Annotated in this window: 103 protein-coding genes, 2 tRNA genes and 2 riboswitches (2 of these 107 cut by a window edge); of the genes, 21 read left to right on the top strand and 84 right to left on the bottom strand. The window is 31.4% G+C overall.

What is annotated here, in order from left to right; translation table 11 throughout:
• From bsdtw1_RS16220 to bsdtw1_RS16230, 3 genes are all read left to right on the top strand, one after another.
• Window positions 1-96: the 3' end of a pyridoxamine 5'-phosphate oxidase family protein gene (locus tag bsdtw1_RS16220; protein ID WP_183278600.1), read on the top strand. It extends 531 nt beyond the left edge of the window; the window shows 96 of its 627 coding nt (coding positions 532-627); its start codon lies beyond the left edge, outside the window; its stop codon occupies window positions 94-96.
• Between the two features lie 114 nt (window positions 97-210).
• Window positions 211-1,023, top strand: coding sequence for a protein-ADP-ribose hydrolase (locus bsdtw1_RS16225; RefSeq protein WP_183278601.1), 813 nt, complete (start codon window positions 211-213; stop codon window positions 1,021-1,023).
• A complete protein-coding gene (locus bsdtw1_RS16230; RefSeq protein ID WP_183278602.1) occupies window positions 998-1,873 on the top strand; it encodes an SIR2 family NAD-dependent protein deacylase in 876 nt (291 codons plus the stop codon). The genes bsdtw1_RS16225 and bsdtw1_RS16230 overlap by 26 nt, the downstream gene beginning before the upstream one ends.
• An 84-nt stretch (window positions 1,874-1,957) precedes the next feature.
• Here the strand turns inward: bsdtw1_RS16230 and bsdtw1_RS16235 are convergent, their stop codons facing one another.
• Both bsdtw1_RS16235 and bsdtw1_RS16240 read right to left on the bottom strand, forming a co-directional pair.
• Window positions 1,958-2,278, bottom strand: coding sequence for a carboxymuconolactone decarboxylase family protein (locus tag bsdtw1_RS16235; RefSeq protein ID WP_183278603.1), 321 nt, complete (start codon window positions 2,276-2,278; stop codon window positions 1,958-1,960).
• Window positions 2,279-2,321: 43 nt separating this feature from the next.
• Window positions 2,322-2,693, bottom strand: coding sequence for a cupin domain-containing protein (locus bsdtw1_RS16240; protein ID WP_371874758.1), 372 nt, complete (start codon window positions 2,691-2,693; stop codon window positions 2,322-2,324).
• 302 nt (window positions 2,694-2,995) lie between these two features.
• Between bsdtw1_RS16240 and bsdtw1_RS16245 the strand changes: the two genes are divergently transcribed.
• The gene (locus bsdtw1_RS16245) at window positions 2,996-4,738 is read left to right on the top strand and encodes a 1-deoxy-D-xylulose-5-phosphate synthase (protein WP_183278605.1); all 1,743 of its coding nucleotides are present in this window, start codon (window positions 2,996-2,998) and stop codon (window positions 4,736-4,738) included.
• A 114-nt stretch (window positions 4,739-4,852) separates the two neighbouring features.
• Here the strand turns inward: bsdtw1_RS16245 and bsdtw1_RS16250 are convergent, their stop codons facing one another.
• On the bottom strand, window positions 4,853-5,890 hold the full coding sequence (locus bsdtw1_RS16250; RefSeq protein WP_183278606.1) for an SDR family oxidoreductase: 1,038 nt from the start codon (window positions 5,888-5,890) through the stop codon (window positions 4,853-4,855).
• A gap of 251 nt (window positions 5,891-6,141) precedes the next feature.
• Between bsdtw1_RS16250 and bsdtw1_RS16255 the strand changes: the two genes are divergently transcribed.
• Window positions 6,142-6,984 (top strand): helix-turn-helix transcriptional regulator, encoded by an 843-nt coding sequence (locus tag bsdtw1_RS16255; protein WP_183278607.1) that lies wholly within the window; start codon window positions 6,142-6,144, stop codon window positions 6,982-6,984.
• 215 nt (window positions 6,985-7,199) lie between these two features.
• Here bsdtw1_RS16255 and bsdtw1_RS16260 read toward each other — a convergent pair whose 3' ends face one another.
• The 7 genes from bsdtw1_RS16260 to bsdtw1_RS16290 form a co-directional block, all read right to left on the bottom strand.
• Window positions 7,200-7,616 carry a MaoC family dehydratase gene (locus tag bsdtw1_RS16260; RefSeq protein ID WP_183278608.1) on the bottom strand — a complete coding sequence of 139 codons (417 nt, stop codon included), beginning with the start codon at window positions 7,614-7,616 and terminating at the stop codon, window positions 7,200-7,202.
• Between the two features lie 58 nt (window positions 7,617-7,674).
• Complete coding sequence (locus bsdtw1_RS16265; protein ID WP_183278609.1) at window positions 7,675-9,069, bottom strand: GntP family permease; 1,395 nt, start codon at window positions 9,067-9,069, stop codon at window positions 7,675-7,677.
• 80 nt (window positions 9,070-9,149) lie between these two features.
• Complete coding sequence (locus bsdtw1_RS16270) at window positions 9,150-10,694, bottom strand: acyl CoA:acetate/3-ketoacid CoA transferase (RefSeq protein ID WP_183278610.1); 1,545 nt, start codon at window positions 10,692-10,694, stop codon at window positions 9,150-9,152.
• 279 nt (window positions 10,695-10,973) lie between these two features.
• Window positions 10,974-12,698: a sigma 54-interacting transcriptional regulator gene (locus bsdtw1_RS16275; protein ID WP_183278611.1), complete on the bottom strand. Its 1,725-nt coding sequence runs from the start codon at window positions 12,696-12,698 to the stop codon at window positions 10,974-10,976.
• 381 nt (window positions 12,699-13,079) lie between these two features.
• A complete protein-coding gene (locus bsdtw1_RS16280) occupies window positions 13,080-13,277 on the bottom strand; it encodes a CDGSH iron-sulfur domain-containing protein (RefSeq protein ID WP_183278612.1) in 198 nt (65 codons plus the stop codon).
• 4 nt (window positions 13,278-13,281) lie between these two features.
• Window positions 13,282-13,530 (bottom strand): CDGSH iron-sulfur domain-containing protein, encoded by a 249-nt coding sequence (locus bsdtw1_RS16285; protein ID WP_183278613.1) that lies wholly within the window; start codon window positions 13,528-13,530, stop codon window positions 13,282-13,284.
• A gap of 157 nt (window positions 13,531-13,687) precedes the next feature.
• The gene (locus bsdtw1_RS16290) at window positions 13,688-16,291 is read right to left on the bottom strand and encodes a RyR domain-containing protein (RefSeq protein WP_183278614.1); all 2,604 of its coding nucleotides are present in this window, start codon (window positions 16,289-16,291) and stop codon (window positions 13,688-13,690) included.
• A 475-nt stretch (window positions 16,292-16,766) separates the two neighbouring features.
• Between bsdtw1_RS16290 and bsdtw1_RS16295 the strand changes: the two genes are divergently transcribed.
• A complete protein-coding gene (locus bsdtw1_RS16295) occupies window positions 16,767-20,786 on the top strand; it encodes a family 43 glycosylhydrolase (protein ID WP_183278615.1) in 4,020 nt (1,339 codons plus the stop codon).
• 53 nt (window positions 20,787-20,839) lie between these two features.
• On the opposite strand, the gene rlmD is transcribed toward bsdtw1_RS16295, so the two are convergent.
• The 7 genes from rlmD to bsdtw1_RS16330 all read right to left on the bottom strand — a co-directional run bounded on the left by rlmD (window position 20,840) and on the right by bsdtw1_RS16330 (window position 27,739).
• Entirely contained in the window at window positions 20,840-22,195 is a 1,356-nt protein-coding gene (gene rlmD, locus bsdtw1_RS16300; protein WP_183278616.1) for a 23S rRNA (uracil(1939)-C(5))-methyltransferase RlmD, read from the bottom strand.
• 13 nt (window positions 22,196-22,208) lie between these two features.
• Window positions 22,209-22,610 (bottom strand): RDD family protein, encoded by a 402-nt coding sequence (locus tag bsdtw1_RS16305; protein ID WP_183278617.1) that lies wholly within the window; start codon window positions 22,608-22,610, stop codon window positions 22,209-22,211.
• Window positions 22,611-22,779: 169 nt separating this feature from the next.
• Complete coding sequence (locus bsdtw1_RS16310; protein ID WP_183278618.1) at window positions 22,780-23,610, bottom strand: MetQ/NlpA family ABC transporter substrate-binding protein; 831 nt, start codon at window positions 23,608-23,610, stop codon at window positions 22,780-22,782.
• A gap of 35 nt (window positions 23,611-23,645) precedes the next feature.
• Window positions 23,646-24,455 (bottom strand): MetQ/NlpA family ABC transporter substrate-binding protein, encoded by an 810-nt coding sequence (locus tag bsdtw1_RS16315; protein ID WP_183278619.1) that lies wholly within the window; start codon window positions 24,453-24,455, stop codon window positions 23,646-23,648.
• Window positions 24,456-24,478: 23 nt separating this feature from the next.
• The gene (locus bsdtw1_RS16320) at window positions 24,479-25,138 is read right to left on the bottom strand and encodes a methionine ABC transporter permease (RefSeq protein WP_183278620.1); all 660 of its coding nucleotides are present in this window, start codon (window positions 25,136-25,138) and stop codon (window positions 24,479-24,481) included.
• Window positions 25,131-26,096, bottom strand: coding sequence for a methionine ABC transporter ATP-binding protein (locus bsdtw1_RS16325; RefSeq protein WP_183278621.1), 966 nt, complete (start codon window positions 26,094-26,096; stop codon window positions 25,131-25,133). The genes bsdtw1_RS16320 and bsdtw1_RS16325 overlap by 8 nt, the downstream gene beginning before the upstream one ends.
• A gap of 100 nt (window positions 26,097-26,196) precedes the next feature.
• Window positions 26,197-26,312, bottom strand: a riboswitch (SAM riboswitch).
• Window positions 26,313-26,503: 191 nt separating this feature from the next.
• Window positions 26,504-27,739, bottom strand: coding sequence for an MFS transporter (locus bsdtw1_RS16330; RefSeq protein ID WP_183278622.1), 1,236 nt, complete (start codon window positions 27,737-27,739; stop codon window positions 26,504-26,506).
• A 116-nt stretch (window positions 27,740-27,855) separates the two neighbouring features.
• Here bsdtw1_RS16330 and bsdtw1_RS16335 point away from each other — a divergent pair, with 116 nt between their 5' ends.
• Window positions 27,856-28,602 (top strand): sulfite exporter TauE/SafE family protein, encoded by a 747-nt coding sequence (locus bsdtw1_RS16335; RefSeq protein WP_183278623.1) that lies wholly within the window; start codon window positions 27,856-27,858, stop codon window positions 28,600-28,602.
• A gap of 112 nt (window positions 28,603-28,714) precedes the next feature.
• On the opposite strand, the gene bsdtw1_RS16340 is transcribed toward bsdtw1_RS16335, so the two are convergent.
• Entirely contained in the window at window positions 28,715-29,206 is a 492-nt protein-coding gene (locus bsdtw1_RS16340) for a hypothetical protein (protein ID WP_183278624.1), read from the bottom strand.
• 645 nt (window positions 29,207-29,851) lie between these two features.
• On the opposite strand from bsdtw1_RS16340, the gene bsdtw1_RS16345 reads away from it, so the two are divergent.
• Both bsdtw1_RS16345 and glgP read left to right on the top strand, forming a co-directional pair.
• Window positions 29,852-32,146, top strand: coding sequence for a family 65 glycosyl hydrolase domain-containing protein (locus bsdtw1_RS16345; RefSeq protein WP_183278625.1), 2,295 nt, complete (start codon window positions 29,852-29,854; stop codon window positions 32,144-32,146).
• 22 nt (window positions 32,147-32,168) lie between these two features.
• Complete coding sequence (glgP, locus tag bsdtw1_RS16350; RefSeq protein ID WP_183278626.1) at window positions 32,169-33,788, top strand: alpha-glucan family phosphorylase; 1,620 nt, start codon at window positions 32,169-32,171, stop codon at window positions 33,786-33,788.
• A gap of 515 nt (window positions 33,789-34,303) precedes the next feature.
• Here glgP and bsdtw1_RS16355 read toward each other — a convergent pair.
• Window positions 34,304-35,311, bottom strand: a complete 1,008-nt coding sequence (locus bsdtw1_RS16355; protein ID WP_183278627.1) for a LacI family DNA-binding transcriptional regulator — start codon at window positions 35,309-35,311, stop codon at window positions 34,304-34,306.
• A 459-nt stretch (window positions 35,312-35,770) separates the two neighbouring features.
• Here bsdtw1_RS16355 and pgmB point away from each other — a divergent pair, with 459 nt between their 5' ends.
• On the top strand, window positions 35,771-36,415 hold the full coding sequence (gene pgmB / locus bsdtw1_RS16360) for a beta-phosphoglucomutase (protein WP_183278628.1): 645 nt from the start codon (window positions 35,771-35,773) through the stop codon (window positions 36,413-36,415).
• Between the two features lie 107 nt (window positions 36,416-36,522).
• Here the strand turns inward: pgmB and bsdtw1_RS16365 are convergent, their stop codons facing one another.
• Together bsdtw1_RS16365 and bsdtw1_RS16370 are read right to left on the bottom strand one after the other, a co-directional pair.
• Entirely contained in the window at window positions 36,523-36,726 is a 204-nt protein-coding gene (locus tag bsdtw1_RS16365; protein WP_371874704.1) for a DUF350 domain-containing protein, read from the bottom strand.
• A 104-nt stretch (window positions 36,727-36,830) separates the two neighbouring features.
• On the bottom strand, window positions 36,831-37,508 hold the full coding sequence (locus tag bsdtw1_RS16370; RefSeq protein WP_183278629.1) for a ComEA family DNA-binding protein: 678 nt from the start codon (window positions 37,506-37,508) through the stop codon (window positions 36,831-36,833).
• A gap of 148 nt (window positions 37,509-37,656) precedes the next feature.
• Between bsdtw1_RS16370 and bsdtw1_RS16375 the strand changes: the two genes are divergently transcribed.
• Entirely contained in the window at window positions 37,657-38,958 is a 1,302-nt protein-coding gene (locus tag bsdtw1_RS16375) for a D-alanyl-D-alanine carboxypeptidase family protein (RefSeq protein ID WP_183278630.1), read from the top strand.
• A gap of 55 nt (window positions 38,959-39,013) precedes the next feature.
• Here the strand turns inward: bsdtw1_RS16375 and bsdtw1_RS16380 are convergent, their stop codons facing one another.
• From bsdtw1_RS16380 to bsdtw1_RS16525, 30 genes are all read right to left on the bottom strand, one after another.
• Window positions 39,014-39,970: an RluA family pseudouridine synthase gene (locus bsdtw1_RS16380; protein ID WP_183278631.1), complete on the bottom strand. Its 957-nt coding sequence runs from the start codon at window positions 39,968-39,970 to the stop codon at window positions 39,014-39,016.
• Window positions 39,971-39,979: 9 nt separating this feature from the next.
• Window positions 39,980-40,360 (bottom strand): RidA family protein, encoded by a 381-nt coding sequence (locus bsdtw1_RS16385; protein ID WP_183278632.1) that lies wholly within the window; start codon window positions 40,358-40,360, stop codon window positions 39,980-39,982.
• A 13-nt stretch (window positions 40,361-40,373) separates the two neighbouring features.
• Window positions 40,374-41,600, bottom strand: coding sequence for an LCP family protein (locus tag bsdtw1_RS16390; protein WP_183278633.1), 1,227 nt, complete (start codon window positions 41,598-41,600; stop codon window positions 40,374-40,376).
• Between the two features lie 223 nt (window positions 41,601-41,823).
• Window positions 41,824-42,414, bottom strand: a complete 591-nt coding sequence (yqeK, locus tag bsdtw1_RS16395) for a bis(5'-nucleosyl)-tetraphosphatase (symmetrical) YqeK (RefSeq protein ID WP_183278634.1) — start codon at window positions 42,412-42,414, stop codon at window positions 41,824-41,826.
• Window positions 42,415-42,684: 270 nt separating this feature from the next.
• Window positions 42,685-43,290, bottom strand: a complete 606-nt coding sequence (gene nadD / locus bsdtw1_RS16400) for a nicotinate-nucleotide adenylyltransferase (RefSeq protein WP_183278635.1) — start codon at window positions 43,288-43,290, stop codon at window positions 42,685-42,687.
• Between the two features lie 6 nt (window positions 43,291-43,296).
• The gene (gene yhbY, locus bsdtw1_RS16405; protein WP_183278636.1) at window positions 43,297-43,599 is read right to left on the bottom strand and encodes a ribosome assembly RNA-binding protein YhbY; all 303 of its coding nucleotides are present in this window, start codon (window positions 43,597-43,599) and stop codon (window positions 43,297-43,299) included.
• 164 nt (window positions 43,600-43,763) lie between these two features.
• A complete protein-coding gene (gene obgE, locus bsdtw1_RS16410; RefSeq protein ID WP_183278637.1) occupies window positions 43,764-45,050 on the bottom strand; it encodes a GTPase ObgE in 1,287 nt (428 codons plus the stop codon).
• 203 nt (window positions 45,051-45,253) lie between these two features.
• Window positions 45,254-45,553, bottom strand: coding sequence for a 50S ribosomal protein L27 (gene rpmA, locus bsdtw1_RS16415; protein WP_183278638.1), 300 nt, complete (start codon window positions 45,551-45,553; stop codon window positions 45,254-45,256).
• A gap of 4 nt (window positions 45,554-45,557) precedes the next feature.
• Window positions 45,558-45,929 (bottom strand): ribosomal-processing cysteine protease Prp, encoded by a 372-nt coding sequence (locus bsdtw1_RS16420; protein WP_183278639.1) that lies wholly within the window; start codon window positions 45,927-45,929, stop codon window positions 45,558-45,560.
• A 1-nt stretch (window position 45,930) separates the two neighbouring features.
• Complete coding sequence (gene rplU / locus bsdtw1_RS16425) at window positions 45,931-46,242, bottom strand: 50S ribosomal protein L21 (protein ID WP_183278640.1); 312 nt, start codon at window positions 46,240-46,242, stop codon at window positions 45,931-45,933.
• Between the two features lie 138 nt (window positions 46,243-46,380).
• Entirely contained in the window at window positions 46,381-47,814 is a 1,434-nt protein-coding gene (locus bsdtw1_RS16430) for an Rne/Rng family ribonuclease (protein ID WP_183278641.1), read from the bottom strand.
• A gap of 16 nt (window positions 47,815-47,830) precedes the next feature.
• Window positions 47,831-48,532: a TIGR03936 family radical SAM-associated protein gene (locus bsdtw1_RS16435; RefSeq protein ID WP_183279835.1), complete on the bottom strand. Its 702-nt coding sequence runs from the start codon at window positions 48,530-48,532 to the stop codon at window positions 47,831-47,833.
• Window positions 48,516-50,369, bottom strand: a complete 1,854-nt coding sequence (locus tag bsdtw1_RS16440; protein ID WP_183278642.1) for a TIGR03960 family B12-binding radical SAM protein — start codon at window positions 50,367-50,369, stop codon at window positions 48,516-48,518. The genes bsdtw1_RS16435 and bsdtw1_RS16440 overlap by 17 nt, the downstream gene beginning before the upstream one ends.
• Before the next feature lie 338 nt (window positions 50,370-50,707).
• On the bottom strand, window positions 50,708-51,568 hold the full coding sequence (locus bsdtw1_RS16445; protein WP_183278643.1) for a M50 family metallopeptidase: 861 nt from the start codon (window positions 51,566-51,568) through the stop codon (window positions 50,708-50,710).
• Window positions 51,569-51,591: 23 nt separating this feature from the next.
• Complete coding sequence (locus tag bsdtw1_RS16450; RefSeq protein ID WP_183278644.1) at window positions 51,592-52,404, bottom strand: M23 family metallopeptidase; 813 nt, start codon at window positions 52,402-52,404, stop codon at window positions 51,592-51,594.
• A gap of 406 nt (window positions 52,405-52,810) precedes the next feature.
• Window positions 52,811-53,173 (bottom strand): methylglyoxal synthase, encoded by a 363-nt coding sequence (gene mgsA, locus bsdtw1_RS16455; protein ID WP_183278645.1) that lies wholly within the window; start codon window positions 53,171-53,173, stop codon window positions 52,811-52,813.
• A 15-nt stretch (window positions 53,174-53,188) separates the two neighbouring features.
• Entirely contained in the window at window positions 53,189-54,313 is a 1,125-nt protein-coding gene (gene rodA / locus bsdtw1_RS16460; RefSeq protein WP_183278646.1) for a rod shape-determining protein RodA, read from the bottom strand.
• A 192-nt stretch (window positions 54,314-54,505) separates the two neighbouring features.
• Window positions 54,506-54,772, bottom strand: coding sequence for a cell division topological specificity factor MinE (gene minE, locus bsdtw1_RS16465; RefSeq protein ID WP_183278647.1), 267 nt, complete (start codon window positions 54,770-54,772; stop codon window positions 54,506-54,508).
• A 12-nt stretch (window positions 54,773-54,784) separates the two neighbouring features.
• Window positions 54,785-55,582: a septum site-determining protein MinD gene (minD, locus tag bsdtw1_RS16470; protein ID WP_183278648.1), complete on the bottom strand. Its 798-nt coding sequence runs from the start codon at window positions 55,580-55,582 to the stop codon at window positions 54,785-54,787.
• Between the two features lie 4 nt (window positions 55,583-55,586).
• The gene (gene minC / locus bsdtw1_RS16475; protein ID WP_183278649.1) at window positions 55,587-56,231 is read right to left on the bottom strand and encodes a septum site-determining protein MinC; all 645 of its coding nucleotides are present in this window, start codon (window positions 56,229-56,231) and stop codon (window positions 55,587-55,589) included.
• A gap of 271 nt (window positions 56,232-56,502) precedes the next feature.
• Window positions 56,503-59,346: a penicillin-binding transpeptidase domain-containing protein gene (locus bsdtw1_RS16480; RefSeq protein WP_183278650.1), complete on the bottom strand. Its 2,844-nt coding sequence runs from the start codon at window positions 59,344-59,346 to the stop codon at window positions 56,503-56,505.
• Window positions 59,347-59,358: 12 nt separating this feature from the next.
• Window positions 59,359-59,859, bottom strand: coding sequence for a rod shape-determining protein MreD (gene mreD, locus bsdtw1_RS16485; RefSeq protein WP_183278651.1), 501 nt, complete (start codon window positions 59,857-59,859; stop codon window positions 59,359-59,361).
• 13 nt (window positions 59,860-59,872) lie between these two features.
• Window positions 59,873-60,727, bottom strand: a complete 855-nt coding sequence (mreC, locus tag bsdtw1_RS16490) for a rod shape-determining protein MreC (RefSeq protein WP_183278652.1) — start codon at window positions 60,725-60,727, stop codon at window positions 59,873-59,875.
• Window position 60,728: 1 nt separating this feature from the next.
• A complete protein-coding gene (locus tag bsdtw1_RS16495; protein ID WP_183278653.1) occupies window positions 60,729-61,748 on the bottom strand; it encodes a rod shape-determining protein in 1,020 nt (339 codons plus the stop codon).
• A gap of 19 nt (window positions 61,749-61,767) precedes the next feature.
• Complete coding sequence (radC, locus tag bsdtw1_RS16500; RefSeq protein WP_183278654.1) at window positions 61,768-62,454, bottom strand: RadC family protein; 687 nt, start codon at window positions 62,452-62,454, stop codon at window positions 61,768-61,770.
• A 132-nt stretch (window positions 62,455-62,586) separates the two neighbouring features.
• Window positions 62,587-63,156 carry a Maf-like protein gene (locus bsdtw1_RS16505; RefSeq protein WP_183278655.1) on the bottom strand — a complete coding sequence of 190 codons (570 nt, stop codon included), beginning with the start codon at window positions 63,154-63,156 and terminating at the stop codon, window positions 62,587-62,589.
• Between the two features lie 11 nt (window positions 63,157-63,167).
• On the bottom strand, window positions 63,168-63,428 hold the full coding sequence (locus bsdtw1_RS16510) for a DUF4321 domain-containing protein (RefSeq protein WP_183278656.1): 261 nt from the start codon (window positions 63,426-63,428) through the stop codon (window positions 63,168-63,170).
• Window positions 63,429-63,845: 417 nt separating this feature from the next.
• Window positions 63,846-64,541, bottom strand: a complete 696-nt coding sequence (locus tag bsdtw1_RS16515; RefSeq protein ID WP_183278657.1) for an SPOR domain-containing protein — start codon at window positions 64,539-64,541, stop codon at window positions 63,846-63,848.
• 261 nt (window positions 64,542-64,802) lie between these two features.
• On the bottom strand, window positions 64,803-66,584 hold the full coding sequence (locus bsdtw1_RS16520; protein WP_183278658.1) for an ABC transporter ATP-binding protein: 1,782 nt from the start codon (window positions 66,582-66,584) through the stop codon (window positions 64,803-64,805).
• Window positions 66,584-68,326 carry an ABC transporter ATP-binding protein gene (locus bsdtw1_RS16525; RefSeq protein ID WP_183278659.1) on the bottom strand — a complete coding sequence of 581 codons (1,743 nt, stop codon included), beginning with the start codon at window positions 68,324-68,326 and terminating at the stop codon, window positions 66,584-66,586. The genes bsdtw1_RS16520 and bsdtw1_RS16525 overlap by 1 nt, the downstream gene beginning before the upstream one ends.
• 238 nt (window positions 68,327-68,564) lie before the next feature.
• Between bsdtw1_RS16525 and bsdtw1_RS16530 the strand changes: the two genes are divergently transcribed.
• Window positions 68,565-69,398 (top strand): AraC family transcriptional regulator, encoded by an 834-nt coding sequence (locus bsdtw1_RS16530; protein ID WP_183278660.1) that lies wholly within the window; start codon window positions 68,565-68,567, stop codon window positions 69,396-69,398.
• A gap of 136 nt (window positions 69,399-69,534) precedes the next feature.
• Here bsdtw1_RS16530 and bsdtw1_RS16535 read toward each other — a convergent pair whose 3' ends face one another.
• The 3 genes from bsdtw1_RS16535 to bsdtw1_RS16545 all read right to left on the bottom strand — a co-directional run bounded on the left by bsdtw1_RS16535 (window position 69,535) and on the right by bsdtw1_RS16545 (window position 72,687).
• The gene (locus bsdtw1_RS16535; RefSeq protein ID WP_183278661.1) at window positions 69,535-69,858 is read right to left on the bottom strand and encodes a nucleoside triphosphate pyrophosphohydrolase family protein; all 324 of its coding nucleotides are present in this window, start codon (window positions 69,856-69,858) and stop codon (window positions 69,535-69,537) included.
• A gap of 161 nt (window positions 69,859-70,019) precedes the next feature.
• Window positions 70,020-70,652, bottom strand: coding sequence for a C40 family peptidase (locus bsdtw1_RS16540; protein ID WP_183278662.1), 633 nt, complete (start codon window positions 70,650-70,652; stop codon window positions 70,020-70,022).
• Window positions 70,653-71,229: 577 nt separating this feature from the next.
• Window positions 71,230-72,687, bottom strand: a complete 1,458-nt coding sequence (locus tag bsdtw1_RS16545; protein WP_183278663.1) for an aminoacyl-histidine dipeptidase — start codon at window positions 72,685-72,687, stop codon at window positions 71,230-71,232.
• Window positions 72,688-73,187: 500 nt separating this feature from the next.
• Between bsdtw1_RS16545 and pyk the strand changes: the two genes are divergently transcribed.
• The gene (gene pyk / locus bsdtw1_RS16550; protein ID WP_183278664.1) at window positions 73,188-74,606 is read left to right on the top strand and encodes a pyruvate kinase; all 1,419 of its coding nucleotides are present in this window, start codon (window positions 73,188-73,190) and stop codon (window positions 74,604-74,606) included.
• Between the two features lie 39 nt (window positions 74,607-74,645).
• On the opposite strand, the gene bsdtw1_RS16555 is transcribed toward pyk, so the two are convergent.
• Together bsdtw1_RS16555 and rpsA are read right to left on the bottom strand one after the other, a co-directional pair.
• Window positions 74,646-75,158 carry a tetratricopeptide repeat protein gene (locus tag bsdtw1_RS16555; RefSeq protein WP_183278665.1) on the bottom strand — a complete coding sequence of 171 codons (513 nt, stop codon included), beginning with the start codon at window positions 75,156-75,158 and terminating at the stop codon, window positions 74,646-74,648.
• Window positions 75,159-75,176: 18 nt separating this feature from the next.
• Window positions 75,177-76,337: a 30S ribosomal protein S1 gene (gene rpsA, locus bsdtw1_RS16560; protein ID WP_183278666.1), complete on the bottom strand. Its 1,161-nt coding sequence runs from the start codon at window positions 76,335-76,337 to the stop codon at window positions 75,177-75,179.
• 758 nt (window positions 76,338-77,095) lie between these two features.
• On the opposite strand from rpsA, the gene bsdtw1_RS16565 reads away from it, so the two are divergent.
• Genes bsdtw1_RS16565 through bsdtw1_RS16575 form a run of 3 tightly spaced genes read left to right on the top strand, consistent with a single transcriptional unit; the run spans window position 77,096 to window position 79,075 of the window.
• Complete coding sequence (locus bsdtw1_RS16565; RefSeq protein WP_183278667.1) at window positions 77,096-77,725, top strand: hypothetical protein; 630 nt, start codon at window positions 77,096-77,098, stop codon at window positions 77,723-77,725.
• 14 nt (window positions 77,726-77,739) lie between these two features.
• Entirely contained in the window at window positions 77,740-78,390 is a 651-nt protein-coding gene (locus tag bsdtw1_RS16570; RefSeq protein WP_183278668.1) for a PspA/IM30 family protein, read from the top strand.
• Between the two features lie 25 nt (window positions 78,391-78,415).
• Window positions 78,416-79,075, top strand: a complete 660-nt coding sequence (locus bsdtw1_RS16575; protein WP_183278669.1) for a DUF1292 domain-containing protein — start codon at window positions 78,416-78,418, stop codon at window positions 79,073-79,075.
• Between the two features lie 52 nt (window positions 79,076-79,127).
• On the opposite strand, the gene bsdtw1_RS16580 is transcribed toward bsdtw1_RS16575, so the two are convergent.
• From bsdtw1_RS16580 to bsdtw1_RS16600, 5 genes are all read right to left on the bottom strand, one after another.
• Window positions 79,128-79,325 (bottom strand): heavy-metal-associated domain-containing protein, encoded by a 198-nt coding sequence (locus bsdtw1_RS16580; protein ID WP_183278670.1) that lies wholly within the window; start codon window positions 79,323-79,325, stop codon window positions 79,128-79,130.
• A 91-nt stretch (window positions 79,326-79,416) separates the two neighbouring features.
• Entirely contained in the window at window positions 79,417-81,855 is a 2,439-nt protein-coding gene (locus tag bsdtw1_RS16585; RefSeq protein ID WP_183278671.1) for a heavy metal translocating P-type ATPase, read from the bottom strand.
• 10 nt (window positions 81,856-81,865) lie between these two features.
• The gene (locus tag bsdtw1_RS16590; protein ID WP_183278672.1) at window positions 81,866-82,135 is read right to left on the bottom strand and encodes a metal-sensing transcriptional repressor; all 270 of its coding nucleotides are present in this window, start codon (window positions 82,133-82,135) and stop codon (window positions 81,866-81,868) included.
• 279 nt (window positions 82,136-82,414) lie between these two features.
• Window positions 82,415-83,176: a peroxide stress protein YaaA gene (gene yaaA, locus bsdtw1_RS16595; protein ID WP_183278673.1), complete on the bottom strand. Its 762-nt coding sequence runs from the start codon at window positions 83,174-83,176 to the stop codon at window positions 82,415-82,417.
• A gap of 411 nt (window positions 83,177-83,587) precedes the next feature.
• The gene (locus bsdtw1_RS16600) at window positions 83,588-84,001 is read right to left on the bottom strand and encodes a CBS domain-containing protein (protein ID WP_183278674.1); all 414 of its coding nucleotides are present in this window, start codon (window positions 83,999-84,001) and stop codon (window positions 83,588-83,590) included.
• A 216-nt stretch (window positions 84,002-84,217) separates the two neighbouring features.
• Here bsdtw1_RS16600 and bsdtw1_RS16605 point away from each other — a divergent pair, with 216 nt between their 5' ends.
• Window positions 84,218-84,673 carry a CAP domain-containing protein gene (locus bsdtw1_RS16605; protein WP_183278675.1) on the top strand — a complete coding sequence of 152 codons (456 nt, stop codon included), beginning with the start codon at window positions 84,218-84,220 and terminating at the stop codon, window positions 84,671-84,673.
• Between the two features lie 211 nt (window positions 84,674-84,884).
• Here bsdtw1_RS16605 and bsdtw1_RS16610 read toward each other — a convergent pair whose 3' ends face one another.
• From bsdtw1_RS16610 to bsdtw1_RS16700, 19 genes are all read right to left on the bottom strand, one after another.
• Window positions 84,885-85,784: a 3'-5' exonuclease gene (locus bsdtw1_RS16610; RefSeq protein ID WP_183278676.1), complete on the bottom strand. Its 900-nt coding sequence runs from the start codon at window positions 85,782-85,784 to the stop codon at window positions 84,885-84,887.
• A 155-nt stretch (window positions 85,785-85,939) separates the two neighbouring features.
• Window positions 85,940-87,370, bottom strand: coding sequence for a transcriptional repressor LexA (lexA, locus tag bsdtw1_RS16615; RefSeq protein WP_183278677.1), 1,431 nt, complete (start codon window positions 87,368-87,370; stop codon window positions 85,940-85,942).
• A 94-nt stretch (window positions 87,371-87,464) separates the two neighbouring features.
• Window positions 87,465-88,421, bottom strand: coding sequence for a M28 family peptidase (locus tag bsdtw1_RS16620; protein WP_183278678.1), 957 nt, complete (start codon window positions 88,419-88,421; stop codon window positions 87,465-87,467).
• Window positions 88,422-88,748: 327 nt separating this feature from the next.
• Entirely contained in the window at window positions 88,749-90,539 is a 1,791-nt protein-coding gene (locus bsdtw1_RS16625) for a MutS-related protein (RefSeq protein ID WP_183278679.1), read from the bottom strand.
• A gap of 592 nt (window positions 90,540-91,131) precedes the next feature.
• On the bottom strand, window positions 91,132-92,013 hold the full coding sequence (locus tag bsdtw1_RS16630) for a metal ABC transporter solute-binding protein, Zn/Mn family (protein WP_371874759.1): 882 nt from the start codon (window positions 92,011-92,013) through the stop codon (window positions 91,132-91,134).
• A 118-nt stretch (window positions 92,014-92,131) separates the two neighbouring features.
• A complete protein-coding gene (locus bsdtw1_RS16635; RefSeq protein WP_183278681.1) occupies window positions 92,132-94,909 on the bottom strand; it encodes an ATP-binding protein in 2,778 nt (925 codons plus the stop codon).
• Complete coding sequence (locus tag bsdtw1_RS16640; protein ID WP_183278682.1) at window positions 94,899-96,038, bottom strand: metallophosphoesterase family protein; 1,140 nt, start codon at window positions 96,036-96,038, stop codon at window positions 94,899-94,901. Before bsdtw1_RS16640 ends, bsdtw1_RS16635 begins: the two co-directional genes overlap by 11 nt.
• Window positions 96,039-96,141: 103 nt before the next feature.
• Window positions 96,142-96,360 (bottom strand): hypothetical protein, encoded by a 219-nt coding sequence (locus tag bsdtw1_RS16645; RefSeq protein ID WP_183278683.1) that lies wholly within the window; start codon window positions 96,358-96,360, stop codon window positions 96,142-96,144.
• A gap of 278 nt (window positions 96,361-96,638) precedes the next feature.
• A complete protein-coding gene (locus bsdtw1_RS16650; protein ID WP_183278684.1) occupies window positions 96,639-96,836 on the bottom strand; it encodes an alpha/beta-type small acid-soluble spore protein in 198 nt (65 codons plus the stop codon).
• Window positions 96,837-97,021: 185 nt separating this feature from the next.
• Complete coding sequence (locus bsdtw1_RS16655; protein WP_183278685.1) at window positions 97,022-97,417, bottom strand: hypothetical protein; 396 nt, start codon at window positions 97,415-97,417, stop codon at window positions 97,022-97,024.
• Window positions 97,418-97,857: 440 nt separating this feature from the next.
• Window positions 97,858-97,933, bottom strand: a tRNA-Trp gene (locus tag bsdtw1_RS16660).
• 188 nt (window positions 97,934-98,121) lie between these two features.
• Complete coding sequence (locus bsdtw1_RS16665; protein WP_183278686.1) at window positions 98,122-99,780, bottom strand: peptide ABC transporter substrate-binding protein; 1,659 nt, start codon at window positions 99,778-99,780, stop codon at window positions 98,122-98,124.
• 64 nt (window positions 99,781-99,844) lie between these two features.
• Window positions 99,845-100,819, bottom strand: coding sequence for an ABC transporter ATP-binding protein (locus bsdtw1_RS16670; protein WP_183278687.1), 975 nt, complete (start codon window positions 100,817-100,819; stop codon window positions 99,845-99,847).
• A gap of 9 nt (window positions 100,820-100,828) precedes the next feature.
• Window positions 100,829-101,869 carry an ABC transporter ATP-binding protein gene (locus tag bsdtw1_RS16675; RefSeq protein ID WP_183278688.1) on the bottom strand — a complete coding sequence of 347 codons (1,041 nt, stop codon included), beginning with the start codon at window positions 101,867-101,869 and terminating at the stop codon, window positions 100,829-100,831.
• 13 nt (window positions 101,870-101,882) lie between these two features.
• Window positions 101,883-102,800, bottom strand: a complete 918-nt coding sequence (locus bsdtw1_RS16680; RefSeq protein ID WP_183278689.1) for an ABC transporter permease — start codon at window positions 102,798-102,800, stop codon at window positions 101,883-101,885.
• A gap of 15 nt (window positions 102,801-102,815) precedes the next feature.
• The gene (locus bsdtw1_RS16685) at window positions 102,816-103,739 is read right to left on the bottom strand and encodes an ABC transporter permease (protein WP_183278690.1); all 924 of its coding nucleotides are present in this window, start codon (window positions 103,737-103,739) and stop codon (window positions 102,816-102,818) included.
• 841 nt (window positions 103,740-104,580) lie between these two features.
• Window positions 104,581-104,656, bottom strand: a tRNA-Trp gene (locus bsdtw1_RS16690).
• A gap of 260 nt (window positions 104,657-104,916) precedes the next feature.
• On the bottom strand, window positions 104,917-105,537 hold the full coding sequence (locus tag bsdtw1_RS16695) for a CBS domain-containing protein (RefSeq protein ID WP_183278691.1): 621 nt from the start codon (window positions 105,535-105,537) through the stop codon (window positions 104,917-104,919).
• A 302-nt stretch (window positions 105,538-105,839) separates the two neighbouring features.
• Window positions 105,840-106,763 carry a metal ABC transporter substrate-binding protein gene (locus bsdtw1_RS16700; RefSeq protein WP_183278692.1) on the bottom strand — a complete coding sequence of 308 codons (924 nt, stop codon included), beginning with the start codon at window positions 106,761-106,763 and terminating at the stop codon, window positions 105,840-105,842.
• A 140-nt stretch (window positions 106,764-106,903) separates the two neighbouring features.
• Between bsdtw1_RS16700 and bsdtw1_RS16705 the strand changes: the two genes are divergently transcribed.
• From bsdtw1_RS16705 to rimI, 4 genes are all read left to right on the top strand, one after another.
• Window positions 106,904-108,139, top strand: a complete 1,236-nt coding sequence (locus bsdtw1_RS16705) for an HD domain-containing phosphohydrolase (RefSeq protein ID WP_183278693.1) — start codon at window positions 106,904-106,906, stop codon at window positions 108,137-108,139.
• Between the two features lie 81 nt (window positions 108,140-108,220).
• Window positions 108,221-108,682, top strand: coding sequence for a tRNA (adenosine(37)-N6)-threonylcarbamoyltransferase complex ATPase subunit type 1 TsaE (gene tsaE / locus bsdtw1_RS16710; protein WP_183278694.1), 462 nt, complete (start codon window positions 108,221-108,223; stop codon window positions 108,680-108,682).
• Window positions 108,679-109,380, top strand: coding sequence for a tRNA (adenosine(37)-N6)-threonylcarbamoyltransferase complex dimerization subunit type 1 TsaB (tsaB, locus tag bsdtw1_RS16715; protein ID WP_183278695.1), 702 nt, complete (start codon window positions 108,679-108,681; stop codon window positions 109,378-109,380). Before tsaE ends, tsaB begins: the two co-directional genes overlap by 4 nt.
• Window positions 109,380-109,820 (top strand): ribosomal protein S18-alanine N-acetyltransferase, encoded by a 441-nt coding sequence (rimI, locus tag bsdtw1_RS16720; protein WP_183278696.1) that lies wholly within the window; start codon window positions 109,380-109,382, stop codon window positions 109,818-109,820. The genes tsaB and rimI overlap by 1 nt, the downstream gene beginning before the upstream one ends.
• Window positions 109,821-109,917: 97 nt before the next feature.
• Here rimI and bsdtw1_RS16725 read toward each other — a convergent pair whose 3' ends face one another.
• The 4 genes from bsdtw1_RS16725 to bsdtw1_RS16740 all read right to left on the bottom strand — a co-directional run.
• Window positions 109,918-110,781, bottom strand: coding sequence for a thiamine pyrophosphate-dependent enzyme (locus bsdtw1_RS16725; RefSeq protein ID WP_183278697.1), 864 nt, complete (start codon window positions 110,779-110,781; stop codon window positions 109,918-109,920).
• Window positions 110,782-110,784: 3 nt separating this feature from the next.
• Window positions 110,785-112,455, bottom strand: a complete 1,671-nt coding sequence (locus bsdtw1_RS16730) for a 2-oxoacid:acceptor oxidoreductase subunit alpha (protein ID WP_183278698.1) — start codon at window positions 112,453-112,455, stop codon at window positions 110,785-110,787.
• Between the two features lie 374 nt (window positions 112,456-112,829).
• Window positions 112,830-113,426, bottom strand: a complete 597-nt coding sequence (locus bsdtw1_RS16735; protein WP_183278699.1) for an ECF transporter S component — start codon at window positions 113,424-113,426, stop codon at window positions 112,830-112,832.
• A gap of 110 nt (window positions 113,427-113,536) precedes the next feature.
• Window positions 113,537-113,651, bottom strand: a riboswitch (FMN riboswitch).
• Between the two features lie 218 nt (window positions 113,652-113,869).
• Window positions 113,870-115,343: the 3' portion of a Tex family protein gene (locus bsdtw1_RS16740; protein WP_183278700.1), read on the bottom strand. Its footprint extends 686 nt past the window's final position; 1,474 of the gene's 2,160 nt are visible here — the last part of the coding sequence; the start codon falls outside the window, past its right edge; the stop codon is at window positions 113,870-113,872.

Below are 115,343 nucleotides of genomic sequence, written 5' to 3' on the forward strand. Positions count from 1 at the left end.
CTATCACCATATTCTATTAGACAGGAAAACTGCCTGCATTGCGGATTATGTCTTGAAACTTGTCCTTCTAACGCTATTAAGTTACTAACAATTTAAATTAAGTATAGAAAATCTGAAAGATTAAAAATAGTAATAAAAGATATAATGAAAAATAAAATAATAGTACTTTCTATGAAAGCCTATACTTTTGCTATCATTAAGGAGATTACCATGAAAAAAGAACAAGTTTTAAATAAATTGGTAAAATATCTCGTAGCTGAAAATAGAGAAATAGAAGTTAAAGATACTCCCTCTGATTATATGAAAAAAAGAGAGCTTCTCAGAGCTTTAATGAATATAAGAGATGCTGAACCAATAGATTCAGATATCCTTGAATTACAGGATGAATTATTAGCGGAGGAAACTAAGGAGAAAAATCCAGTTGATCCATACAAACTACCTACCACATATGAGGTTTTTGAAGGAACAAAAATATCTTTTTCTGAAAAATTAGTACTATGGCAGGGAGATATTACTTCTATAGCTGCAGATGCTATAGTTAATGCTGCTAATTCAAAGCTTCTCGGATGTTTTGTTCCTATGCATAGGTGTATAGACAACGCTATACATTCAGCTGCTGGCATAGAATTAAGGCTTGAGTGTAATGAAATTATGGAGAAACAAGGATTTGATGAACCTACTGGTGATGCTAAAATCACAAAGGCATACAACCTTCCAAGTAAATATGTACTTCATACCGTTGGTCCTATTATATATGATAATTTATCTGAGGAAGATTGCAGACTTCTTGCATCCTGCTATACTTCATGTCTAAATAAGGCTAATGAGTATGAAGATATTAAAACAATTGCCTTTTGCTGTATTTCTACAGGAGAATTCAGGTTTCCAAATAATATTGCCTCACAAATAGCACTTGAGACAGTTTGTAACTGGCTTAAAGCAAACCCGGACAGGTTCCATAGAATTATTTTCAATGTATTTACAAGGGAGGATTATAATGAATACGCAAATCTATTTAGATAATATAAATAAGGCAGCCAAACTTATTCAAGAAGCTGATTATATTCTCGTAGGCGCTGGAGCTGGTCTTTCAGCAGCTGGAGGATTAAATTATGGTGATAGTCAGCTATTTAAGAAATGGTTTCCAAAGCTTTCAGAGATTGATATTGATACAATCGGTGAAGCAATCTCGTTCTACTGGAATGTAGATGCTTCAAACAAAAGAAATTTCTGGGCATACTGGGCCAATCACATTAATAAGATACGTTATGAGGCACCAGCACTAAAGCCATACCTAGATTTATTTGAAATATTAGAGCATAAAAATCATTTTATTATAACAACAAATGTAGATGGACAATTTATTAAAGCTGGATTTGATAAGGAAAATATATTTGCTCCTCAAGGGGATTACGGTCTTTTTCAATGCGATAAACCTTGTAGTGACGAACTTTATGATAATAAAGTTCTGATTGATAAAATGATTGCCAATATGGATACTGACAAGTTTGAAGTTTTAGAAGAAGATATACCACACTGCCCTAAATGTGGCTCATTCATGTCTAAAAACCTTCGTGTGGATGATACTTTTATAGAAGCTCCACACATGATAAAAAAAAAGAATTATATAGATTTTGTTAATAATTCAATGGATGGAAAACTAGTGCTCCTAGAGTTAGGAGTTGGTTTTAATACTCCTAGTATTATTCGATGGCCCTTTGAAAGAATTACACTAAAGCATCCTGATGCTGTTCTTATTAGATTGAACATGGACTATCCAGAAGTTGATAAAAAAATTGTACACAAAAGCTTATGCTTTGATACGGACATTATGAATATAATAACTGATATTAAAAATATGCAATATAAATAATATATGCCAGCTATGGAACTAGACCCATAACTGGCAAGTAATTCCTCCAGACTATCAGTCTGAGGTAACGTAAAATACATATCACTACTCTTCGTATACTTCTTTTGCTAACCTAAATACTGCCCACGCATTAGGCCATCCTGCATAAAACGCTAAATGGGTAATTATTTCTGACATTTCTTCAGCACTGACACCATTATTCTTGGCATTAAGAATATGATATTTTAAAGAGCTATCCAGTATTCCTTTTGACATCAATGCTGTTACAGTAATGATACTGCGATCTCTTAATGATAATTTATCTTCTCTTGCCCAAACCTCGCCGAAAAGAACATCATCATTTAGTTCCGCAAATTTCGGTGCAAATGATCCAAGGGCATCTCTACCTGCTGTTTGTTTCTTCATAATTTCATTTCCTTTCCATTGCTAAGCTTTGTATTTATTCTAACTATTTCAACCCTCTGTATTCTTCATCAGATACAGGCTCTAACCACTCATTAGAAGCACCTTCTGCTGGAACTTCTATTGCTAGATGTGCAAACCAGCTGTCTGGTGCAGCTCCATGCCAATGCTTTACTTCTGGTGCAATATTAACCACATCTCCTGCATGTAATTCTTGTGGTTCTTTTCCCCATTCCTGATAATAACCTCTGCCTGCTGTACATAAAAGTACCTGGCCCCCCTTATGATGAATATGCCAATTATTTCGGCATCCTGGTTCAAAGGTTACATTACCGATTCCGATTCTTTCCATAGTCAGCATGTTTAAATAGCTCTTTCCTATAAAATACTTCTCAAACATTTTATTTTCTTCTCCCATAGGAAATACAGTCCCTGCTTTTAATTCTTCTAAATTATTCATTGATATCGCCTCCAAAATGTACATTGTTTATCGCACTCATTTTGAACGTCTTATACTTTTTTAATTACTCAACTGAAGTGCTATGATTTTATCCTAATACCTGAACCTAACTTTAGGTCAAGTACTTTTTTGATTGCAAAAACTGGTTGAACAAAAAATTCTTGACTTATAGTTAACTCTAAGTGCTAGTATAAGTATGATATTTATTCATATTTTCTTGGATAAAACTAAATTTAGTTCATACGAAAGAAGGTAAAAACGTGGCAAATATATTAGATAAAATATCAAATGTTCTTGATATAAAAAAACTAACTACTGAAGAACTTAACACTTTATGCTCAGAAGTTAGAAATTCTATATTAAATAAAGTTAGTAAGGCAGGTGGACATCTTGGTCCAAATTTAGGAATTGTTGAGCTAACAGTAGCCTTACATTATGTATTTAATTCTCCTATAGACAAATTTGTATGGGATGTAAGTCACCAATCTTATGCACATAAAATATTGACTGGAAGAAAAGATGCTTTTCTTTTTGAAGATAAATATAAAACTGTAACTGGTTTTACTTCTCCAAAGGAGAGTGAGCATGACTTCTTCACTATAGGTCATACTTCAACTTCTGTAAGCTTAGCCTCTGGTCTTGCAAAAGCTAGAGACTTTAAAGGAACCAAAGAAAACATAGTTGCAATAATTGGCGATGGTTCTTTAAGTGGTGGTGAAGCTTTTGAAGGCTTAGACAATGTTGCTGAATTTAAATCAAACTTTATTACAATCGTTAATGATAATGAGATGTCTATAGCTGAAAATCATGGTGGAATTTATGGTAACCTTGCTTTACTTAGAAAGACAAAGGGAGAAGCTGAACTTAATATATTCAAGGCTTTAGGCTTTAAATATGTTTATATTGAAGAAGGAAATAATGTTAATGTTTTAATAGAAGAATTACAAAAGATTAAAGATATAAATGAACCTATAGTTATACATATCCACACAGTTAAAGGTAATGGATACTCACATGCCGAAGAAAATAAAGAAAGATTCCATTGGTCTATGCCATTTGATATTGAGACTGGAAAAACTTTTGTTCAAAATTCTGGCGAAAACTATAAAAGAGTTACTATAAATCATATTACTGAAAAACTTCAAAAGGATGATAGAATTGTTGTAATAAATGCAGCGGTTCCTGGCGCTCTTGATCTAGTAGAATTTAGAGAAAATCATCCTGACAGATATTTTGATGTAGGAATTGCAGAAGAACATGCTATTGCCTTTGCTTCAGGCCTCGCTTCACAAGGAATGAAACCTTTTGCTTTCTTCCCAAGTACTTTTATCCAAAGAACCTATGACCAAATATCACAGGATTTATGCATAAACAATAATCCTGCTATAATCATGGTTGAAAATGCAGGAATCTCTGGCAGCGATGCAACTCACCTTGGAATATTTGATATACCAATGATGAGCAATATTCCTAATTTAGTATACTTAGCACCTGCTAATAAGGAAGAAGTAACAGCTATGATAGATTGGGCAATGGAACAAAAGGATTTTCCTGTTGCTATAAGAATATCCTCTTCTCCAATTAAAGAATTAAAGACCAAACTTTCTTTAAATTACGAGTTAAATAAATTTGAGAAAGTTACAGAAGGAGAAAAGGTCGCAATTATAGGTCTTGGAAACTTCTTTAATCTAGCTGAAGAAGTGTCTGAAGAGTTACAAAAGCAAGGGATAACTCCTACTTTAATTAACCCAAGATTTATTACTGGAGTGGATGAAGAACTACTTACTTCCCTACTAGAAAACCATGATACTGTGATTACTCTCGAAGATGGTCTATTAAATGGGGGTTTTGGAGAAAAGATATCTAGATTCTTTGGTCCTACAAAGATGAGAGTTTTCAATTATGGTGCTCATAAGGAATTCACTGATGGTGTACCTATGAATGAGCTATATAAGAGATATCATTTGACTGCAGATCATATTGTTGCTGATATATTGAAATAAATTTTATATTTAAAATAGATTTTATTTTATTGAGGTTGGAGATTGTTGATATCTCCAACCTTATTTTCTTATAAATACTTATTCATTATTTCAATATGTATTGTTGATCTTATATCATATTTTTTCAATTATTGATTTTCCTGTCTCAATAATTGTTTGTTCAACACTGTAGTCTGGTTTCCAATTCAAGATTTTACAAGCGTTATCACTACTCATTTTATAATTAATTCCTAAATCTGAACTAGTGTACCTAGCCATTGAGCTAAAAAGGGCCGCAAATTTTAATATAAAACTAGGAATTGTTCGATTTGGTATTTTCTTAGCTGTTTCACCAAGATTATTCTTTAAAATCATCCCTAACTGTTTCATAGATATGGACTGATTGTTAGAAATAATGAAACGTTCTCCAGCAGCACTAGGTGTTTCTAATGCTAATATGTGAGCCTTAGCTAAATCACGTACATCAACTATAGGAAAATACAAGTCAAAAAATCCTGGTAAGTGACCTGATAACATCATTCCTATTAATTGATTAGAGCCAGTGGCTTTCTTAGCGATAACAGGCCCCATAACTGCTACCGGCAAAATAGTTGTAAGTTCCAAATTTCCGCTCTCTCTCTTAATAAATTCCCAAGCGCTTTTTTCAGCAAGAGTTTTGCTTTTATAGTAAGCATTAAGTTTGGTGTCATGAGCAAGATTACTCCAATCTTTTTCAGTAAATGTATAATCATTTCTAGCAGTTGTGTACCCCATACCCGCAGCACCAAAAGCTGAAGTCATGACTACTCTTTTGACACCAGCATTTTTAGCTGCTCGTAATACCCTTAAGGTTCCTTCCTTAGCTGGTATAATCAGTTCATTTTCATCTTTTGGCATAACTGATGGGAGAGGAGATGCCACATGTAGCACATAAGTTACATTGGCTACAGCAGCTGCCCAACCAGCATCCTTTGTTAAATCTGTTTCAAAAAACTGCAACTCTTTATTAGTAGGTTGTCCGAGCTCTGCTAATGCTTCTCGAACTTCTTCTTCTCGTTTAAACGAACGAACGGTGGTTCGAACGGAATAACCCTTCTTTAGTAATTCAGCTATGATATATGTTGCGATATAGCCTGACCCTCCAGTAACAAGTACAATTTCTCTTTTTTGCATTTTTTTACCCCTTTCGATCGGTTAATAGTTATCATCTTTTTAAGACTGTTGTTCTTTCTGACTTTAAGTACTGCTACCTCAAGTTAGATATTAATACAATTCTGATGCTTTTATAATTCAGAAAACTTTTATCCTTCCTATGAGTTATAAACTTAAATTTGTACTTATCTTATCATTTGTCTTATACTAGTAATAGGAGTGTATTTATACTAGTATTATTACTACTACCATAAAGAAAGGCTATAAATTCTATGGATAATTCAAAACAAAGATATAAAGAATTTGGAGATTTTCTGAAAACTCGTAGAGCAAGGATATTACCCTCACAAGTTGGCTTACCTGAAGGTACACGCCGCCGAACTCCTGGTCTTAGACGTGAGGAAGTTGCTACTCTTTCAGGGGTCGGTTTAACATGGTATACATGGATTGAACAAGGACGTCCTATACAGGTATCTACACAAGTGCTTGAGAGTTTAGCAAGAACCTTGATGCTCGATAAGCAGGAGACCATACATCTTTACACTCTTGCCGGTCAAGCACCACCAACGAGCTTTCCAAATTACGATGAATCTGTTGACCCGATGCTGCAGCATGTTCTGGACAGCTTAGAATTTTCTCCCGCACTAATTATGGATGTTCGTTTAAATGTGATTGCGTGGAATAATGCTGCTTCAAAGCTCTCCTTGAATTACGGTAAAATCAATATTTATAGGCGCAACATTCTCAGAATTATGTTTACAAATGAAGATTTCAAAAAAACATTTACTGATTGGAGCTCTGCCGCACAAGGGATGATTGCAAGATTTCGTTCTGTCTACAGTAAATTTATAGACGATCCTTGGATCGAAGAATTGGTAAGTGAACTTAAACGCGAAAGTAAAGAATTTGATTTATGGTGGTCAATGCATAATGTTAAAACAGAGGATACTCGATTTAAAAGCATTATTCACCCAGTCTTAGGCAAGTTAGATTTTGAAGAAACAAGTTTATTGGTTGCCGATAATACCAGCTTACGAATGAGTATATTTACACCTTTGGCTGGGACAGATACAAAAGAAAAGATAAAGCAATTTCTAATAAGTCAGAACATTTAATTTGACTTTGTATTTTAAAAGTCACCTACTTAAATAATTATTATAACTGAAAACTAACAAATAATTATATTTAATTTTTATCGAAGCTGTTTATTAAAGCTCCATAAAGAATAAAAATAAAGATTGGATTAATAAAATTCACTTAACTTTAATACAAAAAAAACAGTGTGAATCTTATTCATTTAAGATTCACACTGCTTTTAGATAACTTGTCTTTATTTAGGCGGCATTATAGTTGCAACGCCTATCAGTACTTCAACACCATCTTGGTTTGTACATATAGTACTTAATTTTATTCTATTCTTATCTTCACGCTTCTCTATAACCTCAACTTCAGCTTTAATTGTATCTCCTATTCTCACTGGAGCAACAAATTTAAGTTCTTGTCCAAGATATATTGAACCTGGTCCTGGCAATCGCATTCCAAGTACCGCTGATACTAAACCAGCTGTTAACATGCCATGAGCAATTCTTCCTTGAAACATTGTTTTTTCTGCCTCAACTTGATTTATATGAGCTGGATTTAAATCTCCTGTTATACCAGCATATAAGTAAACATCAGTTTCTGTAATGGTCTTTTGAAAAGATGCTTTATCACCAATATTTATTTCTTTTATAGTTAAGCCCTTCATTTTCAATTCCTCCTTATATAATAACTTTTCATCTATGAACTAGTAAGCAAGCTCCTTATTAAACAAAATGTAATATGCTTTGTAAAGCTATTAATACAAATACAGTTCCTGTCTTAATACAAGTGATCACAAAAATATCTTTATATGATTGTTTGTGAGTTAATCCTGCAATTCCAAGTAGAGTTATAACTGCACCATTGTGAGGCAATGTATCCATTCCACCTGAAGCCATAGCAGCAACACGATGAAGTAATTGTGGATTAATTCCAGCAGTATTTGCCCAACCTAAATATTGCTTACCAAAAGTATCAAGTGCTATACTCATTCCACCAGACGCAGAACCTGTAACTCCTGAAAGCACATTTACTGTTACTGCTTCTGAAAGTAATGGGCTACCATTTGGATTAATATTAGTTAAAGCATGAGCTATAGATTGAAATCCTGGTAAAGTTTTTATAACATTACCAAAGCCCACTTCTGATGCTGTATTCATAACAGCTAGTAGCGATCCAACTGCACCAGCATTGATTGCTGAAGCTAAATTACCTTTCATACGCTTTGGATTGATACAAATTGCAAGGAGAATACCAAAAACAAGTGCAATCATTAAAGCCCAGTTATTCATTGAACCTACAACACTAGCCTGTGGAATATTATAAGGAGCTTTAGTAACCCAAGAAACTATATCCCATTTAGGGAATACTAGTTTTTGTAAAATCAAAGTCACTCCAAGTACAGATATTAATGGTAAGGCTGATATAAATGGATTTGGCAAACTTCCATCTTCAACAAGCACTGGCTCATTTTTATGATTTTCTCCATAGCCTTCTCCATTTGCTTGAGCTGTACGTTTACGCCACTCAAGATAAGATACACCACATACTAAAACTATAATCGCACCTAAGGTTCCAAATATAGGAGCAGCATAAAGATCTGTGTTAAAGAACTTCATTGGTATAGAGTTTTGAATCTGAGGGGTTCCTGGAAGTGCATCCATAGTAAATGTGAAAGCACCAACTGCTATAGTAGCAGGAACAAGTCTCTTTGGAATATCTGCTTCTTTAAATATTGCTGCGGCAAATGGATACACTGCAAATGCAACAACGAAAAGACTTACACCACCATAAGTTAAAATGGCTGCTGATAAAATTACAGATAACATAGCACGCTTTTTACCCAATTTTTCAACTATAAATTTAGCGATAGATTTTGCTGCACCGGATTGTTCCATAACTTTTCCAAATACAGCACCTAATAAGAAGAACGGAAAGTAAACCTTTACGTAATTACCTAAGTTAGGTAGAAATATTTCCGTATAGGTTGGCATTACTGCCATTCCAGAAAATATAGCTGCAGCAATTGCAAATATAGGTGCAAACACAATAACTGAGAATCCTCTATAAGCCATAACCATTAACAATACTAAGCTTAATAAAATACCTATAACCGCCATATATAAAACCTCCATTTATTTATTATTTTTTCATTTAACAACCACTTTTTCTAACCATAGTTATTTTTCACATTTATAAATTACTTGAGATTCATAATTTCATCTTTAAAGATTCTTTCATCCATGAGCTTTAAATTCTGTGATATTATTGGTCTAAAATCCATTTGATCCAGAATATCTTTTTCTAGATTTACTCCCGGAGCTATTTCTTCTAACTCAACTCCAGCACTGGTCAACCTAAAAACTGCTCTTTCAGTTATATAAAGAACTGATTGGTTTACTTCTCTTGCATAATCTCCACTGAAAGTGATTTGCTCAACATCCTTGATAAATTTCTTTGATTTACCTTCGTTATCAATGATTAGCTTACCATCAGAAATATTAATCTTAAGACCTCCTGCAGTAAAGGTTCCACAGAAAACAACCTTTTTTGCATTTTGAGTTATATTTATAAAACCGCCACAACCAGCTATCTTAGGACCAAATTTACTTACATTGATATTTCCTTTTTCATCGCATTGGGCTAGTCCTAAAAATGCTACATCTAAGCCTCCACCATCGTAAAAGTCAAACTGAGAGGATTGATCTATTATACTATCTGGATTAATCGCTGCTCCAAAGCTTAGACCACCAGCTGGTATTCCTCCAATTGGCCCCGACTCAATTGTAAGTCTCAAGGTATTACCTATATTTTCTTCATTTGCAACCATAGAAATACCCTCTGGCATTCCGATTCCTAAATTTGCAATTGCATTTGGCACAAGCTCCATAGCACAACGTCTAGCTATTATTTTTCTTTCATCCATCGGAAGACATTTTATAGAATTTGCTGGCATTTTTATTTCTCCACAGAAAGCCGGATTAAAAGCTTCTGCAAAGGTCTGCATGTGATCTTCTGCATTGGCTACAACCACAGCATCTACAAGTATTCCTGGAATCTTTACAAGTCTTGGATCTAAATTTCCTTTTGATACTATCTTTTCAACCTGAAGGATAACCTTTCCACCAGAATTTTTTGCTGCCTGAGCCATTGAAAGTCCATCAAGCGTAGCAGCTTCTTTTTGAAGACTGGCATTCCCTTCCTCATCTGCGTAAGTAGCCCTAATTATTGCTACATTTATAGGAAAAGCTTTATAGTAAAGATACTCTTTATCGTCAATCTCGATAACCTTTACAATATCTTCAGTAGTAAAATCATTTAATTTTCCGCCTTCAACCCTTGGATCTACAAAAGTTTTCAAACCAACATGAGTAATTGTTCCTGGCTTTCCTGCTGCAATATCTCTGTAGAGACTTGATATTACTCCTTGAGGAAGATTATAAGCTTTTATCTTATTCTTAATTGCTAGCTCTTGAACCTTAGGAGCCAGCCCCCAATGTCCTCCTATTACTCTAGAAAGAAGACCTTCTTGTCCTAAATGATTTAAGCCTTTTTCTTTCCCATCTCCTTGACCTGCTGCATAAACAAGAGTTAAGTTATTTGGAGCACCTTTCTCTAGATAAATTTCTTTAAGCTTCTTCGTAACTCCCTCAGGGTGTCCAATACCTATAAAGCCGCCTACTGCCACTGTGTCTCCATTTTTTATTAAGGAGATTGCTTGTTCCGCCAACATTACCTTGCTCATATTTTCTCCTCCTTTTCATATACTCCATAAAGTAAAAGTGTAATATTTATTAATAAGTTCGCTTTCACTTATTTATATAGCAACATTCATGCCAAAGCTTCAGAGATAAAATAAACGTAAATAAAGGGTCTTATCTGCTTTAAAGGTATACAAATCTTATAAAACTCAAATTTTATGTTCACATTTCCGTACATTAATTTAAGTAAACATTTACATAGTGTGCGTTCTTCCGAACAATTATAATAAATAAAAAAAGTAGTTGTACGAATCTCCGTACAACTACTTCTCTATTTTATATTTTTCTATTTTTTCGTACAAACTAGTACGACCTATATCTAAAATTTTTGCTGCTTTTGTTTTATTTCCATCTGCTGCTCTAAGTGCAAGAATAATAGCATTCTTTTCACTTTCTTCTAAGATGTCCTGAAGCTTTTTAGGAATTATTGATGTTTTTTTACCTGTAATTTCTTTAGGTAAATCATCTACACCAATTACATCACTATCTCCCATAATATTAATTGCTCTCTCTAACATATTTTCTAGTTCTCTAACATTACCTTTCCATTCATAGGTTTTAAGATATTGTTCAGCCTCTTTTGTCATTCCTTTAACCTTCTTATCTAAACTCACTGAAAGTTTTTTGATGAGATGATTAGATATAAGTATAATATCATTTCCTCTCTCTCTTAAAGGTGGTATTTCAATTGTTACAACATTGAGCCTGTAATATAGATCTTCACGAAACTTACCCTCAGAGACTAATCTTTCAAGATTTCTATTAGTAGCTGCAATTATCCTTATGTTAATCTTCCTGGTTGCAACTCCACCAATCTTTTCAACTTCTCTTTCTTGAATTACCCTTAGAAGTTTCACCTGCATATGAAGTGGCATATCTCCAATTTCATCTAAAAATATTGTACCTTCATTTGCGATTTCAAATTTTCCGATTTTCCCTTCTTTTCTTGCACCTGTAAAAGCCCCCGCTTCATATCCAAATAGTTCTGACTCAAGCAAATCACTTGGAATAGCTGCACAATTAACCTTAACAAAAGGCCCCTCATAACGACTACTCTCTGAATGTATAGCATGTGCAAAGATTTCCTTACCAGTGCCGCTTTCTCCTAAAATAAGTACATTTGAACTAGTATGAGCTGCTTTTTTCACTATAGCCTTAGCTGAGCAAATAGCCTCACTTTCACCTATAATGTTTTCAAGGGAGTAACTAGCTGTATTAAATTCCTTAAATCTTGATTTATAATTGGCTAATTCTTTTTCTATAGCACTTATCTTTTTGTAAAGACTATTTAGTTCTTTTACGTTTCTAAATAATACCTTTCCTACAACCCCAATAACCTCTCCATTTTTAATTATAGGTATTCTTGAGGCGATCATATAATTTCCTTTAATCCTGTGAAGCTGTGCTACTTCTTCTTTCCCTGTTTCAAGTACTATTGGCATTCTTGTATTCTCTATAACTTCAGTTACATGTTTACCTATTACATCTTCACTTTTTATTCCTAAAAAGTCCTTATATGCCTTACTCATCATGGTGATTATTCCATTCTTATCTATAATCACCATACCATCATAAGCTGTCTCAATTACAGTATTTAATATTTCACTACTGTTTTTCTCTTCATCAAGCTTATGAAGAAGTTCATTGTAATTGGTTATATTATTGAAAATCAGTATTGTTCCCTCTAAATTTTCACCATTATATATAGGTATAACATTTAATATTAAACTTAATTCATTAATAACTATAGGCTTTTTAACTTCTTCTTTTTTAGTTGATAGAAAATAAGACAGTTCCGAATCCTGTATTAATTTATTAATATCCTTACCCAAACTACTTTTGCAATCTAAACCGAAAAGAATACTAGCTGATTCATTGATAAAGAATATTTTGTTACTATTATCAACTATAATTATTTCATTAAATATATTATCTAGTATTATTTTCATTTCATTAAAATTACTCAAGGATAATGATTCTTTCATCATACTAGTACCTTCTTCCTTTTAAATTTTATGCTCTTAAATAGTCTCAAAAAAATATAATAAATGATATTTCCAAATTTTCACCATGCACAAATTATAGTACGATACCTTAGTTTTTCACTGTTGCTTATAATCTTACCTATATACAAAATATAGAAATAGTATAGCTTACACAATTTAAAATTACAATTTTTTATAAAAAATTTAACTTTCTTGTATATTTAGTGATACTAATATATCTCCTTCTTTCAGGTTTTAAGAAAAGCGAACTTTATGTAAAATTTGACTATCTACAAATACACCTCTATTTCATTTTACAATAATATATTTTATTGCAATAAAACAAAAGCCTACGCAATATGCATAGACTTTATAAATATATAATTATTTTGCGCGAACTTTGCTCTCGAACTTCCCTCTATGAGAACCATCGCAATGTGGTTTATTTTTTGATAAGCCACATCTACATAGATGAAATTCAGGATTAGTTCCCATACTTTTACCTTCACCATCAATTAATTCTACTTCACCTTTTACAATAAGTGGAGCGTCATCAAGTACTTGAATTTTAATATTTTCCATGGTTCTACTCCTCCTTTAGCTTATCATGTGTTCCATCACAATATGGAGGATTGCTAGTATGCTTACATCCGCATAAATAAGCCGTTCCATCTTTTTCAGCAGTAAATGCCAATGGTTCAAATGAAGTGCCTTGATGTGCTCCATTACAAAATGGTTGATTTGAACTTCTGCCACATGTACAATAATAATAAGTTTCACCCTTTTTAAGTTCAACAGGAATAGGTGATTTTTGTGCTATTATAGGTTTTTCCATAATTACCGCTCCTCTTTATTTTGTCTATTGATTTAGCTAATACTATTCATTTCAATATTATTATGTCAAGACATATATGTTATATACTTATATATACAACTTTATAAACAACTTTTTTGATTTTATAACAATTTTATGTGATAATCTATTCTTTTTACTATTGCATTGAACCTTTAACATATCCTTGAGATTCGCAATAGCATAAATACTTTAGCCTCTCTATCTTAAAATTAGAATTAGCCAATATTTCCGGCCAAGCTTTAATATAAGATATTATATTATTTTTCTCATCTAAGCCCAGGTTATCCCATGGCACCAAAGAAGGATGGGTTCTTCTCTTCTCCTCTAACTTATCACCATATTTCCACCCCTCATCTTTCTTTTGTAGCGACCAGCGCTTGTGTTCATATTCAGCTAAAATATCCAGTTCTCTTTCTGTAAATTCAATTATTTCTGGTTTTTCTTTAACAGACATTATATCGTAATTTATTTTATTTAAGGCATTAGGGATATATCTCACTCTATCACGAATAGAATTTTTAAATTCTTCATCAATATCCTCCCATGGCTGCATGCACGTTAAACCTGACTTAAGAGTATCTTTATAAATTTCTTTGTGAGTATGATAAAGGTCCATAGCAAGTTTCTCAATTTTCTCACTAAAAAATGCATCTTGCATTAGTAGACGTAAAAATTGTTCTGCATCAACATGAAGTATTAACTGTTCCTTTGATGGCAGATGCGATTGCTCCCACTTTTTTGCTCCACTGAGCGAGCTCATTTCAAGTATTGCTTCCATAGACCTTGATTCATGTTTATACCTTGATATTTTAAGAAGTGCCCGTAATACTCCATTATCTATTTGAGCTTCACCTCTATCATTTATGAGATAAGGGGTTTTGCGCTCCAGGAGTGAACGTAAAAGCATGGCTCTGCGAATTACAAATAATTGATCCCAATGTTCATCTGTTTGATTTGGCCCTAAGATATTCACATAACCCCTTAGCCTGCTTATAAAATCCGGCCCCTTCCTACTTTGGAATTCTTTAAAAAATAGCTTATATTCCATTTCATCATTAATATCTTCTCCGCTGAATTCTTTAAAGGTACTGCTTGTGCCTCCTGCAAATACAAAAATCGCTTTACCAATGGGGTGTATAGAGTCGCCTTCTCTGAACACCCCGTCCTGCATAGGTGCTAAGAAATACTTGAGCCAGCCTAATCTACCTTCAAGGTAAGAATCAAATTCATCAAAAAATACAAGTGGAAGCTTTCCTTTCAGGGAAAAATCTCTTACCCTATGAAAAGCTGCTATCAAATCTGAAAGAGACTGAAATTGAGACAAATTAAAATTTAATTTTTCAATCAATGCTGGTGCGATGCTTGAAGCAACCTCCGAAACTCCAAAGGATTTTCCTGATCCAGGTGTTCCAAAAACAGCGATAGAAAGCGGTCGAACTATGCTTTTTGCTGAAACGTATTCTGAAATTAGATTTTTAATACTTCTATACCCCTCAATTTCTGCCCTATCTACAGTTTTCAAATTACCAAAAGTTGCTATCGGAATAAATTTAAGTGCACTTTTTTCACCATTCTTAACAATATCATAGGCTATTTCAGCCAAACTAGTTGAACTTTTATCTTTAATAATATACCAGCATGCCTGACAGTTTGGATTATTTGTATTTCGTATTGGTACTTCCTGTATGTGTTCTTTGAAAATAAAATCATTTTCGCTTTCAGTAAATATTGATGGGTTAGGAAAAGTACTTTCATTGACATTAATCCCAAAACCATAAATGAAGTATTTTTGGGCAGCAACCATTCCTTCTCGAATTCCTTCATCTATACTTCTGCTAAAGCTCTCATTATTAGCTATTGCCCGAGTAATAGACTTTGCTAAACCTGCCACAAAACTTGAGGTCAATCCATACATTTTACCTTGGTTTTCTTTGATAAATCCCCCCTCAAACTCGTAGGTTAAGAAGTATAAATGAGATTCTATGCCTTCTTGCTTTTTATAGTAAATAGCTCCTTCAAGACCAAAAGGCACAATAAGATGCTGACAGTTAGCGAGAAAGCAAAGGTTTGGATTATTATTCATCTGCCAGACAAAATCTAATGAAGTTCTTTCCCAAGAAAGTCCTTTACTTATGTTAACACCTTTAGAGCGCAAATCATCTCCATTTATAACTACTATTGTGTTTTCAATATGAAATTCTTCAATATGGTTCCAAAGCATGCTGGAGCAGTTTGGATTATTCATTTTATAAATGATTATTGGTGATTTATTATGAGATTTTAAGGCCAATGGCCAAAATTCTTCATTAGTATTAAAACCATTATTTTCATCATCTATTATGACCAGATCAGCATTCTCATCATCGTCTTCAATTGAGAACTGTTTAGGTATACTTTTAGTCGGACCTGTAAATCCCATAAACTGGTTTACCCTGTAAACTTTATGATTATTTTTTTCCTCTGAGTCCACCGGAAAAAGTTCTAATTCCACAGTAGAAAGAAGTGTTTCTTCATTTAAGCTCTCCTCAATATTTTGTATTTTTTGCGAAAGTACTGTTGCACCAGTTGATATTGCTGTTAATTTTGATAAAAGTACTGCATCACCTGGTTTAAAAGCACTATGTACATGTGGATAATATCTCCAACTTAATTCCCTGTTACACTGTTCATGTGTTCTCCACTGTAGTAAGTTAATACAAACATCTCCTGATACCGCAATCTTTATTTTTCTATTTTCCATAGTTCTATTCCTTCTTTCACAATATTGTATACCTAGCACCTCCTCGAATTTTTCATCCTTTTATTAGTTTTTCATTATTATTAACTTTTATTTATAAATAAATTAATTTCTGCTAAAAGAACTCATCTGCGATTTATAAACCTCCCAGCTCTTTTTCATAGAAACTTCGTTTATCTTTGTCTGAAATACTTAACAGTTCACAATAATTTCATCAATATTCTAATACCATATGATTAATTCGCTATCATTATTTGCTTTAGATTAGTATAAAATATATTTATACTTTTGCTAGTATAAAATTTCTAATTTAGTTGTTTTCATACAAAATAAATAATATAATTATATAGTAATATCTAAAACATTTTAATAAAATCTATAACATATATAATATCTAAAATACTTCATAAAAATATATAACGTTAATTGTTTTTGATATTCAATCTGGTAAAAATCAAAATATACAGGGGGGATTTATTTGTTAACAAAAACTTTAACGAGATTGACATCAAAGCTAGCTTTAAGTTTGACAAAAACTAAATCGTTTTCAAAAAGATTTGGTAGATGCGTGAAAAAAGGCATCAAAAGGGGAATAGCCGTAGGATTAACGGCTACTATGATATTAACTCCGATTCAAGGACTTAACGTTATGGCATCTACAACAGATCAAACTACAGCTTTAACTGACGCGGATCTAGCTTCAGCATATTCAAAAACATCTGTAGATCGTGTATCGGTGCATGATCCTTCAATTATTTCAGACGGAAAAGGAACCTATTATATTTTTGGATCACATTTAGCTTTTGCCAAATCAACAGACTTAAAAAACTGGACACCATTTACAAACAACATTAATACAAATTACAAAACTTTATTTGCTAAAGAATTTAATTGGGCTAAAATGGGCGACAGTGTATATGATCCTTCAGGAAACATGTGGGCTCCTGATGTTATTTATAACACTACTTTAAACAAATGGTGTATGTACATTAGTATCAACGGTTGTTCATGGAATTCATCTATTGCAATGCTTACAGCAGATAGCTTAGATGGAGATTGGACTTATGTAGGAACTGTTATTTATTCAGGCTTTACTGATGCAAATAATAATCATGATTTTGCAAACACTGATTTTACAAAAGTAACAGGTCTTACTACACTTCCAAGCAGATATATATCAACTAAATATACCTGTTCAGATAATTCAACAACTACTGCAACAACCACATGGAATAATAGTTATGGTGCACATGCTATTGACCCTACTGCTTTTTACGGTCAGGATGGAAAACTTTACATGACCTACGGTTCTTGGTCAGGCGGTATATATATTATTCAACTTGATCCAGCTTCAGGTTTAAGAGATACAGCTACTACTTATAGCTATTCTGCAGGTAACTCTGATCCATACATGGGAATCAAACTTGCAGGTGGAAGTGGTACTTCTGGAGAAGCTTCTTATGTTCAATATATTGATGGGTATTATTATTTGTTTATATCAGATGGTGGACTTGTAGCAAAAGGCGGTTACAATGTTAGGGTTTACAAAGCTTCTAATCCAGAAGGTCCATATACAGATGTATCTGGCCAATCACCAAAATACTCTACTTATACTGTAAATACCAATAATGATGTTGGTACAAGGCTAATGTCCTATTATAAATGGAATTATCAGAAATATGCTCAAGTAGCTCAAGGACATAACTCAGCTTTTGTTGATTCCGATGGAAAGGCATATATTGTTTACCATACAAGAACAAATGATGGTTCAGAAGGATTTACTGACAGAGTCCATCAATTATTTACAACGAAAAATCATTACCTAGTAGAAGCTCCTTTTGAATATAACGGAGAAACTGTTTCAAAGACAGGCTATGCAGCTTCTAGTGTTACTGGTTCCTATGAAGTTATTTTACAGAAACAGAATATTAATTATTCAAATCTTGAATATTGCAGTGGTCAAAATATGACTTTAAATGCAGATGGTACTATTTCCGGTGATTACACAGGAACATGGACAATGGATGCTAATGCACCTTATGTTACATTAAATGTTGATGGAACTACTTATGAAGGTCTTTTTGTTGAACAGACAATTGAAGGGACCAATGTAAATACAATGGCATTTACTGTAGTTGGAACAAATGATACATGCATATGGGGAGCTGAATATCCATCTGATGAGGCTTCAATTGCAATGGCAAAAGATAACCTTTCAGTTACTTCTGAAACTTATTCAGATATAACTCTTCCTACTGCAAGTGTGTTTGGCTCAACAGTGAGCTGGTCCTCATCAAATACTGCTGTTATTGGAAATGACGGAAAGGTAATTACTCCAGCAGAAGATACTAATGTTACTATGACTGCAACAATATCAAAAAATAACAAGGTATATACTAAAGGTTTTAATGTATTAGTGCATAAAGCTATTAAAAATGATAGCACAATGCAAGTGCTTGGATCCGCTTTTGTAAACGATCCTCAGGACTTGTCAACAAAATTAGACGGTAGTTTGTCTATCGCTAATCCTTATAGTTCAATTCCTAATCTTGATGTATCTAAGGGTATAAAGATTAAATTTGATGTTCAGTCTACTGGAACAAAAAATGTACTAGGAACTATCATTTCCTTTATTGATGGAGGAAATGGAAAACTTTATTTCACACCAGGCTCTTATTTAGGATATAACGCTTTAGGCGGCTGGTATGATGCAAATCTTCATAACTATGGAATGGCTACTGATTATCTTGGAGATTCAAAAGATACTGTAGAAATTTCACTTACTACAAAAGGTTTTGAAGTAGATGTTAACGGGGTTAAAGCCTATGACCAATCAATAATAGGTGATTCAACCAAAGGTGCTGGAACATTATCAGATTATTATAATGTATTAACTTGGATTTCTACAACTTCTAATAAGGTGTACTTTGGCAAGGGTTCATGGTGGACAGATCAAGCAGCTAACTGCACTATAAGTAATGTATACTTCTACGGTTATCTTTTACAAACAACTAAAATGATGACTGATGCTAACGGTATGCAGGTTATAAGTTCAGCTTTTGTAAATCAGCCTCAAGATTTAACAACAAGGGCAGATGGTACTTTGTCTATGAAAAACCCTTATAAAATGATTTCTAACATTGATGCCTCTAAAGGTGCAAAGATTAAATTTGATGTACAATCTACCGGAGTAAAAAATGCCCTTGGAACCATTATTTCTTTCTTGGGCAATAGTGGAACAAACGGGAGATTATATTTTACACCAGGTTCTTATTTAGGATATAACGCATTAGGTGGCTGGTTTGATGCAAACCTTTCTAACTATAAAATGGTAACAGATTATATTGGAGATTCAAAGGCCACTGTAGAAATATCCCTTACTACAACAGGCTTTGAAGTAGACGTAAATGGTGTAAAAGCATATGACCAATCCATATTAAGTGATTCAACAAAGGGAGCTGGTACACTAACAGATTACAGTAAGGTATTAACTTGGCTTACTTCTTCAGCTAATGATATATATTTTGGTAAAGGTTCATGGTGGACAGACCAAGCAAACTGCAATATAAGCAATGTATACTTCTATGGTTATGTAGCTGATGGATCTTCACCTACAGTAGCCTTAAGTACTGCAACCTATACCTATGATGGAACACCAAAGACTCCAGCAGTTACAGTAACAGATGGTTCTACGATTCTTGTAGAAGGAACAGATTATACAGTCACTTATACTGATAATACAAATATAGGAACAGCAACAGCAACAATTGTAGGAAAAGGTAATTACACAGGAACAATAACAAAAACCTTTGCTATTACTCCGAAAGATATCACCACATTAGACGTAACCTTAGATAGTTATTCTTATGATTATGATGGAACATCAAAGACTCCAGTTATTACAGTAAAAGACGGAACCAATACTCTTGTGGCAGGGACAGATTATACAGTTGCGTACACTGATAATATAAATCCAGGAACAGCCACTGTAACTATTACAGGAATAGGAATCTACTCAGGGACTTTAACAGAAAACTTTTTAATTAACCCTAAAGACAGCAGTAAATTAAAAGTAAAATCAGGAAACTTGGTTTACACATATGATGGCACAGCAAAAACTCCAACGGTTAGTGTAAAAGACGGAAATAAGACTCTTGTAGAAGGCACAGATTATACAGTTAGTTATACTGATAATATAAATGCAGGAATTGGAAAAATAATAATTACAGGAAAAGGAGGTTATACAGAAGTAATAACCAAGAACTTTATCATTAAAGCCAAGAAAGTCTGCAAATTATCAGTATCTTCAGGAACTTCTGCTCACACCTATGACGGAAATGTTATTGTAAAGGATGGAAACATCACTTTGAAAGAAGGAAAAGATTATACAATAAGCTATTCTTATAATTCAAAAGCAGGAATTACAAAAGTAACTATTACCGGAAAAGGAAACTATACAGGAAGTGTAACAAAGACATTTTTAATTAAAACTAAATAATAATATCAAAAGAGGCTAGGATTTTAAATTAAAATCCTAGCCTCTTTTAATGTTTATTTGCTTAGTTTAACCACAGTTTCAACATGGGGAGTGTTGGGGAACATATCCATAAGCAAAGTCTTCTCTGTCTTATATCCTGCTTCCTCTAATACCTTTAAATCCGTAACTAAAGTCTTTGGATTACAGCTTACATATATTATATCCTTAGCATCGAACTTAATTACATAGTTCATTGCTACTGGGTGTACTCCACTTCTTGGTGGGTCTAATATTATTATGTCTGGTTTATCCTGAATTGTATTTATAACCTTAGCAACATCCCCAGCTATAAAGGTACAGTTATCAAGTCCGTTAAGCTTTGCATTTTCGTTAGCAGCTACTACTGCTTCTTCAATCAGCTCTACTCCAATAACCTTCTTAGCTTTTCCAGCCGCTATCTGACCTATTGTTCCTGTACCACAATATAAGTCAAAGACAACCTTGTTATCAGCAGTATCACCCATAAAGTCACGTACTATGCTATAAAGCTTTGCCGCACCTAGTGAGTTTGTTTGGAAGAATGAGAATGGAGATATCTTAAACTTAAGCCCTAACAGCTCTTCAGTTATAAAATCAACTCCGTATAATATATTTACCTTATCAGCTATAACAGCTTCAGAGAAGGAATCATTTTCCGTATGTATTATACCTTTTATATTTCCTTCAATACCTGAACTAAAAATTGCTTCCACCCAAGGCTTAAAATCATAGTTAATTTGAGTGGTAGTAACTATATTTATTAATATCTCATCATTGTGTTTTGTCTTTCTTACTATTAAGTTTCTTAAGAAACCTTCTCTTGCCATTATCTTATAATGCGGAAGTTGATCCTTCTTAAAAAATTCAACTGTAGTATCTAGAATTTTTCTATAATCTTCATCCACAAGGTGGCACTGATCAACAGTTACAATCCCAAAAGATCTACCTTTCATGTGCATTCCAAGAGTCAGGTCTCCACCTTTCTCCATATCTCCAAAGGTGAACTCCATTTTGTTTCTATATTCCCACTGAATAGGGCTGTTTTCTATATCTAAGAATTCACCTGTATCTACACTGTTTCCTTTGAAAAGATTCAACACTTGATTTTTCTTAAATTCAAGTTGCTTTTCATAAGGTATGTTTTGTGAAGAGCATCCACCACAAAAAGCATAGTGTGGGCATTTTTGTTCTAATTCATAATCTGCAGCTTCTACAACCTTTAATAATTTAAGTTCAGCGTAGTCGTTTCTCTTCTTAGTTACTTTCCCTCTGATTTTTTGTCCTGGAAAAGCATTTTTAACATATATTTTCAAATCGTCCCTGTAACCTATTCCTTGGGATGGAAATTCCATATCTTCTATTAGTAACTCTATTTCATTGCCTTTTTTCATATGTTACTCCTGTCTACTTTATTCTTAAAAGCTTCTTTCCGAATGTTGTTCCAAGCTTTGTACTTTCAATAATAGATGTACATAATACATTTGATACTATATACATAATTAAGAATATTCCTACTTTGTCTACCACTTCATAGCCTAATGCTGGTAAACACTTTTCAAATATAAAATATAATACTATTGCTAAAGCTAATGCCACAGTTTGATCCATTAAATTTCCTACAAATCTTACAAAGAAATTTGCCTTATCAGCTTTTTGTGTCTTTTCATCAGCTTTTTCTTCTCTAACTACTATATCCTCTGTAGACTTCTCAGTAACAGCTTCATCTTGCGCTGTGCTGTTATCCTCACCTACTGTATTTACCTCTTCCTTTTGTTCGTTCTCATTAATGTTTTCTTTATCTAGCATGATCATACCTCCAATAATTTATGTGTATTTTCATAGTTGACTCCTTTTTACCATTCTTTTAATATACTACATTAAGGTAAATCTGTAAATTAAAAATTGTGTTAATTACGGTAAAAAGCCTCTGACAAAGCAGAGGCTTAAATTAAATCTTACATTATATTACTAGTTATTAGAAAGCTGCAACTATGCTTCCTTTGTATGTGTCTTCAATGTACTTCTTAACTTCTGGTGAGTTTAAAGCTTTGCTTAATGCTTTTACTTTATCACTGTTTTCGTTACCTTTTTTAACAGCTAGAATGTTTGCATATGGTGAATCCTTATCTTCTACAGCTAAAGCCTTGTTAACATCAAGCTTTGCAGCTAATGCAACATTTGTGTTTATTACAGCAACATCAACATCCTTTAATACTGTTGGTAATTGAGCTGCTTCAGCTTCAGTGAACTTTAAGTTCTTTTTGTTTTCAGTAATATCCTTAACTGTTACTAAATCGCCTTCTTTTAACTTTATAAGACCGTTCTTTTCAAGTAATTTTAAAGCTCTTGCTTCATTTGTAGCATCATTTGGAACTGCTACTTGACCACCATCTTTTATATCAGCTAATTTAGTTAACTTATCTGAATAAGCTCTGATTGGTTCTATATGAACTTTAACTGTATAAGTAAGATTGTATCCTTTTTCCTTTATTGTTTCATTTAAATAAGGAACGTGTTGGAAGTAGTTTGCATCTATTGATCCTTCATCTAATGCTGTATTTGGTAATACATAGTCATCAAATACTTTAATATTTAAAGTATAGCCTTCTTTTTCAAGTAATGGCTTTACTACTTTTTCTAATATTTCTGCGTGTGGAGAAGGTGAAGCTCCAACTGTTATTACCTTATCTTCTTTCTTTGTATCTGTAGAACCTGTTGTTCCAGAATCCTTCTTAGTTCCGCAAGCTGCTAATGAACCTGCAAGTGCTAATGCTAAACCCAAAGATAAAAACTTCTTAAATTTCATAATATTTTTCCCTCCATAAATTAAATTATTTTTTGTTAGAATACCGGAATTATGCTTCCTTTGTATTGTTCTTCTATATATTTCTTAGCTTTGTCTGAAGTAAGAACTTCTGTTAAATCCTTAATCCATTTTGTATTTTCATTACCCTTTTTAGTTGCAAGTATGTTTGCATATGGTGAATCCTTTGGTTCTGAGAATAAGGTATCCTTCTTAGGATCTAACCCTGCTGGTAAAGCATAGCTTGCATTTATTATAGCAACATCAACATCTTGAAGTACTCTTGGAAGCTGAGCTGCATCTACTTCTTGAATTTCTATATTTTTTGGATTTTCAGCTATATCAACCTTTGTAACAAGATCTTTTTTGTTAAGCTTAAATAATCCTTGTGCTTCTAAAAGTTTTAATGCTCTTGATTCGTTTGTAGCATCTGCAGGAACCGCTATTACAGCTTTATCCTTTAATTCTTTTATATCTTTTACTTTCTTTGAATACGCCCCAAGCGGTGGAAGATAAATCTTCTTTACTGTTACTAAATTTGTTTTGTGATCTTCATTAAACTTTAGCAAATATGGTTCATGTTGAAATAGATTTGCATCTATTGAACCTTCTTCTAAAGCAGTATTTGGTGCTACATAGTCATCAAATATTTTTACTTCAAGCTTGTAGCCTTTTGCTTCAAAATCACTCTTTAGATAATTTAGTATCTCACCTGCTGGTTTAAGAGTAGCCCCAACTACTATATTTGTTTTATTATCTTCTTTTTTAGCTGTTTCTTCTTTTTTTCCACATCCAGCTAAAGAAAGAGCGAGTGCTGCTGTTAATACTAGTGTTAATATTTTTTTCATATATTATGCCCCCTTTTTTCTACTTATCTTAACTTCTTATAAGCAAGATTACCTATAGACTGAAGTATTTGAACCAGTATTATTAAGGTAACTACAGTATAAAACATTACTTGATTATCAAATCTTTGATATCCATAAGTTAATGCTACTGCACCAAGTCCACCGGCCCCAACTGCTCCTGCCATCGCAGAGTATCCAAGGATTGAGATTATTGAAAGTGTTATACCTGATATTATGGAAGGTAACGCTTCTTTAACCATAACCTTAAATATTATCTGCATATTCGAAGCTCCGAAAGACTTAGCAGCTTCAATTAACCCCTTGTCTACTTCCTTTAAAGCACCTTCTATAACTCTTGCTATAAATGGCGCTGCCCCTATTGTTAAAGGAACCAGAGCTGCTGTTTCACCTATACTTTTACCTACTATAAATCTTGTAAGTGGTATTATTGCAACTATTAATATGATGAATGGAAAGCTTCTAAATATATTGATTATAAAATCTAATACACTGTATATTATTCTGTTTGGCTTTAACCCATTCTTATCAGTTACTATAAGTACAATTGCTAGTATAAAGCCTAGTATACTTGCAATAATAGTTGATATTATCACCATATATAGCGACTTTCCTAAAGCTGGTACCAAAACTAGATTAAAAAACTGACTAAAATTATCACTCATTTATAGTAACCTCCCATCCAACATGCTTAGAATCTAAATAGTTTATAATGTCCTGTTCTTTATCTTTACTTACATTAATAACTAATGATCCTAGTACATCATCTCTAAATTTTTCAAGTTTACCCCAAACTATTGAAAAATCGATGTCTAGCTCTCTTGCCATTGAGGTTATTATACTTTGATGCGAGTTATCCTTAGGGAATAATATCTTTATGTTTACTCCTTCAGTTGGCAGTATCTCTTCTTCCCCAAGAAGATTTTTTAAAGCTTTAGTATGTCTTAAGAAAAGCTCTTCAACATTTCCAACTTCAAGAACTTCTCCACCTTCAAGTATTGCTACTCTTTGGCATACTTCTTTAACTACTTCCATCTGATGAGTAACTACAACTATAGTTATCCCAAGTTTTTCATTTATCTCTCTTAAAAGTGATAATATTGATTTAGTTGTTTTAGGATCAAGTGCTGAAGTAGCCTCATCACAAAGAAGAATCTTTGGTTCTAGTGCTAAAGCTCTTGCAATTGCTACCCTCTGCTTTTGTCCACCACTAAGTTGTCTTGGCTTACTTTTTGCTTTGTCTTCTAATCCTACAATCTTTAGAAGTTCATCTACTCTAGTTTTTACTTTAGCCTTTGGTATGCCCCAACATTCCATCGGTAAAGCTATATTGTCATACACATTTTTTCTTTCTAGAAGAGAAAAGTGTTGGAATATCATTCCTAGATCCTTTCTGAAACTTCTCATTTCCTTACCTTTAAGGTCTTTCACTTCTTGTCCACCAACAGTAACACTTCCTGCATTATAGGACTCAAGTCCGTTCAGACATCTAAGCAAGGTTGACTTTCCAGCCCCACTATGGCCAACCAATCCAAATATTTCGCCCTCTTTGATATCTAGATTAATGTCTTTAAGAACTTGTATATCATTGAAACTCTTATTTACACCTTCAATTTTTATCATACAAATCCCCCTAAATTGATTATTAAACAATAATTATTATCATATAAACAGAACAAAAAACGCCCGAGAATAAACTCCGGCGATATAGACCCTGAATTTACTCTCATCTCTCAACGCAAAATGCGTCGCAGGAATTGGCACCATTGTATATGTAAATGAACATATACGGGTTGCCGGGCTTCATCGGGCCAGTCCCTCCACCTCTCTAGATAAGAACGATAATATTTAATTTGTTTTCCATTGATACAACTATAATATCTTTTCCGAATTAAATCAATAGTTTTTTAAATTATTAAGAATATATTATTAATATATGAACATTATTAACAATCTATTAAAGAAACCTTTTACATTACTTTGTTATTTGTTATTTATTTATTAGTATTCCTATTGGAAGCCTGTGTATATTAATTAAGTAACTCTCTATCTAACTTTTCTTGTTTCATAACTAATGTATAAATAATAAATCCTATAATTACAGTAACTACTCCTGATATTATAAAAGCATCAGTTACGCTTAACCATTTGGATATCACTCCCTCAAACAAGCTTCCTAGTGGTGTTGCCCCTGCAAACACCATTGCATATACACTCATTACTCTTCCTCTAAATTCATTTTTGGACTTCAATTGAATTGTAGAATTAGCAGTTGTTGAAAATAACACATTAAATACCCCTGCAATAAACAATGTTACGATAGATATTCCATAATCTTTAAATACTCCTATAAATACTAACATTATAGATATCACTGCTCCTGCCAAAAACATAATTTTTCTTTTTGGTCCTCTACTTCTAGTTGCAACAGTAAAAGCAGAAATCATCGACCCAAGCCCCATTGCAGACATAAGATATCCATATCCATCAGAGTCCATATTCAGAACTTGTTTTGCGAGTAGCGGTATTAAAACACTATAATTCATAGCAAAGGTAGATACAAAAAACACTAACAATATTGTAAAGAGTATATCTTTAGAATTGAAGACATATTTTAGTCCTTCTTTTATATCTAACATCATATTTTTCTTCTCAGCATTTTGCTTTGGCTCACCGCTAACTGAAATCATATAAATACCATATACTAAAGGTATAAAACTAATTGCGTTTAATAAGAAGCAAATGAAAAAGCCAAAGAATTTAATCATTATTCCTGCAACTGCTGGTCCAACCATTCTAGCTGCATTAAACACAGTTGAATTTAATGCTATTGCATTCATCAAATCTTCTTTTCCTACAAGTTCTATCATAAAAGACTGTCTCGCTGGCATGTCTACAGCATTACAGCACCCTAGAATAGCTGCCAGAACAAGAATATGCCAATATTGTATCTGATGAGTAAACACTAAAAAGGTTAGTATAAAGGCTAGTATTCCCATTATGGACTGAGTGATAAGTAATATCTTCTTCTTAGGATAATTATCAATCAAGGCACCTGCAAATAATGAAAATAATAAAACTGGAGTAAATTGCAGTGCACTTACAAAACTTAGTTTAAGAGCAGAATCAGTTAAAGTTACTACAAGCCAAGACTGTCCTGCATTTTGCATCCATGTTCCTATAAGTGAAACTACGGATCCCATAAAAAAGAATCTGAAATCTCTATGTTTTAATGCCCCAAGGGTAAACCTCCCCCTTTTATTCATTGCTTATCCCTTCTTCCTTTACCTACGATAAAATCTTTTTAACGTCATATTTAAAATTATTACAAACTATGATAATATTTTCAATTGAGGGATAGTTCATAAGGGGGATATTTATATTGATTAGTTTAATTTTACTCTGTATTTCAGGTTTTATCGCAGCATTCGTTGACTCTATTGCTGGAGGTGGAGGACTTATCAGCCTGCCTGCTTACATGCTTTTCGGATTACCACCACATATAGCACTTGGCACAAATAAGTTTTCTTCTACTACCGCATCCTTTACTTCCTCTATTAGATTTATAAAAGAAGGAAAAGCAGATTTATCCTTACTAAAGTACATAGTACCTTTTACCTTCATCGGGGCAGTTTTAGGCGTTAAGTCAGTACTAATAATCAACCAGAGTTTTCTTACTCCATTAGTAATGATACTCATATTAATGGTTGGGGTGTATTCATTGTTCTCTAAAAACTTAGGGATTGAAAGTCATTATAAAGGAAAGACTAGAAATCTTATTTTAATTGGAACTATCTTTGGATTTTCTTTAGGTTTTTATGATGGCTTCTTTGGTCCTGGAACTGGTTCATTTTTAATTTTTGGTTTTATAAAAATATTCAAACTTGATTTTGTTGAAGCTAATGGTAACTCCAAGATTTTAAATTTTACTTCAAATATAGCATCTCTTATAACTTTTGCTATTGAAGGTAAAATTAATTATACTTACGGTATTTTAGTTGCATTTTTCATGATATTAGGTGCGCTTATAGGTTCAAAGCTAGCTCTTAAAAAAGGTTCCAAGCTTATAAAACCTATATTTGTAACAATGTCACTGGCGGTTTCAGTAAAGATGCTTTTTTCGCTTTAATTTTTACTTATAGTAATAAGGATATTATTAGCTACAGTTTTTATACTTTTAAGCGTATTGATTCAAGGCCTCTCATAAAAAAATGAGAGGCTTTAAATGTTCATTAAGCTAATTAATCTAAAACATCCCCATTTATATCCCAAGTCTCATATTTTAAACTCTTAGAAGCTTCCTTAAATTTGATAAAATATCTTTTTAAAACATCTGATTCTATGGTCATCTGCTTTTCGTCTCTTTCATCGTTTGAACCAGGATTTGCTGAATACATAACCGTAAATCTACCATTCTTCTGCTTGTACACTCCCAAACGTCTATCTCCTAAAACCAATATTTCTATATGCTCTTTAGTATATCTTCCAACATTCTCTTTATCAGGCTTTAATACTCCTTTATTTAAAGAGTCAACAATATTATTTATATCGCCTTTATTAATACTACTAGTTACATTAAATTCTGCCATTTTATTCTTCTGTATTTCATAGATATATCTAATCTCACCTATTTTATCCTTATTAATTTTATAAACTCCACTTGTATTATTGTGAAAAACAAATCCTATAATTAAAAGCATAATAATAATGAAAGCTAAATTCTTCTTATTCAAATATTCCCCTCCTCAATCAAAATCATTAGTAAACTCAACTATAGATACACTAGTTCCAAATAAAATATATATTTAATAATTCTATTGCTATTAATAGTTAACAGGAATGTCGCTTGGTTTTACTTAGATTGAACTGGATTATCTATTCCGCTGAACTGATAAACTACTTCAATCATTGGACTACAAATAAAGATTTCGATGCTTCTACGAATCTTTATTTGTATAAATTCTAATATGAAGTAGTTTATCTATACAATGATATACGAAATAATATTATAAAAGTATCATCGAATAAAAATAATTAAATATCAATAGTAAATTCCTCTGCTGCATGTTTATAATTCTTACTATCTTTAATAAAAATTACATAATTGCCAGATTGAAATTAGAATATTTTACAATAGAAAATATTTTATAACTCATGTATTGATTATGTAAATATAAAATGATATATTATAATTGTAAACATATTCATGGTTTATATTTTTTTAATATTTTGTGCAATCGCTTGCATGTTGTTTTTAAATATATCACTTCACGGAAATATATATCTTTAGGTTTTTTCAGCATTAATAATGGGTTATTTAAAGATATTTTCCCAATTGAAATGATATATCTTCAATAAATTTTAGATGGGGGATTAATATGAGAAATTATATTTTGCATGATCAGTGGAAAATAATCGAACAAGGATTTCATCCAGAAGAAAATAGAATCTACGAGAGCTTTATGAGTTTAGGAAACGGCTACATGGGTATGAGAGGAAACTTCGAAGAAGATTTCTCAGGCGATTCTCTTCAAGGTAGTTATATTGCTGGTGTATATTATCCAGATAAAACTAGAGTTGGCTGGTGGAAAAATGGATATCCTGAATACTTTGCAAAGGTTTTAAACTCAGTAAATTATATAGGTATAAGAGTAAAGTTAAACGGTGAAACATTAGATATTGCTAAGTTAAAAGATGTCAAGGACTTTTATAGAACTCTTAACATGAGAGATGGTGTTCTTGAAAGAAGTTTTGTTGCTGTTTCTAATGACGGCAAAGAGACAAAAATTGAAGTTAAAAGATTCATAAGCTTAAGGGATAAAGAGGTTGCGGCAATCTCCTACTCTGTTACTCCTTTAAATTATGAAGGAAATATAGAATTCACTCCATATCTTGATGGAAATATAGTAAACGAAGATTCAAACTATGATGAAGTATTTTGGAATGAAATATCGCAAAAATCAGATGCATTCTATGGCGATGTTACAATGCAAACTAAGAAAACAAACTACTATGTAACTGCTGCAATGTCTTATGAAATTTTCTTAGATAATAGCAAAGTTACTGTAACTCCTGAAGTTTCTGAAAGAAGCAAGTATGTTGAGAATACTGTTTCTATTAATGTTAATAAAAATAGTACTGCAACATTATACAAATATATAGGTGTTACAAGCAACAGATACTATGAAGAAGAACTTGTTATAGCAAAGGCTTATGATGCTGTTGAAAGAGCTAAAACTTCTGGTTTTGAAAAACTTTTAGCTGACCACAGTGAAAAATGGCATAATCATTGGAATGAGAGCGATATAGTAATAAAGGGAGATGTGGCAGCTCAACAAGGTATTAGATTTAATATCTTCCATATGACTGCAACTTATACTGGCGAAGATTCAAGATTAAATATAGGTCCAAAAGGATTTACTGGAGAAAAATATGGCGGAAGTACTTACTGGGATACTGAAGCTTACTGCATACCATTCTACCTAAGTACTGCTGATGAAAAGATTGCAAGACAATTACTTATTTATAGATATAACCAATTAGATAAAGCTAAAGAAAATGCAGCTAAACTTGGACTTAAGGGAGCACTTTACCCTATGGTAACTATGACAGGTGAAGAATGTCATAATGAATGGGAAATAACCTTTGAAGAAATTCATAGAAATGCTGCAATCACTTACGGAATTTTCAATTATGTAAGATATACTGGTGATAAAAAATACCTTGCCGAATATGGTTTTGACGTAATCGTTGAAACAGCTAGATTCTGGGTTTCAAGATCTAATTATGTTCCTCAAAAGGACAAGTATATGATTCTTGGAGTTACTGGTCCAAATGAGTATGAAAACAATGTAAATAACAACTGGTACACAAATACTATGGCTGCTTGGAACATAGGTTATGCTTTAGAAACTTATAATTTCTTAAAAGATCAATATCCAACTGAACTTAAAGCACTTGTTGAAAAGCTCGAAATAACTGATTCCGAACTTGCTAAAATGAAGGAAGTATCTGAAAAGATGTACTACCCAATGATTGAGGAACTAGGTGTTTTTGCACAACAAGATAACTACATGGATAAGGAACAAATCTTAGTAAAAGATTTAGATCCATCAAATCTTCCATTAAACCAAAAGTGGTCATGGGATAGAATTCTTAGAAGCTGCTTTATAAAGCAAGCTGACGTACTTCAAGGCATATTCTTCTTAAATGATAGATATGACTTAGAAACAAAGAAAAAGAACTTTGAATTCTATGAACCAAGAACAGTACATGAATCTTCTTTATCTCCATGTGTTCATTCTATTATAGCTGCTGAAATTGGAGATTACGATAAGACTTATGAAATGTATTTAAGAACTTCTAGACTTGATTTAGATAACTACAATAATGATACAGATGATGGACTTCATATAACAAGTATGGCAGGTACTTGGATGTCTATAGTATATGGTTTCGGTGGTATGAAGGTTAAAGATGACATGCTTCATTTCTCACCATTTATTCCTGAGGTTTGGAATGAATACTCATTTAAAATAATGTTTAGGGGTAACCTATTAAACATCACTGTAAATAAAGATAATGTTATCATCAATCATGAAAAAGGTTCAAATGTAACTATAAAAGTTTTTGATAAAGAATATGAATTAAATGGTTCAACAGTAACTATTTAAAGTATAGATGGGAGGATTATTTATGAGTAAATTACCTAATGTTGCATATTTTTGTATGGAATATGGTCTTGATGCATCAATTAAAACTTATGCTGGAGGTCTTGGTATCCTAGCTGGTGATTACATGAAAGGTGTAAAGGATCATGACTTCCCTATGGTTGGTCTAGGTATAAAGTGGAAACAAGGTTATACTGATCAAAGAATCAATGAAGAAGGTAAACCTTACGATAGCTATACAAATCAAGAATATACTTGCCTTGAAGATACAGGTATAAAAGTTAAAGTAAAGATAAGACAAAGAGATGTTACTATAAAAGTATGGAAGGTTGTTGAATTTGGCGTATGCCCTCTTTACCTTCTAGATACAGATATCCCTGAAAATGCAGATACATGGATAACAGGCCAGCTTTATGGTTGGTTTGGAGAAGAAAGAATAGCCCAAGAAATGGTGCTTGGTATAGGTGGAGTTAGAGTTCTAAGAGCTTTAGGTTACGAAGCTGAAGTTTATCATTTCAATGAAGGTCATGCCCTATTTGCAGGCTTTGAATTATTAAGAGAAAAAATGGAAGCTGGCCTTACTTTCAACGAAGCTTTAAAAGCAACAAGAGAAGAAGTTGTATTCACAACTCACACTCCAATAGTTGAAGGTAACGAATCTCATACACTTGATATATTAATGTATATGGGTGCTAACAATGGATTAACTGTAGAACAACTTGTAAGTCTTGGTGGAGCTCCATTCAACATGACTGTAGGCGCTCTAAAAATGTCAAGAATAGCTAATGGTGTAGCACAACTTCACATGGAGACTGCAAACAAAATGTGGGAAGGTGTAAGCGAAAGACCTGAAATCATAGGAATAACAAATGCTATTCACACTCCAACTTGGGTAGATTCAGCTATGCTTGCTGCTGCTGATGGTGAAGGCGACCTATGGGAAACTCACATGAAAAACAAGAGAGATCTTATAAAGTTTGTAAATGATAGAACTGGTGTTACATTAGATGCTGACAAACTACTTGTAGGCTTCTCAAGAAGAGCAGCTCCATATAAGAGAAGTAATCTAATATTCACTGATCCTGAAGTTATTGAACCATTATTAAAAGAAGGTAAACTTCAAATAGTATTCTCTGGAAAGGCTCATCCTCTAGATGATACTGGAAAGAAAATTGTTGCTAATATAGTTGAAATGACTAAGAAATACCCAAATTCAGTTGTATTCTTAGAAAATTATGATATGACCATAGGAAAAGCTCTTACAAGGGGTTCCGATGTATGGCTTAACAATCCAAGAAGACCTCTAGAAGCTTCAGGAACTTCAGGCATGAAAGCTGCTATGAACGGAGTTCTTAACTTCTCTATCCTTGATGGATGGTGGCCAGAAGCTTGTGACCATGGAGTAAATGGCTGGCAGTTTGGTGATGGCAAGGGTGTTAGTGATTTCGAAACCCTTGAAGAACTTGATAATCATGATTTAAAAGCATTATATGATGTTCTTTTAACTGAAGTTATCCCTACTTACTATGGAAACAGAGAAAAATGGCTTCAAATGATGAAGGCTTCTATCGTAAGCTGCAGAGAACAATTTGCAGTTAAGAGAATGCTTGATGAGTACTACAATCTTATGTATATAAAGAAATAATATAAAGACTTGCAACCCTACAACATCAATAACTTAAAAATTATTGATGTTGTAAAGTCTTGAAATCCATTATATAATCTTACTTAATGTTTATTATATCATTAACAAAATATTAGGGAGTGCTCTTTAGCACTCCCTTTGTTTTATATGAAACTGTTAAACTTCTATCATAGTCTCCTCTAGTAATTTCAATTGATTTGAATGGCTTTTTAGGTCATTCAGTAAAAAATAAAACTTATTTTCCTGCCAGTTTTTCCTCATATTCATTCGGAAAGGCAGATGCGCAAAAAAATCGCTGAAGAAAGTCGCTTCAGCGATTTTTTACTGTATATAAAAATATATAATCTTTTTGGATACTAAACCTAAATACTTTAATTACTTTATATCTTTTCTATAAATATACAGTAAAAAAATTAAACTTATTCGCCTGCCAGTTTTTCCTCATATCCATTCGGAAAGGCAGATGCGCAAAAAAATCGCTGAAGAAAGTCGCTTCAGCGATTTTTTTATTAACATTAACCTATATTAGTTGATTCTCTTTCGATAAACTTAGTTTCTATAATATAATGGTCTAGTTCCTGCTCTTTTTGCTGTAATCTATCAATTAATAATTTTGTAGCATAGTATCCTAACTTCTTAGCATTGATATCTACTGTTGACAATGGTGGGTTTTGATATTCTGATAAAGGTATATTGTTGAATCCTACAAGCCATACATCCTTTATTTTTTCTTCCTTGAACTTCTTTGAAACCCCAAAAGCTAACAAGTCATCTGTAGTCACTATTGCACTAGGCTTTCTATATTCAAGTATAGAAGAACAAGCATCATATCCTTCATTCTCAGTAAAGTCACTCATTTGAAGAATTAATTTTTCATCGATACTAATATTAGCCTCAATTAAAGCATCTTTATAACCACTAAGTCTATCCTTTGACATGGTTCTCTCTGAAGGTCCACCAATAAAGGCTATATCATCGTGCCCTTTTTCAATAAGGCTTTTAGTAACATCATACATGGCTCTTCTATTATCATTATCTACCCATAATATATCTGCTGAAATTTCTGGTCTACCTACTATTACAAAAGGGAATTGTCTTTCATTTAAGTATTCTACACACTTATCTTCTGATCTTGTAGTAAGTAATAGCATCCCATCTACCATTTTACTATTTATATAATTAGCTAAAAAGGCTATCTCTTCTTCTTCGTTCTTACTAAATGTATAAACTATCGAATAACCCATCTTTTGAGCATATATGCTTATTCCAGTCATAACTTGAATAAAGAAAGGATTTCTAAACAGATCTTCTTCTCCACTTGGTAATATAAGTCCCAAAATCTTGGTAACATTATTTGCTAAACTTCTTGCTATCACATTAGGATGATAATTAAGCCTCTTTACTGTCTCCATTACCTTCTCTTTAGTCTCATCACTTATTCTAGGATTTCCAGCCAAAACTCTTGAAACTGTTGATGGTGAAACGTTTGCCTCTCTTGCTACATCCTTTATTGTCACATTCACTATAATATACCCCCTAATAAAATTCCACTATTTATACCTATTTATCTTATAAAAAACATCAATCTCGTTACTTTATTTATTTTATAAGTAATCGATTAAATACACACTATAAGTATGTTAAAACTTCAATTCAAAGTAATAATCTTATATTTCATATCAATTATTGATGAAATATAAGACCATAATATCAATTATACTACCAATAGCGATAAAAAGCGAGAATTGTTCACGTTAAATTACAATTTTAGACTTATAATTTCAAATGCTATCTTTTCATTTCAACCGTTTGCATAAATAAAAGCCAATGATATATTTTTTCTACATAATAAATACAAAGTTTTATAAAGTTTTTTATGTATTTTTCTAATCTTTCTACCAATACATCAATAAAGATAGAAATATATATGATGATATTTTATAATAAAGTTAAACGTTTAAATATTATGGGGGTAATAATTTATGCACGTAAAAGGTTGTATTTTTGATTTAGATGGAGTAATAGTTGATACTGCTAAATATCACTATTTAGCTTGGAAAAGACTTGCTAATGAATTAGGATTTGATTTCACTGAAAAAGATAACGAAAGATTAAAAGGTGTTAGCAGAATGGCTTCCTTAGAAATCCTTCTTTCTATAGGTAAAGTTACCTTAAGTGAAGAAGAAAAACTAGCTTTAGCTGCTAAAAAGAATGAATGGTATGTAGAATACATATCTAGAATGAATAAAGATGAAATTTTGCCTGGAGTTGAGAACTTCCTACAAGCAATAAGATCTGAAGGTATAAAGGTTTCTTTAGGATCTGCTTCAAAGAATTCTATGATGATATTGGACAACCTAGAATTAACAAAATACTTTGATGCGATAATCGATGGAAATAAGGTTTCTGAAGCTAAACCTGATCCTGAAGTATTTTTATTAGCCGCAAAGGAATTAGATTTAGATCCTAAAGTTTGTGTTGTTTTCGAAGATGCCGAAGCAGGAATAGAAGCTGCTACAAGAGCTGGTATGCGATCTATAGGCATTGGTTCCGTGGAAACCTTAGGAAAAGCCACAAAGGTTGTTCCTAATCTTAAAGATGCTGATTTAACTATATTGGATTTTTAATGGATTAGAAAATAAAGAGGAAACATAAGACTCTATTAGTACTTATATTGACATTGGTTACAAACCATCAATATTTTAGTATTAAAGGTCAAATGTTTCCTCTATTTTTATGCTATTACCTTAGATACTATTATCGCTACACCTATTAACATTCCCGCAATAACTATAGCTACTGCAGTATTTTTATTTTCTAATTCCTTGTTAAAATCCGCAGGAATTAATTTATCAAATACTAAATAACCAATTGCCATAATAACTATTCCTAATAGTCCAAATAATAAACTTAATCCAAGATTGGCCAAAACCTCCACAATAACCCCTCCTTAATATATACTACTAATATTTTACCATATAATAGGATGTTATAGTAAAAATTTTTATATAATCTAATTTTTATAAATTCTATTACTTTATTCTAATTAACCGATATTTTATCTTTTATCTTTTCAAACATCTTATCTCCTATTCTATCTACTTTCTTAATATCTTCTATATTCTTAAATCCATTATTCTTCTCTCTGTATTCTATAATTTTCTCAGCAGTAACAGCTCCTATTCCTGGGATCTTATCCAATTCATCCTTTGAAGCAGTATTAATATTAATCACACTGTCAGCCCCATCTGCCACAGCTGAAACACTAACCTCTTTATTTACGCTTTTATTTACTACATTAGCATTTATTTGATCCTTATTATTTATAATAATACATTCATTATTAACAAGTTTTTTCGCTTGATTTACTGCAGTTATATCAGCTTTCTCAGTTAATCCTCCAGCTTGCTGAATAAGATCTTTAACTATACTTCCTTCATCTAAGTAATATACATCTGGTTTTTTAACTTCACCTTTTATTTCTACTATGACTTTTTTATTATTTGTATTACTTGCATTATTTGTATTATTTATTTCTTTTTTATCTGATTTATCCACATTAGTTTGTTTAGCATCGCTCTTATTAACTTCAACAAACATGTCTTCCATATCTTTCTGTGTTAAATTTCTTTTGGTTGTGTTAAAATATCCTATAGCTAAAAATATAATTAAGACCGCAAATACAATAAGAGATCCAATAACTTTTTCCTTTTTCTTCATTAAATTATCACCTCTGTTTAAAAATAGTAACAACATATCTTTATTGACGATACTTTTATAATTATTGACATATTATCAAAAATATATAGCAGATTTTGTATATATTTGATATACTAATGTTTGTTAAATACATATATGGGGGACACATATGAAAAAGATATTTAGTTTTTTTACTATATTTTCGTTATGCCTGCTCATGTCAGGAAACATAAATGCTAAGGCAGCTACTGCACCACCAGATGTCGAATCTGAAGCTGCAGTATTAATGGATGTAAATACTGGTGAAATTATATATGGAAAAAATGAGAATAAACCTATGGCACCAGCTTCTACCACAAAGGTAATGACGGCACTTCTTACATTAGAAAATGCAAAATTAGATGATAAGGTTACCATAAGTAAAGTACCGCCTACTGCTGAAGGAACTTCCATAGGATTAAGAGAAGGCGAGATATATACGGTTAACGACCTTTTACATGGATTACTACTTGAATCTGCAAATGATTGCGCAGAAGCTCTCGCAGAACATGTTGGTGGATCAATGGATAACTTCGTTAAGATGATGAACCAAAGAGCAAAAGCATTGGGTGCAACTAATACAAACTTTGTTAATCCAAGTGGTTTATATGAACCTGGACACTTAACTACTGCTCACGATTTATCTTTGATGCTTAAAGAGGCTATAAAAAATCCTACTTTCGTCAAGATATGCAGAACTCAAGTTTATAAGTTTCCGCCAAGTAATTTAGACGGAAATGAGAAGTGGGTATCTACAAAGGATGAACTTATTAGAAAGAATTCTCATTTTGAATATAAGTATGCCTTAGCTGGAAAAACTGGGTATACTACTTTATCAAAGCACACATTTACAGGTGCTGCTGAAAAAGATGGACACGTATTAATTGTATCAATGCTATACTCTCAAAGTAAGCAAAACTATTTTCCAGATGCAATAAAGCTATTTGATTATGGATTCAATAATTATGAACCTATAAAGCTTTATGGTAAAGGTGATGAAGTTGCAAACTACAATGTAACTAAATCTCTTACTATACCTCTCGTAGCTACAAAAGACGTGTACTATCTGATAAATAAAAATGATTACAAGCCAAATATTTCAGAAACAGATATAAAAAACTATTTAGCTCCTAAGATACAAATAAAAGATGCCAATTTAGAAAAAGCTTCTTTTAAGCAAGGAGATGAGATTTTAGATTCTACTGTTACTGTAAAAGGAAAAGATCTATGTGGTTTAAAACTAGCTTCAAACATAGACAGAGAGTATAAAGGCCTATTACCATCATCTACTGCTTATAAAAATATAAAGCCTTTTGTAATAGCACTTTCCATAGCAGTTATATCTATATTTCTTGTAACCTTTAGAAAATATATAAGCTTTAAGAAAAAACAATCTATAATAAAGCAGAAATACAATAATATGGCTCAATAATGAAAATATAAATTATATATAAAATACCACCTTGTAAAAACACAAGGTGGTATTTCTATTTATCATTATCTTTAATGCTCATACTATCAATAAGTTTCTTCATGTCTTCCGGTAGGTCCGCTCTAAGAGATAAAGGCTTTTTACTTCTAGGACTTTGAAAATCTAATCTGTATGCATGTAATGCCTGCCTTTTTATATATTCCTCATCATCCTCACTACCGTATAAAGTATCACCGAAAATTGGATGTCCAATATGGCTTAAATGGACTCTTATTTGATGAGTTCTACCTGTCTCAAGGGTACACTCTACTACATCTGCTCCATTTAACCTTTCTATTACTTTATAATGAGTTATGCTTCTTTGACCTTGCTCATCAACAATTCTTTTTATAGACTCTGGTCCCGGTCTATGTATTGGAAGATCTAGAGTTCCTTCTGTAGCTTCTAGATTTCCATGAACTATAGCAATATATCTCTTTTCGATTTCTATACTATCTCTGCTATGCTCTTTTATATTTCCTTCTTTATCTTTATCCATTGCATTTTGTTTTGATAAAGCCATATGAGCATATTGATTTTTTGCAATTATTATAAGTCCAGAAGTATTCATATCCAATCTACTTACTAATCTAACTATACAGCTTTGGTGAGTTTCATTAAAATAATTTATTACACCATTTGCTAAGGTACCAGACTGATGGCTTTTTGTTGGATGAACTACCATAAATGGATCCTTATTTATTACTATAATGTCTTCGTCTTCATATACTATCTTTAAATCCATTTTTTCTGGTTCAATATTCTGGCTTTCATTTTTCGAAACATTAACTTCAATGTTATCATTAAATTTTAATACGTAGTTCATTTTGACAACTATATTATTTGCTTTAATTCTTCCGTCAATAGCTGCTCCTCTTACAAGTCTAGTAGATAATCCTAACTTTTCTTTAAGAAAATCTCTTATTTTTCTTCCCTCATATTCTTTGGGAACTACTTCTCTTATGTAGCTCATATAGTTCTCCTATCTATTTTTAAAAGCTATAACCTCTATCTCTATAACAGCATCTTTAGGTAATCTGCTTATCTCTACACAGCTTCTTGCTGGAGGATTTTCTTTAAAAAATTCTCCGTAAACTTCATTAACTAAATTAAAATCATCAATATTTTTCAAGAAAATTGTTGCTTTTATTATATTATCTAAAGAGCTTCCTGCTTGCTCTAGTATCGCTTTAACATTAAGCATTGATCTTTTAGTAGCAGCTTTAATTTCGGTAATAAGTTCTCCGGTAGCTGGATCAAGTGGTATTTGTCCTGATGTAAAAACAAGATTTTCTATACTTATCCCTTGACTATATGGTCCTATTGCTTTTGGTGCATTTTCTGTAGAAATTATATTTTTCATTTCTGATCCTCCTCTAATTTTTATAATCTTTACCTAATATAATGATTATATCAAAATTTTCATCATTTTTTCCTAAAGTTGAAAATTTGTTTATATTTATATCATTAGAAATTGTATTTTTTAAGTTTTGATTACTTAATTGAACCTCACTTTTATTTGCCTCTTTTGCATTACCTATTTCTATATCTTTATACCCCTTTGCTTCTAAGTCCTTCATGCATTTTGACGCAAGTCCTTGAACCTTTGTTGCGTTCAGTATCTTTATCTTCAAAGAAGATTTAGGAACTCCACCATTAGACTCAGTAACTTTTTGGCCTGATATCAATCCAATTATATCACTATTGGCTTCCTTATCATAAATAAGATAGGATATGTTATCTATTGTCCTTGGAACTCCTTTTAAAGTATACATTTTTACATTTTCTTTTTTAAGGCTCATTCCTTCTTTTCCTAATGCTAGCAAAGTTTTTGGAGGTATATCAGTTTCTATATACTGTGGTAGTACATCTAGTATCTTACCTAACTTTGGTATGATAGCAACTGAGGTACATTTTTCAACTACCTTTTCAATAAATTTATGTTGATTATCTATCCTATCTAAATCTCCGTTTACTAATCCAGTTCCATCATTATTTTTTCTCCATCTGAAAAATTCTTCTGCTTTCTTACCATCTAGAAGCACTGTTTGCCCTTTCTTAAAATTTATGTGAAGATTTTGAGCTGCATCATCATAGTACATATTTCTATCTATAGTCATCTCAACTCCACCAATGGCATCTACAAAGCTCCTAAAGCCCTCATAATTCAATTTCACCAGATAATCTACCGGAACATCCATAATATCTTCTACGGCCTGCTTTATAGCGCTGTCTCCTCCTATAGAGAAGGCTGCATTTATCTTCTGACTAGAATTCTTTATCTTTATCATCATATCTCTCGGAATTGACACTATATATGCCTTTTTTTCTTTTGGAACTAAATGAACTAACATTATTGTATCAGTTCTTTTTATACTATCATTATCCTTTTGCTTAGGGTCTCCGATATCCATACCTAGAAACAAAACATTGGTAGGTAAAGAGACATCTTTTTCAACAGCTTTTCCATCATAATTTTTATTGAATTTCCCTAAGTACTTATAAAAAAAAGCGCCTGTTCCTAATGAAATGATTATTAATAATATTAAAAGTCCCAAAAGACTTGCTTTAAATTTACTATTTATAAATTTTTCTGATTTCATCTTCTCACCCTCTAAGCTGACAGTATATTTTGTAAAACTACTTATTCACATATATTTAATTCTTACCAAAACTGCTTGACCTATATCTCAACAAGTTAATTTATATAAAACTAATTATTTTACATCTTTTTCCATTGTAAATTAATTACAAAGTATTTGCAACCTTAAATTTCACACCTATATATCAATAACCTCCAAAAAAATCAAAAGCATAGATTAGTTATTATCCTAATCTATGCTTTTGATTTTTTATTTTTATTAACAAATCATTACGTGCGTCAATACTTAATGGATGTACAATCTGACCAAGCTTTATTACATAGGTTATAGTGTTATCAAAACCTTTTAAAGCACCTTCATCAAGGTTATCAAAAGTTAACTGCCTTAATTCTTCTACACCATTATAATTCCTATTAGGCTCAATATAATCAGCAATATATATTATCTTTTCTAATAAAGTCATAGATTTCTTTCCTGTGGTATGATGCTTTACTGCACTTAATATTTCTTCATCTTTAATTCCCATAACTTCTTTTGCAATAATTGAACCAACAATTCCATGAAGTATCTGAGGTGAATTAATTGTAATCTCATCTAATTCTACATTTCTAGACTTTAAAAATTCAAATTGTTCATCTATTTTCATATTTTTAGCACAATCGTGAACTAGAGCAGCAATTTTTGCCCTTTCTTTAGATTCGCCGTTTTTTTCTGCTAACAATTCAGCAGTATATACAACACCCATTGTGTGTTTATATCTGCTTTCTGTAAGATTTTGTTTTAAATATTCATCAATTTCTTCCCATGACCACATATTGATTCTCCCAGTTATAATTTATATTGTTCCATTTTAGAAAAGTTTCCACTACAACTTTAATTATATATCCAAAAGTTTGTATTTCTAGATGTATTTAAAAAACAACAGAATAATAAATTATATTTTTACTCTTTTAATAAAATTCCAATAACTTTAATGTACTCTACGGTTTAAAGATACCTTAAAGGTTTTAAACAATATAAAAAGTAAAAAAATAATCCTAAATAAACAACTAAAAAGTTAAAAATTTAGGATAAAATATTATATCTATAAATACAGCCTATTATCTCTGATGATTTTACTAACTTCATCAGGCATAAAAAAGTCCACCATATGGCCTTCTCTGATTCTATGCCTGATCCAAGTAGACGAAATATCTAATTGCAAAAGATCTAAAAATATAATTTCTTTATTATATTTTTGCTCTACCAATCTTTTTTCATCATAGAGTTCTTCCTTAGTATACCCAGGTCTATTAAACACTACAAAATTACAGTTATCCATTATAAGATCGACATTTTTCCACTTTTCAAGATCTATTAGGCAGTCTGCACCTGTTATAAAATATAGATCCGCACCTTTAAGAGTATCTTTTAAATGCATCAGTGTCTCGTATGTATAGCTTAAACCTTGCTTGTTTACTTCATAATCACTTGTTGTGAAACCCTCATAAGATTTTACAGCTATATCAACCATTTTATATCTTAAATGACTATCAGTTATATTTTTCTCATCTTTATGTGGTGGATTTCCGCTCGGCATAAAAATAATCTCATCTAAATCTAACAATCTCTTAGCCTCATAGGCTATATATATATGTCCATTATGAATAGGATCAAAGGTTCCCCCGAGTATTCCTATTTTCTTTGACATAGTATCCTATTTATCACCCTTTGGTAATTCTATTTTAGGATTTTTTTGTGATTGTTTAAATAGAACTATTTTATTTCCGATAGCTTGAATTCCCTCACATCCTATTTCTTCACATATAACATCTGAAGCTTCTCTAGTTCCATAACCACTGTTTTCTAACACTGATATTTTGATTAATTCTCTAGCTTCAAGTGCATCTCGTATTTGCTTTAAAAATGGTTCTTCTATACCATTCTTACCTAATTGAAATATAGGGCTTATACCGTTTGCTAGAGATCTAAGGTATGCTCTTTGTTTTGTCGTAATCAATTTATTTTCCTCCTTGTTTAAGTTTATATATCAAATAATAAAAATGTTTTGAAAGGAGATATTTTTTATATTATTAATATCTCCTTGAGTCATAAACATTTCTTAAATTATTCTATAATATATAAACCAAATTTAATTCAATATTTAAGATAAGAGATTTTTAATTACAATAAATATTCAAATTCAAAATCTCTTAATCTTACTACATCACCATCTTCTATTCCCATTGCTCTTAATTCATCAAGTACACCTTTATTTCTAAGAACCTTATGGAAATATTTTAAAGAATCTGGTTCATTAACATTTACAGAGTTTAGAAGTCTTTCCACGAAAGTTCCTTCTACAATATAAACTTTAATACCATCTTCATCTTCAATTCTTATATTATAAGTAAATTTCTTTTCTTCTGGTACAAATCTATCTTCTTCTTTTATTTCTAGTTCGGTTATAGGTATTTCCTTAAGCATTCTAGCAGCTTCTTTTACTACAGCTTCTACACCTTCATAAGTAGCACCACTCATCTTAAATACCTTATCATAACCCATTTCCTTAAGTTTTTTCTTGAAATCTTCAAAAACTTCTTCATCATATAACATATCAGCTTTGTTAGCAACAACTATTTGAGGTCTATCCCAAAGCTTAACACTATATTTCTTAAGTTCTTCATTTATCTTTATAAAATCTTCGACAGCATCTCTACCTTCAACTCCAGAGATATCTACTACGTGAACTAAAAGTCTTGTTCTTTCTATATGTCTAAGGAAGTCAAGACCTAAACCTACGCCTTCAGCTGCTCCTTCGATTATACCTGGTATATCAGCCATTACAAAAGCATCAATTCCAGGAACACTTACAACACCTAAATTTGGTTTTAAAGTTGTAAAGTGATAGTTAGCTATCTTTGGTTTAGCCTTTGTTACTACTGATAAGAAAGTTGACTTTCCTACATTAGGGAATCCAAGTAAACCTACATCTGCTAAAAGTTTTAATTCTAGTTCTATCCATCTTTCTTCTCCTGGCATTCCAGGTTCTGCAAAGTTTGGTGCCTGTCTCGTAGGAGTTGCAAATTTAGCATTTCCCTTACCGCCTTTTCCACCTCTGCAGATTACATATTCATCTTCAGGGTGAGAAAGGTCAGCCATTATCTTTTGAGTTTCAACATCTCTAATTAAAGTACCCATAGGAACCTTAATTATAAGATCTTCACCATCTTTTCCATAGCACTTTGAACCTGATCCATTCACGCCTCTTTCTGCTATGAACTTTCTAGTATATTTAAAATCTAAAAGTGTTGTTATACCTGTATCTACTTGTAGTATAACATCTCCACCTCTTCCGCCATCTCCACCATCCGGGCCTCCAAGAGGTATGTATTTTTCTCTTCTAAAAGATACTGATCCATTACCACCATCTCCGCTTTTTACAAAAACTTTGGCCGTATCTATAAACATAAGTTCATCACCTTACCTTATACTTTTGTTTGTACTTGTTTTAAAATGCCCACTTACTAGGTATTTTAAAACAAGTACAAACTAAAATTCATTAATTTTTGGATACTCTATATATTATTGATAGCCTGTATATGCAAATAATATACATCTTCATAATACTTGAAAAGCACCCTTTTTACAAAAGGGTGCTTTTATAACTAGGATTATTCAGCTATTTCTTGAATTTCTACTGGATAAACAGAAGCTTTCTTCTTGTCTTTTCCAAGTCTTTCAAATTTAACAACTCCATCGATCTTTGCAAATAAAGTATCATCGCTTCCTTTACCTACATTAGCACCTGGATGTATCTTTGTTCCTCTTTGTCTAACAAGTATGTTTCCAGCAAGAACAAATTGTCCATCAGCTGATTTAACACCAAGTCTCTTTGACTCAGAATCTCTACCGTTCTTGGAGCTACCAACTCCTTTTTTATGAGCGAACAATTGAAGGTTCATGATTAGCATAGTACTACACCTCCTCTTTTTTTACATATATATATTGGTCTGCTTTATTTTTTCCAAAACTTTGCTCTAAGGATAATAAAATACTGTCTATGCTAAGTTCAAAAGTTTTTAATAAGACCTGTGCTTTTTGAAGTTCTTCTTCATTAAGCTCTCTAAGATCTAACTTAATATATCCATCCGCCATTTCGTATGGTACATTAAGCTTAAGTACTTCGTCTAAGCCTATAAGTACACTTTGAGATAATACAGATACTGAATTACATATCATGTCATATGCTTCTCCAACTAAAATCATTTCTCTTTCTCTAAGAGCATGATTTTGTATCCTAAATCCAATTATTATGTCCTTAGTCGTATAAATATCTAACTTAATCATATTAAGCTTCTATTTTTTCGATAACTAGCTTAGTGTAAGGTTGTCTGTGGCCGTTCTTTCTTCTATAGTCTTTCTTTCTCTTGTACTTGAAAACTATAATTTTCTTAGCCTTGCCTTGAGCAACTACCTTAGCAACTACCTTAGCACCTTCTACTACTGGTGTACCAACCTTAAGTTCACCATCCTTAGCTACTGCTAGAACTTCTGTTAACTCAACTGTTGCTTCAACTTCAGCTTCTAATTTTTCAACGAATATAACATCGCCTTCTTGAACTCTGAATTGTTTTCCACCTGTCTTAACTACTGCGTACATAAAAACACCTCCTCATTACGGTCTCGCCACTTCAGGTACGATTGTACAATCGTTTATGGAACCTTATGTGTGCGGTTCACAAATGCCATTCTACCATATCGGACATATTTTGTAAAGTTATTTTTAAATATATATATACTACTCAACTTGTAACTTATAGTTACTTACAGCATCAATTTGATTCTTAAATAGTAAAGGTTCTAACTTGTAGTAATCTATTGAATCTATAAATTTAATATAGATATTTTTATCTAAGGCACCAATATCCTTTAAAAATTGCACCTTGTCACCTATTACATAGTCTTCATATACATCTTTTAACTCTATATAAAAGTCTTTGATACTACCTTCACCTTCAGTCCTTATAATATCATTCTTAATCAGATGCTTTATGTAAGAACCTTTCAGCCTTTTTCCATGTCCATTACAGATATCGCAGTTTTCTTCTATATAATCGTAAATACTCTTTCCTCTTCTACTTCTTGATATTTGCAGAAGATTAAGCTCCGTAAATTGATATACTCTAGCTCTACTGCTATCACCCTCAAGACTTTCCTTTATGGTAGCATATACCTTATTCTTAGCCTGAGAGTTATCCATATCAATAAAATCTACTACTATTATACCACTAAGATTTCTAAGTCTGATCTGTCTTCCTATCTCTTTTGCAGCCTCAATATTCGTTTCTTCAGCTGTTTTAGAAAAATTTCTTCCGCTAACATTCTTTGCCGAATTCACATCAATTACATACATCGCTTCGGTTTTATCAATAACTATATTTCCACCACATTTTAAGTTAACTCTAGAGTTTCTTAAATTAAGTATTTCTTTTTCTATTCCATAATAGTCAAATAAACTTCTTATCTCTTTATGCATTATTAATTGAATGTTTTTTTCATCAGCTATATAGTCTTTTACAGCAGAATAATCTTCCATAGAATCTACAATAATCTTTGACGTATCACCATTTATATTATCTCTTAAAACCTTATGAAGAAGCGCATTTTCTCCATAGAGCTTTTTGTTTTTCAAGCTATATAAAGCTTCTCTTTCGATAGCTTCATATCTATCTTTAAGTTTATTTATTTCCTGTTTTATAATATCAGCTGATACATCTTTAGCATTGGTTCTTATGGTTATAGAGAAGCCTTCAATTGTTTCTATTGTACTTTTTAGACTATCTCTAATATCCTGATCTTCTATTCTTTTAGATATAAGAAGCTCTTTATTTCCCCTAGTTATTACAACAAATCTGCCAGGTAGACTCATAGGCGTAGCAACTTTAGGCCCTTTACTGCCAAAACTCTCACTTAAGATTTCAACAATTATGTCTTGCCCTTTTTTCAATGGATTTTTTCTCATATCGAAGTGTAAATATCCATTCTTTTCGTGTCCAATTTCTATAAAGGCACTACCTATTGCAGGTACTATATTTTTTACAGTTCCCTTATACACCTCTCCTGGAAGAGGTTCATTATTTTCTTCTTCTACAAAACATTCTGTTAAGCTTCCTTTTTCCTTTATAGCAATCCTAAGAATCTTTTCTCTTCTTTCTATAAAAAGTTCTCTCATAATACTTTACCTTATATTATATACATTTATAGAGTGGAACTAAATTTTCACCTTTAAGAGCATATAGTTCCTCTCTTTTTATATCAATAAAAGCTTCTTCTTCAAAATTTGAAGTATTGCTTCTCATGTAGGTTGCTAATAATTCTGGAGAAAGATGTTCCCTGCTTCCACAGCTAATTAAGGCATTAAGGATAAGTTTATCTTCATTAACCCAATACTTAATTTCTTTTACCATAGGTTTTATATCAACCATCTTCTCCCCGTTTTTACTTTTCTTAAGTGTAACCCATTCATTTTGCTCTATAAGCTTTTCAACTTCTTGTATAATATTTTCTGTAGCATTATATTTGATTTTAATAATATATCTTGCTGCATCAATAAGAGCCATAGCTTGTGGCACTTTTTTCTCATTTTCTTTATTTATAACCTTAACAGCCTCTAAAAACCTTATTCCCTTAGCTGAATTTGCATTTAATCTTTCTTTTACTTCCTCTACAGTTAAGTCCTCTGCGAGGCCAATATCTAAATAATCTCCTTCAGAGTAAAACCCTACTGACAAAGGATTAGCTATTGATAGATTCATATGTGGGTTAAATCCCTTTGAATACTCAATAGGAAGATCTGCTCTTCTTATTACTCTTTGTATAGTTCTCATTAAATCAAGATGAGAGATAAATTTAATGTCGCTTTCTTTAGTAAATTTAATTAGATATCGCACCAGCAAAGCACTTCCCTTCTTTAAAGTTCACGTCGATTCCGCAGCCTGTACATCCAACTCTACAATTTTGAGTAACTGATGCTTTCTTAGCTTTTTCATTTTCAATTTCTAAATATTTTCTGTTTACTCCAATATCAATGAAATCCCAAGGTAAAACTTCATCATAAGATCTTTCTCTATAGCAATAGAAGTCTCCATCAATACCACATTCTTCTAAAGCTTCTTGCCAAATTTCAAAGTTAAAGTACTCAGACCATCCATCAAACTTAGCACCTTTTTCATATGCCTTTACAAGTACGTCACAAAGCTTTCTATCACCTCTTGCAAATAAAGCTTCCATATAAGAAGTTTTTTGTGCATGGTAGTTATATATTATAGCTTTTGATTTTATGGAATCCCTAACTGCAGATATCTTATCTGACACTAGATCAATCCTCTCCATAGGAGCCCATTGGAATGGTGTGAATGGTTTAGGAACAAGTATCGAAGTACTTACTGTCACTCTAAGCCCCTTATTTCTAACATTTTTAGGAACCTTAAAATATTCAGCAGTAATTTTTTCAGCTAAGCTACCTATCTCTCTTACGTCCTCTACGGTTTCATAAGGAAGACCTATCATGAAGTATAGCTTTAAACTACTCCAACCTGATTCAAAGGCACTTCTAGCAGCTTCAAGTATTCTTTCTTCTGTAAGACCTTTGTTTATAACATCTCTCATTCTTTGAGATCCTGCTTCAGGAGCAAATGTAAGCCCACTCTTTCTTACCTTTTGTATCTCTTTTATAAGATCAACTGAAAAAGCATCTACTCTTATTGAAGGAAGAGCTACCCCAACATTTTTTTCGCTATGTTCATTAATTAAATCAGTAACTAATCCCTGTATATCTGAATAGTCACAGGTACTTAATGAAGATAATGATATTTCGTCATATCCAGTACCTTGAACTAACTTTCTTGCATTTTCTAATAGAGTCTGTCTTGATTTTTCTCTTACTGGTCTATATATCATTCCAGCTTGACAGAATCTGCAGCCATTTGTACAACCTCTAAATACTTCAAGTACAACTCTATCATGTACTATTTCAGTATACGGTACTATAAATTTATCTGGAAAAGATACCTTATCAAAATCATTTATAACTCTCTTCTGAACTTTAGCAGGTACATCTTCATACTTAGGCTTAAAGGATTTAATTGTATTATCTTCGTTGTATTCAACATCGTAAAGGGAAGGAACATATATCCCTCTTATTTTAGATATTTCTCTAAGAAACTCTTTTTTCTTGCCTTTCCCCTTATACTTTTTATACACATCAAGGACATCATTCATCATGTCCTCACCTTCTCCTATTTCGAAGAAGTCAACGATATCATATAAGGATTCTGGGTTGTAAGCACAAGGTCCCCCTGCCATAATTATAGGTTCCTCTTCTCTTCTCTCAGATGCTCTAATTGTTATTCCAGATAGATTTAACATATTTAATATATTTGTATAACTCATCTCATATTGAAGAGTGAATCCAAGGATATCAAATTCATTTAAAGAGTCTTTTGTTTCAAGAGCAAATAGTGGTATATTGTTCTTTCTTAGTTCCTTTTCCATATCTGGCCAAGGTGCATAAGCTCTTTCACAATATGTATCATTTCTCTCATTTAGAGTATGATATAGTATTCTTGAACCTAAATGTGACATACCAACTTCGTATACATCAGGGAAACAAAAAGCAAATCTAATGTCTACTTCTTTAGGATCTTTTATAACCTGATTTAGTTCTCCCCCAACATACCTAGCAGGTTTCTCAACTTTATATAAAATATCATCTGTGATTCTAACCATTTCTTTTCCTCCTAGATTTTTCACTGTATAATAATTTAACCTTTATTACTTTAATAAGCTTATACTTTCTTGTACTATTAAAAAATCATGAAGCGATTTTCTTCAGTGATTTTTTTTGCGCATCTGCCTTTTCTTAAGCGTATGTGAAGAAATTCTGGCAGGCGACAAATTCTTATCTTTTACTGTATGACCTAAAAGCTATTCAAATAAATTGAATTTACTAGGTTTAATCAGCATAAAAATTATATACATTCCTTTACAGTAAAAAAGAAGTATAATTAAATACTTCTTAGATTTACATCATATTATTTTATCATACCATTACTAATTAACCAATACTATTTTTTCATCCAGCTGTTTTTATAATTTATGTATTCTTCTAATGTTATATTACCATGGGTCTTTAACGCTTCAATAAGCTCATCTTCATGGATTACATCTGTTAATCTAAGCTCATCATCTAGTATATAAAAGGTGTTGAACTTATTTTTATCTACTAATCCTAATACATTAATCAATCCTAATTTAAAGTGAACAGATATGGTCTTATTATATATATATTTCTTTTTCCCAAGTCTCGTTCTCTTCTTTATTATATCTCCCATAATGATATACATTACCTTTCTTTTTTCATTATATGTTATAAATAGTATAAAGCATGATGTAAGTAATACGCTAAGATTAAATATATGTATTGTAGATAAGTAAATAAATATGCCAATCCCTATTATCCCTACCCCATAGCTTATATATGAAGTTATAATATGAGCCTTCTTATAGAACATTCTAGAACTTAAAAGAGTTCTTAAAATTTTTGATCCGTCTAACGGATATGCTGGAAGAAGATTGAACATTCCCAAAACTAAGTTTATCTCCATGGAATTATTAATAAACTCTGCAGGAACTACCTTGTAGGCCATGTATAATATACCAAACATAATAAAATTAAAAGCCGGTCCTGAAATTGAAAGAAGTATTTCTTCTTTATGAGTTAATCCATCAAAATCACTTAGTTCTAAAGCAGTTCCAAAGGGATGAATCTTAAAGTTATCTATACTTAGGTTCATCCACTTTGCTACAATATAATGAGTCATCTCATGGAGCATTATCCATAAAAAACCTAAAAATATCATAGACCTAAATCCTAAAATAAAAAATATAAGTATTTGCGGAATTAGCCACTTGCTTATTTTTACCATTAAATTCTCCTAAAGAATTGCTACTAAAATGTCATATATTCCTTTGGGTCTTTATTCTCTCCCATATAGCTCAAAGAAAATATAATACATGCCTTACTCAAACTTTGTATACTCTGACTTTTACCTAAAAATTGGCCTTTATCTACTTTCTCGCCTTCTTTTACCCCTACTTCTTTTAATCCAGAGCATTTTGTCTCTATTCCATTTCCATGATCAATAATTACATAGCTACCAATATCTTTCTCATCAGCCACTTTCTTTACTGTTCCTTCATTAGGTGCTATCACCTCTGTGTTCTCATTTATATCTATTACTATTGATTTATCTGTTTGCTTTGCACTGAGCTCACTATCTACTTTTCCTTTAACAGGGGTTACAAAACTCTCTTTCGATTTTTCTTTAAGTGTTTTTTCTCCAGTTACATTGGACTTAAAGGTCTCAATATAATCTTCTAAGTTATCCCTAAGACTTGTAGTATCTTTAAAATTTATATTGCTTATGTATGAAACTATTTTAGGATCCAAATACTTATTATAATCAAGGTTGTTGTTGATTATATCTTTTGCATACTTGTAGGCCACTGTTGTTTGAGGCGTGGCTATAGTTTTACATACAATAACAAAAGCAGTTAAGCATAGAACCCCTATAAGTTCTTGCGTTATCCTGTTTAAAATTACATTTTTATTAATTCCGTTAAAATTGTTTGCTCCAGCACTATATTCTCTTTTGCTAGTATGAGTTTCTTGCACTCCATATGCAGCGTATGGATTCTGTGTTCTTTGTCTTTGCAATATTTTTGCATAGTAGCTCTCATATTCATTATTATACTTTCCCATCCTTTTCCTCCCACGTTCACAAATATTTATATAGATAAACTACCCCAGTCTCAATTTACGGATGTACTACTTCGTAATAAAGTTTATATTTTTAAATTCTCTCACCAGAAGCCGTGAGAGTTTTAAAAATAGATTTCATTTCTGAATGGTACATCTTTATATCAAGTTCATATTATATATATTTGCGATAGGTAAATTATATGATAAAAGTATACAAGAAAGTTGCAGCACTAATGTACCACTTCGTAATAAAACTTATATTTTTAAATTCTCTCACCAGGACCCGTGAGAGTTTTAAAAATAGATTTCGGATCGAAGTGGTACATCCATAATAAAACAAAACACTACTTAAATCATAGTTATCTCCTATAATCTAAGTAGTGTTCTATCTTCTATAAAAGTCTATTTATTTTAGTGATTTCATAAAAACTTCTGCACTTCCTACATTAGTTGCAACGGGTATATGATGAACATCACATAATCTTATCAATGCCGTAACGTCTGGTTCATGTGGCTGAGCAGTCAAAGGGTCCCTTAAAAATATAACTAAATCCATATTTCCTTCAGCAATTTTACTTCCTATTTGTTGATCTCCACCAAGAGGTCCTGATAAAAATCTATGTACTAAAAGTCCAGTTTCTTCAGTTATTCTTTTTCCTGTAGTTCCTGTTGCATATAAAGTATGCTTTTCAAAAATATGCTTGTATCTACTTACAAATTCTAGCATATCATCTTTCTTCTCATCATGTGCTATTAGTGAAATATTCATAATACCCTTTTCCCCCTAAAAATTAATCTTTTTCTTTCTCATACCAATATTTATAATTAAGGCTATAGACATTATAGTGGTCAAAAGTGAACTACCACCATAACTAACTAGCGGCAAAGTTATTCCTGTGATAGGCATAATCCCAATAGTCATCCCAATATTTTGTAAGATTGCAAATAGAAAATAGGATGCCATACCAACACAGATGATTGACCCAAAAACATCTTTTGAATTCTTTGCTGTTCTTATAGTTCTATAAATTAATATTCCATATAGTATGAGTAGAACTATAGCACCAATTGTTCCCCAATGTTCCCCAATGACAGCAAAAATAAAATCTGTTTGTTTTTCTGGAACAAATTGTCCAACATAACTAGTTCCTGCATCTTGGGATAATTTCAGCCCAGTTCCAAAGAAGCCTCCTGACCCAATACCAGTCATAGATTGCATCAATTGAAGCCCAGCGCCAAGCTCGTCCGCTTCCGGATTTAAAAAAGATACAAGTCTTCTTTTTTGATAAACTTCAATTAATCCCGAATTCCATAAAAGCATAATTCCCACAACTAGAGACGAGAGTCCCCCTACAATAATCCTAATATCTAGCCCTGCACAGAAGAAAATACCTAATACGATAAAAAAACACACCATTGTCATTCCCATATCAGGCTCGATTACTATAAGTGCTACTGGCAATAAAGTATATGCGGCTAAAATCATAAAATTCTTTAAGTTATTAATTTTCAACTCCAGTTCGTCCATCTTCTTAGCTAACATAAATATCAAGGCTATCTTCGCTACCTCTGAAGCTTGTATCTGAAATAATGATCCAATCTTTATCCAACCTGTAGCGCCATTTATAGTTGCTCCCATAAACTTTGTATAGATAAGTAACAAAATTGATATCCAATATAAAATTGGTACAAAATTTCTAAGTATATTGTAATCAACAAGTATGATAAAGTACATTACCACAAGAGATACTCCGAACCACAGAAGCTGTTTCTTTGCATCAGATGCATCAGGTTTCATAGCTGCATAGATATTAACTATTCCAAATAACACTATTAAAATTGTTGCAATAAGGATACTAAAATCCATTTCTCTGAGAAGTTTAGTATCTAGCTTTAACCTTTTAAGCATGGTACTACCTCCACAACTTTAGTTTTTAATAAACATCTTTAGTTAAATCAAAAGTTCTAAGCGCATATACATATTATATCTTAAAAGCTTAAAAATCTAAACTACAAAATAGTTAAAATAAATACAAAATTCAATCCACATAGCTGCATTAAAAGATACAGTATGTGGATTATCTTTGCATATATTTCTTTATTATCTTCCTCTTACATTTTTTATAGGAATATTAGCTACTAAGGCAGGTGAGTCCCCTTCCATTTCACCAGTTTTGGTTATTGTAATATCAATATCATCACTATCAATTTCTACGTATTTTGAAATAACCTCAAGAATTTCTTGTTTTATATTTTCCAAGACTTCAGGCGCTAAGTCTCCTCTATCATGTATTAGTATTAGTTTTAGTCTGTCTTTTGCTACGTCCTTAGGTGTTGGCTTATTAGAGAACATTTTAAATAAATCCATTTACAACACCTCCTATTTCTTTTTGAATAATCTTTTTAAAGAATTAAAGAAACCGCCCGCCTCGTTACTCAAGTCTAAAAGTGGAACTTCTTCACCTGTTATTCTTTTTGCTATATTTCTGAATGCTTGTCCAGCAAAAGCTTTATCGTCTAATACTATCGGCTCTCCCTTATTAGTAGAAACTGTAATAGTCTTATCATCAGGCACTATACCAAGAAGCTTTACTGATAATGTTTCAATTATATCTGGAACATCTAGCATATCTCCTCTTTGAGTCATTTCATAATTCAATCTATTTACTACCACCTGATGGTCTTCTAAACCTTTAGCATCAAGTTTACCTATTACTCTATCAGCATCTCTAACAGATGTAATTTCAGGGTTTACAACAACAACTGCTCTATCTGCACCTACTATGGCATTTTCAAAACCTTGTTCTATACCAGCAGGACAATCTATTAATACATAATCAAACTCTTCCTTAAGCTCATTTACAAGCTTTAACATCTGCTGTGGGCTGATATCGTTTTTATCTTTAGTTTGAGCTGTTGGCAGCAAAAATAAATTTGAAAATCTCTTATCCTTTATTAATGCTTGCTTTGTTCTACATCTATTTTCTATTACATCAATAATAGTGTAAACTATTCTATTTTCTAAACCTAAAAGAACATCTAAATTTCTAAGACCTGTATCCCCATCTACCACTACTACCTTTTTACCTAAAGCTGCTAAGGCTGTACCTATATTGGCAGTGGTTGTAGTTTTTCCAACTCCACCTTTGCCTGATGTAATTACTATTGAAACTCCCATTTCCTTAATCCCTCCATGTACTTATGTATTTATTAGGTAAGTATGGCTCAACAACTATTTCCCCATCCTTAATCTTTGCTACCTCTGGATATGTAGGTTTCTCTCCTTCTGGAGATATTGTAATCAAGTTACCAATACTTAAAATTTCAGGTTGAAGCATAAATGCTGCAATAATCGATTTTTTATTCCCATTGATTCCAGCATGCACCTGACCCTTTATACTACCTAAAACTATTATATTTCCAGCTGCTGATACTTCAGCACCATTGTTTATATCACCTATAATAACTATATTACCCGGGTAATTAATACTTTGACCACCTCTTACTGTTTTTCTTATAAATTTAGTTCTTCCTTCATATACTCCAGTAAAAGTTTTACTTTCTTTTTCTTCCTTCTCTTGGAATATACAATCCTTAATCATGATTTCATCAAAGAGAACATCCTTTAACCTTCTCATTTGCTTATCATTTATATGTTTCAAATCGGCAATAAAAGTCAGAGTGGCTCCCACATAAAACTGTTTACCAGAATTTAGCCTCTCTAATAGTTTTTCGAGCATTTCGTCAAAGTCTTTAAACTTATCCATATTTATTAGGGCTATAATTCCTTCTCTGTTTCCTTTTATAAAAATACCCTCGTCTAACATAAAAACCTCCAAAGCTTACCCTACTTATGTTCTAATTCAACAACAACTGATAAAAATCCTTTTTAAATCCATAAAATAATTATATCATCTACATAATATATATAAAGTTTTTTCTACAATTTAAATATAAATTTTAATACATATTAATATAATAAATATTTTTTTGTAAAAAAAAGTCGCTGAAATGATCTTCTTCAGCGACTTTTTTAACGCATCTGCCTTTTCTAAACGTATGTGAAGAAATTCTGGCAGGCTATATATAATTATTTTTTTATTTTAAATTATCGTCTTTAACATCTTCCAAAGGAGGATTTAAAGTATAGTCGAACATAGGTTGATAACTTGGAAACTGTTGCTTTATCTGATCTCTGAAGTAAGTTTCATATATAGCTCTTGCCACTGGTGCTCCCATATTACCTTGATATCCATCATACATAACTACAGCAACCACTATTTGTGGATCATCAACAGGTGCAAAAGATACATACACAGAGTAGTCACTTCTTCCGTAATCTTCTTCATTAGTATTGTATGTAGCAGTTCCAGTCTTACCAGCAGTCGGAATTGGGAATCCTACAAAGTGAGCTCTAGCAGTACCTTCATCAGTACCATTGTTAACTATATACATTCCTTGCTTTATAGCATTTAGAGTTTCTGGTTTAATATTTATCTTACCTAAAACTTCTGGCTTATACTCTTTTACTACCTTCCCACTATTGTCAGTTACCTGATCCACAAGATGAACCTTATATCTTGTGCCTCCATTTGCTATTGTTGAGATATAACTAGCAAGCTGAACCAAACTAAAGTTATTTATACCTTGTCCTATTGATGCATTTACAAGCTCTGCAGGTGTATTTACAGCACCATTCTTGTCGTATATGAATTGATCAATAGCATCTATAACTGCTCCATGAGAATATTTTCTACCAGTAGCATTATAGGCTTTTATTCTATCATCAAACACTTTTGAATTACTCTGTAAATCATCCAATAAATTTTTTAATTTAGTATTAAAATCATTAAAGCTTAATTTACCACCACTACTACCTTTAATAAAGTTTACAACTAAATCTTTTATTTGTTGTTTGGTTTCTTTTAATTTATCATCATCATCGTCTTTCGCCTCGATATCTAAAGGAAGAAAATTATATGATCCGTAAGCTCCTTTTGATAAAGCATCAACCAATTCAAATCTTGAGTAATATAAAGTTTGGCTTTTGAAATATTCATAGTTATATGTTTGTCCAAAGTTTTCTCCTATTTCAATACCAGTGCTTCCTTTTTGATTACTCTTAGGATCTGTTCCCATACCAAGTTGCCATGCGTATTTCGCTATACTATCTAGAGCTTTAGTATCTGAACCATTCTTCACATACATTCTATATCCCATTTCATAATAGTAGAAGTTACAAGATACAGCTAACGCTCTCTTTAAGTCTACTATTCCATATTCATGCTCATCAGCAGGAGCCCAAGATCCAAAAACATCTGGATGTATATCAAAATATTTCTTACCATATAAGGTTTCATTAGGGGTAACTACTCCCTCTTCTAAAGCTGCCAATGATGTTAAAGGCTTAAAAGTTGATCCAGGAGGTATTAATCCCATAGTTGCATAATTGTAAAATGGTTTAGGATATAGATCATATTTGTCTTGTCTATTACCATTTGCATCCTTTGGAAATAGTTCGTCCACAGTTTTGTTTAGGTTATACTTCGATATAATCATCTTTCCATAAGCTTCATAATCAGGAGCAAAAAATTGTTTAGATAAGTCTGGAGTAAGTTTTCCTGGTTCTGAGAATATATTAGCATCAAATCCTGGATTACTAACCATTGCTAAAACTCTTCCTGTTTTTGCTTCAATAGCGACAGCTGCACCTCTTGTAGTATTAAAGTTTTTTGATATCTTATACTGAGGGTCATTTACTTGAGTTTTAACATAGTCCATTCTTTCTTGAAGGGCTTTTTCTGCAGAATACTGAATATTCTTATCTATACTTAAGTGAACATTCTCACCAGGACTTGGCTCAAGGTCAAATAGCTCCTCTGTTTTTCTACCTTGAGAATCGACCTTAATTGTAGTTCCTCCAGTATTTCCTTTCAGCACTGATTCAAATGCAGACTCTATTCCTGCTTTACCTATGACATCAGTAGATACGTCATAGCCTCTTTCTTCGTATCTATCCTTTTTGCTACTATCTATTGAAGCAACATAGCCAATTACGCTAGAAGCTAAATTATATTGCCCATAAGGGTAGTATCTCATAGGTTCTAAAGCTACATCTACTCCTGGAAGACTAGTTAATTTTTGATAAAATATCGATGCTGTGTCTTTTTTTATGTTCGCAGCTATAGTAACAGGCTTAAAACCTGAAAAACTTTGCATCTTTATTGCATCTTTAACCAACATATATCTTCTAAGGTCATTTATAGAAAATTTCTTTAAAAGCATTTCTGTTATTTCTTGTCCACTCAAACTTTTATATGTTTTTCTTTCATCAGTTGTAGGATTCAACATATCATACATTTGATAAAACTTAACCATATAATAAAAGGTATCTTTTGCGCTTATCTTTATCAGCTCTTCATCTATTTTGCTTTCATCATCATCAGTAAGCTCTTGCTTACCTTTAAACAGTTTGTTCTTTATATCATCATTCATACCTCTATCTCTCTTGAATCTGATCTCTAAAGCTCTTTTACTGTCATCAGATGAAACATTAAAATCAAAATACGGTTCACCTTTATCATTAATCTTAAGATTTAATGTATCTTGCTGAGAATCATTATTCTCATCTAGAAGTTTAAATACTTGCTTCATAGTTGTATAAAAACTTTTAGATGAGTCATCAGTTTGAGTAAATGTCAAAGTATACACTTGCTTATTGGTAGCTAAAAGATTTCCTTGAGAATCATATATCTTTCCTCTAGGTGCCTTTTCTGTTACTAATCTTCTTGAACTAGTATTAGCTCGATCAGTATAGTCATCATACTTAAAAATTTGTAAATAGATTAGTCTTCCTACTATAGCTGAAAATATAATAAACATTATTACTATTACTACTGTATATCGATTCACTGTCTTCTTTTTCTTCTTAACGTTATTCATTATTATCACCTATTAATCTTTATTGAACTTCCACTGAACCTTCATATACTTCTTATTTGAAAATCTATATACTCTGTTATATATTAAAAAAACTATAACCATATTGTACACCGCTGAGATAAGTATAGGATATCCCAAAGACGTTTTAACCTTAGCTAAATACAATACAATCATAACAAATAACAACTTAATTATCGATAGACAAAATGTTGATAAAACAGGAATAAACCTCCTGTTTTTAAATATATTCTCACCGATAATAGCTGCTAAAATGCACAATAGTAGATTTGCTAAAGCATTGATTCCATAATACTTATAGAAAAAAACATCCTGTAACAGTCCACTAAAAGCTCCAATTATAGTTGCTTCCCATCTTCCGTTTATTATTGAAAAGCAAATTACAAAACACAATAATAGACTTGGAGTTCCATTAAATATTGAAAAGAAAGGGACAATACTGTTATCAAGAATTAATAAAATCAGGCATATAATTGCCAGCACAACTCTTTTCACCTATTCGTCCCCCTTAGTCCTTATATTTTATCTCTTCTTTATTTCCATCTGGTGGTATTACTACATATAATTCTTCTAACTTATTAAAGTCCACAGAAGGCTTTATTATAGCACTTTTATTAACTTTAACTTTATCTTCTTCTACAGACACCACTGTTCCTATCTTTAGATCCTTTGGATACATGCCACCAAGTCCTGTAGTTGTTATTACATCTCCTTTGTTTATCTTCGAGTTTATAGGAAGTAAATCTAAAACCGCTAATGGTTCGTTATCACTATTTTTGTATCCCCTAACTATCCCTGAAATATCAGATTGATCTACTTTTGCGTGAGCAGCAAAGTTTAAATTAGTAAGAGTTTGCACTTTTGACCAAGTTGAATTAGCTTCTACTACTTTTCCAACCAAGCCTTCTGGTGCAATAACAATCATATCCTTAGCAATTCCAGCATTAGTTCCCTTATCTATCATATATCCATTAAGAGTACTTGAATCTGATTTTGCTGTTATATATACACCTACGTAATTATAGCTGGACTTTTGTTCTTTAAAATTTAGCATATTTCTTAGATTACCAACTTCACTCTTTAAACTTCCGTACTCTATCAGTTCGTTTTCAAGTTCTGTATTCTTTTGCTTAAGCTCTTCATTTTCCTTTTTAACCTCAGAGAAGTTAACAAAGAAATCTAGTCCACCTTTAACCTTATCTGCTAGCGTATAAGCTGCTTTCTGTATTGGATTAAGTGCAGTGCCTGCTCCACTTATAATAGGATTGCTTGAATCTCTTTTAACACTGTAAATAATTATAGCTAAAAAGCTAACTGACAGTACTATAACAGTTACTGCCAGTTTATTTCTGAGAAGCTTCATTTTATCCTCTTTGTTGCTTTGCTATTATATCAAATTTATCTAGAGCTTTACCTGCTCCTAGGGCAACACAGTCAAGAGGAGATTCAGCTATATGTACAGGCATATGAGTTTCATGATTTATTAACGCATCTAATCCTTGAAGTAGAGCACCTCCACCAGCAAGCATTATACCTTTATCCATTATATCTGCTGCAAGTTCAGGTGGTGTCTTTTCAAGAGTAGTTTTAATTGCTTCTATAATTGCAGAAACAGGTTCTTTTAAAGCTTCTCTTATTTGTGTCTCAGTTACATCAATAGTCTTTGGAAGTCCTGTAATTAAATCTCTTCCTTTAATAGGCATTGTTTTTTCTTCTTCTTCGTCATTTCTAAATGCTGAACCTATTTCCATCTTTATATTTTCAGCTGTTCTTTCACCTATCATCAAGTTATATTCTCTCTTTATATAGCTTATTATAGCTTGATCTAGCTCATCTCCAGCAACTCTTAAAGATTTAGAAGTAACTATACCTCCAAGTGAAACTACTGCAACTTCAGTTGTACCTCCACCGATATCAACTATCATACTTCCTGTTGGTTCATCAACCGGAAGTCCTGCTCCTATAGCTGCAGCCATTGGTTCTTCCATAAGTACAACTTCTCTTGCTCCAGCTTGCTTAGTTGATTCTTCTATAGCTCTTCTTTCAACTTCTGTAACTCCTGATGGAAAGCATACTATTATTCTTGGACTTGCGAAAGCGCTTTTATTTGTTATCATATCAATAAACTTCTTAAGCATCGTTTGTGTTATATCAAAATCTGCTATAACTCCATCCTTTAAAGGTCTTATAGCAACTATATTTCCTGGAGTTCTACCTATCATTTGCTTAGCTTCTGATCCCACAGCTAAAGGCTTCTTAGTCATATTATTAATTGCTACAACTGAAGGTTCTCTTAAAACTATGCCTTTTCCTTTAACGTATACTAAGGTATTCGCAGTACCTAAATCTATCCCCATATCTTTATTCATTCCAAACAATCCCATGTTTATTCCCCTTTCAGTTTTAGATTATTCCTTGTTCTTTTAAACTTATAAACTTTTGACCACCTATAATAATATGGTCTAATAAGTCTATTCCTACAATCTTGCTACATTCTTTTATGCGCAAGGTTATATTAACATCCTCTTTACTTGGAGTAGGATCTCCTGAAGGATGGTTATGACATATTATTATTGAAGCTGCACTTTTCCTTATAGCTTCTAGAAAGATTTCTCTCGGATGTACTATTGATGAATTTAAACTGCCTTTAAACACTTCTTTTATAGAAATAATGGCATTTTTAGTATTGAGCATCATAAGCATAAGTACCTCTTGTTTTAAATGAGATATTTCATTCATAACAATCATAGCTGCGCTTTTAGGGTCACTTATTCGAATTTCTTCACCTGCTTTGAAACTTCTAAACCTTTTAAAAAGTTCGCATAGCGCCATTATTTGCGTTGCTTTAACCTCTTTTATCCCCTTTATTTTCATAAGCTCTTCCGGAGACGTATTTAGAAGCCCATTAATTCCATCTAGTTCTTGAAGAATTCTCATACTAAGTCCCAGTACATTTTCATTAGAAGTACCAGTTCTAAGTATCAATGCAAGTAACTCATGATTTGATAATGCGCTCGATCCTTGTCTTATTAGCTTTTCCTGAGGTCTTTCATTTTTAGGGATATCTGATATTTTAAGATTTACGTTCATATAATAAACTCCTTTATAGCTACATCAACTTAATATTAAAACTTATCTTCAAATTCTATACATAATATAGAAAAGTTAAAAATAGTTTTATAGCCAATAAGCTTTATCTTAATATCCTTCCCCATGCCCAATTTATTTAACAATATCTCTCAAAATGTTTTTTAACTTGTTTAGAGGTAAGCCCACTACACTATAATAGCAGCCATCTATTTTCTCTACGAAAACACCTCCAAAACCTTGGATTCCGTAAGAACCTGCTTTATCCATTGGTTCACCGGTATTTATGTACTCATCTATTTCTTCTTTTGATATTACAGAAAATGTAACATCAGTACATACGTAATCTGATATTAACTTATTATTTTCAGTATTGATTACTGTGATTCCTGAATATACTTGGTGAGTTTTGCCACTAAGAGATTGTAACATCTTAAAGGCATCCCCCTTATCTTTAGGTTTCCCCAAAACCTTGTCTTCTAAACTTACAACTGTATCAGCTGCAATTATTATACTAGGTTTTTTTATGTCATTTCTTATATACTCTGCTTTACCAAGGGATAATTCTTTAACATACTTACCTACATCCCCTGTAAATACAATGGAATCTTCATCAAAAGAAGATGGTATAACCTCGTACTCTTTAATCAATCTGTTGAGAAGTTCTTTTCTCCTATCAGAAGCCGAAGCTAATATAAAATTCAAATTATCACATCCTAATACCTTTTATATAGTATTATTGCCAATATAACTCCAATAATTGATAGAATATTTATTTTTATACTCATACCGATTGTTAAAAGAAATACTTTCAAATCTAGTGCAACTGGCGTAGGCGTACCAATAGAATATGAAGTCTTTAAAAACTTTAGCGAACTAAATTTATCACCTAAAATTTCTCCAGCTAGACTTCCTAATAATAAGCCTAAAAAGATAAAAAATATAAGTATACCAACGTTTTTAGAACCTGACTTCATTGCTATCCCCACCTCATTTTTACATCTTTTATAGTTTATCATTTAATAAATGTTATAACAAGGGTATTTGTTTTTTTTTAAAGTTTTTTTATAATATTGGTAAATTAAGTGAAAAACCCCTACACTCATGGTTTATTATCTTATACTTTCTCCGTAATATGGTTAAGAAAATATTAAAATTCTTGTATGTAATCGACTTCTCTACGATATTATTTTAAACATTCTATTAACAACTTTTCTTAATTGAAAAATTTTATATTAAATATTAGATTAAACCTAAATTAAGTTCAATATATTCCCAAACAAAGCATAAAAATATACCACCCCATTTGGAAAGCACATGTTAACCTTAGCAATATCTTACTAACTTTTCAAATGTGCATTTCATAATGAAGTGGTTCATCTATAATATTTTTTCTATTTTACTTTAAAATTACTAAGTGCTGTAAATATTGTTCCATAGGAACTTTCAATATTATCTTTACTCATTTCAGCTGGTAAGTCGTTTATACTTTTTTTCAAAGTTTGAAATATGCTAAAATATTCACTTTTACTATCCTCCTGAAGACCGTTTGTCCATTTTTTAAATTCATCAGTCTTAACGCTCTTAGTATCCTTACCTTCTAGGGTATGGATCACTTGAAGATATCCACTTACCATTTCTGCTAATTCTTTTGAGCACAAATCCTTATTACTTATCTCAAAATTCACTTTTAGGTTAGTTACACCTGCTGCTGTAAGATCTTTAGAAAGCTTATCAGCTTCATCAGTCTTTCCAATCAAAACTCCTACTCTAAACCTATCATTATCTTTTACAGTAAATGAATTATACTTATCTTTTAGTTTATTCTTATTATCATCTGCATTTTCTTTTTTCGAATAATATCCACATTGAACCAATGAAAAAACTGTAGTATCTCCTTTGTTTGCATTTCCCACCTGTTCAGTGCTGTTGGTCTTAGGGTTATTAGCAGCATCAGGGGTTTTATTAAATATTATTTTCGCTAGGGCAGTTCCTAACGTTAATGCTACAACCACCACTATTACTAGAAAAACCATCACTTTTCCACCATTCGTCTGTCTCTTATTTAGATCGTATCTTGTGTATTTCATTTCCTTCACCTCGCTATTTTTTATTCCAAAGAATAATTGTACTTATAGATATTTGTATTTATAAATTTCTCAAGTTATGACTATGTTTTTTATTTTACTGTTTTTAGTCTTAAGGTAATTTGCTTTGCACATGCATAGATTGTACATTATATGAAATTATCAAATTTAGTTATTTAAAGATTTTTCTTTATTTTACTTTTCTAAAGAAAAAACTGAAAATTAGATAAAACCTAACCTTCAGTTTAAAAAACTTATATTTTTCTATACAGCATTTAATATATCAAATTGAGAATTATATAATTTAAAGTAAGCTCCCTTACGGTTAATTAATTCATCATGAGTCCCTTGTTCCAGTATCACACCTTTATCTATATACATTATCTGAGAAGAATTTTTTATTGTAGATAATCTATGCGCAATGATAAAAGAAGTTCTACCTTTTAGTAGATTATCCAATCCTTCCTGAAGCAAGATTTCTGTCTTAGTATCTATACTCGAGGTTGCCTCATCTAGTATTAATACCTTTGGATCTGCCAAAAGAGCCCTTGCAAAAGAAATAAGTTGTCTTTGTCCAACAGATAATCTTGTTCCTCTTTCATTAACTTCTGTTTCATACCCATCCTTTAGCTGCCATATAAAATCATGGGCTCTCACAATTTTAGCTGCTTCTATAACCTCTTGATCTGTTGCATCAAGCTTACCATATCTTATATTCTCCATTATCGTTCCAGAAAATATAAAAGAATCTTGAAGCATAACTCCCATTTGTTTTCTTAAAGAGTTAAGGGTTACAGTGCTTATATCTGTTTCATCTATTAATACAGTTCCGTTTTCTATATTATAAAATCTACTTAACAAATTAACTATTGTAGTCTTTCCTGCTCCTGTAGGACCAACCAGAGCAACTGTCTCCCCAGCTTTTACCTTAAAGTTTATGTCCTTCAGTATAGGCTTGTTATCTTCGTATTCAAATGTAATATTTCTGAACTGTACATCACCTTTTATTGTTTTCATTTCTTTAGCGCCTGGCAAATCGGTAACTACAGGCTTTTCATCCATAGCTTCAAATATCCTTTCAAGATATGCCATTGCTGTTATTATAGAGTTATAAAAATTACCTATGTTTAAAATCGGATTCCAAAATCTCCATACATATCCAACGAAAGCAACTAGTACACCTACCGATACCTCCGCTGACAGATAATATATACCTGCTATATATATTAATGAAACAGTTAACGTAGAAATTATTTCTACTGATGGCCAAAGTAAAAATTGTATACTTACAGCCTTCAACCATGAAGTTCTATAATTATCACATACTTCTCTAAATATTCTTAAGTTTTCTTCTTCTCTGGCAAAAGATTGTGTAACCTTTATACCGTTTATGCTTTCGTGTATATAAGCATTCATATTTGACTGCTTACTGCTTAATATCTGATAGGCTTTTCTTTGGACTTTTTTAAGAATCATAACCACAAGTAAAAGCACTGGTATTCCTACTATACTAATTAAAGTAAGCTTTACATCTATGGCAAGCATAAATCCAATTGCCATAAATAAGCTAAGTGTATCTGTAATAAGATTTATCAATCCATTTGACAGTAAGTCACTTAAGGAATTAATATAATTAACCACTCTTACTAAGATCTTTCCATGTGGTCTGTTGTCATAATAACTAAAAGGAAGTCTTTGAAGATTAGTGAACAAATCCAATCTCATTTTTCTAAGTACATTTTGGCCAATCATAGACATTGATCTTATTCTATACTTCATACATACACCTGTTATCACCAAGGTTAACAGAAATATTACCGCTAATATCCCAAGTCCTCTTATATCTTTGTTAGGTATCTTATCATCCATTGCTACCTTAACTAGATATGGTCCTAGCAAACTCGCCATATTCGCTAAGAACATGAGTGAAACAGTTATAGTTATGTCTTTCTTATAAGGTTTTATATATGATAAAAGTCTTTTTAGATGTTCTAAACTAAAGCTGGTCTCAAGCTCTTCATCTACATCAAATTTATTTCTAGCCATTACACCGCCCCCCTTATTACATCAAAATCTCCAAATTGATTTGCATAAACACTATAATAGTATCCTCTCTTCTTTAGTAGTTCCTCATGAGTTCCCCTTTCAATAACCTTACCATCATCTAAAACAAGGATAATGTCTGCATTTTTTACTGATGAAATCCTGTGAGCAATAATAAAGTTAGTTCTATTCTTATAGATGGATCTCAGTTCCTTGTGTATCTTTAATTCCGTCTCCATATCTACACTTGAAGTAGTATCATCTAGTATTAATATTGAAGGATTTTTGAGTAACGCTCTTGCCAGAGCTATCCTCTGTTTTTGTCCTCCAGAAAGCCCAACACCTCTTTCCCCAATTATCGTGTCGTAGCCTTCTGGCATGTTTACTATAAACTCATGGGCACCAGCAACATTTGCAACTCTTTGAACCTGCTCAAAAGTAGCTTCAGGTCTTCCATAAGCTATATTTCCCTCTATAGTGTCAGAAAAAAGAAATATATCTTGCATTGCAACTGCAATCCTATCTCGAAGCTTAATAATATCAAGTTTCCTAATATCTACTCCGTCAATTTCTATTTTTCCTTTCGTAACATCATAGAATCTGCAGATTAAATTAACTAGAGTTGATTTGCCGGCTCCTGTAGGTCCAAGTATACCAATTGTTTGTCCTGATTTTATCTCAAAAGATATATCATTAAGTATTTCTTCATTTTCATAACTGAAGCTTACATTTTCAAACTTTATGTCTCCTCTTATTCCCTCAACAATTTGTTTTTCATTCTGACTTTTGATCTTTACTTCTGCATTTAATAAATCTCTTATCTTATAGGTTGAAGCTACATATCTTTCAAAATCATTTATAAGCCATCCGGCCATACGCATAGGATTGTTCAGCGCCCATATAAAGCCATTAAACACAACCAAATCCCCCATAGTCATAGTGCCATGTGCAACCATAATTCCACCTACTAACATCATTATCACAGATAGTACACCAGCAAGTGAATCTAGCACAGGAAGATACTTCTCCCAAACCTTCGCAGACTTTAGATTTTTAACTTTATAATCATCATTAGCTCTATTAAATTTTTCAATCTCATATCGCTCTTTGGCAAAAGCCTTTACCACTCTATTTCCACTTATATTTTCTTGAACTACCGAATTGAGCTTTGAAAAACTTTCTCTTATAGCGTAAAAAGTAGGTCCAACTTCCTTTGTCATCCTTGTTGCTAAGAACCCTATAATCGGAGTTATAAGTATTAGTGCTACTGTTAGTTTTACATTTACAGTAAACATCATTACAACGGCAAATATAAATAAAGTCAGGTTTTCAAATACGTTGTATACAACCCAAGCTACAAAATGTCTTATAGCATCTGTATCACCAGTCATACGCGCCATTAAATCACCAGTTCTAGTATTGTTATAATATTCAAAATCCATCTTTAGGAGTTTTTGATATAAATCTTCTCTTATTTTGAATATCACGTCTTGAGAAACGAACTCAAAAATCATTTGGAATATATATCTATCAATTACCTTTATTACGGAAACTCCAATCATCATTAACAGTATTGATATCAGAATCTTTTTGTCACCGCCACCAATTACTTGATCTACAATCTTACCTGAAAGAAATGGATTTATCATGTTAAGTGCTGATGCAATTAAGACCATAAATAGTGCTATAAAATACTTCAACTTGTACCTTTTCAAATAACCCCATATCCATTTTAGACTACCCATTTTTTCTCCCCTTTCGAAATTGATGTACCATTTATATTAGATTCAATAAGTGTATTTTGTTCTCAAAGATTCTAGTTAAGCTTTGAAAATTATATAAATTCAGCTAGTACACCCTCTCTTTTATTACAGATAAATTATTGCTTAAATAATAAAAAATATAAATGTAATTTCTTAAACTATTGATGTATATTCTTATACTGATGTATATTTATAATGTACTATTGTTAGGGGTGATAAAATGTGTTACACAGGTATAAGTGCTCAGTCCTTCAATCCTCAAATATTATATGTTTTTGATGCTGTGAATAGAGGGGCCATGGAGACTCAATATCATAGTCATGACTTTATTGAGCTAAGCATTATTATCGATGGATTTGTTGAATATAATATTGAAAAAGAATGTATGATGATAAATAAGGGCGATATACTTCTTTTTAACCCAGGTGTGTATCATAGAGAATTTATAACTGAAGAGTCAGATCTGCATGAACTTCATATTGGCATAACTAACTTCCGTTTGGAAGGCTTTAAGAAAAACTTTATATTAACCAAGGACAATTTTCCTGTAATAAGATTAAAGAGGCATGCAGAAGAATTTTTTAATTGTTGTAATGATATAATAGAAGAGCAAAAAAATAATGCACTTGGATATGATTTAGTGTTAAAGGCTTTAGTTATGAAACTTTTAGTTATACTTCTTAGGGAAACTCATTTTAAGGAAAGCGTAAAAAATACAGTAAAATATTCTTTTGAATCAACTGATAAGCAAAACTTAGTAAAGTCAATAATAGATTTTATGAATGAAAACTATATGAATGAGATTTCTTTAGATAAAATAGCTAAAAACATGTACCTAAGTCCAGTATATATTTCTAAAATATTTAAAGAAGAGACAGGTGACTCTCCTATAAATTACTTAATAAAAATAAGATTAGAAAAAGCTAAAGCTCTGTTAGAGATGGAAAGGTTACCAGTAAAGCTAGCAGCTAAAAGTGTCGGTTATGAGGATGCATATTACTTTAGTAAGTTATTTAAGAAGTACTACGGAGTTTCTCCTTCAAAAGTTAGTTAATATTATAAGACCATGCATAATTGGATTTAAAACTTCAATTATGCATGGTCTTTAATTTAGTGCTAGTTGAACAACTTGGGATCATTGCAACCTAATATTGAACATCGTACTACATCATAACTATATGCATAAAGCTTTAGTCTTGAAAATTGATAGTTTCAAATAAGAATTTCTTTAAAGCTTCATTTATATCGATATTCATACGCTTCGCTAAAACAATAATCCACCATATACATTCGCTAAGTTTATGTTCAAGTTGTAATATATTATCTCCATCTGCTGGCCATCGCCCTTGCTGAGACATTGTTAGTCGACCAACTAATCCAGCATCAGTTAAGAAAGCTAGTGCATCTTCTTCCACAGTCCATTCTTTTTCGTGAAATTGTCTTTCAAGTTGATGATAACTAGTTCTAATTTGAACGGAACGTTCAACTATTTCACTAAAGGTTAAATTACTCATGCTTTATCCCCTATCTTATAATCTTTTATTGTTTACCTTTACCATTATAATAGTATTATTATGACACCAGTCTGTCATATTTAGTAATGATTTATAAATTGATGAAAGAAGACAAAAAAGCCTGTGCTTATCAGCACAGGCTTTAATTAGCTTATATAACTTTAGTTCTTTATTCGTCTTGCTCCAGCATACCTGCTAGCATAATAAGATTCACTTAAAGAACTTACAGTTACATTCTTTCCTGATGATGGCGCATGAATAAAATCTCCACCACCTATATATATTCCAACATGACTTATTGAACCATAAGTATTGAAGAACACTAGGTCTCCTGGACTAAGATTTCCTTTAGATACTGAAGTACCCATAGCATACTGAGCACCAGTATAATGTGGCAAGCTTACACCAAGCTTAGCATAAACATATTGAGTAAGACCAGAACAATCAAAAGCTCTTGGTCCAGCTGCACCAAATACATAAGGTGTACCTAAGTATTGGTATGCAATTGAAACTGCACCGCCACCTGCGGTTGAAGTGCCTCCTCTTGAAGCCTTTGTACTTCCATTTGATTTGCTACTTCCAGTTGACTTGCTTTTAGATTTTGAATCGCTGCTGTCTTCGCTCTTTGGCGATACAATTGTTTTATTGTTGCTCTTTAGTTCAGCTGTCTTTAAAACTATCCCCTGTTCACTCTTAGCCGTTGTGTCTGCTTTCGCTTCCCTAGATGAGGCTAGTCCAAACGCTAAAGTTGAGCAAATAAAGCCTGCTGCTATAATCTTAAGTCCTTTCCTCATTATGTTCTCCCCTCTCATACTTAATTATCCCCTAAGTCTCTTTTTCCAATGTTAACCTTTTCATTCATATATGCAAATTTGTTTGTCACCACTTTGTAACTACCTTTACATTATAGTAAACTTTTGTATGGTAGGTCAAGGAATTTAATAAAATATTTATGAAATATTCATAAACATTTTTATTTTTACTAATAAAACTTTACATTACCATCTTATTTATAAATTCCCACTAGTATTTTTATTAATTTAGCAATAGCCACTAAATTTCGAGTCATGTGGCAACTGCTACTTTTAATTTTCTATTGTTTATCTCACTCTCAATGTTAAATATCTCTTGATAAGAGATAAAATATTACTTAATTCTAAATTATCATCAATCAGAAAATAAGGCTATGTTTAGGAATATTGTTGAAATTAAAATCATATTAATTCTTTGCGTAAGCTCATTAAGGCGTCGGATGATTAACCAATTAATTTCAACACAGTACTTTAACAGCATCAAAAATAAATGACCACTAAGAATTTTTATTTTCTTTCATGGCCATCTATCTTTCTTATATTAAATTTTCTTGTATTTTTACTTTATTTCCTTTAATACATTAAGTAAATAATCCCATATATTTTTTACAGAAGTTATACTCATATGCTCGTTTGGAGTATGAACATCGTATAGATTAGGACCAAAAGAAATCATATCTATATCTGATCCTAACCTTTCAGTAAACAAACCACATTCTAATCCAGCATGAATTGCTAGTATTTCTGGCTCTTTTCCTGTCATTGTCTTATATACTTCTTGACATATAGTTCTTATCTTAGACTCTGGATTGTATTGCCATTCTGGATAATCAGCAGATGTTTCAAACTCTGCTCCTATAAGCTCTGCAATGTTTTTAGTTCTTGTAATTATTTCGTCTTTTAACGATCCAACTGAACTTCTTGTAGCACTATCATACTCTACTGTAGCATCAGATGTAGTAACGACCCCTAAATTTGTAGAACTTTGAACAAGTCCTGGAATATCCATGCTCATTGTATCTATTCCATTTGGTAAAAGATATAATAGTTCTACAGCTTTCTTTGTAGTATTCTTAGTGAACACTTTTTCTACTGCTGTATCAACCAATTCAAATTCTATCTTAACATCTGGGTCTGCTGCTTTTAACTCATTGCTTAATATTTGGTTCCAAGTGTCGATCTTCTCTTTGATAACTTCCAATTTATCGCTTGGGAATACAATTAGAGAATCATGCTCTCTAGGTATTGCATTATTTTTTGAACCACCATTAGTAGCTACTAAGTTAAAATCAACTTCTTCAAGAATACTCTTAAGTACTCTTCCCATTATCTTATTGGAATTTCCTCTTTCCTTATTTATTTCCATTCCTGAATGTCCGCCTTTAAGACCTCTTACTCTCACTTCAGCCTTTGAAACGCCATTCTTTACAGCTTCCCATTCTATGTTCAAAACTGCTTTATTTCTTATTCCGCCAGCACAGCTTACAAGTAAGAATCCTTCTTCTTCAGAATCTAAGTTTAAAAGTATCTTACCGCTTATATGTTCAGGACTTAGGTTCATAGCTCCTCCCATTCCAGCTTCTTCATCTGAAGTTATAAGAACTTCAAGTGGTGGATGAACTATCTCTTTTGAGCTTAATATTGCTAAAGCATACGCTACAGCAATTCCATTATCTGCTCCTAGTGTTGTACCTGTGGCAAATACATTATCCCCCTCTATTCTTAGCTTAAGAGGATCTTTTTCAAAATCATGCTCAGTTCCCTTATTTTTTTCACAAACCATATCCATATGGCCTTGAATTATAACTATTGGAGCATTTTCATAGCCTTTTGTCCCTGGCTTCTTTATTATTACATTCAAGCTAGAATCCTGGACAACATCTAATCCATGACTCTTAGCAAAATTAACTAAATAATCACTTATCTCTTTTTCATTTCCAGAGCCTCTAGGAATCTGAGAAATTTCTTCAAAATAATTAAAAACATCTTTTGGTTCTAAATGTGATAAAACTCCCATATTTATTACATCTTCCTTTCAATATTTAAATTGTATGGTAAAATAATACTATAACCACTTTAAAAGTGTTTTATCTATATTTATAATATAGCATATTAATCCTTTAAATACATATTCTTTAACCTCTAAGCAATTTTAACTTTTAGAATTTTCTCATTTTATAATTATCATTTTTTATCAATATTGCTCTCTATTATAATATATCTTTAAAATTATAGTTGAAATTAAAGTATTTTATCAAATTATGTACTTACCTATTAATGTCACTAAAATACGCTCTAGATATACATATTAATTTTAATAAGTTATTCAAAGATGACCTAATTTAAATTGTTCATACTGGGAATATTATAGATGTACTCCGTTATAATTAGGCTTACATTTTCAAATTCTCTTCTAGAGTTTTGACATAGGAACTCTTTAAACCAGAAGAGTCATGAACGCGGTATTGTAATTAAACAAGTACATCTTTATATAAAATAAATTTGTGAGGTGTTTATATGCAGAAAACAAAAATGATTTTTACAATTGGTCCTGCAAGTGATAATGAAGACATATTAAAAAAATTTATTGAAATCGGGATGAGTGCGGCAAGATTAAACTTTTCTCACGGAACCCATGAAGATCATAAAATTAAAATAGATCTAATTAAGAAATTAAGAGATGAACTTAATTCCCCTACTGCTATCTTAATGGATATAAAAGGCCCTAAAATAAGAACTCATAACTTTGTTAATAACGAGGCTACACTTAAAGAAGGTAACAAATTTATATTTAGCTGTGGTGGAGAAATCCTTGGAGATGAAACAAAATGTTCTATTTCATATGATGTTCTTTATGAAGATATAAAACCAGGTGGAACTATCCTTGTGGATGATGGATTATTAGAATTCAGGGTAGATAAAGTAGAGGGAAAAGATATTATATGCACAGTAGTAGTTGGTGGAACTATGAAAAACCATAAAGGAGTAAATGTACCTAATGTAAACATAAAACTTCCGGGCATAACTGACAAAGACAAAGAAGATTTAAAATTTGGTTGCGAGATGGGTGTTGATTTTGTTGCAGCTTCGTTTGTAAGAAAGGCTTCTGATGTATCAGAAATACGTTCTCTTCTTGACGAACATGGTGGTACAGACATTAAGATAATATCTAAAATTGAAAGCCAGGAAGGTGTTAATAACATAGATTCTATAATTGAGGTTTCTGATGGAATTATGGTAGCTAGAGGTGACATGGGAGTAGAAATCCCCATAGAAAAAGTACCTATAATACAAAAATCTATTATCAGAAAATGTAATGAAGCTGGAAAGATAGTTATTACCGCTACACAAATGCTTGATTCAATGATTAGAAATTCCAGACCTACAAGAGCTGAAGCATGTGATATATGCAATGCAATATTTGATGGCACAGATGCAATAATGCTTAGTGGAGAAAGTGCCTCTGGTAATTATCCAATTGAAGCTGCTAGCACAATGTCTAGAATAGCTAAAGAAACTGAAGCAAATTTAGATTATGGTCATCTTATGAGAAGACTTAAGGAGCCAAGTCTTTCTGCTTTTGGTGATGCAATAAGCTACTCTGCAGCTAAAACAGCACTTAAATTCCCTACAAAGGCTATTGTTGCTGCTACTCAAAGTGGCGCTACTGCAAGATTATTATCTAAATACAGACCAAGCTGTCCAATAGTTGCTATAACCCCTAACGATAATGTAAGAAGACATCTATCTTTAAATTTTGGAGTTATTCCTAGAATTTGTAGAGAGTTTAGCACTACAGATGAAATAATAAATGAGGCTAAAAATGCTGCTGTAGAAGTTGGTATTGCAACTACAGGTGAAAATATAATAGTAGCTGCAGGAATGCCTACAGCTCATACTGGTGGTACAAATATGCTTAAGATAGAGAAGTTATAATTTTCTATGTAGCGAAAAAGACAGTGGTTTTCCACTGTCTTATTTTTGTTCAATCTTATCCTTAAGAAACTTACTATTAGTTTGATATTTAAGCAGTTTTTTGTATATTATTTTAGCTTCATCTATTTGTCCTGTATATTCATAGCTTTGAGCAAGTTTTAAAAATATATCTATATCCTCATTAAGCTTACTTCCATCTATCTGTTTTATTATATTGATAAATTCTTGATAATTTTTATTTTCATATAAACATAAAGCTTTGATTATATGTACTTTTAAATTATCATTGTAATAATAATGATTACATTCTACAATGCACTGATCATAGCTTTCACTAGAATATAATCTAAGTATTTCTTCAAACTTAATTACTTGTTCACTTTTGTTTTTCTTTATTTGGTAAGCTATATACACCATATAAATAATAACAATTAAGAATAATGGTGGTGTAATTAGAGCTAATACAAGAAGTATTAACCCTATTGTAATTTTAACTCTTAAATTGTTTTTTTCAGATTGAAGATAAAATGGCTTTGAGCTTTTATTTTGCATTATTCCTCCGAACTAATTTTAAAGATTCTTAAATAAGTCTCCAAAAAGCTCTCCTAAACTAGCACCTTCTGCGCTATCATTATATTGTAAATATTCCTTTGATTTCTCTGAGGCTTCTTTTATGCTAAGGCTTATTCTGTGATTATTTTCATCTATATCTAATATTTTTACTTTTACCATATCATTGATATTTAATGCATCTGAAGGTTTTGCTATATTTTCTTCTGATATCTCAGCAATATGAACAAGTCCTTCTACACCTGGTTCCAATTCTACAAAAGCACCAAAATTCATGAATTTTACTACTCTTCCTTGTACAACATCATTAACTTTATATCTAGCTCTTATATTAGTCCAAGGGTTAGTAGATACATCCTTAAGCGCAAGAGATATTCTGTTCTTCTTTTGATCTACTTCTTGTATGAATACTTCTACTTCATCCCCTAGTGAAACTACTTCTGAAGGATCACTTATTCTCTTCCATGAAAGATCAGAAACATGTATAAGTCCTTCTATTCCACCTAAATCTACGAAAGCTCCAAACTTTGCAAGTCTAACAACTTTACCATTTACTTTTTGTCCTACACTTAAGGACTTCCATGCTTTTTCTTTTTTCTTTTCTCTTTCCTCTGTTTCAATTACTCTTCTTGAAGCAACAACTTTCTTTTTATCTCCATCAAACTCTATTATAGCAACTTCTACTACGTTATTAGCAAATTGATTAAAGTTATCTCTCCATTCAAAAGCTCCTTGAGAACCTGGAATAAATACTCTTATTCCTTTATATAATGCTACAAAACCACCTTTAACTTGTTCTTTAACCTTAACTTCAATAACCTTTTTGTTTTCAAAAGCTTCTTTTATATCATCCCAAACCTTAATTTCATCTGCTTTCTTCTTTGATAATACTACATTACCTTCTCCGTCATCTGTACTTAATATCATTACATCTATTTCATCATCTACCTTTAACAATTCAGATAGATCAACATCTGCTTCATCAGTAACTTCATTGCGGGAAATTATTCCGTCAGCAAAATAGTTAATATTTACAAAAACCTCATCCTTGGTAACATTTATTATTTTACCTTTTATAATGTCTCCAGAATGAATTCTTTTAAAGTCATAATTATCCATCATTGCTCCCATTGACATTTCTTGTGTTAAATCTTTTTCCATAATACACACTCCTTAGTATTAATGATATTTGTTCATTAATTTATTATGAGATTTATATATTGCATATTAACTACTAAAAATACAATCAGACCACAACTTTTCTTTTCAAGTTACCTAAAAGAAAATGTAGACGATTATAGTTCAAATAATTAATTACTATATTACAGCTCCCTAACTATAATTTTACATAAGTAAAACTTTTTAAACAAGATGTAAACTAGACCAAAATTTACTTTGCCAAAAACTTCAAATATTTTATAATTATTATAGTTCCCTATGGTATAATCTTATTACACTATGTTATATATCTAAATTAATTAGATGTTAATCTTATTAGCTAAAGACTATGAATGTTTTCACGATAAAACTGATTTATTTGTCTTCAACCCCTTAACAACGCACGTCACATATATATATTCTTAAAATTCAATTTCAATCCTTAGGCTAATAAGAATTATTATATATTAGTACAGGCTTATTTTCTATAAACAATAAAAATTTTCTAAGTCATAAAATAGATACATTGAATTATGACAACTTATTTTTAATGTATTTATATATAAACACATAAAGAGTTATTAATTAACTTATTCAATCTATGATATACGAAGAAAATGAAAGATATATTGAGAAATACTTAGAAACAATAGAATAAAAAACACAAAAGGTATCTCATAATACAATAAACGTTATTTTATAAGTTGAAATATAGTTTATAATACCATATAATAAAAACATCGCAAGGCGATTTGTTGGAGGTGTTTATCATAAACCAAAATAAAAAGCGCTTTTTGTTTGGGTTGATCCTCACATTTGTATTTATTTTTTCAAGCTATACCATAGATGGTATAAATGCTTTTGGTGGATTTAGTAATAATCAAACTGTTTACGCAGCTTCAAAAGGTGGAAAATCTTCGAGCTTTAAATCTTCTAGTTCTTTTAGTTCATCTAAATCTTCTAGCAGTTATAAATCAGGATCCTTTTCAAGCGGAAGCAAATCAAGTTCAAGTAGCAGTTCTAGTTCAAGTAGTAGTTCAAGTTCATCGCCTTCGAAAGCAAGCAGTGGTTCTAAGTCATCAACTAGTGGTTACAAATCAGGATCCTTTTCAAACTCAAAGCCTGACTCAAGCAGTAGTTCAAGTTCATCAAGTAGTAGCCCAGGTAGTTCAACTTCCTCTGGATCTCAGTATAATAGCGGATCTAAAAAATCCTATATACCAATACCGATACCTTTCTTTGGAAGAAGCAGTTATTCTGGCTATAACAGACCATTCTTTGGATACAGTTCACCATTTAGTGTGGTTGGCAGTGTATTCAAGATATTATTTACAATAATAATACTACTTATAATTATTCACTTAATAAAAAAATATATGAGAAGAAGATAATAGGAGGAAAAATCATGGGAGTTTTTTCAAGAATATCAAATATGTTTAAAGCAAAGGTAAATGACACATTAGACAATATGGAGGATCCAATACTACTTTTAGATCAAAAGGTAAGGGATATGGAAGAAAACTTAAATAAAGCAAAGCTTTCATCTGCTCAAATATTGGGTAATGTTCATGAAATAGAAAAGAAAATGGTAATAGCTAAAAAGGAATCTGAAGAATATGATGAAAAAGTTAAGTTAGCTCTTGCTAAAGGTAATGAAGATTTAGCTAAGAGAGCTCTTCAAAGAAAACTTGATGCTGATAAAAAATATGATTCATTAAAAACAAGCTATACAGACGCTTCAGCAAAAGCTGAATTGATCAAGAAAAATCTTAGAGCTCTTGAAGATGAAATACAAAAGACTAGGAGTTACAGAGACGAAGCAGCTGCTAGATATAGTAATGCTGAAGCTTCAAAACAAGTAAACGAGATACTTGCAAATGTTCAAACTAAGACAAACACAATATCTGTTGACGACATTGAAAGAAAGATTCAAAGAAAAGAAGCTCTTGCTGAAGGTCTTGGGGATTTGAGACAAGTAGACTCTCTAGAAAATGAATTTGAAGCTTTAGGTACTACAGATTTAGATGCAGAACTTGCAAAATATAAAAATTCTTAATATTAATATTGTATAGGTGAATGAGATGAGCAAGGACTTAGAATTTGTAAAATCAGAAAAAGAGGTATGGGGCAAGGTATATGTTGACATAAGCTATGGCTTAGACAATGTTGCTCCTTTCCTTTCAGAAAAAACCTTAAAAATAAGAAAATATAATGTTAAAAGAGATGTATTAAAAAAATATATAGAACTTTTAAATGCAGCTGAAACTGAAAATAAAACTACTTCTTTTGTAGGTGGACTTTTCAAAGGAAATAAATATGAAGGCTTGCTTACCTCTTTTAAAAATGATCACCTTGAAGATTTTGTACAACTTAAAAATTGTTCAAATTGTGCTTGTTTAAACTGTGTAAAAGAATGTAGTTTTAACAGCTGTAGAGGCTGTAGGCATAATTCTTTCATAAAGAGCTGTGATCATGAAAAGATAAATGTTACCTACCATAAGAACTTTACGTTAGATCTTACTAACAATAATACTGGTAGAAGTACAAAATACAATGTATTAGCAACCCTTCAAGATTGTGAATTAGATAGACAATATATTATAATACAAAATGTCTTTGATAAGGATGATAAATTTATATTATATTACTACCCTGGTATTTCAGAAGATAACTATGGTGAAATATCTGATCCAAACGAATTTGATTTCATAGTAGAAACTTTCGAAAGCGCTGACCTTTAATATAAATGTGTAAAAAACTGCCTAAAATACTAGGCAGTTTTTTTATTCTGTATTAAGCTATTGATACAACATCGTATCCTTCTTCTTCGATAGCATTCTTTAATGCTTCATCAGATACATTTCCTTCAACTACAGCTGATCCCACCTCAACCTTGAAGCTTTCTACACCTTCTAATGCTGATAAAGCATTTTCAACATGCTTTACACAATGCATACATGACATTCCTTCTATTTTTACTTGTTTACTCATGGTACATCTCTCCTTTTATATAAATATATTATTTTTAAAATCTTGCTAGAGAAAAGTATTTACCGCAGCTTCTCTCTAGCAAATTAATTTACTAAACCATTGGCTTAAAGCTCTTAAGCCTTAGTGCATTTAGAAGCACTGAAACAGAACTAAAACTCATTGCAAATGCTGCTAACATAGGATTTAGAAGTGGCCCTCCAAAGGCATATAAAATCCCCATCGCTACCGGTATACCTAAGGTATTGTACCCAAAAGCCCAGAAAAGATTTTGTTTTATATTTCTTATAGTCTTCTTACTTAAATCTATGGCTGTTATAACGTCTAAAATGTCACTTCTCATTAAAACTACATCAGCTGATTCTATAGCTACATCTGTACCAGAACCAATTGCGATACCAACATCTGCAGCAGCTAGTGCAGGTGCGTCATTTATTCCATCGCCAACCATTGCAACCTTTCTGCCCTCACCTTGAATTTCTTTTATCTTGTTTGATTTATCTTCAGGCATTACTTCTGCTACAACTCTATCTATTCCAACTTCTCTCGCAATAGCTTCAGCGGTATTTTTATTATCCCCAGTCAGCATTACTACTTCAATTCCCATCTTATGCAATGCCTTTACGGCATCTTTGCTATTGGACTTAACAGTATCAGCCACAGCAACAATACCAGATATTTGACCGTCTATAGATAAGAACATAGGCGTTTTTCCTTGCTCAGAAAGTACATTTGCATTATCTTCTAATACATTAATATCTATATTTTCATCATTAAATAACTTCTTATTTCCAAGCAATATTGATTTTCCATCAATGGTTACTCTTATACCTTTCCCTGGTATAGCTTTAAAGCTTTCAATTGCCTTAAATTCAAGATTTCTATCTTCTGCCTCTGTTACTATAGCCTCACCTAAAGGATGCTCTGAACCTTTTTCTGCTGAAGCAGCATAGGTTAATAACTGATTTTCTTCTATATTAACTGTTACTATATCAGTAACCTTTGGCTTTCCTTCTGTTATAGTTCCTGTTTTATCAAATACAACGGTATTTATCTTATAACTTGTTTCTAAAGCCTCTCCACTTTTTATAAGCACACCATATTCTGCTCCTTTACCTGTTCCAACCATTATAGCTGTAGGAGTAGCAAGTCCCAATGCACAAGGACATGCAATAACTAAAACCGAGATAAATATAGTAAGCGAGAATATGGTTCCCTGGCCAAGAAGTGCCCATGTAATACTAGCAATTAGCGCTAACCCTATAACTACTGGAACGAAATATCCTGATATTATATCAGCCATTTTAGCTATTGGAGCCTTAGATCCCTGAGCATCTTCAACAAGTTTTATAATTTGAGCTAATGCTGTATCTTTACCAACTTTTGTAGCCTTGTATTTTATCATCCCGTTTTTGTTAATACTTGCACCATATACACTATCCCCTACTGTCTTCTCCACAGGAATACTTTCTCCAGTAAGCATTGATTCATCTATTGAAGTAAGTCCTTCTACTATACTTCCATCCACAGGAAGCTTTTCTCCTGGTTTAACTATAAGTATGTCTCCAACCTCTACCTCATCTATGGAAATGACTTTTTCAACTCCATCCTTCAAAATAGTAGCTGTCTTCGGTGTTAACCCCATTAGTTTCTTTATTGCTTCTGAAGTTTTTCCTTTAGTTATAGCCTCCAGATATTTACCTAATGTTATTAAAGTTAATATTGTACCTGCAGATTCAAAATATAAATCCATAGTATATTCCATATACCCTTGACCTATCTTATATATTGCAAACAATCCATAAATATAGGCTGCAGAAGTACCAACTGCTATAAGCGTATCCATGTTTGGACTAAGTTGTATAAGATTTTTAAATCCCACCTTAAAGAATTTTATTCCTGTTACAATAACTATTGTAGCAAGTATTAACTGAACTATCCCAAAACTAAGTGGATGATGGTGAGGATCTATGAATACAGGTAGTGGCATTCCAAGCATATGTCCCATAGCTATCAATAGTAACGGAACTGTAAAAACTGCTGATATTATAAGCCTTCTTTTCATAGATTGAATTTCTTGTAGCTTCCTATCTCTATGCTCATCTTCCTTTTCATCTTCCACAGCCTTATATCCAGCTTTCTCAACTGCTTTCTTTATATCAGAAAGTCTTATAACATCAGAATCAAAAGCTACTGTCAAAGTTTCTGTTGCTAAGTTAACCTCAGCCTTTTCTACACCAGAAACCTTTTTTACAAATCTCTCTACTCTGCTCACACATGCAGCGCAAGTCATTCCTTCAACTTTAATCTTAGCAGATTTTACTGTAGAAATAGCTTTATATCCTGCTTTATCAACAGCTGCCTCCACATCATTTAGAGATAATTTATCTTCTTCAAAAGAAACCTTTAGTGTTTCTGTAGCCAAATTAACTGCCGCCTCATTAACTCCCTCTAACTTTGCTACTGCCTTCTCAACTCTCCTAACGCAAGCTGCGCAGGTCATACCTTCTATTTTTAAAGTTTTACTTATCATTATTGCCTCCTTATTTATCCATCAATTTATCTAAGATCCCCAAGACCTCATCTATTTTTTCTTCAGCATCATATTCTCTCTTTATTGCAGCTTTAACGCAAAGTGTCATGTGTTGCTTTAAAACTAATTTATTAGCTCTTTTAAGTAGCCCTTGAGCTGCTATCATTTGGTTAGAAATATCTATACAATATCTGTCTTCTTCAATCATTTTTATAATGCCTTCAATTTGTCCTTTGCAGGTTTTTAAAGCTTGAAGAGCTTTTTTCTTTTCTTCGTTCATATTACACCTCCACCCACCCCCTATGGGGGGTGTCTTGATTATATAATATTCCTTCATTTTGCTTTTGTCAATACATCTCTAATATTTTTTCTTAATAAAAAACTTGCATTAAAAATCTATTACAGCAGTAGCTATAAATAATATTATGGCCAAATAGAAGTATTTATACAAAATTATTTAATATTTAAATCTATCAAAATAATGCTTCGCAGAATCACCGAAAGCATTATTTTGAGTATAAGGATTGAAGTAGTATGTCTGTTCAGAGGAATATATACATTATCCCCTTAAAAACACTAGGTTCTTTTCTGAGGACATGTAATCTGCGTATATATAGTCCTCCATCTCAAACTCTTTTAATCCATCCACCGTATCAATTTTATTTTCTATCACATATCTAGCCATAAGTCCTCTTGCCCTCTTTGCATATATAGGTATTATCTTATAAACACCCCTTTTTCTATCTTTAAATGTTATATTAATTACGGGATGCTTAATGTATTCTTTAACTGCTTTATAGTACTCTTCTGAGGCTAAGTTTATCAAAAACTTTTGGGTGTGCTTATCTAAGTCACCATTAATATCCTCTGCTATTTTATCTCCCCAAAAACTATAAAGATTTTTATGCTCATCATGTTTTAACTTTATCCCCATTTCTAATCTATAAGGTTTTATTCCATCCAAAGGCTTAAGTATTCCATATAACCCTGACAGTATTCTTAAGTGTTTATCAGCAAATTCTAATTGATCTACTGACATATCTCCTGCACTCAATCCCCTATATACTTCTCCTTTAAATGCTAGAACTGCATGTTTGTCTATATCACTTATTTCTTTCGTCCATTGCAAATATCTAGTATGATTCATTTCTGCCAGTGATAAATTAATTTTCATAAGTCTGCTAATATCATCTGGAGAATTCTTTTTTAACTCATCTATCAGAATTTTTGAATATTGTAAAAACCTTGGTCTATTTAGTCTTAATTCTTGATTTTTATTACTAAAATCCAGTGTCTTTGCTGGAGAAATTATCATCAGCATATCTTCACCTCATGTACATCTTAATTAGTTATATATATATCTTTCAAATCATTACTATCTTTATAAGTGTCTAATAATTTATTTTACTTATAATTATAACATAAATTAGGTTAAATGATAATAATTATCATAATTTAACAAAGGCTATGTTTAAGAATATTGTTGAAATAAAAAATTCGCTAAAGCGATTTTCTTTAGTGAATTTTTTTGCGCATCTGCCTTTCCGAATGCATATGAGGAAAATTTAGCAGTCTAATAAGTTTTATTCTTTACTGTATAGCTATAAAAAACTTATAAAAGCATTGAAATATCTAGGTTTAGCTAACTTTAAAATTTCATAATTTCCTATACAGTTAAAAAAGCTATCCTTACAGATAGCTTTTAAATAACTTATTATAAAATTAAACTTCTTTACGCAATTGTGCTTTTCAATGTATTATAACAATAGTTTATTATGTCACTTCTTTTTATTATTCCTATAAACGTACCATTGTCATCTACCACAGGAACAAAATTTTGTGAAATTGATAAGGAAATTATACTCTCTATATCGGAATTTATTGATACACTCTTGTGATTAACTCTCCTATATATCTCCTTAACCTTCACTCCATTAGTATTTTTAAAATTTAAATCTGGAGTATTCTTAAGCTTCCACAGAAGATCACCTTCTGTCAGTGTTCCAACATACTTTCCGTTTCTATCAATAAGAGGAATTGCTGTATATCCATGATGCTCCATTCTTTCCATTACCTGTCTCATGGTTGCATCGGTGTTCTCGTAAATAACTTCATTTTTAGGTGTTAGAAAAAATGCAATATTCATATGTTACCCTTCCCAAACAAAATTTTTATTAATCTCTCTTAACCATTTTAACATATCTATTATGCAAATGTTATTACATTTATATTAATTTACACTTTATCAACAACATAATATTACTACTTAATTATATCAATTCGGTGTCAAACTAAATATTATTAGAATTCATCTTAGTATACTTTATTCCTAAAATGGAACAATAAGTATAGGAGTGATTTTATGAAAAAACTTTTATATTTCTATTTTTCACTTATTATATCTCTAAATATATCTTACGATTCATGTATAGCTAATACCAAAACATATTATTCTGATCAAAGTGACTCAATAGAAATTTACAAAACTAAATGTTTAAATAACATAAATACCATTAGGTCATATTATTCTTTACCTGAGTTCTCTATAGATAGCGAGCTCAGTAATTCAGCACAGATTTATCTTAATAATTTCAAAGCATATGAAAATGATTTATATCAACTGAACTCTGATATAAATTATTGCATTTACAAACAAAGATTGACTAATCAGTATTCTATTAATAGTAATATGCTAACTCAAGCACTGATTGAGGATTATAAAGGATATCTATTAAACCCCAATATAAGCAAAATAGGTTTTTATGTGATAACCGATAACCAAACTATAACGTGCAGCTTTGCATTTAAATATAACTAATGTCATAAAAAAGTCGCTGAAGCGACCTTCTTCAGTGAACTTTTTTAACGCATCTGCCTTTCCAAATGTATATGAAGAAACTTACAGGCGACTTAAATTTTATTTTTTACTGTATAGCCATAAAAAACTTATAAAAACATTGAAATATCTAGTTTTAACTACCTTGAAAATTTTATAACTTCCTTTACATTAAAAAAGGCAAACTTATAATCTAGTTTGCCTTATCAAACTTATAATAATAATCAGTATACTCCATATCATTCAACACACTGTTCACATTATTATAAATTTCATCTCCACTTATGGTCTTTTTAACAACAACCTCTTGTAATACTTTTGTATTACACTTTGGACACTTACCAATCCCCATAAACCTCCAATTGAAAAGCTTCAAAGGCCTTTCCACATTTATATTAGTTTTACATTTTGGACATTTATAGTCTAACTTTGATATATCTATTTTATAGTTTTGAAGATCTTTTATCATGATTGCAGGCATGTTATAAACATCTTTTACTATATAACCTTTTACTATCCTATTGTTGAAAAGTCTTTTAAATACTTCTGATGTATACACTGCATCATTTAGTGCATCATGTAATTTACTTTCATCCACTTTTATCTTTAATTCCTCTAACGCATTTTTTAAGCTTAATGCTTTCTTATGCCCAAGGATTTTAGTTACATACTCTTGTATATCTAGGTATTCTTTTAACCAACTTACATTATTATAATTGTGGTAAAATGCATTTCTAAATATTTCAGCTATATCATCCTTAGCCCAAGAACATATTATAGAATCATCATCCACAAATTTATTAAGTTTGTCCATTGCTTCATTAAAGGTTATTCCTAAGCTTAAATTATCATCAGTTATTCCTGTAATTTCAGTAATCTTAGGGTTTAGTACATTTAAAGCACTAGGCTTTACGTATGTTTTAAATTGACCTATACAATTCATCATTTTATCAAGCTTTACTGCTCCAACCTCAATTATCTCATTTTCTAACTTAGGATCTTTAAATTCTTCATAAAGACTATAAAAATTAGGATAATATTTAGTTATATTTTTTAGATTATTAAATTCCAAATCTATTATAACATACCCCATTGCCTCATCCCCTCATCATATCTCTTATTATAATTATGCCATAAATAGTTATTTATTTCACTTTTATTTACTTCTTTAATAAAAAAAATATACCCCCTTCTTATTTATATTTACAAATACATGTAAAAGAAAAAAAATCAGACCATAGGTCTGATTTATACTTGCTTTATCACTCCAATTGCAATACCTAAAATAGATGCATCTCTATTTTCAAGAGAAATAGGCTGATATTTTGGATTTTCAGGCATAAGGTATGGAATTTTATTTTTCAAATTTAGTCTCTTTAGTGTTGCACTACCTTCTATCTCTGCTGCTACTATATCATTATGATCTGCAGATTGTTGTCTTCTAATAACAACAAAATCCCCATCATTAATATTAGCATTCTTCATACTATCACCTTTTACATGAAGTATAAAGTTATCTTTCTTTCCTCTAATCCAGTTGTATGGGATATAAAAATTACTTTCCTGTTCTCCATTCATCGGTATAGGTTCACCAGCAGCAATATCACTATACATCGGTACTTCAACAAGCTCTTCTTCCTTAATAACTTCTTGCTTATCATTATAATCAATTATTATTTCATTACTAGTAGATGCTCCGTCTATCATAAATGTATGTTCACTCTTATGCTTTAGATTAATATAGGTAAACCTCTCCAACGAGTAATTATCTAATTTTTTAACTGAGCTACAAGTAAATCTATAATTTTTAAATTTATCAAAGTCATTCATGTAGCCTAACTTTATTCCACTCTTAAGCCAAGCATATCTTTCTGAACTTTCAATTGTATTTATAAGATATGTAAAAGATGAATATTCTTTTTTATCATATAATGCTTTAATGAAATTAAGCTCTCCTCTAGTTAAGTTCTCACAATTATCTAGAAGTATATGTATGTATTTATTATTATCATTCTCAACCATAAGCCTTGCATAATTAGCCTTGTCGTATTTATCAATGAAATATAGTTCTTTCATTCTACTTTGATATTGTAGATTTAAACTATAAAGCAGTTCTCTAGCCGAAGAGTTTTTTCTTACAGCTTTCACTCTGCCCTTTCTATTAACCTCAGCATACTCATCCCTTGATAGTACACTTGCCTTTATCCATTGTATTTCATCCAGTATAAAATATATAGAACTATTTTTTATTGTTCTGATTTTATTTATACTACTTTCATTAGCTTCTAAAACCTCTCTTAATATTAAAAGCTTATCTGATTCTGTTATATCTTTGAAATTAGTTCCATTATCTTCAATATATAATTCAAAGTACAGATCAATTAATTCATCTAAGGAAAAAAACTCAACCTCTTTTTCAATAAGTGAAAACAAGGTAATACTACTAGGTCTATTCTTTTTAACTGTTGCTTCGTAAAAAGACTGAACAAGCATTTTATTTTTATTATTGGTTGTAATAAATGCAATCTTATCACTGTTATATAAACAATAATTGTTTTTCAGATTTATAGTCCTATGCAATGCTGCAGAAGTTTTTCCTGTATGTAAATAACCTTTTACTACTTGTACACCGAGATGCTTAGAATTTATGTATCTATTCTGATTTCCCTCAAAATTCATTTGTTTACCTCCGTACATATAAAAGAAAAAAATTATATTGAACTCAAAGTTTTATTCAATATAATTTAATGTAATATATTAATTATATACTATTTTAGTAACTTATTAAATACTCCTTAAGATTTTTAACTATCTCACTCATATAGTTAAAATCTATGTCCTCTACCTTATCATCTGCTCTATTTATGTCTTCAAATCTATATATTGAAGTATCTGTCAAAAGAATTGTTTTAAATCCATCCTTTGAAAATGAATAACTGTCCTTTATTCCATAACCAATTAAAAAGTCCTTGTTTATATTTTTAACTGGAAGCCATGAACTGTCATTAATATAACTTGTAACATTCTCAGCTAAAGCTTTTGAATCAGTGTTTCCTACTATTGCTAAGAAATTAGCCTTATTAGGCATTGAAGGACCCATAAACGGATATCTTTGTGATAAAGGTTTATCTGAGTAATAACCTATAGAATCTAGGACTATTACACCTTCAATATTTTCATTTTGTTGTTTTATATAATCTGCATATATCTTACTGCCCATTTGGTCAGTTTTTGCAAATACTTTTTCCCCATTTACAAAAGCTACAAATCTTACATTATGATATGCATTTGTATTCTTATATAAATCAGCTAATGTAATCAGAGCTGATATTCCTGATGCTCCACCATCTGCGGATCCTAAAGTTGAATCATAGTGAGCACCTATTATAACAGTCTTACTATCCTTATTCTTATTTAAACAGTTTTTTGTAGCAACAATATTAGAAAATGTTTTATCCCCAATTTGATAATCTTGTATCCCTATGTTGTATCCCATTGATTTAAATTTACTTATTATGTACTGCTTACTCTTTTCTAGGTTATCATAATTATTATAATCTCTTGGCCCTATATCCTTACAGAATACATTTACATTATCCTTTAAGGTCTTGGCCACATTTTCATCTCCATTAACAGTAACCTTCGATGAGCTTTTCCACCCATAAGTTGTGGAGGCCAACGCAAACAATAACAAAACTAAAACAACTACCCAATTTACTTTTCTCTTCATACTCCACCATACTCACTATTTTATTGATATTCCACTTTATAATCAAATTTATTTTTTCAAACCCTATCCCTAGAGTCATAGATGGACCACTTCATATTAAAACTTATTATTTTTAAATTCTCTCACCAAAACCCGTGAGAGTTTTAAAAATAGATTTAGGATTGAAGTGGTACATCTATAGTAAAAGTTATAAAAATATATTTTAGTATAAAGTACTCTATCTAAATAATAAAACCCCAAAGTGTATGTTTTATTCAAGAAAATAAATATAACATTTTGGAGTTTTATCGGTATAATTTTACTCTACCCTAATGCTACTGTCAATAACTAGATATTGATTCCAGCCATCTTCATAAGATAAATAGCATTTCTTGTAGTAGACTTCCCTTTTCTTAGCTTATAATCAAACTTAATTTCATTATTTTCATAGTGTTCTCTAAAGTTATAATTTATCACTTTCTTATTGTTTTCTTCAAGATCACATAACTCTAGATCATGTGTAGATACAAGTCCTACAGCATTTTTTTCACTAAGTTGATTAATTAAAATTTCAGCTCCTGTATGTCTATCCTTTGAGTTTGTTCCTCTGAAAATTTCATCTAACATAAACAACACTCTTTCGCCATTATCAGTAGCATTTATTAGACTTTTTATTCTCAATATTTCTGCATAAAATGAAGATATGTTCTCTTCAAGATTATCCCCTATTCTCATGCAAGTATATATATTAAGTATTGGACACTTATATGCAGTTCCATTAACCGGAGCTCCTACATATGTAAAAACAGTATTTATGCCTATAGTTCTTAGGAACGTACTCTTACCAGACATATTAGATCCAGTAACAAGCATAATCCTGTTGTTATTATTAAGGGAAAAACTGTTAGCTATAGCCCTTTGCCCTAATAATGGATGGCTGACATTCTCTCCTTCAAGAGATAAGTCATCTGTTACCACTCCATAAGTCCAATTTGGGTTATCTCCGCTTATATTTGCTATAGAACATAGAGCTTCAATTTCCCCCAATGCTTCAAGCCACTGCTCTAATCTTTCACTATTTTTTCTTCTCCAGTATTCTAGTCTTGTTAGTAAATGATAATCCCAAAGTAAGGCTACATTGATTATTATATATATCATGTTTTTTCTGTCTGCAATCTTGTTAGCGATGGAATTTAACTCTTTCATTTCCTCGGTAAAGTTAAACTCATCATTAATAAGCATAGACTTTATTTTTGTTAGCTTATTTGAATCAAAACTTTCCTCTTCCACTATTTTAATCATATTAAAATAAGTATATATACTACTCTTAAGCTCATAAACTATATCTAAAGCTTCATTTCTTTCCTTAGTACCAAGCTTTAATACTAAAAAATTAAGAATACCTATAGATACAGGAAATATTGATATTATATAGTCAGTGAAGAAGTACAAAAACGTTACTGATAAGAAAGCTACCGGAAGTAATATCATTGCAATCTTCATGAAACTACCTAAAATATTCTCATTTTTTCCTTTACACCATTGTATAAAGTTTTCAGTATCACCTAGGGCTGAGTCTTTAAGACTTCCTTCAACCTGAAGCTTTTGTCTAAAATCTATATTTGCTCCAAGCTCCTTAACTGCCTGCTGTCTCTGATAGATCTCTTCTCTACTCGGAAGTTCATTTAAAGATAATAATGAAGCCAGCTTCTTTCTTCCATAAGAAGTTTTTGTTGTATTTATCCATTGAAATAATGAGTGTTCACCAAATATATCTAGGTCATTTACAAAAGGGTGTTTTATATATAAAAATTCCGATCCAGTATCCTGAAAACTCTTCCATCTCCCATCTATTCTTTGTATGGCTTCTTCATTTATCTCAATAAATTTTTCTCTTCTAACCTTTTCCTCTAATTTCTTTGAATGCAAATATACAAAGTATACAAAGAGAACTATTGCCATAATCAGTACACCATATATTAGATAGTTTTTTCCTGTATAATATATTGCAAAACACGCAGCTATAAAAATCATAAAAGTGACAAGCCTCAAAAAGCTTACCACGTTGCATCTACTCGCAATTTCTTTATATATTTTTTCACCTTCACTTTTTCTATTTTCATAAAAACTTCTATCCATCCAGCACCTCCTAAATTATGTTTACACTATATATGATTTTAACATATTTTGTAATAAAAAATTCGCTAAATCGATCTTTTCTGGTGAATTTTTTTGCGCATCTGCCTTTTCTTAACCGTATGTGAAGAATCTTACAAGCAAATAAATTTTATTTTTTACTATATATCCATAAAAAACTTATAAGATCATTGAAATATCAATATTTTACGGCTATAGAAATTTTATATGCTCTTTTACAGTAAAAATATAAAGATGCATAATTTCATAATTAAACTACTTTCGCCTACTAGATACTGGCAAATATAAATTTAACTATTAAAATGATACATCTATGTTATAAATTATTATTATCTACTTTTAAGAATACTATTGAAATTAATTGGTTATGCAGGAAATGCTATATGAGCGAGCTATTAGAATTAAATGATTTTGGCAGATGTAATGGCGTTAAAAAACTGTACTGTTCGAGCGTAGTGAGTTTACAGTTTTAGCCATAGAATATGACAAAATCATATTAATTCTTTGCGTAAGCTCATTTAAGCATTGGATGAATAACCAATTAATTTCAATATCGTGCTTTAATTGCATATTATTATTTTAAGCTATTGTATATCTTATCTAAATTATCTTTCATACTTTCATAGTAATCTTTATTATCTTCTTTGCTTTCAATAGTGTAGATAGTTTGAATTTTAGCTCCTACTTCGTTTGCCAATGTCTGCGACACCTTAGGACTTGCTAGCTGCTCTGAAAATATGGTCTTTATATTATTAGCTCTACAGAAGTCTACAAGATCCTTTAGTTTCTGTGGAGTTATTTCTCCCTCTGCAAATACATCCTCTACACTCATTTGTTTAAGACCAAAATCTCTGCATAAATATCCAAATGCCTCGTGACCAGTAACAAAATCTTTAGTCTTCAGCTCACTGAATTTTGTTTTATTATCCTGATAAAGTTTTTCAAGTTTATCAGTGAATTCCTTGTAGTTCTTTTCATAAAAATCTTTATTTTTGCTATCAGCTTTTACTAAAGCTTCCTTTATGTTCAAAGACTGAATTTCAGCGTTTTTTAAACTTAACCATATATGTGGGTCAACTTTTCCATCAGTTTTTATTTGTTCTATACCTTTTGAACTATCAATTAGCTGGATTTTATTTTTATCTTCTATAGTGTCTTCAACTTTATCTAACCATTCTTCCATACCAAAGCCATTATAAACAAATATACTTGACTTGTTTAGCTCTACAAGATCTTTACTCTTTGGCTCAAAATCATGGGGCTCCATCCCTTCTGGAACCATTACATTTACGTCTATCTTATCTTTACCTATAGCCTCAGCAAATTCTTTCAAAGGATTTATCGAAACGGTAACTTTTAGTTTATCGCTATCGGTTTTTACAGCGCTTTTAGTACATCCTACAAAACTACTAACCAGTAATAGAGATGAAATTAAAGTTGCTATATTTAAACTCAACCTTCTAATATTCATATTGACACTCCTTTTTGCAAATGATTTGCATTACGTTTTAAAGTATACAATCTATAAAAAGTATTGTCAATATTAGGTTGTAAAATACAAAAACTTTTTAAAACTAAAGACTGATTATATTTATTCGTTCCTTGGTGCAAGCTATATCCAATTCTCTTTTTTGACAAGTAAATATTATTATTTGTCTCACATCAGATATTTCATATAAATAGTTAAGTATATTTTCAAGTCTTTCATCATCGTATTGTACAAATGCATCATCTAAAATTATAGGAACATTTTTATTTTCAAATATCATATCAATTAAAGCAAGTCTCAAAGAAATATACGCTTGATCCCAAGCTCCATTGCTTAAATATTCAGCCTTTATATATCTTCCGTCGTTGCTTTGTTTAACTGTGATTTCGAAGGTTTCATTTATTTTCACATCTGAGTACTTTCCCATAGTGATTTTACTTAAAATAGCCGTAACTTTCTCATTTAAGACAGGTCCGAAACTCTTTTGTATCTCTTTAAAGGATTCATCCATAATAACTTGAGCTATTTCGATTGCTCTTACAGTCTTTTCACCTTCTTTTATCTGTTCTTTAACTGATTCTATGTCTTCTTCAATTACATCCAGTCTTCTTGTTGTTAAGAATATATTTTTTATGCTATACTCTATGTCTTTCATCTCTTTTTCTATATTGAGCAGTTCTTGTTGTTTTAAACGGATATCATTTTCTATCTCGTCCTCATTTTCATATGAAAATTCATTAGTCTCATTAATTATTTCTTTAACTTCATCTTCTATAGCCTGTATGTCTCTGTCTTTTAAAAGCAACTTATAAGTCTCTTCAATTGAATTTAACCTTACCATTATCTCTTCTCGTTGCTGAAGCTTATATCTCATATTCTTTATCTCTTCAGGAATATCTTCAAGGTCTAAATGGTCTAATCCAAGAGTTTTTAATCTACTATAAATAGTATCTTTCTTTAACTTTATATCGTTTTGAAGATAATCGAGGTTTTTCCTTATAGATAATATTCTATTATCTATCTCTTCCTTTTCCTGAATAATAATTCTATATTGCTTTATATTCTTCACAAACTCATCTATATCTCTACTCTTTGTAATTGATAAAACAGAATTAATAACCTTCTCATTTCTAATCGCACTATCTTCTAATTCATACAGATTCATGTTCTTAATGCTATTTTTCTTTTCACTAATCCTTGCCTTAAGAATTTCTATTTGATTATTACAAATATCAAAGGTATTCAAATACTTTTTAAAACTTATATGATCATTGCTTCCTGTTATATTAAAATATTTGTTTAACTGTTGTTCATATTGTTTAAATGATTCAGTTAAAGTACTTATTGTATTTTCTTCTTCTAAATTAATTAAGCCTTGATCAATATGATATTTATTTTTACTAGATGTCATAAACATAATTCCACTAATTACGAATAAAATAAAAGCTATTATCACACCAATATTTAGAGTAAGAAAGCCTGTTAGCGCTGCAAAAATTGAAAATACAGCACATATAATCAATACTAATGAAATAGAGTTTATGACCTTATTTTTACCTTTCAAACTTTCAATTTGGCTTTTTCCCACTTTTGTTTTTGATTTTCTATCAATTAAAAACTTAATTTCCTTTAAATCTTCTTCATAATTAAGAAGTAGCCTATCTATTTCTTCTCTGTGCTCGCTAATAGTTTTATAATCTTTTAAATTATTTATCTTTTGTTTTATTTCATCCTCTATTTTATCTATCTCTTCATTTGTATCCAATATCATGGATATCTTCTCTTCTATGAGCTTTTGCTCTATTGAAACTTTTATAAGCTTTTCATCAATATTTAAATCAAACTCATCAAAGTTCTCATATATACTTAAGTAGTTATTCTTTTCCTCAAGTTCCCCAAGAAGCTGTTTTTCTTCTTCTTGTCTTTGGTTATTTATATCGAGAAGATTAAATAAACCTGTCACATCTTCTTGTAGACCATCTAAAAAATAATAATCAATTACACCATTGCTAGAAATCAAATTGTATTCATATTCTTCTTTTCTCTTTTTTAATTCTTGACTCTTCCTTAGATAATCGGTTATTTCTCCATATTCTTCTTTTAGTTTCAACCTTTTCAAATGTTTTTTATAAATTTCAAGCTTTTTAATAGTGATTTCAAGTTCATCCCTTTTAGCTTTAACTTCTAAGTAATTTTTTTCATTATTCAAGTTTGCCTCAGCTAATCTTATAGCATTATTTCTCTCATCTAATAAGCTATCAAATCTTACTTTAAGCAAATCAAGTTTTCCGCCTTTTCTTTGGGTTACTAAGGATTTTTTATACTGTTCTAGTGTATCTTTAGCTTTTTGATAAGATATATTTTCATTGCCAGTTTGAAATGAATTAGATATTTTATGTAAGATATCATCTTCTTTCGAATTCTTCACTTCTCCACTTAGTTGTTTAATAAAAAGAGTATTTTCAAATGCTGCAGAATTAACATCAAATATATTTTTCCCCACATTGTCCACATTCAAAGATGGAATTTCCTCACCTGTTATACAATCAATAGTTTGTATTGTGTCTTCTTTCTTTGTACTTCCGAAAGTTCTTCTTATTATATAATTATCGTCATTATATTCAAAATGAATTTCGCCTTCTGCTTTATTATCATTTAAATTGAGATATCTGAGTCTTTCATTTTCCCTTACATCCTTTACTCTCTTGCTATTCATTCCATAAAAGCATGCCTTTATAAATGTTTGTATAGTACTTTTTCCTGACTCATTATGTCCATACACTATGTTAAAGCCCTCAGTAAAGTTAATCTCCTTATTTCTTACTTTGCCAAAACTCTTTATATCTATCTTCTTAATTATCATTTAGTCTAATCTCTCCTTCAGAAAGACTTTGTATACCGATCTTCAATGCTAATTCATATATAGATTTTTCATCCTCAGTACATTCATCCATTTTTTCCATTACCTTCTTTGCAAATATACCTTTTACAGAATGCTCTTCAATAACTTCAGCTATATCCATTTTTATTTTTGTTGAATCTTCTAACTTAATAAAATAGAAATATTCTACTAACTTATTGAGCATTACTTCTAAATCTATATTAAAATCTTCATGAATTTCTCCTGTTAGTATAATTTTATATAAATCTTTGATTCTACTTTCTTCGTTCACTACTTCCAATATTTTTTCTTTGATATCATCATAATTCATGGCATCGCTTATATTAACATGTACCACCATATAAGTTCTCTTATTTGTTGGAATAAACTTAAGAGTATTGAAATTAAGTCCAACTTCTCCTAATATAATTCCCTTTTCACCTAACTCATCAAAGCCTCTCCCCTCTGGGCAGCCACAATAAGCATACAGAGTATTACCTGCTCTTTTTATTTGAGAAAATTGGTGTCTATGACCTAACGCTATATAATTCATAGATGAGTTCTCAATATCTCCAGTAGTTATTGGATTATATTCATTTGAATTATTTCCGTTCTCCACTTCTCCGTGAAGTACCATTAACTTTATTGAACCTTCATCCTCACTATCAACTTTAAAATCTCTTAGCATAGACCTTTTGACATAATTACCTGTAAAACCAGCACCATATACTACGACATTTTTTCCTTTTAGCTTATACCTTATAAAACCAGCCCCAAATATATGAACGTTACTCGGCCAGTTTATCATGCTATAAAAAGATCTATCGTTATTAGGATCATGATTTCCAGGTGCTATAAACACTTCTATATTAGGAATACCTTCAAGCTTCTTTCTCAACAAATCCAAAGTGCTCTTTCTCACACGTAAATTATCAAAAATATCACCTGCTAATAAAATAGCATCTACATTCTCGTTACTTGCTAATTCAATTATGGAACTAAATGTATCTTGAAGCTCTTCCTTTCTTTGCTCTGCTATATCACTAGATAAATCAGTAAAGGGAGTATCAAAATGCAAGTCGCTACAGTGCAATATCTTTACCTTATCCATAGTATCCTCCATTTGCTATTTTACAAAACGAACTTTTGTTCTCATTTTAGCATAAAAATAAATCAAAAAAAAGAGGCTCAGCCTCTTTTTACTTACAACTTTACTATTTATATATATTTTGCCCAAAAGTCGCTTTGTATGGGTAAACATCCTCAATACTTTTACCTAAACTACTAGCAAATTCCTCTGCATTGACTTCTTTTATTGCTTTACCATCTTTAAATACTTTTATGTTATATATCTGTCCTTCTTCATTTATCAAAAATTCTCCATCATAACTTGAACCATCATCAAAAGTAACTATACCTTTTTTCCAATCCATCAGTTATTCCTCCTTATAAGGCTTCTCTTCATTGTAAATAAATTTTCTTATAAAATCTCTTTTGAAAATATACAAAGTTAAGAGTAGCGTATTGTTTTTTTATTTAAGAAGAATCCATAAAAAATCTGTGAATTTTCTAAAGAATAAAAGGGCACAATTTCTTGTGCCCCGGTATTAGAATCTACTATCTGGTGGTACATCATTACTCATAGTAACTCCTCCCTTAATGGTCAGATTACATAACTAAGATTTAACCTACCAAATGCCTTCCACTATGACTAGTGATTAGTTGTCATGTGTCCTTCGAATTCCTCTACCATTCTTTTTACCATTTCTCCACCTACGGAACCACATTGTTTTGATGTTAGATCTCCATTATAATCACCTAATGGAACTCCTAGTTCTCTTGCTACTTCAAATTTAAACTTAGATAATCCTTGTTTCGCCTCTGGAACTAATGTTCTTGATCTTGACATATAACATTCCTCCTTTGGTTTTGAGATGGTTTCTTATGTATCGTAATCCACTAAATTAAGATTTTAACTTTTTGCTTGACAGCAATATCCTTAAAACTTTCTCCAGTTTAAACGATACATCAGCAGTAAACCTTTTTGGTTTACACTATTATATTAACCACAAACGATTTTAATAGACTATAAAATTAAATGCAATTCTGGTATGTACTTCCTTTATAGTTCTTTATTACATTTATAGCTTCTCTACTACTATTAACTAAGATTGGATTTACACCTGAATTTTTAATAAACTTTTTTAGCTGGTAGCTTCCTATTATAGATTTAGGCATTATTATTATATTAATTATCCATTGTTCTTTAGATGTATTTCTTAAAAATTCGCAATATGTATCACTGACTTCTGATTTTACAAGTTCTAAATCAGAAACATCCATTACAAATATTTTATTATGAGTACCAATTGTTTCTATAACATCTATGTACTCTTTTATCATGTATGTCAATTCTTCATTTCCTAAGTAGCCTTTAATAATATTTCTTATAATCCCTTTTTTCTTATAATACTTAAAATAATAGTACATTTTCCCACCCCAAATTTAATACTTAAGAGCCTTCTTAAATTTTATTTATACTTAACACAAATTTATAAGATTATAAAATTCATTGACCTATTATTTTCTTATTTAGATTTACTGTAATAATGTTTTAAAAAATTATAATTATAAATTTCACAGCAAACATAATTATACTATATTTTCTATATGTTGTAAATTTTATTATTAATTATATTATCGTCTTAATGAAACTTTACTGAAGTATAATTTATAAAATCTAATAAAATAAATTAAAATTATAGTTATATTTTTTAAAGCAAAAATATAATGATTTTTTCATTAATTAAGAGTATAAATCTCAACTAATATAATAATATTTTTGAAAATTATTAAATAAATACAAGAAAAATCCACGAATATCCAAAAGAATATTCGCGGATCATCCTCGTAAGCTTCGTTTACCATATTGGCAGGGGCAGTAGGGATCGAACCCACAACCTACGGTTTTGGAGACCGCCACTCTACCAGTTGAGCTATACCCCTAAAATAACGCTTACAAAAGATATAATATCATATTCATGAGACATGCGCAATACTTTATTTCTAATTTTAATAAATTATGAATACTCAAGTAACAGCATATTAAAAGGTAGTATCTTTAGTTAAGTCAACAACTAAAGATACTACCACTTTATATATTATCTGATGCTATAAGCAACTGATAAAATGCCTTATTTAGAAGCAGCTTCTACTACAGTATTTCTGAAGTATACAAATCCTAGTGGGGATTTTTGTAAATCAGTTATATTATTCTTAAGTGCAAGAACGTTAGTGTAGTAGTATATTGGGATTATTGGCATATCATTCATTAATATGTCTTCTGCCTTATGCATATCTTCTGTTCTCTTAGCAGCATCAGTACCCTTCTTAGCAGCATCAACTAACTTGTCATATTCTGGGTTAGTGTAACCAGGATTGTTATTTCCGCCGTTAGTGTAGTACATATCTATAAATGTCATTGGATCGTTGTAGTCAGCAATCCATGCTGTTCTACATACCATGAAGTTATGCTTTGTTAAGTCATCTAATTGAACTTTTCTTTCTTCATTAACTAGTGTAACGTCGATTCCTAAGTTCTTCTTCCACATTTCTTGTATAGCTTGAGCGATGTTTTGATGTCCTTGTCCTGTGTTGTACTTAATTTCAAGTTTAGGGAATCCCTTACCTTCTGGATATCCAGCATCAGCAAGTAACTTCTTAGCACCTTCAACATCAGCTGTAGTCTTTAGGTAATCCTTGTTCTTGAATTCTTTACCTGTACTATCAACTATTCCCTTTGGAACGTATGATGTAGCAGGTTGTTCTCCACCCTTTGTTACATTTTCAACTATAGCAGTTCTATCTATTGCCATGCTAAGTGCTTTTCTTACATTAGTATTGCTTAATGCTTTAGCAACATCAGCAGAAACGTTCTTGTTTGAAACATTTACTGCATAGTAGTATGTTCCAAGGTATGGATAAACTTTAGCCTTACCATCTTTGATTAAGCTTTGCTTTTGTTCTGCTGGTAATAAATCTGTAGCATCTATTTCACCAGATTCAAAAGCATTTAATGCAGATGTTTCATTATCTAATAATGTGTATTGGATTTTGTCAAGCTTAACATTTGCTTTATCCCAATAGCTATCGTTCTTAACAAATGTCATATGGTCTTTTTGAGCATATTCAGACATTTTGTATGCTCCGTTAGATACAAATGTCTTTGCATCAGTAGCCCATCCTTCTTTATTAGCTTCAACGATATCTTTTCTTACTGGGAAGTAAGTTGGGAATGCTGTTAAAGCTAAGAAGTAAGCTGTTGGAGCCTCTAGTGTAACTTCTAGTGTATAATCATCAACTACTTTTATTCCTAGATCTGCAACTTTAGCTTTTCCACCATTATATGCTTCACCATTTTTGATGTAGTATAATTGGTAAGCGTAATCTGATGCTGTTTCTGGAGCTAAAGCTCTAGTCCAAGCATAGTAGAAGTCATTAGCTGTAACGCCTTTTCCATCCGACCATTTTGCATCTTTTCTTAAATGGAAAGTATACTTTGTTCCATCACTTGAAACATCGTACTTCTCAGCAACACCTGGAGTAACTTTATTGTTAGCATCTACGTTTTCTAAACCTTCAAACGCATTAACGTCAACAATACCGCCTTCAACAGAGTTGTTTAGACCTGGATCTATTGTTTTTGGTTGAGCCCCAAGGTTATACTTTACAACCTGATCAACCTTTGCTGTAGAAGATGCATCATCTTTTTTACCACAGCCTACAAAAGTTGTTCCTACTACTAAAGTAGCAAGAATTAATGAAAGAACTTTCATTTTGTTTCTTTTTAACATTATTGTACCCCCTTATAATGGAAATTTGTATAATTTATTTAAACAAATTTATACCTAAATAAAACTAATATAAATGACAGGCAACTGAATGATCTTTACCTACTTCTTTTAATACAGGTGTTACCTGTGAACAAATAGGCTTAGCATATTTACATCTATCCTTGAATCTACATCCAACTGGTGGATCTATTGGCGAAGGAGTTTCTCCTTGCAATACGATTCTTCTATTTTTACTTGCCATATCTGGGTCTGGTATAGGTATCGCTGATAATAAAGCTTGAGTATATGGATGTAATGGCTTACTATACAACTCATTACTCTCTCCTATTTCAACTAGATGACCTAAATACATTACCCCAATTCTGTTAGAAATATGCTTAACCATAGATAAATCGTGAGCAATAAATAGGTATGTTAATCCTAAATCATGCTGTAGATCTTCAAGCATATTTACAACTTGTGCCTGTATTGAAACGTCTAGAGCTGATATAGGTTCATCACAAACTATGAACTCTGGGTCTACTGCTAAAGCTCTAGCTATACCAATTCTTTGTCTTTGTCCACCTGAGAATTCATGTGGATATCTTGATCCATGATCTCCATTAAGACCAACTTTCTTTAAAAGATAAGTTATCTTATCATTTCTTTCACCTTTGCCAAGTAACTTTTGAGCATCAATAGCTTCACCTATTATATCTCCTACAGTCATTCTTGGGTCAAGTGATGCATATGGATCCTGGAATATCATCTGCATCTTCTTTCTAAGAGGACGCATTTGCCCTGGACTTAGCTTAGCTATATCCTTACCATCATAAATTATTTGACCATCTGTTGGTTCATATAGTTTTATGATTGTTCTACCTGTTGTAGTCTTACCACAACCTGATTCTCCTACAAAACCTAATGTTTCACCTTTTTTTATGCTAAAAGATACATCATCTACTGCTTTAACATTAGACACTTGTGTACCTAGTATACCCTTTTTTATCGGGAAATATTTCTTTAAATTCTTAACTTCTAATAAAATTTTTTCTTCCATTTTGTCTAATTACCTCCCTGTGCCTTTTGGAGATTCTTCTACTGCTTCATCAGGTAATTTTCTTTCAACCTTTGGTGCCATTGGATGGTTTAACCAACAAGATGAATAATGATTCTCTGATATATTAAACTTCTCAGGCATAGCCTCCATACAAATTTTCATTGCATGCTCACATCTTGGAGCGAAAGGACAACCCTTAGGAGGATTTAATAAGTCTGGTGGTGTACCTTCTATAGGTTTTAATCTTTCCTTAGTATCTAACTTTGGATTAGGAACACTATTTAAAAGGCCCCATGTATATGGATGTCTTGATTTGTAGAATATGTCACTTGTAGTTCCGCTTTCTACTACTACTCCACCATACATAACATTTATTCTGTTACAGATATCTGCAACAACTCCCAAATCGTGAGTTATTATTATTATTGAAGTGTTTAACTTGTCCTTTAATTCCTTAAGTAATTCAAGTATTTGAGCTTGAATTGTAACGTCTAAAGCTGTAGTTGGTTCGTCAGCTATTATAAGTTTAGGGTTGCATATAAGAGACATAGCTATCATAACTCTTTGTCTCATTCCACCTGAAAACTCATGTGGGAACTGCTTAAGTCTTTTCTCTGGACTTGGAATACCTACTAAACTTAGCATTTCAATTGCTTTCTTTCTAGCTTCTTCACCAGTTATCTTTAAATGTTTTTTCAATGGCTCCATAAGTTGATCGCCTACAGTTAATACTGGGTTTAATGAAGTCATTGGATCTTGGAATATCATACTGATTTCATTTCCTCTGATCTTTTCCATTTGCTTATCTGTAAAGCTACTTATTTCTTCTCCATTAAAAACTACTTTTCCGTCTTTTACTTTTCCGCTTTCGGCAAGTAGTCTCATAATGCTCATCATAGTGATACTTTTACCACTACCTGACTCACCAACGATTCCAAGTACTTCTCCTTTGTTTAAATGAAAAGATACCCCTCTAACCGCCTTAACTTCTCCGACATGTGTGTAGAAAGAAGTCTGTAAATTATCTATTTCAAGTATTCTTTCATGCATTTATGTTTTCCTCCTACTTTCTCATCTTAGGGTCTAAGGCATCTCTTAAACCATCGCCAAGCATATTAAACGCAAAAACTGTTATACAAATTGCTAAAGAAGGAATTAATAATTGTGATGGATGAGTTCTCATCATTTCAACAGCTTCAGAAGCTAGAGTACCCCATGATGCTTTAGGTGCAGATATACCTACCCCTACAAAGCTAAGGAATGATTCAGTGAAAATAGCTTCTGGAATTGCTAAAGTCAATGTTACTATTATAGACCCCATACTATTTGGTATAAGATGTCTAAATATTATTGCAAATGGCTTAACTCCAAGTGTTTTAGCTGCAAGTACAAATTCTTGTTCTTTTAAAGTTAAGATTTGTCCTCTTACTATTCTAGCCATAGTTGTCCACATCGATATTGTCATAGCAATAATTATACCTTTGATATCTCTTGAACCTAAAGCAACACTTATAAGTATTACATATATTAACATTGGTATTGAGTTTAGTATATCTACTATTCTCATCATTATCATATCTACCCAGCCACCAAAGTATCCTGATATACCACCGTATACTATTCCTATTAGAACATTTAAAGCACTAGCTACGAAAGCAACTGTAAGAGAAATTCTAGCACCATATGCTACTCTAGTGAAAATATCTCTTCCGAACTTATCAGTTCCAAATATATGAGCTGCACTTGGTCCTTTATTAGCTATGCTAAAATCCTGTGTAGAATAATCATAGTGTGAAAATATCGGAATAAAAATAGCAGCCAAAGTCATAAGTATAATAACAGCTAGTCCCAACAAGGCTAACTTATTTTGCTTAAGTCTTCTCCATGCATCTTGTAAATATGTCATAGAAGGTCTTGCGACACCTTCTTTATCTTTCTCATTATCTGGAACTAATTCAAATAGATCCTTTGTAAATTCCATTATTCCACGCCTCCACTAATCTTGTATTTTAATTCTAGGATCTACAAATCCATATAAAATATCAACAACTAAATTACATATTACTAGGAATGCACAATAGAAAATTGTTAATCCCATTATTTCAGTGTAATCTCTGTTACCAATACTTGTAACAAATTCTCTTCCTAGTCCAGGAATACCGAAAATAGATTCAACTACAAAGCTTCCTGTAAGTACTGACGCTAAAAGTGGTCCTACATAAGTAATTATTGGAATAAGCGAATTTCTAAGCGCATGTTTTACTATTACAACTCTTTGTGGTAGTCCTTTTGCTTTTGCAACTCTTATAAAATCTTGTCTTAGTACTTCAACTAAGCTTGATCTTGATAATCTAGATACGAAAGCCATTGAGTAACCGCCTAATGCTATAGTAGGTAAAACATATGAAGAAGCTGTCTTCAAGCCTATTGCTGGGAATAATTTTAATTGTATTGCAAAGAAATAAGTTAACAATGTAGCCATAACAAAGCTTGGCACTGTTACACCTATGGTTGATATTACCATTGCAGCTCTATCCTGCCATTTGTTTTCCTTTAATGCTGAAAGGATACCTAGTAGTACTCCGAATATTAATGAAAATATAACTGAGGCTAATCCTAATCTTGCTGAAACCGGGAAAAACTTCTTGATGATATCATTAACAGTTGTTCCTTCATACATCATAGAAGGTCCTAAATCACCTTTTGTTACAATACTACTAACATATGTAGTGTATTGTTGAGACATAGGTTTATCTAGTCCAAACTTCTTATTTAAGTTCTCAAGTATAGAAGGTGGTAATTTCTTTTCTCCTGTAAATGGTCCCCCTGGTATTGCTCTGATTAAAAAGAAAGTTGCTGTTATTACTATAAATATAGTAAGTAAACTTATCACAATTCTCTTTAATGTGTATTTAAACATTTTTTAAGTCCCCCTTTAAATATGTTTATAACTTCTAATTTCTTACTAAATCTCTATTATGTACTAATTTTCTACTTTTTCAATACAAAGTAATCAACTATTATTTTGTATCACCTGTCCCCCGACTAACATCTCCTCGTTCATTGTTATTTTTCTTAAGTTTATATAAAAAATTATAGTTACAAATTATCATTTTGTAAATAGTTTTTTGAATTTATTATTAAATGTTAATTTTGGCATGTATTTTTTTATTCTTTTACTATAAGCTATCTAATTTGGCAGCAAGTAAACATTTTCAAAGGCAATTTTTTTCCAATTTTATAATAAATATCAGCTACCAATCAATTAAATTTGCTAGACTTATAACAAATTTATTAAACTGTTAATTAATTAGTATATAAATTTAAAATTAACAATTTTTATTTTTATTATATATTTATTAGTTCACTCATAAAAACTTTATCCATATAATGGATGAAACTAAGTGCAAACGTCAAAAAATTTGTTTATCGCTAAAAAATTCATAACATAAATTTATTTAAATTAAAATAATTATTTAAATATTTCAATTATATGTATTTTCTTTTTTCACTCTATCTATTTTATAATTTATAAATTTTTCACCAATGATTTTTAGTCAAAACAAAAAAAAGATAAATTGCCAAATTGATAAAAGCAACTTCAATCTGGTAATTCATCTGTATATTAGGTGTATTCACAATTAAGCATTTAATTTTCTATATTAAATAGTATGTATCTCTTGGATTAAATTGTATCTTAGGCAATTAGTTTTTTATATACACAAAAAAAGACTAGTAGAAAATTAATTCTACTAGTCTTTTGGCAGGGGCAATAGGGATCGAACCCATAACCTACGGTTTTGGAGACCGCCACTCTACCAGTTGAGCTATACCCCTTCGAACAAATATGATTATATAACATTCTTTAAAATAACGCAACATTTTTTTGTACTTATTTTTATATATAGATGAGCCACTACATAATTAAATTTATATTTTAAAAAGGTATCTTATAATAACATATGTGATTATAAGATACCTTTTAAGAAAAAGTTATATTTAAATTTTCGATTTACACTATAATATATATTTAAGATTCTATACTACACTCTAAGATCATTTGATTAGATTTAAAATCAGAAGAACCAAATCATCTACTAGACTACCTTAAACCCTGCAGCCTTAACTTTTTCTTTAATTATCTCTAAATTCTTAGTCTTCATTCTTACAACTATTTCTCTTACATCTGTAACACTTTTTGGATCTATTACAACAAAACTGATTATATCAGCTTGATTTTCTGTAAGTATTTTTGATAACCTTGATATTTGTCCAGGAACATCATAAGCAGTAACTGCCATTCTTTCACCTTTGTTAAGTCCAAATACATTAGTATACTGTTCAAACACGGCATGATGAGTTAAAATACCTACAAACTTATCAAACTCATCAACAACTGCGACAAAGGAAACATGAGTTTCTTCTAGTAATCCTACTGCTTTCTCAACTTCTTCATAAAGATTTATCTTAGGTATGCTTTTTGTTAGTAGGTGAGATACTGAGAAGTCTTCCAATAAACTCTTCTTATCAGCACCTTTTTCAAAATAAAACTTATAAATAATGTCTTGTGCTATTGATCCTTTAAAATATTCTCCATCAACAACAGGAATTGATAAAAATTTATTTTGATCCATTATCTCTAAGGCTCTTCCTATTGTTGTATCAGATGTGACTGTTATTAAATCTTTTTTTGGCAATATTATAGTTTTTACTAGCATAGTCTCTCCCCCTCGATTTCCTTATATATATATTATAAGCCATTTATTACGGTAATTATATATGATTTTTAAAAATTATCCAATAATTAAAAAAATTCTTTCATTTTATTATATTATGCCGAGTTTTATAAGTAATCCATAAAATTTATCATCACCTATTGGAAAAACATTATCCAAATTCACTAATAATTTTATAAACTTTACTATTATTCTTCTTAAATTATAAATAATTCATCACAGCTTCATAAATAATACTTGTTCAATAATAGACAATAAAAAAAGTTATAAATATATAAAAATACTTATAACTTTTTATTTAATCCCTTAAATTTTAGACTTATATTTTCTAAATAATATCTATATTGATCATCATATTGAGGTATCTTAATCTGCATTTGATAATAGGATGCTCCATTTATCTTACTGATAAACTCATTAAATTTAGCCTGATCACTATATAATATTAAAGTTTTACTTGCTGATTCCCCAAGCATTTTTTTATAATCATCAATTTTAGTTAAATCCGTGAGTTTTATAACATCGACGCCTAAATACTTAGTAAGATAATCTAAGTCTTCATCTGTTGTATATATAGTATATCCATTTAGAGCACTTATGGAATCCTTCACATCTTTACTATCTTTATCTAGTTCTGATATCATCTCTTCGTAATTCTCTTCATAGAAATCCCTGTTTTTCGGATCTTTATCTTGAATTGAACTTTTTATGTTATAAAGCATAATTTTATATTCGTCAGGACTTAACCAATAATAAGGATTTATTTTTATATCATACCCTGCTATATTCTGAGACTTTATATAGTTCAATGTTTTAGTTCCTCTAGAAAGATTAACAATACCTACTTTTCCTTTTTTTAAACCATCTATAAAATCATTTATCCAAGGCTCAGAACTAGATCCCATATATAAAAGCAGATCATATTTTGAAACATTATCCAAAGAATCATTTGTAAACTTAAAGTTTAGACTGTCAAAGTTATTATTAAACATGTATGTTACATTGTGTTTATCTTTTACCAGTTGTTTAGTTGCAGAATAAATAAACTTATTTGTAGTTATTATGTTTAAATATGTATCCCGTTGTTCTACATCATCATTTATTGTATTAACTACCTTTGGCTTATAATATGTGCTTATAAATATGAAAAAAATTATATTGATACCTATCAATACAAAAGTGAACTTTTTCATATCAAATTTTTTCATTACGCCACCTCACTTTTATCTATTCTTTATTTTATATCTAATTTAATATAAATTCAAATATTAATGTTACTTTCTTAATGACATTATTGTCAAATTATGATAAAATAATATTCGACATTTTTCTTAACGAGGTAAGCATTATGCAAGTTTCAATCGATACTATAATACCTGCTTTATCAATAACAGTATCTCTAGCGGAGAAGTCCGTTGAAAAGGTTGTTAGAGAGAACTTAAATGGGGTAACAATCCAAGACATCGTATTTGATGATTATACATATCATTCAAAGCGAGCTGCATATATAGCTTTAGAACTTGGAAATGCCTTGCAGCTAGACGAAGATACTTATAAAGATCTATATATGTGTTCATTGTTACATGACATAGGCTATGGAAATGTATTATATAAAAATTATTCAGTTGATGAAATAATAGGTATTCATTGTCTAGAAGGTTCAAATATAGTAAAACATATCCCAAAGATATGTTACCTTTCCGACGCAATACTTTATCATCACGAGCACTGGGATGGAAATGGAGTCTTTCAGAAAAAAGAAACTGAGATACCCATAATTAGTCAGATACTTAGAATGAGTGATATAATAGACTCAGAGTACAATACCCACGCTCCATATTTTGAACAAAAGGACAAAATAAAAGGCTTAATTTCAGATAATGTTAACAGAATTTTTTCACAGCATATCTACGAAGCCTTTCTTAAAATTAGTTCTGCTGATGAATTTTGGTTAAACCTTGAAAACAATAGATATCTAGATTTGGTCATAAAACATCTAATTCCACCTATAGACATAAAGCTAAACATGCAGGAATTAATAAACATAGGTGAAATATTTGCTGATATGATAGACGCTAAAAGTGAATTTACCGCTATGCACTCACGTGGTATTGCTGAACTTGCATATATGGTTTCTAAGCATATTGGGTATGATGATGAAAAATGCCTAAAAATGAAGCTTGCTGGGCTTTTTCACGATATCGGAAAGCTTGCTATACCATCAAAAATTTTAGACAAGAACGGCCCACTGGATGGTGACGAATTTTCAAGAATAAAATCTCATGCTTATTTTACTAGATTGATATTAGATTCAATGGATGGTATAGAGGAGATAAGTAATTGGGCTTCTAATCACCATGAAAAACTAAATGGAAACGGCTATCCTAGAGGGATAAGCGGTGATTTACTATCCGAAGAATGTAGGGTCATGGCAGTTTGCGATATATATCAAGCTCTTACTGAAGACAGACCTTACCGTAAAGGAATGAATAAAGATATGGCATTTTGCATCCTTGATACTATGGTTGAAGATGGATCAATATGCAAGATCGCAGTAGAAAATTTAAAAAATGCTCTTGGGTAATCGTTAGATTACCTTTTCTTTTTATAAATTATTGGTTAGAATAATAAAAGTAAAAGGTTTTATTCTCGAAAGGAGATTATTATGGAATTTATAATTAATTCTGTTGATAATACTATTGAGCTCGGAAAAAAAATAGGTTCTATGTGTAATCCAGGTGATATCTTTTGTCTTACCGGTGACTTAGGTACAGGAAAGACTCATATAACTAAAGGTATAGCTGAAGGTCTTAATGTTCAAGAACACATAACTAGCCCTACTTTTAACATTGTTAATGAGTACCATAGTGGCAGACTATCTTTATTTCATTTTGATGTATATAGAGTATCAGATCCTGATGAAATATATGAAATAGGATTTGATGAATATATATTTGGAAATGGCGTAAGTGTTATAGAATGGGCCAATTACATAGAAGAACTTATCCCTAATCAGTTTGTTCATATAAAATTAGAAAAACTTCCTGATAAGGAAGACAGCTCAAGAAAAGTAACAATAAAATATTTCGGAAATAGATATGATTATCTTAAGGAGTTAAGTATATGATAGTTCTTTCAATAGATTCGTCTTCAAGCAGTGCTACTGTAGCTTTGGTTTCAAACAGTTCGGTAGTAAGTGAAATAAACATAACAGATAAAAAACAGCATTCTGAAATACTTATGACCATGATCGATTCAGCCCTAAAGCTTAGTAATTTAAGTATCAATGACATTGATGGATATGTAGTTTCTAAAGGACCTGGTTCCTTTACTGGACTTAGAATAGGTATGGCAACAATTAAAGGGCTAAGTTTAGGAAGTAAAAAGCCTACACTATCTATTTCTAATTTAGATGGACTTGCATATAATGTAATTACTCATAACGGAATAATATGTCCGATCATGGACGCTTTAAGAGGAAACGTATATACTGCTTTATATAAAAATGTTTCAGGAAACTTAGAAAGATTGACTGATTATATGATTCTATCTATTGATGAGCTTATAAATAGATTTAAGGAAGAATCTGATTCTGTTATATTTGTAGGTGATGGAACTGAGAAGCATCTTGAAACTTTAAAAACATCCCTCGCTAATGCGGTATTTGCACCTCCTCACCTTAATTATGCTAGAGCTTCTACTTTAGGATTATTGGGAATAAATCTCCTAGAGCAAGGTATTTGTGACGAAAAAGACACCGCTCCATTTTATCTTAGAAAATCACAGGCCGAAAGAGAATACGATATAAAGATGGGGTTAAATTGATGGATACAAAAATAGAATCTATGAATTTAGACGATATTGATTCTGTGCTAGAAATCAGCAAACTTTCTTTCCCACACCCTTGGAGTCGTAGATCCTTCGAACAGGAACTCGAAAATAGCTTTGCAACATATCTTGTTGCTAAACTTGATAACCAAGTAATCGGTTATGGTGGAATGTGGATAATAATCGATGAAGGCCACATAACCAATATAGCAGTTCACCCTGATTATAGAAATCGAGGTGTTGGTGACAAGATATTACACGAAATGATAACCACATGCAACCATAAAAAAGTAATAGCTATGACTTTAGAAGTAAGAGTGTCAAACACTGCCGCTCAAAAACTTTATTCAAAATATGGTTTTGTGGAAGAAGGTATAAGAAAGAAATACTATGAAGATAATGGCGAAGACGCTCTTCTTATGTGGAAAAGATGGTAATAAAGAAATCGGTAAACTAACTTTCTTCTACCAATAATGAAAGACCTATAATTAATAAAATATATTAATTATAGGTCTTATTTTTATATATCTAATATTACATAAATTCTTCTACAAACTTTTCTCCATCTTTTGGAGCCCATTTTCTATCAACCATTACATTCCCTGCACTTAGTACTGGGTGTAGATCATGGAATGTAGGTTTACCTTCTTCCTTATAAAGTATCCCTAAAGGTATCCCTCCATCTCCAAATTCCATAGCTTTAATTATTGCTGCACCTTTATCACTTGAATCATAGTTTTCATCTAAGTAATAAACTCTATCCTTATACCACTTAAAAGTATTTATTTTATTAAAGCTTACACAAGGTTGCATTATATCAATTAGTGCATATCCCTTGTGATTTACAGCTGCCTTGATCATATTCTTTAAGTGTTCTTTATCTCCAGAAAAACTTCTTGCAACAAAGGTAGCACCAGCTGAAATCGCTAAAGCCAGAGGATTTAGCGGTTCAGATATTACTCCTTCAAATTGCATAGAAGTTTTTTGTCCTCTTGCAGTTGTTGGAGATCCTTGCCCCTTTGTAAGGCCATATATTTGATTATCATGAACCAATTGAACAAAATCTAGATTTCTTCTTATATTATGAATAAAGTGGTTTCCACCTTCTCCATAAGCATCTCCATCACCAGAAGTAACTATAACCTTTAACTCTGGATTAACCATTTTTATAGCTTGTGCTGGAGGAAGCGCTCTACCATGAAGCCCATTGAATCCATTTGCTCTTATATAATGTGGAGTTTTTGCAGCTTGCCCAATACCAGAAACCATCATTAGTTTTTCTGGAGCTATATTAAGTTCAGCCACCGCTTCTTTTATACCATCTAGTATAGAAAAATTGCCACAACCTGGACACCATGTATTTTCATCATTACTTTGATATAATTTTAACTCTATCATATCCTATACCTCCCCAGATAGTCTTGAAACTATTTCATCTGAAGTTATCTGACGTCCATCATATTTCAAAATACTATCATCCATTAATATTCCTGTTTCTTGTGTTATAAGTTTACCTAATTGGCCTGTAAAGTTTTGCTCAACATTTATTACTTTTTTAGCTTTATTACTGTATTTTTTCAAAAGTTTCTCTGGTAAAGGATATATATCTCCAAATGAAAGTGCTCCAACCTTAACTCCAGAATTGTTTAGTACTTCAATTGCTTCTTTAATAGCTCCATAAGTTGATCCCCAACCTACTAAGAGTACATCTATATCTTCTACACCAAAATAATCCGGCTCTTGTAGATCTTCTTTTATTAGCAAGTCAAGTTTCCTCATTCTTTTTTCCATCTGAGCATTTCTTACATCAGCTTCTTCTGTTATATGTGAGTACTCAGTATGTTCATCACTATCCACTAGTACCACTTGACCTTTAACCTGACCAGGTATTAGTCTTGGTGAAATTCCTGATTCAGTTATTTTATATCGTTTATATTCTTCATCTAATCCAACGCCATCCCAAATATGTCTTTCAATTTTTAAATCTTCAAGAGCAAATCTAGGTATTGTTACATTAGAATCTGCAAGATATTGATCTGTTAATAGTATTACTAAAGTTTGATACTTATCTGCTATATTTAATGCTCTAAAAGTTTGATAGAATGCATCCTCAGCATTTCTTACACTTAGAACCACTCTCGGAAATTCTCCTTGGGATGCAGTTAATAAAAAGCTTAAATCGCTTTGTTCTGTTCTTGTTGGCAGCCCTGTTGCTGGTCCTGGTCTTTGTGAGTCAATTACTACTAATGGTGTTTCAGTTATCCCAGCTAAACCAAATGCCTCAACCATTAATGCTACTCCCCCACCAGATGAACCAGTCATAGCTCTGGCTCCTGCATATGATGCTCCAATAGCCATATTTATTGCACTTATTTCATCTTCAGCCTGCTCCACTACTATACCAGCTTCCAATGATTTTTTTGAAAGATATGTCATTACACTTGTAGCTGGAGTCATAGGATATGCTGAATAGAAAGATAGACCACCAATTAATGCACCTAATCCAATTGCATCATTTCCGTTTATGATTAGATGATTAGACATATCTTTACCTACGATATCAAATCTCTCATCCACTAAATCTCTACCCTTTTTGAAGGCTTCTATATTTTTATTTCTTATAGGTTCAGCAAGCTTTTTAGCTATAAATTCTTCAAAATTTCCTTTTACACCAAAATGCTTTAGGATTGCTCCTGCCGCAACAAAAGTAAAAGCCTTTGACAACCCTACATCCTTAGCAGTCTTTAGTAACGGAAGTCTAACTAATCTTTTATCATCATACTGTATAGCTTCATCAGCTATTATTATTCCATTTTCATTTAATTTATCCTTATGAATTTCTACTGTATCTCTATCTAATGCAAGTATCAAATCCAATTTTGCATCATGTGAGTATATTGGTTCATCTCCGAATCTTATTTGCGTAAAGTTATGTCCACCTCTTACTCTAGACATATAGTCTTTATTTGAGAAAACATAAAATCCACCTTTTTTCAGAGCTTTTTCAAGGAACACGCTAACTGTATCCATTCCTTGTCCAGCGCTTCCTCCAATTAGTATATTAAGCTTCAATTAAAACACCTCTCTTATAAAACAATCTTTCAATTCCGATTGTTTCTGTCTGATTTAATAATAGACCCAATCTGATTATTTGTAAATAATCATTATCAATTAAAATTAATTATCATCTCTTTTTAAAAGCAAATACTTTCATTATTCTTTAATTTTCTTACGTTATTAAATTATTACTTATTAATGTTTATTTACCTATTTATCCATCTACTATACTAGCCAATATACTCCTCCATATTTATAACACACTCTAAAATCTATTCTAATTCACGTATCTAATATGTCAGTATTTATATTTTCTTTCTCTAATAAAAAAAGAAACAGAATGATATTTTTTTATCATTCTGTTTCTTTATATTTAAAATATTATTTTATTAATTAGCTATCTTCCTAGCATTTAAAGCTGTTTCATTAAATAAAATTGTTGATACTCTCTTATATAATACTAAAGTAACTATAGATACCACTACTCCCTTTATTAGATTAAAAGGAAGAATTATAGTCACAAGGTAATTTATGATTTCAGGACTTAATGAAGGTACAATTTTATTGTACAATGGTAAAAATACATAGTAATTACCTAAAAGGCCAGCTATAGTTAATGCAATTGTTCCTAAGGACAATCCTATTATAGCACCTTTTATAGTTCTATTCCTCTTATAAATAAAGCCTGCAACAATTACCCATACTGCTCCTATTACAAAGTTAGCTAATTCTCCTATCATAGCACTAGTACTGCCTTTTATCACTATTACAAGAATATTTTTTATAGCCTCAATTATAATACCTGCTACTGGTCCCAATGCAAAAGTTCCTAATAATGCTGGCAAATCACTAAGATCCAACTTTAGAAATGGTGCTGCTGGTAATATCGGAAATTCCAAAAACATTAGTAAGAATGCAATAGTTCCTAGAAGTGCAATTTTTATCTGCACATTCAATTTTGATGTAGTTACATTTGCTTGTTTCATAGTAAACCCTCCCAAAAGTTATATCCTCTGGGGCTCAAGAATAAAATCAATCAAAATAAAAAACCCTGATGAAATAAAAGTCACCAGGGCGAAATAGACTAATTTTACTCTTTTACCTTCTTTCATCCAGACTTTACTGTCGGCTTCGGAATTTAACCGAATCATGCCTCTCGGCTCGCGGGCTTTACCGCCGGTGGGGAATTACGCCCCGCCCTGAAGATAATATTAATTTTTATGTATTTATTATATAACTTTGTTTTTATTTTGACAATATATTTTATAGAAAAATTTTAAAAAATGTTTTGTATACAATTTCATGATATACTATTATGTTTGTTTTGATTTTATAATTAAAGCGCTATATTTTAAGAAATATAGCGCTTTGTCTTACAAATATTAATGTTCGTTACTAAACAGAATGTAGTTTTATGAAAATCTTTACCTTATTCTTTCTTCATCGATAAGGAAATCCTCTTTCTCTTCTCATCAACTTCTAAAATCCTTACTTCTACTACATCTCCTACTTTAACAACATCTAATGGATGTTTTACAAATCTATCTGCCATTTGACTTTTATGGACTAATCCATCTTGATGCACACCTATATCTACAAATGCACCAAAGTCTGATACATTTCTAACTGTTCCCATAAGCATCATACCTGGTTTTAAATCTTTTATATCTATCACTCCAGACTTGAATATTGGCTTAGGTAACTCTTCTCTAGGATCTCTACCTGGCTTCTTTATTTCTTTTACTATATCCTTAAGGGTAGGCAATCCAACTGATAATTCTTTTGCTATCTCTACTAAGTTGAATTCATTTAGCTTTTCATCTATGTCTCTTAAATTACCATTTCTTAAATCATCATTACTATAACCAAGTCTTTCAATAAGCTTTCTTGCTACTTCATATGATTCAGGATGTACCGAAGTATTATCTAACGGTTCTTTACTTTCCATAACTCTTAAGAAACCAGCACATTGTTCATAGGCTTTTTGCCCCAATCTTTTAACTTTTAGAAGCTGCTTTCTACTTGTGAATTTTCCATTCTCTTCTCTAAAAGCTACAATATTATTTGCTATAGATGGATTTATTCCAGATATATAACTTAATAATGACGGAGTTGCAATATTTAAATCTACGCCTACATTATTAACACAATCTTCAACAATTCCAGTAAGAGATTCATCTAATTTTTTTTGAGTAACATCATGCTGATACTGACCTACCCCTATAGCTTTAGGATCAATCTTTACAAGCTCTGCTAGCGGATCTTGTAATCTTCTACCTATAGATATAGCCCCTCTAACTGTAACGTCTAAATCAGGATATTCTTTAGCTGCAAGTTCAGATGCAGAATATACTGATGCGCCAGCTTCAGAAACTATAACATAAAACATCTCTTTCCCTGTTTCTTTCTTAACTTCAGCTATAAGTTTTGCTATTACTTCCTCAGATTCTCTAGATGCAGTACCATTTCCTAGCGATATCACCTCTACGTTATATTTATAAATAAGCCCTTTCAAAACTTTTATTGTTCCCTCTACATCATTTCTAGGCACTGTTGGGAAAACTGTAGCTTTATCTAAGAACTTTCCAGTATCATCAAGTATAGCTATTTTGCAACCAGTTCTAAAACCAGGGTCATATCCCATAATAATCTTATTCTTTATCGGTGCTTGCATGAGCAGCGCTTTTAAATTTGCTTTGAAAATATCTATAGCTCCTTGCTCTCCTATATCTGTAAGTTCACTTCTTATTTCTCTTTCTATAGAAGGATAGATAAGTCTTTTCAAACTATCTTTTACTGAAAGTTCAATATATCTATCTGTAATAGAATTATTCTTTAAAGTTTTTCTCATCAGATAATTCAATATTTTATCTTCATCTATCAAAACCTTAACTGATAAAAAC

Origin of the sequence: Clostridium fungisolvens (genome assembly GCF_014193895.1) — a bacterium.
GTDB lineage: Bacteria > Bacillota > Clostridia > Clostridiales > Clostridiaceae > Clostridium_AR > Clostridium_AR fungisolvens.

What these genes read in the sequence shown, in the direction of transcription:
- bsdtw1_RS16225 (WP_183278601.1), top strand. Translation starts at nt 211, where the DNA reads ATGAAAAAAGAACAAGTTTTAAATAAATTGGTAAAATATCTCGTAGCT.
- bsdtw1_RS16230 (WP_183278602.1), top strand. Translation starts at nt 998, where the DNA reads ATGAATACGCAAATCTATTTAGATAATATAAATAAGGCAGCCAAACTT.
- bsdtw1_RS16235 (WP_183278603.1), bottom strand. Translation starts at nt 2,278, where the DNA reads ATGAAGAAACAAACAGCAGGTAGAGATGCCCTTGGATCATTTGCACCG.
- bsdtw1_RS16240 (WP_371874758.1), bottom strand. Translation starts at nt 2,693, where the DNA reads ATGGGAGAAGAAAATAAAATGTTTGAGAAGTATTTTATAGGAAAGAGC.
- bsdtw1_RS16250 (WP_183278606.1), bottom strand. Translation starts at nt 5,890, where the DNA reads ATGCAAAAAAGAGAAATTGTACTTGTTACTGGAGGGTCAGGCTATATC.
- bsdtw1_RS16255 (WP_183278607.1), top strand. Translation starts at nt 6,142, where the DNA reads ATGGATAATTCAAAACAAAGATATAAAGAATTTGGAGATTTTCTGAAA.
- bsdtw1_RS16260 (WP_183278608.1), bottom strand. Translation starts at nt 7,616, where the DNA reads ATGAAGGGCTTAACTATAAAAGAAATAAATATTGGTGATAAAGCATCT.
- bsdtw1_RS16265 (WP_183278609.1), bottom strand. Translation starts at nt 9,069, where the DNA reads ATGGCGGTTATAGGTATTTTATTAAGCTTAGTATTGTTAATGGTTATG.
- bsdtw1_RS16270 (WP_183278610.1), bottom strand. Translation starts at nt 10,694, where the DNA reads ATGAGCAAGGTAATGTTGGCGGAACAAGCAATCTCCTTAATAAAAAAT.
- bsdtw1_RS16275 (WP_183278611.1), bottom strand. Translation starts at nt 12,698, where the DNA reads ATGATGAAAGAATCATTATCCTTGAGTAATTTTAATGAAATGAAAATA.
- bsdtw1_RS16280 (WP_183278612.1), bottom strand. Translation starts at nt 13,277, where the DNA reads ATGGAAAATATTAAAATTCAAGTACTTGATGACGCTCCACTTATTGTA.
- bsdtw1_RS16285 (WP_183278613.1), bottom strand. Translation starts at nt 13,530, where the DNA reads ATGGAAAAACCTATAATAGCACAAAAATCACCTATTCCTGTTGAACTT.
- bsdtw1_RS16290 (WP_183278614.1), bottom strand. Translation starts at nt 16,291, where the DNA reads ATGGAAAATAGAAAAATAAAGATTGCGGTATCAGGAGATGTTTGTATT.
- rlmD (WP_183278616.1), bottom strand. Translation starts at nt 22,195, where the DNA reads ATGAAAAAAGGCAATGAAATAGAGTTACTAATAGAAGATATGGAATTT.
- bsdtw1_RS16305 (WP_183278617.1), bottom strand. Translation starts at nt 22,610, where the DNA reads ATGCTAGATAAAGAAAACATTAATGAGAACGAACAAAAGGAAGAGGTA.
- bsdtw1_RS16310 (WP_183278618.1), bottom strand. Translation starts at nt 23,610, where the DNA reads ATGAAATTTAAGAAGTTTTTATCTTTGGGTTTAGCATTAGCACTTGCA.
- bsdtw1_RS16315 (WP_183278619.1), bottom strand. Translation starts at nt 24,455, where the DNA reads ATGAAAAAAATATTAACACTAGTATTAACAGCAGCACTCGCTCTTTCT.
- bsdtw1_RS16320 (WP_183278620.1), bottom strand. Translation starts at nt 25,138, where the DNA reads ATGAGTGATAATTTTAGTCAGTTTTTTAATCTAGTTTTGGTACCAGCT.
- bsdtw1_RS16325 (WP_183278621.1), bottom strand. Translation starts at nt 26,096, where the DNA reads ATGATAAAAATTGAAGGTGTAAATAAGAGTTTCAATGATATACAAGTT.
- bsdtw1_RS16330 (WP_183278622.1), bottom strand. Translation starts at nt 27,739, where the DNA reads ATGAATAAAAGGGGGAGGTTTACCCTTGGGGCATTAAAACATAGAGAT.
- bsdtw1_RS16345 (WP_183278625.1), top strand. Translation starts at nt 29,852, where the DNA reads ATGAGAAATTATATTTTGCATGATCAGTGGAAAATAATCGAACAAGGA.
- glgP (WP_183278626.1), top strand. Translation starts at nt 32,169, where the DNA reads ATGAGTAAATTACCTAATGTTGCATATTTTTGTATGGAATATGGTCTT.
- pgmB (WP_183278628.1), top strand. Translation starts at nt 35,771, where the DNA reads ATGCACGTAAAAGGTTGTATTTTTGATTTAGATGGAGTAATAGTTGAT.
- bsdtw1_RS16370 (WP_183278629.1), bottom strand. Translation starts at nt 37,508, where the DNA reads ATGAAGAAAAAGGAAAAAGTTATTGGATCTCTTATTGTATTTGCGGTC.
- bsdtw1_RS16375 (WP_183278630.1), top strand. Translation starts at nt 37,657, where the DNA reads ATGAAAAAGATATTTAGTTTTTTTACTATATTTTCGTTATGCCTGCTC.
- bsdtw1_RS16380 (WP_183278631.1), bottom strand. Translation starts at nt 39,970, where the DNA reads ATGAGCTACATAAGAGAAGTAGTTCCCAAAGAATATGAGGGAAGAAAA.
- bsdtw1_RS16385 (WP_183278632.1), bottom strand. Translation starts at nt 40,360, where the DNA reads ATGAAAAATATAATTTCTACAGAAAATGCACCAAAAGCAATAGGACCA.
- bsdtw1_RS16390 (WP_183278633.1), bottom strand. Translation starts at nt 41,600, where the DNA reads ATGAAATCAGAAAAATTTATAAATAGTAAATTTAAAGCAAGTCTTTTG.
- yqeK (WP_183278634.1), bottom strand. Translation starts at nt 42,414, where the DNA reads ATGTGGTCATGGGAAGAAATTGATGAATATTTAAAACAAAATCTTACA.
- nadD (WP_183278635.1), bottom strand. Translation starts at nt 43,290, where the DNA reads ATGTCAAAGAAAATAGGAATACTCGGGGGAACCTTTGATCCTATTCAT.
- obgE (WP_183278637.1), bottom strand. Translation starts at nt 45,050, where the DNA reads ATGTTTATAGATACGGCCAAAGTTTTTGTAAAAAGCGGAGATGGTGGT.
- rpmA (WP_183278638.1), bottom strand. Translation starts at nt 45,553, where the DNA reads ATGCTAATCATGAACCTTCAATTGTTCGCTCATAAAAAAGGAGTTGGT.
- bsdtw1_RS16420 (WP_183278639.1), bottom strand. Translation starts at nt 45,929, where the DNA reads ATGATTAAGTTAGATATTTATACGACTAAGGACATAATAATTGGATTT.
- rplU (WP_183278640.1), bottom strand. Translation starts at nt 46,242, where the DNA reads ATGTACGCAGTAGTTAAGACAGGTGGAAAACAATTCAGAGTTCAAGAA.
- bsdtw1_RS16430 (WP_183278641.1), bottom strand. Translation starts at nt 47,814, where the DNA reads ATGAGAGAACTTTTTATAGAAAGAAGAGAAAAGATTCTTAGGATTGCT.
- bsdtw1_RS16440 (WP_183278642.1), bottom strand. Translation starts at nt 50,369, where the DNA reads ATGGTTAGAATCACAGATGATATTTTATATAAAGTTGAGAAACCTGCT.
- bsdtw1_RS16445 (WP_183278643.1), bottom strand. Translation starts at nt 51,568, where the DNA reads ATGGTAAAAATAAGCAAGTGGCTAATTCCGCAAATACTTATATTTTTT.
- bsdtw1_RS16450 (WP_183278644.1), bottom strand. Translation starts at nt 52,404, where the DNA reads ATGGGAAAGTATAATAATGAATATGAGAGCTACTATGCAAAAATATTG.
- mgsA (WP_183278645.1), bottom strand. Translation starts at nt 53,173, where the DNA reads ATGAATATTTCACTAATAGCACATGATGAGAAGAAAGATGATATGCTA.
- rodA (WP_183278646.1), bottom strand. Translation starts at nt 54,313, where the DNA reads ATGCTTAAAAGGTTAAAGCTAGATACTAAACTTCTCAGAGAAATGGAT.
- minE (WP_183278647.1), bottom strand. Translation starts at nt 54,772, where the DNA reads ATGGATTTATTTAAAATGTTCTCTAATAAGCCAACACCTAAGGACGTA.
- minD (WP_183278648.1), bottom strand. Translation starts at nt 55,582, where the DNA reads ATGGGAGTTTCAATAGTAATTACATCAGGCAAAGGTGGAGTTGGAAAA.
- minC (WP_183278649.1), bottom strand. Translation starts at nt 56,231, where the DNA reads ATGTTAGACGAGGGTATTTTTATAAAAGGAAACAGAGAAGGAATTATA.
- bsdtw1_RS16480 (WP_183278650.1), bottom strand. Translation starts at nt 59,346, where the DNA reads ATGAATAACGTTAAGAAGAAAAAGAAGACAGTGAATCGATATACAGTA.
- mreC (WP_183278652.1), bottom strand. Translation starts at nt 60,727, where the DNA reads ATGAAGCTTCTCAGAAATAAACTGGCAGTAACTGTTATAGTACTGTCA.
- bsdtw1_RS16495 (WP_183278653.1), bottom strand. Translation starts at nt 61,748, where the DNA reads ATGGGATTGTTTGGAATGAATAAAGATATGGGGATAGATTTAGGTACT.
- radC (WP_183278654.1), bottom strand. Translation starts at nt 62,454, where the DNA reads ATGAACGTAAATCTTAAAATATCAGATATCCCTAAAAATGAAAGACCT.
- bsdtw1_RS16510 (WP_183278656.1), bottom strand. Translation starts at nt 63,428, where the DNA reads ATGAAGTCAGGTTCTAAAAACGTTGGTATACTTATATTTTTTATCTTT.
- bsdtw1_RS16515 (WP_183278657.1), bottom strand. Translation starts at nt 64,541, where the DNA reads ATGAAATACACAAGATACGATCTAAATAAGAGACAGACGAATGGTGGA.
- bsdtw1_RS16520 (WP_183278658.1), bottom strand. Translation starts at nt 66,584, where the DNA reads ATGGCTAGAAATAAATTTGATGTAGATGAAGAGCTTGAGACCAGCTTT.
- bsdtw1_RS16525 (WP_183278659.1), bottom strand. Translation starts at nt 68,326, where the DNA reads ATGGGTAGTCTAAAATGGATATGGGGTTATTTGAAAAGGTACAAGTTG.
- bsdtw1_RS16530 (WP_183278660.1), top strand. Translation starts at nt 68,565, where the DNA reads ATGTGTTACACAGGTATAAGTGCTCAGTCCTTCAATCCTCAAATATTA.
- bsdtw1_RS16535 (WP_183278661.1), bottom strand. Translation starts at nt 69,858, where the DNA reads ATGAGTAATTTAACCTTTAGTGAAATAGTTGAACGTTCCGTTCAAATT.
- bsdtw1_RS16540 (WP_183278662.1), bottom strand. Translation starts at nt 70,652, where the DNA reads ATGAGGAAAGGACTTAAGATTATAGCAGCAGGCTTTATTTGCTCAACT.
- bsdtw1_RS16545 (WP_183278663.1), bottom strand. Translation starts at nt 72,687, where the DNA reads ATGGGAGTTTTATCACATTTAGAACCAAAAGATGTTTTTAATTATTTT.
- pyk (WP_183278664.1), top strand. Translation starts at nt 73,188, where the DNA reads ATGCAGAAAACAAAAATGATTTTTACAATTGGTCCTGCAAGTGATAAT.
- bsdtw1_RS16555 (WP_183278665.1), bottom strand. Translation starts at nt 75,158, where the DNA reads ATGCAAAATAAAAGCTCAAAGCCATTTTATCTTCAATCTGAAAAAAAC.
- rpsA (WP_183278666.1), bottom strand. Translation starts at nt 76,337, where the DNA reads ATGGAAAAAGATTTAACACAAGAAATGTCAATGGGAGCAATGATGGAT.
- bsdtw1_RS16570 (WP_183278668.1), top strand. Translation starts at nt 77,740, where the DNA reads ATGGGAGTTTTTTCAAGAATATCAAATATGTTTAAAGCAAAGGTAAAT.
- bsdtw1_RS16575 (WP_183278669.1), top strand. Translation starts at nt 78,416, where the DNA reads ATGAGCAAGGACTTAGAATTTGTAAAATCAGAAAAAGAGGTATGGGGC.
- bsdtw1_RS16580 (WP_183278670.1), bottom strand. Translation starts at nt 79,325, where the DNA reads ATGAGTAAACAAGTAAAAATAGAAGGAATGTCATGTATGCATTGTGTA.
- bsdtw1_RS16585 (WP_183278671.1), bottom strand. Translation starts at nt 81,855, where the DNA reads ATGATAAGTAAAACTTTAAAAATAGAAGGTATGACCTGCGCAGCTTGC.
- bsdtw1_RS16590 (WP_183278672.1), bottom strand. Translation starts at nt 82,135, where the DNA reads ATGAACGAAGAAAAGAAAAAAGCTCTTCAAGCTTTAAAAACCTGCAAA.
- yaaA (WP_183278673.1), bottom strand. Translation starts at nt 83,176, where the DNA reads ATGCTGATGATAATTTCTCCAGCAAAGACACTGGATTTTAGTAATAAA.
- bsdtw1_RS16600 (WP_183278674.1), bottom strand. Translation starts at nt 84,001, where the DNA reads ATGAATATTGCATTTTTTCTAACACCTAAAAATGAAGTTATTTACGAG.
- bsdtw1_RS16605 (WP_183278675.1), top strand. Translation starts at nt 84,218, where the DNA reads ATGAAAAAACTTTTATATTTCTATTTTTCACTTATTATATCTCTAAAT.
- bsdtw1_RS16610 (WP_183278676.1), bottom strand. Translation starts at nt 85,784, where the DNA reads ATGGGGTATGTTATAATAGATTTGGAATTTAATAATCTAAAAAATATA.
- lexA (WP_183278677.1), bottom strand. Translation starts at nt 87,370, where the DNA reads ATGAATTTTGAGGGAAATCAGAATAGATACATAAATTCTAAGCATCTC.
- bsdtw1_RS16620 (WP_183278678.1), bottom strand. Translation starts at nt 88,421, where the DNA reads ATGAAGAGAAAAGTAAATTGGGTAGTTGTTTTAGTTTTGTTATTGTTT.
- bsdtw1_RS16625 (WP_183278679.1), bottom strand. Translation starts at nt 90,539, where the DNA reads ATGGATAGAAGTTTTTATGAAAATAGAAAAAGTGAAGGTGAAAAAATA.
- bsdtw1_RS16635 (WP_183278681.1), bottom strand. Translation starts at nt 94,909, where the DNA reads ATGATAATTAAGAAGATAGATATAAAGAGTTTTGGCAAAGTAAGAAAT.
- bsdtw1_RS16640 (WP_183278682.1), bottom strand. Translation starts at nt 96,038, where the DNA reads ATGGATAAGGTAAAGATATTGCACTGTAGCGACTTGCATTTTGATACT.
- bsdtw1_RS16645 (WP_183278683.1), bottom strand. Translation starts at nt 96,360, where the DNA reads ATGGATTGGAAAAAAGGTATAGTTACTTTTGATGATGGTTCAAGTTAT.
- bsdtw1_RS16650 (WP_183278684.1), bottom strand. Translation starts at nt 96,836, where the DNA reads ATGTCAAGATCAAGAACATTAGTTCCAGAGGCGAAACAAGGATTATCT.
- bsdtw1_RS16655 (WP_183278685.1), bottom strand. Translation starts at nt 97,417, where the DNA reads ATGTACTATTATTTTAAGTATTATAAGAAAAAAGGGATTATAAGAAAT.
- bsdtw1_RS16665 (WP_183278686.1), bottom strand. Translation starts at nt 99,780, where the DNA reads ATGTTAAAAAGAAACAAAATGAAAGTTCTTTCATTAATTCTTGCTACT.
- bsdtw1_RS16670 (WP_183278687.1), bottom strand. Translation starts at nt 100,819, where the DNA reads ATGGAAGAAAAAATTTTATTAGAAGTTAAGAATTTAAAGAAATATTTC.
- bsdtw1_RS16675 (WP_183278688.1), bottom strand. Translation starts at nt 101,869, where the DNA reads ATGCATGAAAGAATACTTGAAATAGATAATTTACAGACTTCTTTCTAC.
- bsdtw1_RS16680 (WP_183278689.1), bottom strand. Translation starts at nt 102,800, where the DNA reads ATGGAATTTACAAAGGATCTATTTGAATTAGTTCCAGATAATGAGAAA.
- bsdtw1_RS16685 (WP_183278690.1), bottom strand. Translation starts at nt 103,739, where the DNA reads ATGTTTAAATACACATTAAAGAGAATTGTGATAAGTTTACTTACTATA.
- bsdtw1_RS16695 (WP_183278691.1), bottom strand. Translation starts at nt 105,537, where the DNA reads ATGCTAGTAAAAACTATAATATTGCCAAAAAAAGATTTAATAACAGTC.
- bsdtw1_RS16700 (WP_183278692.1), bottom strand. Translation starts at nt 106,763, where the DNA reads ATGAAAAAATTTGATATGAAAAAGTTCACTTTTGTATTGATAGGTATC.
- bsdtw1_RS16705 (WP_183278693.1), top strand. Translation starts at nt 106,904, where the DNA reads ATGCAAGTTTCAATCGATACTATAATACCTGCTTTATCAATAACAGTA.
- tsaE (WP_183278694.1), top strand. Translation starts at nt 108,221, where the DNA reads ATGGAATTTATAATTAATTCTGTTGATAATACTATTGAGCTCGGAAAA.
- tsaB (WP_183278695.1), top strand. Translation starts at nt 108,679, where the DNA reads ATGATAGTTCTTTCAATAGATTCGTCTTCAAGCAGTGCTACTGTAGCT.
- rimI (WP_183278696.1), top strand. Translation starts at nt 109,380, where the DNA reads ATGGATACAAAAATAGAATCTATGAATTTAGACGATATTGATTCTGTG.
- bsdtw1_RS16725 (WP_183278697.1), bottom strand. Translation starts at nt 110,781, where the DNA reads ATGATAGAGTTAAAATTATATCAAAGTAATGATGAAAATACATGGTGT.
- bsdtw1_RS16735 (WP_183278699.1), bottom strand. Translation starts at nt 113,426, where the DNA reads ATGAAACAAGCAAATGTAACTACATCAAAATTGAATGTGCAGATAAAA.